This window comes from Streptomyces sp. ISL-87 (assembly GCF_018614095.1).
Taxonomy (GTDB): Bacteria; Actinomycetota; Actinomycetes; order Streptomycetales; family Streptomycetaceae; genus Streptomyces.
Genome location: NZ_JAGGOY010000062.1, coordinates 1 through 98,863, shown reverse-complemented (window position 1 = coordinate 98,863; position 98,863 = coordinate 1). Strand labels below are relative to the sequence as shown.

The following is a 98,863-nucleotide window of genomic DNA, read 5'->3' as shown; positions in this document are numbered from 1 at the left end:
TACCGACCCACGCTCCTAGGCGAGCCCCCTTGTCACAGAACGTGTTCAGAGAGAGAGCCAGAGGGGCCGGTCAGACATGGGCCAGCTTGGTCGCCCACAACTCAAAAGGGCGCCTCCCGCGGCAGGCCACAACCTGATGCGCGAGGCACCCTGCCACGGCTGACGACTCGTCAAGAATTGCCGACGGCGGGCGTCAAACGTGCGTCACGAGCAACAAACCAGCGTCAAGATATCACCCTTAACGCCCACAGTGCATATAACGCACACTGCCCTAACGTGCAGGTCAAAGGCCCTTTGCGGTCGGTTCAAGGATCGCCACGCACTCCACGTGGCGGGTCGTCAGAAACAGATCCAGCGAAAACAGGTGGAAAGCAACCGCAGGTCAGAGCCTTGCAGGCCCGCGTCATGGGCGCTGTGTGCGCGAACGTGACGCTGGTTTGCTGCTCGGAGCCGACCTGGACAGCGACCGGGGGTGGCTTTCTCTCGACGCCACCAGGGCGAGACATGCGGCCGCGACGGAGAGTGTGGCGAGGGCTGCGAAGAGATGGGGGTAGCCGCCGAGGGGGGCGGCGAGGGCTGCGCTTGCCCAGGGGGTCAGGGCTGCTGCGATGTGGGCTGGTGCGCCGAGGAGTCCGGAGAGGCGGCCGTAGTGGGTGGTGCCCCAGCGGTCGGTGACGGCGGTGGCCTGGAGGAGGGTGAGGTTGCCTCGGACGACTCCGGCGACGACCGCAAGGACGACCAGCAGGGGCATGGGGCCGGGGATGAGGGCGAGCGTTGCCGTGGTCGCGCCGCCGAGGGTGATGAGGGTGACCGTACGGGTCGTGACGGATGTTCGGGCTGACAGACCTGTGTAGAGGGTGCGGCCGAGGGTCTGGCCCGCGCCGCCGAGTCCGAGGGCCCAGGCGGCGGTTGTCGCGTCCGCGCCTCGTTCGGTGAGGAGCGGGATGAGGCTCATGACGACGGCGTACATGGCGAAGCCGGAGAGGGTGAATGCCGCGGTCAGGAGGAGGAAGGGGCGGCTGCGGGTGACCGGGGTGCGCTCGATGGCGGGTGGCGCTGGTGGTGCGGGCGGCCAGGGGGCGCGTAGGGCCAGTGCGTGCGCGGGGATGGTGACGGTGGCCAGGATCACGGCGAGGACGGCGTACGTGGTGCGCCAGCTCAGGTGCTCGGCGAGGACCGCGGTCAGCGGGGCGAAGACGGTGGAGGCGAGACCGCCCACGAGGGTGACGATGGTCAGGGCCCGGACACGGTCGGGTCCCCACCAGCGGGTGAGGGCGGCGAAGGCGGGCGGGTAGAAGGTGGCGGCCATGGCCACTCCCGCGAGCATCCAGCCTGCGGTGAAGACGGCCAGGTTGGGGGCGGCGGCGATGACGAGGAGTGCGAGGGTGCCGAGTACGGAGCCTGCCGTCATCACGGCGCGCGGCCCTCGGTGGTCGAGGATCCGGCCGATCGGGATGCCGGCCACGGCGGAGATGAGGAGGGCGAGGGAGAAGGCGGCCGTCGCGCCGTTGGCGGACCAGCCGGTGGCGGCCGTCAGCCGCGGGAGCAGGACGGGGAAGGCGTAGTAGACGATGCCCCAGCTGGTGATCTGTGTGGCGCACAGGGCGGGCAGTACGGCGCGGGGCCGCGGCCGGTCCCCCGTTCCGGACGTGGCCCCGCTTCTTTGAAGGCCGGTCACCGTGGGTCAGCAGCCGCCGGATTGGACCGGGGCGCCGACCCCGATGGTGAGCCTGGCGGGGGCCGCGCAGCAGCCGCCACCGGTCTCTTCGGCGGCCTGGGGCTGGTCGAACAGGCCGGCGCCGCCGCAGACGCCGGTCTCGGGGAGGGTGAGTTCGACGCGCTCGGCGGCTTCCTGGTCGCCGGCGAGGGCGGCGGCGATGGAGCGGACCTGCTCGTAGCCGGTCATGGCGAGGAAGGTCGGGGCGCGGCCGTAAGACTTCATGCCGACGAGGTAGACGTCCTTCTCCGGGTGGGAGAGCTCGTTGACTCCGTGGGGGTAGACGGTGCCGCAGGAGTGCTGATTCGGGTCGATCAGCGGCGCCAGCTCGACGGGGGCCTGGAGGCGCTCGTCGAGTCCGAGGCGCAGCTCGTTCAGGAAGGAGAGGTCGGGGCGCAGGCCTGTGAGGACGATGACCTCGTCTACGGGATCCAGATGGCGGCCGTCTTCCGAGACGAGGACCAGCTGGTCGGCGGTCTTCTCGATGGCGGAGGTGCGGAAGCCAGTGACCGCGTCGGCGTACCCGTCGTCGACGGCGGCCTTAGCGGCGAGGCCGAGGGCGCCGCGGGCGGGGAGCTGGTCGGCGGTGCCGCCGCCGAACGTGGAGCCGCTGATGCCGCGGCGCAGGACCCACACCGCGTGGGTGCCTTCATCGTCCTTGGCAAGGTCTGCCAGGTAGGCGAGGGCGGTGAAGGCGGAGGCGCCGGAGCCGATGACGGCGGTGCGCTTGCCCGCGTAGCGGGAGCGGACGGCCGGGTCCTTGAGGTCCGGAATCCGGTAGGAGATCCGGTCGGCGGCAGCCTTCTCGCCGAGGGCGGGGAGGCCGTCGCCGCCGATGGGGCTGGGGGTGGACCAGGTGCCCGAGGCGTCGATGACGGCGCGGGCGGTGATCCGCTCCTCGGTGCCGTCGGCGTTGCGGATGCTGATGGTGAAGGGCTGCTGCTCGCGGTCGGCGTCGACGATCCGGTCGCGGCCGAGGCGGGAGACGCCGGTCACCGTGGCGCCGTAACGGACCTTGTCGCCGAGGACGTCGGCGAGCGGCTGGAGGTATTGCTCGGACCAGTCGGCGCCGGAGGGGTAGGTCGCGCCGTCGGGGGCGATCCACCCGGTGGGGGCCAGGAGCTTCTCGGCGGCCGGGTCGACGACCTCGGACCAGGTGGAGAACAGGCGTACGTGGCCCCAGTCGCGTACCGCGCTGCCGGCGGCCGGTCCGGCTTCCAGGACCAGGGGTTCGATGCCGCGCTCAGTGAGGTGGGCGGCGGCGGCGAGGCCGGCCGGGCCTGCTCCGATCACGACGACGGGCAGGGCTTCGGTGGATGCGTTCACGACGGGCTCCCCATTTGATTCGACGTCTGTCGATGTCCTGACGCCTCAAGGATGGCACCACGTATCGACATCCGTCAACATAGACATCTGTCGAAGTTCGCCGCATGATGGGGGCATGTCCACTACGAAGGTGTTGCCGCTGCTGGAGCCGGAGGCCGTGGCCCCCTGCTGCCCGCCCCTGACCGAGCGCCCGCTGACGGCTGCGGAGGCCGAGCAGGCCGCGGTGATGTTCAAGGCCCTGGGCGATCCCGTGCGCCTGCGACTGTTCTCCGCCATCGCCTCGCACGAGGGCGGCGAAGCGTGCGTGTGCGACATCTCCGACGTGGGCGTCTCCCAGCCGACGGTCTCCCACCACCTGAAGAAGCTCAAGGACGCCGGCCTGCTCTCCTCCGAGCGGCGCGGCACCTGGGTGTACTACCGGGTGGAGCCGGCCGTGCTGGCCGCCATGGGCCAGCTCCTGACGCGGGCAGCCTCCGTATGAGCGTCACCATCGCGCCGCTGACCTGGGCGCACGCGGATCAGGTCCTGGCGATCTATCAGGCGGGTATCGAGGAGGGCAACGCCACCTTCGAGACCGCCGCACCGACTTGGGCCGAGTTCGACGCGGCGAAGTTGCCCGAGCACCGCTTCGCCGCACTCGGCACCGACGGCAGGCTGCTGGGCTGGGTGGCCGCCACCAAAGTCTCCGACCGCTGTGCTTACGCCGGTGTCGTCGAGCACTCCGTCTACGTTCACCCGGGCGCCCGCGGCAGGGGCGTCGCCAAGCAGCTCCTTGCGGCGCTGATCGCCTCGACCGAGGCCGCGGGTATCTGGACGATCCAGTCCGGGATCTTTCCCGAGAACGCCGCCAGCCTCGCCGTCCACGACCATGCGGGCTTCCGGGTCATCGGCACCCGCGAGCGCGTTGGCCGGCACCACGGCCTGTGGCGTGATGTCGTCCTGCTGGAGCGCCGCAGCCCGCGTATCACCTGACTGTTCTGCCGGTGTCAGCTGCCGCCGTCCAGGGTGAGCTGGCGGAGGTGGAAGTCGAAGTGCTGGGTCGGGTAGCGGTAGATGTCCGCGAGTGTCATGTAGTCCCGGAAGAACGGATCCCAGCGGACGGGGTAGTGCATTCCGCGAGCCAGATCGGCCTCGGACTCCGCGGTCAGCCGGCGCTGCAGGGCATCGAGGACGTGGTCGAAGGCGGCGCCCATCCGGCGCGGCCCGTAGACCTTCACCGCCCCGCGCGGACCCACGTAGTTGACCCAGTCGAACGGTACGGTCCCTGTGTTCAGCAGGTGGGCGAACATCTTGCCGACCCTTCGGGGGAGCCGGCCGAAGACGCGGACCAGGACCAGCAAGGCGCGGACGACCATGTACCCGAACAGCATGTGCCACAGCAGCTGCTCGTTGGTCCACTTGGTGCCGCGGGTGGGCCTTGCCAAATCTTCCTTGGAGGCTGAGTCCAGCAGCTGGTGGAAGGTGCGGCGGGCGCGCTCGTAGTCCTCGTTCACGGCCTGCCGGTCCATGGGGTCGGTGTGCGCCATGGCCTGCCAGCTTTCGGTCGGCACTCGGGGCTTGTGATGATGGCGGCTCCCGAGCGCCGGTACCAGAGCAAAGCGCCGGTTCGCTCTGTTCACGAGCACGAGTTCTACGGCACGGGCATCCCCGAATACAACGAGAAGGGCGGCCGTCACTACTGGTTCTCGGAGGTCCGAACGAATCCAGAGCGGACTCCCGGTGCCTTGCCCCGAAGGTGGGGGCGTGCCGTAGCAGCAGGGGCGGGCCACCAGCGAGGATGCCCGTCATGACCACGGACGAGACCCTCCATCCCCTCCGGCCGACGCACTCAGCACCTGTGGTGTTGGGCGCGGGTGCGGCGATCGGAGTGCTGGGCGGGATGATCGGCCTGGGCGGTGCCGAATTCCGCCTGCCGCTGCTGATCAGCCTCTTCGGGTTCGCCGCCCTCTCGGCGGTCATCCTGAACAAGGCGATGAGCCTGGTCGTGGTCCTGGTCGCGCTGCCCGCCCGCCTGGCAGCAGTCCCGGCCGCCGAGGTCGCGTCCCGCTGGCCCGTCGCGGTCAACCTACTGGCCGGCAGCCTCCTCGGAGCCTGGGCCGGAGCGAGCTGGGCAGTGCGCATGCGCAGCTCCACCCTCTACAAGGTCCTGGCTGCGCTGATGATCCTTATGGCGGCCGCCCTGGTCCTCACCCATACCGCCACCCTGGACACCGTCGCGCTGGCGCTCTGGGCCCGGATCCCCGCCGGAGTCGCGGCCGGGTTCGGCATCGGCGTCGTCGCCGCGATCATGGGCGTCGCCGGCGGCGAGTTGCTGATCCCGACGATCGTGCTGCTGTTCGGAGAGGACATCAAGACCGCCGGAAGCCTCTCCCTGCTGGTCTCCCTGCCGACCATGCTGGTCGCCTTCGCCCGCTACAGCCGCGACGGCAGCTTCGCCATCCTCAGCGCCAACCTCCGCTTCACCCTCACCATGGCCGCAGGCTCCGTCGCCGGGGCGGTGCTGGGCGGACTGCTCCTCGGCGTGTTCCCCGATCTGGTGCTGTCCTCCCGGTCCAGCTCGGCGAGCACTTCGGCGGCGGTCCTCCCGGCCTGGGCGGCGACGGACTCGAGCTCCGGCATGTCCGGCGAGAGCCCTGTCTCGGCGAAGTGCCGCAGCACCGCCTGTTGCACGGCCCGCAGGCCCTACTCGGCGGGGGCGCGGCGGCCTCGTCCGGCCCGGCCGACCGGATCCAGGACATCCGCCTGACAGCACTCCTGGCCCGCCTCGGCCGAGGAAAGGCTCACGCCGGACAGGGCTTGGCGCAGGGCGTGGACGCTCGGCGCGCCCTCGGTGCGGCCGTCGGTGTCCCGGTAGAGGCGGCAGGACACGCTCGCCGGGGCGCCGGGCACCGCGAAGGGGTCGACGCCGTCGAGCAGCACGGTCGGCGATCCCGTCATGCCCAAACGCTCGGCCTCTGCTTCCTGGCGCACCTCGACCAGTTCGACCTGGGCGGTACGCGGGCCGAACGCGGCGGTGATCCGCTCCCGTACGACCGGCACGTTCGGGCAGTCGGGCACCGTCAGAATCGTGATCCGCATTCCGCTGTCCTCCGTGGTGGTGTGGCCCTCGGCCCGACGGTAGACCTTCCAGTGCACTGGAAGGTCAAGGCGTAGCGTGGGGGTATGCGCATCGGTGAGCTCGCGGCATCCGGCCAGGTGACGGCCAAGACCATCCGTTTCTACGAGCAGGCCGGCCTGCTGCCCGCCCCGCCCCGCACAACGGGCGGCTATCGCGAGTACCCGCCGGAGGCTGCGCTGCGGCTGTCGTTCATCCGCGACGCCCAGGGCGCCGGTCTGACCCTTGCCGAGATCCGGTCCGTCCTGGACATCCGCGACAGCGGCGAAGCCCCCTGCGGCCACGTCACCACCCTGATCGACCAGCGCCTGGCGGACATCGAGCGGCGCATGGCCGAACTCCGCCAAACCCGCACCGCACTGCGTGAGCTCGCCCGACGGGCCGCCGCCACCGATCCGGACACCTGCTCTGAAGGCGGGATCTGCACCATCCTCACGCCGTGAGCGGCTCCCGTTCCGGGACGAGGCGGGGAATGAGGCGTACGTAGGCGACCATGCCGATGACCTCGACCAGGGTCTGGGTGACCACGACGACCGCGGCGACCGCCAGCTCGTCGGGGAGAGCGAGCGCGAGAGGCAGCACGACCAGGGAGTTGCGGGTCGCGCCGGTGAAGACGACCGCCCGCGAGGCCGGGGCGTCCAGGCGGAAGAGGCGGGCGACAACCCGTCCGGCCAAGGCCATGACCACCAGGAACGCGGCGTAGAAGGGGATCACGGCGGCCACGTCGCCGAGGCTGCCGCCGAGCTTGGGGACCTGCGAGGCGACCACGGTGATGAGGGTGGCGGCCATCAGCGGCACCATCGTCGTCGTGGCGGCGTCGGACACCTTCTGTCCGGCCGGTGTGCGAGCCGCCCACGCCTGGAGGGCCCAGGCCAGCACGAGGGGAATCACGATGAGGAAGAGGAAGGCTTCGAGGAACGGGCCGGCCTCGACGATGTCGGCAAGGCTCGGGCCCATGAACAGGTACAGCAAGCCCGGCAGGAGCAGCATCTGCACGACGAGCAGGAGCGGGGTGGCGGCCAGCAGGCGGCGGCTGTCCCCGCCGGCCAGGCCGCTGAAGACGATGACGTAGTCCACGCACGGGCACAGCAGCACCAGCAGGACCCCGATGCGTACGGCCTGATCAGCGGGCAGGAAGGCGAACATCGCGGCGACGACGGCGGGTACAACGGCGAAGTTCACGACCAGGGCCGCCGACAGGAACCGGCCGTCGCGCAGGGAGCGGAACAGCTCGCCGGCCGGGACCTGGAGGAAGGTCACGAACAGCAGCGCCCCGAGGACGGGGTTGATGGCGAGCTCGAGTCCGGGGCCGACAGCCGGGGCCGCCCAGCCGAGCAGTCCTCCGAGAGCCATGGCGCCGAGGTACATCGCGATCTGGTGCTGTTCCGTGCGCTCGACCAGACCCTGCGGTTCCTGCGACACCTTGCCGACTCCCTGCCGTACCTGCGTGCTGATCGTATGGCCGCCCTGTGGGCGGCGCGGTCATTGTGGCAAGCGTGCGTTTCCTGCCGCGGGCGGCGGGGTGGTGGGCAGGCCCAGGTCCACAGGACCCGGCGCGCTGACGCAGGCGGCAGCACGACGACGCCGGTGCAGTACCCACGCCATGGCCGCCAGGGCGAGCACGGTGACGCCGGCCAGGGCGGGAACCCAGAGGGAACCGATCGCGGTAAGCGCCCCCAGCCCACCGAGAAGGGCCAGGATCGGGCCGATGCAGCACGCCGCGCAGGCCAGGGCGGCGAGCGCGCCCACGCCGAGGAGGGACGTGCCGGAGGACTTCGTCTCGGGGTTCATACGGTGGCTCCGAACAGGTCAGCCAGCAGGGAGTCGGCGGCTTCGGGCGCCCGCACGGTCAGCGTCAGCCGGGCGGGGGCGAGGTTCAGGGTGAAGTCGAAGAACGCGCAGCAGTCCTGCTCGGCCGCCGCGAGCGAGGCAAGTTCAGCGGCCAGCTCCGCGGTGCTGGGGAAGGTCAGGCGAACTCCGTCCGCGATCTCCTCGCGGCTCGTGGCCTGCGCGATCAGGGCCTGCCATTGGGTGCGCTCACCGAGTTCGGCCCCGCCGAGCGTGCAGGCCACCGGTGCCTCGCGCCACGGCTCATCGGCGGCAACCTGGGGGCGGGTGGGCGAGAGTTCGATCAGGACCGGCCCCGGCGCCTGGGCCTTGTCGCCGGTGGTGGTGCAGCCGCAGTCCGGGCCGCACCCGCCGGCCGGGGCCGGGCCGGACAGCTGCCGGTGGACGTCGGCGAGGCGGGCGGAGAACGCCGCCAGCTCGGCCGAGCGGCGGTCCGCGTCCGCGATCCGGTCGGAAACCAGCGGCACCATCCGTGCCCGCACAGCCGCGCACACACCGGCGTCCCGTACGTCCAGCAGCTCGCGGATGTCCTCCAGCACCAGCCCCAGCAGCTTCGCGGAGGAGATGAACGCCAGCCGCTCCACCGCGTCCGGCCCGTACTGGCGGTAGCCGGAGCAGGTCCGCTCGGCGGGCAGCAGCCCGGCCGTCTCGTAGAACCGCAGCGTGGAGGCCGGGACGCCGGAGCGCTCAGCCAGCTGCGAAATGCGCAGTGTGCTCATACCTCGAACGTAAACCTTCAACCCGACTCGAAGGTCAAGCCCGCAGCAGCTCGGCAATCTCCCGGGCCGCGTCCCGGGCTGGGCGGCCGACGCCGATGAGGGTGGCGGAGGCCGGGCCGGTCCAGTCGCCGTAGCCGAGCAGGTGCAGGCGGGGCTCATCCACCGCGCGGGTGCCGGCGGTGGCGATCCGGCCACGGCTGCCACGTAGCCGGAGGGAGGCGAAGTGGGCCAGTGCCGGGCGAAAACCGGTGCACCAGATGATCGCATCCGCCTCGGCGCGGGTGCCGTCCGCCCATTCCACACCAGTCGGGGTGAGACTGCTGAACATCGGCTTCGCGAGCAGGAGTCCGGCGTCGCGGGCGACGCGTACGGGCGGAACGGCGACGATGTCGCCGAGGGAGGCGACGCCGCCGGTGTCGGTGCGGCCGACGTCGAGAGCGCGGCGGCGGGCGGTCGCGGCGTCGAAGAGGGCGCGACCGTCGATGTCGTCGGCGAGGTAGCGGGGCGGGCGCTGGGTGACCCAGGTCAGCTCGGCGGTCTGGGCGAGATCGGCGGCGATCTGCGCACCTGAGTTGCCGCCGCCCACGACGATCACCCGCTGGCCGGCGAATTCAGCAGGGCTGCCGTACTGCACGGTGTGCAGCTGGCGGCCGGTGTACTCACGCTGGCCGGACACAGCGGGCATGAACGGGCGGGTCCAGGTTCCGGTGGCGCTGACGACGGCACGGGCCTGCCAGTCACCGCAGTCGGTCTCGACGCGCAGGAACGCGCCGTCGCGGTGGACCGCGTCGACCCAGACGCCGCGCTGGACCGGGAGTTCGTACCGCTTCTCGTAGTCCGCGAGGTACTCCACCACATGACCGGCGTCCGGATACGTCTGCCCGGGCTGGAGCGGCATGAGCCGACCAGGCAGGGAGGAGTAGGCGGCCGGGGAGAACAGCCGCAAGGAGTCCCAGGTGTGCTGCCAGGCCCCGCCCGGCGTCGCCTGGGCGTCGAGGATGACGAACTCGATGCCCAGGCGGCGCAGGTGGTAGCCGGCGGCGAGCCCTGCTTGGCCGCCGCCGATCACCACTACATCTGTGCGCCGGCTCATGCCGTGGGCGCCCCGGCGTCCGTCTTGCCGCGCATGAAGATGACCGCCACCAGGGCCAGGCCCACCACGACGCCGATCAGCTGCATGCCGATGAAGCCGGCCACGGAGGCCGGGGCGATACCGGCGAAGGTGTCGGTGAAGGCACGTCCGATGGTCACCGCCGGGTTCGCGAAGGACGTGGAGGAGGTGAACCAGTACGCGGCGCCGATGTACGAGGCGACGGCGACGGGCGCGAAGCGCAGCCGGTCGGTGCGGGCCAGGCCGAAGATCAGCAGGATCAGGCCCGCGGTGGCGACGACTTCACCGAGGAGGAGGTTTCCGGCGGAGCGGTCGTGGGTGGCCCACTTCACCAGCGGCTCGCCGAACATAGCGTCCGCCAGAATCGCGCCCGCGACGGCGCCGACGATCTGGGAGGGCACGTACACGGCCAGCTCACGGGCAGTGACGCCGGCGCCACCGCGGCGGGCGGTCCACCACTCCGCCAGCGTCACAGCCGGGTTGAAGTGGGCACCGGAGACTGGACCAAGCAGGGCAATCAGAACGCCGAGGCCGAAGACCGTCGCCGTGGAGTTGGCCAGCAGCTGGAGCGCCACGTCGTCGGTGAGATCGGTGGCCTGGATGCCGGAGCCGACGACGATCGCCACGAGTGCGGCGGTGCCCACCAGCTCGGCGGCGGCGCGGGCGATCAGTGGGGTGCGGGGCGGGGTCGCGCCGGGTGCGGGCTGGGGCACGTCGGCGGCTATGACGGACTCCGCTGCGGGGGCGGCGGCGACGGGCTCGGTGGCGGTCAAGACAGGATCTCCTCGGGCAGGTGAGGCGAAGCGCGAAAGACTATGGGCAGGACCGCTTGAGGTTCGCTTCGGCGGTGGCACGCGCGGTCAGGGCGAGGTCGGCGAACTGACCGGCGAGGGCTTCGATGACTGCCGGGCGCAGCCGGTAGTAGATGTACCGCCCGCATGGCTCCGTCTCCACGACCCCGGCCTCGCGCAGCACCTTCAAGTGGTTGGAGAGGTTCGTCTGCTTGGCACCCGTCTCCTCCACGAGATGGGTGGTGCAGAGGGTCTCGCGCGCGAGCAGGGTCACGATCTGGAGCCTGAGCGGGTCGGCCAGAACCCGGATCAGATCAGTGTCGACTGACGTCATCATGTGCTGATACTGTCACATCAGCCGGGCCTGACACCAGTCCGAGCTGACCTTATTGGCTCCTTTGAACGGGAACGCCATGCCCACGCCCTCTTCACCCCTCCTGCCGGACGAACGCCTGGCCGCGGGGGCTGCCCGCCTCGCCTCCCGGTATGCCGGCCACTTCTCGCCGGAGACCGTGCTGGGCCTGCTCGCCGACTCCTACACACGTCTTGCCGAGCAGGCACGGGTCCGTACGCACCTGGTCGTGCTGGCGAAACGGCTGACCGCCGAGCTCCTGGACGCCCTCGCCCACACCCAAGGGCTGGTGAACGATCCGACCCGGGTGCTGTTCGTGTGCAGCCAGAACGCCGGGCGCTCGCAGATGGCCGCCGCCCTCCTCGCCCACCGGGCGGGCGAGCGCGTCACCGTCTCCTCAGCGGGCACTCGTCCGGCCGACGAGATGGAGCCGCACATCGCGCAGGCCGTTACCGAAGCCGGTGCGGACCTCGCCGATGCGTTCCCCAAGCCCTTGACCGAAGAGGTCGTCGAGGCTGCCGACATCGTGATCACGATGGGCTGCGGCGACGCCTGCCCTGTCGTGCCCGGTCGCCGCTACCTCGACTGGCCTGTCGCCGACCCGAAGCTGCGCCGATCGCCGTCGTACGGGAGATCCGCGACGAGATCGACGCCCACATCAGCGAGTTGCTCGTGCAGCTCGCGCCGTAGAGCCGCAAGCCCCCGCATCCCCACCGCAGTCGCCTCACCTCAAGGAAGAACAGATGTCCTCCGCTCTCCCCCAGCCTGGCGGCTGGGAGGTACCCCCAGCCGCCTCCGTCCTGTTCGTCTGCATCCACAACGCGGGCCGCTCCCAGATGGCGGCCGGGTTCCTGCGCCACCTCGCAGGTGACCGCGTCGAGGTGCGCTCCGCCGGCTCCATGCCCGGCGAGCAGATCAACCCCTCCGCCGTCGCTGCCATGGCCGAGCTGGGCATCGACATCTCCGACCAGAAGCCGAAGGTCCTCACCCCCGAAGCCGCCCAGGCGTCCGACTACATCATCACGATGGGCTGCGGCGACGCCTGCCCCTACTTCCCCGGCAAGACCTACCTCGACTGGCAGCTCGAGGACCCGGCCGGCCAGGGCGTCGAGGCCGTGCGGCCCATCCGCGACGAGATCAAGGGCCTCATCGAGGGCCTGATCGCCGAAATCGACGCCAAGAAGCAGGGCTGATCCCGTGACCGACGCGACCACCGCCGACGACGGCATACATAACGTCATCATCATCGGCTCCGGCCCCGCCGGATACACCGCCGCCCTCTACACCGCCCGCGCGCAGCTGAGGCCCCTGCTGTTCGGCAGCTCGATCTTCGTCGGCGGCTCGCTGACGACGACCACCGAGGTGGAGAACTTCCCCGGCTTCCCCAGCGGCATCGACGGCCCGGACCTCATGGACAGCATGCGCGTCCAAGCGGAGAAGTTCGGCGCCCAGATGATCGACGACGACATCGTCTCCGTCGACCTGACCGGCCCCATCAAAGATGTCACCGACTCCGAGGGCACCGTCCACCGTGCGAGGACGGTGATCATCGCCACCGGCTCCGGGTATCGCAAGCTCGGCCTTCCCAAGGAGGACGAGCTGTCGGGGCGCGGCGTGTCCTGGTGCGCGACCTGCGACGGGTTCTTCTTCCGCGACCGTGACATCGTCGTGGTGGGCGGCGGTGACACCGCCATGGAGGAGGCCACCTTCCTCACCCGCTTCGCCAAATCCGTCACCGTCGTCCACCGCCGCAGCACCCTGCGCGCCTCGAAGGTCATGCAGGACCGGGCCTTCACAGACGACAAGATCTCGTTCGTATTCGACAGCGAAATCGCCGAGATCAAGGAGAAGGACGGCATGCTGGTGGGCGTCGTCCTGCGCGACACCTTCACCGGAAGGCTCCGCGATCTGGACGTGACCGGACTGTTCATCGCGATCGGGCACGACCCGCGCACCGAGCTGTTCACCGGCCAGCTCGACTTCGACGACGAGGGCTACCTGAAGGTCCAAGCGCCCTCCACCCGCACGAGCCTCCCCGGCGTCTTCGCCGCTGGCGATGTCGTCGACCGCACATACCGCCAAGCCATCACTGCCGCTGGCACCGGGTGCGCCGCAGCCCTCGACGCCGAGCGGTACCTTGCTGCTCTGCGTACGAAGAATGAACCTGCACCAGCAGCAGTCTGACCTGATCGCACCGAAGGGGGCGGCCCACACCAATGGTGTGGGCCGCCCCCTTCTTGTACGTGTCGTCACGTCCTGGACTGGCAGATAGCTGTAAAGAGTCTGGCCAGGGTGGAATCAAAGTCACACGCGCGGTGATGACAGCGGGACTGCTAGCTGAGATCGATGAAGATTCGCGTACGCGGGTTCAGTGGCTGGCGAGTTCGCCGGTGAGCTTGCCGTGGAGGTCGGCGCTCGGGTCGTTGAGACCGGTGATCTCGACCGTTTTGCCGCGCTGGGCGTACTTGGTCTCGATGGCGTCCAGGGCTGCGACCGAGGAGGCGTCCCAGACGTGGGCTGCGGACAGGTCGATGACGATCTTGTCGGGGTCGCCTGTGTAGTTGAACTGGCCGACGAGGTCGTTGGAGGAGGCGAAGAACAGTTCGCCGGTCACCGTGTAGATCACGCTGGTGCCGTCAGGGGTGGTGACGGGGGTGACTTCGGCGAGGTGGGCGACGCGCTTGGCGAAAATGACCATCGCGGTGACCGAGCCGACGACGACGCCGATGGCCAGGTTGGCGGTGGCGACCACGCAGATCACGGTGATGACCATGACCGTGATCTCACCGGCCGGCATCCGCTTGAGGGTCTTGGGGGCGATGGAGTGCCAGTCGAAGGTCGCGAACGACACCATGACCATCACGGCGACCAGGGCGGCCATGGGGATGTCGGAGACGACCGGGCCGAAGACGATGCACAGCACCATCAGAAACGCGCCGGCGAGGAACGTGGACAGGCGGGTACGGGCGCCGGACACCTTCACGTTGATCATCGTCTGGCCGATCATGGCGCAGCCGCCCATGCCGCCGAAGAAGCCGGTGACGATGTTGGCGATGCCCTGGCCGACCGATTCGCGGGTCTTGGAGGAGTGGGTGTCGGTGATCTCGTCGACGAGCTTGGCCGTCATGAGGGATTCCATGAGGCCGACCAGCGCCATCGCGAACGCGTAGGGGGCGATGGTGGTCAGGGTGTCGATGGTGAAGGGCACGTCGGGCAGGCCCGGGACCGGCAGCGAGGACGGCAGGGCGCCCTTGTCGCCGACGGTGGGCACGGCGATCCCGGCCGCGACCGTGATGACGGTGAGGATGACGATGGAGACCAGCGGGGCCGGGATCACCGTGGTGATCTTCGGGAAGAACACCATCAACGCGAGGCCGCCGATGATCAGCGGATAGACGGCCCACGGCACGTCGTGCATCTCGGGGACCTGGGCCATGAAGATCAGGATGGCGAGGGCGTTGACGAAGCCGACCATCACCGAGCGCGGAACGAACCGCATCAGCTTCGCGACGCCGAGGGCGCCGAGCGCGACCTGGATGACGCCGGCCAGTATGACTGCCGCCACGAGGTAGCCGAAGCCGTGCTCACGGTTGAGCGGTGCGATCACGAGCGCGACGGCACCGGTGGCCGCCGAGATCATCGCCCGGCGCCCGCCCACGACCGAGATGACCACGGCCATCGTGAAGGAGGCAAACAGGCCGACCGCCGGGTCGACCCCGGCGATGATCGAGAACGAGATCGCCTCGGGGATCAGGGCGAGCGCGACGACCAGGCCGGCCAGGACCTCAGTGCGCCAGACCTTCGGGTTATTCAGCCAGTCGGGGCGCAGGCCGCGCAGGCGCGCGGCGGGGGACGTCAGGGAAGCAGAAGACAAGGGAGTAGGAACCTGTCGTACTCGGGCACACCCGCTCTGGGCAGGCCGGGGTGTGCGGGAGAACGCGGAGCGGCCGGGCCGGCACCCCGCGGTCGGCCCGGGAAATCAGGCGGGCCGGAAGTTCGGAAAGGTGGATGCGGCGGGCCTGCGCAGTACGCGGCCGGGCAGCTCGCATCCGAAGCTAAGTGTCACGGTGGGCAGGCGGCAGCGCTGGGCGTCATGGGCTCGCGCATGCTTGGCTCCTGCGGGATCGGATCTTCGCTGGGGGCACCATCGGCCCCGACACGGCTGCACCGCGGGAGGCCAGGGGCCACCCGCGCACCACCAACTCTACCTTAACGTTAGAGTAGAGATCGGTGGGGTCGCAGAACGCGGCCCGCCACGATGGGAAGGGCCAGGAGTGCGGGCGTGGACGACAAGCACATGCAGATCGGCGAGGTCGCCGCGCGGACGGAGCTGTCGCTGCGCACGATCCGGCACTACGAGGAAACCGGCCTCGTCGTCCCCTCGGCCCGCTCCCAGGGCGGATTCCGCCTCTACACCGAGACCGACGTGCAGCGGCTCATGGTCATCCGCCGCATGAAGCCGCTCGGCTTCACCCTGGACCAGATGCGCGACCTCCTGGCCGCCACCGATCGCCTGGATGGCGATGACACCCTCGACACCGATGCGCGTGAGGCCCTGCTCGAGCGTGTGCGCGAGTACGAGCAGGCCGCTACCGAGCAGGTCGACAAGCTCCGGGTTCAGCTGGCCCGCGCCGAGGATTTCGCCGGAACGCTCCGCACGCGCCTGCACCAGACCGCACCCGCCGGGTCCTGAGCCGCGAGCCGCCCGAGAGACCGTACAGCCGCCGGCCGCAGTCAGTCTGTGCGACGCTGCGCGTGACAGAGCCCTCCTGTCAGGAGCCCCGTATGGAAGGGCCGTCCGCTCGTACCGGCCGCGCCGCCCGAAAAGCGGCAGCGACCCGCTGACCCGCCCGCTGTCCGGCCTCACGCCTGCTGGTGATGGGCGCGGTCCTCACGATCGCGGCGCCGCCCTGCATACGATGCCCGCCGAGCGGCCTGAGCTGCACGCGCGCCGCACTGGCGCTCGCGGCAGCTGCTGCCTGGAGGCGTGCCTCCCGCCAGGGCGGATCACAACCTGACACTGATGCGATCTTGGGGAGTCGCGCGGGGCAGACAGCCTGAGGTTGCTTCGGTTTGGCGGACATCCTGGCGATCGCGTCGCCCACAACTGGCTGGAGAGGCGCCACAACCCAAGCACTCGGGTAGCCAACACCAAGACCCGGGCCAGACGCGGGTCAGCACCCCATCAGCAGCAGTTACCGCCAGCATTGCAGGTCAAATCGGGTACGCCACGTGTACCACCAGACACCGAGAATCTGAGACGCTCTCCGGGTTGGGGTCCTTGAGCGCCCGGACAAGGGAAACTCGCAGGTCACCATGCATTCGACGGGCGTGGTGGTCGCGTGTGGTCGCAGGCTCAAGGTGACAAACCCTTCCTCCGCCTCCTGGAGGAGAATTGCCATGCGCACCACCGCCGACCGCGGCCGCATCTACCGCCGCTGCGGCTGCAGAGACACCCACCAACACCAGCTCGGTACACGCTGCCCTCGCCTGCTCACCGACAGCGACCATGGAACGTGGAACTTCGCCGTCGACGTCCCCTCCCCAGCTCGTCGCCGGACGACGGTGCGGCGGGGCGGGTTCCCCAGCCAGGATTCGGCCGAGCAAGCGCTGCGCCGGTTCCTCGAGGGCGAGGCCGGCGGGTTCGACGCGGACCCGAACCAGACGGTCGCCGCCTACCTGAACGCCTGGCTGACCGCGAAGGCCCTCGTACTGAAGCCCACCACCATGGCCCGCTACCGCGACTACGTCCGCAACGACCTCACCCCCGTGTTCGGCACCCTCAAGCTCGACCAGCTCACCCACCGGCACATCTCGGCCTACGTCACCTGCCAGCTCGCCGCCGGCCGCGGCCGGACCACCCTCTACCGCTGCCTGGCCACCCTCTCCAGCGCGCTCGGCGACGCCGTCCGGCAACACCGCCTCCCCCACAACCCGGCCAGTCCCCCAGTCCTGCGCCGCCCGCCGTCCCCGGAGCGACGCATCTGGACGGCCGAGGAGGCCGCCCGCTTCCTCGCCTACTGCCACCAGGCCGACCCCCAGATGGCCGACCTGTTCGAGTTCCTCATCGGCACCGGCCTGCGCAAGGGCGAAGCCCTCGGCCTCCACTGGAACGACATCCACCTGACGGAAGGCGTCCTCTACGTGCGCTGCACCCTCTCCGCCATCGACAACAACCGGCTCGCCATCACCACACCGAAGACACGATCGAGCCGAGGGTGGGTCGCCATCTCGCCCCGCGTCGCTACCGCCCTGCGGAACCGAGCACGAACCACTCCCTGCACACGCGGAGACCCTGACGACCCGTTCACAGGACTCGTCTTCTGCCGACCCGACGGCCACCCGCTCGGACCACACCAGGTTCTCGACCGACTCCACCAGCTCTCCGCCGAAGCCGGCGTCCCCAGGATCACGGTCCACGACCTGCGCCACCTGGCCGCCACGATCACCATCACCGCCGGAGTGCCCCTGACCTTGGTCTCCAAGACGCTGCGGCACTCCACCCTGTCGACCACCGCGAACATCTACAGCCACCTCACCCAGCAGGCAGCCCGGGAAGCCGTCGACACCATCGACCACACACTCACCGGAGCCGAGAAGACCAGCCGCGAAGAGGCCCGTATGGCGTGGCTGCGACCACCACGCGACCACATCCACCGGATCCGCGAAGCCCTCCGCCGACTCCGCTTCCCCACCGTATCCGGCTTCAGCGCCACGGCCGACCGGCCACAGACCGGACGTGCGACCACACTGCGACCACCACGGCCCCGGACGCACGAAAGGCCGCCCTCTCAATAGTGAGAGAACGGCCTCCGACCTGCATGAAGCATGGTCGGGACGACAGGATTTGAACCTGCGACCCCTTGACCCCCAGTCAAGTGCGCTACCAAGCTGCGCCACGTCCCGATGCCCGCTGACCTGGGGTTTCCCCTGGTTGAACGCGCAGGAGAACAATACCGCACTTCGCGGGGTGGTCGCGCGCGCCTTTTCCGTCACCGGTGGGGGTTGACCTCAAGTTCGATTGAGGTTGCATGATCCGTGTATGACGCAGACAACCGCGGACGCTGAGGTCCGCTACGAGGATCTGGGGTCCCTCATGGGGCTCATGACCGGGGCCGAGAAGCATGGGCCCGCCGCCACCTCCACGCTCGACGTGCTGTGGGTGCTCTACGACCGGGTGCTGCGGGTGCGGCCCGAGAGTGCCGGGGACGCCGGGCGGGACCGGTTCCTGCTGTCCAAGGGGCACGGGCCGATGGCGTACTACGCCGTGCTCGCCGCCAAGAGGTTCTTCCCCGTCGGCTGGCTGAGCGGCTTCGGAGCGTACGACTCGCCCCTCGGGCACCACCCGGACCGCACTCTGATCCCCGGCGTGGAGATCGGCAGCGGCTCCCTCGGGCACGGCTTGCCGCTCGCCGTCGGCAGTGCGCTCGGGCTGCGGGCGCAGGGACTGGACGATCCGGCCGTCTGGGTGCTGATCGGGGACGCCGAGCTGGACGAGGGCAGCAACCACGAGGCGATCGCGTACGCCGGCTCCGCCGGGCTGGACCGGCTGCACACGGTGGTGATCGACAACGACTCAGCGACCCACGGCTGGCACGGCGGGATCGCCTCCCGGTTCGAGGCGGCCGGCTGGTCGGCGGTCACCGTCGACGGGCGGGACCACGCCGCGCTGCACGCCGCTTTCACCGCACCGCATCCGGGCCGGCCGCACGCCGTCGTCGCCCGCGTCGAGAAGAAGCGCTGAGGGGTAGGGGAAAAGATCATGGACACCATGCGGGAACGGTTCGTCTCGGTCACGTCGCGGCTGCTCGACGAAGATCCGCGGCTGGCACTCGTGCTGGCGGAGATCACCATGGACGGGTTCCGCCCGGCCCACGAGCGCCACCCGGAGCGGGTGATCAATGTGGGGATCAGGGAACAGCTCCTCGTCGGCGTCGGCGGCGGCCTGGCGCTCACCGGTCTGCGGCCGGTCGTCCACACCTTCGCGAGCTTCCTCGTGGAGCGCCCGTTCGAGCAGGTCAAGCTGGACTTCGGGCACCAGGGCACGGGCGGGGTTCTGGTCAGTTCAAGCGGCAGCTACGACTGGCCGGCCGGCGGGTACACCCACATGGCGCCGGGCGACGTGGCCCTGATGGACACGCTCGACGGCTGGACCGTCCATGTGCCGGGCCACCCGGACGAGGCCGAGGCGCTGATGCGGCACGCGTACGCGGCCGGGGACGACAAGGTGTACGTCCGGCTCTCCGAGCAGTCGAACAGCGCACCGCGCCCGGTGGACGGCGTGGGCTTCCGGACCGTACGCGAGGGGCGTGGCGGCGTGGTGATCGCCGTCGGCCCGCTGCTGGACAACGTCCTCGCCGCGACCGAGGGAATGGACGTGACGGTCCTGTACGCCACCACCGTGCGGCCCTTCGACGACGCGGCCCTCCGCGCGGCCGCGGCCACCGGGCCCGGCGCAGTCGGGACGGCCGATGTGGTGCTTGTCGAGCCGTACCTCGCCGGTACCTCCACGGCAGCCGCCAACGACGCCCTCGCCGCGGTCCCCCACCGAGTCCTGGGCCTCGGTGTGGCTCGCGCCGAGCTGCGCCGCTACGGCACCAGCGAGGAGCACATTGCCGCCCACGGACTGGACGCCGGCTCCCTTCGTTCGCGGATCGGCGCCTTCCTCCAGTGAGCTGAGGCCCCTCAGCCCCCGCCCAGCTCCGGGTGCGCCGCGGCCAGCCGCTTCGGCGCCGCCTGGAGCCAGGAGTCGGCCAGGATCGAGCGCAGCTCCCCCGCGTCCTCAACCGACGCGAGCCGGACCCGGAGCCACGCGTAGTTGTCGTCGTGGCCCTCGCGTATGAAGAACTTCGCCGGCTCCGCCGCGATCAGCCCGGCCCGGTCCTCCTTCGGACACTTGACCCCGATCGAGGTGTCGTCGTCCCCGACCGCGGCGAAGATCTTCCCGCCCACCCGGAAGGTCGGCATGCCCCAGGCGAGCTTTTCGCTGCTGTCCGGCAGCGACAGCGCGATCGCCCGCACGTCCTCCGCTGTTGTGGCCATCCCCGCGACTCCTCTCCAGCCACCGGTGATCCCTCGTCTCCGACCGTAGACCCCGGCACTGACAATCACCCCGGCAGACCGGTCAGCCGCGCCTGTCCTCCCGCTCGTGGAACAGCGCCACCAGCTCCGCCGCCAGCGCCTTCACGGTCGCCAGTCCCTCCGTCCCCCACCGCCGCGGCACCACGTCCACCGCGCACACCGTCCCCAGCACGATCCCGCGCCGGTCCGTCAGCGGCGCCCCCAGGTACGACCGCACCCCGCTCTCGTCCACCACCGCGTTCCCCGCGAAGCGCGCGAAGTCCCATACGTCCTCCAGCACCAGCGCGCGGCGCCGTACCACCACATGCGGGCAGTACCCGTGGTCCCGGGCCAGTACCCGCGCCGGGTACCCGCTCGCCGGGGCGTCCGGCCCGTGGTGCAGCCCGGCGAAGAACTGCCGTTCCTCGCCTATGAAGTTGACGCCCGCGTACGGGGCGTCCAGTGTCTGCGCGACCCGCCGGGCGAAGGCGTCGAGCTCCGCGTCCGTCCGTTCGCCCAGGCCCAGTTCACGCAGCCGGACGACGCGCGCGGGCGCCTCCCGGTCCACCGGGGTGAGCAGCAGGTGTCCGGTCGATTCGTAGTACGTCATCATGGTTCCCCCGAATCCGAAGTCTTCGCTGTGGACAGCAGATGGTGGACGAGGGCGGCGAGCGCCCCCGTACCGGAACTCGTCAGCCGTGCGTCGCAGCGCACGACGGGCACCTCCGGCCCGAGCCCCACCGCCTCTCGGACCTCGTCGGCCGCGTAGCGGTGGCCGCCGTCGAACTCGTTGACGGCGACGACGAAGCCGATTCCGCGCCGTTCGAAGAAATCGACGGCGGGGAAGCAGTCGGCGAGGCGGCGCGTGTCGGCGAGCACCACCGCCCCGAGTGCGCCGGCGCACAGCTCCTCCCACAGGAACCAGAAGCGCTGTTGCCCGGGCGTGCCGAAGAGATACAGGACGTGCCGCTCGTCGAGGGTGATCCGGCCGAAGTCCAGCGCGACGGTCGTCGCCGTCTTCGCCTCGACCCCGTCCAGCGGGTCGGCGGCCTCGCTCAGCCCGCTCAGCAGCTCCTCCGTGCGCAGCGGCTCGATTTCGCTCACGGCGCCCACGAAGGTGGTCTTGCCCGCCCCGAACCCGCCCGCGACCAGGATCTTCAGCGTCGCGGGCAGAGCCCCGGGGGGCCGCCCGTCACAAACGTTTGCGTAGGCCATCGAGCACCGCTCGCAGAAGGGTCTGGTCGTCGGCGGCGAACGAGCCGCCGCCCGGGAACCGCGGCGCTTGCGCCATGACGGCCCCGTGTTCCATCAGATCGGACAGCAGTACTTTCACCACCACCGCCGGGAGCCGCAGTTGCCCGGCCACCTCGGCGACCGTGACCGCCGCCGCGCCCGCGCACAGTCGGAGCACGAGGGTGTGTTCCGCGCCGAGCGGGACGCGCGGGCGTACGCCGGTCGCCGTCACGAGTGAGAGCAGGTCGAATGCGACGGCCGGGCGGGTCCGCCCGCCGCTCGCCGTGTACGGGCGCATCACGCGGCCCGCCGAGTCGTCCAGCCAGGGCGTGTCCCGCCCTGCCCCGAATCCGTGCGCCCCCGTCGCGCGGGCCCTCATCGCCCCGGGTCGGCGGCGGGCCGCCGCGGCGGGGCCGCCAGGTACGGTCGTACGCTCTTGACCAGCATCGCAATCTCGTAGCCGAGCACGCCCGCGTCGGCCTCCCGGTCCGCGAGGACCGCCAGGCAGGTGCCGGATCCGGCGGCCGAGACGAAGACGAGCGCCGTGTCGAGCTCGACCACGACCTGCCGGACCTCCGCGCCGTCCCCGAACCGGGATCCGGCGCTCCGCCCGAGGGAGTAGAGGCCGGAGGCCAGGGCCGCCAGGTGGTCGGCGCTGTCGGCGTCCAGGCCGTGCACACAGGTGACGAGGCCGTCCGCGGTGAGCAGGACCGCGCTGCGCGTGTACGGCACCCGCCGGACCAGGCCGCTGAGCAGCCAGTCGAGGTCCGAGAGCCGACTGGTCGTCGTCGCCACTTCGCCGCCCATGGGGGTGCGCTCCTTGCTGAGGTGAGGGGTCGGGGTCATGTCCGGTCCTCCGACTGGGCGAGGCCGAAGCCGCGCTGGAAGGCGGCCATCAGGCCGGGGTCGTGCACGGGTTGCTCGGATTCCGCCGCCCGCCGGGGCGCGGGCGCGTCGCGCAGTTGCGGCGCCAGATGTTCCTGCGCACGCCGCCTGGGCAGCGTCGGCCGGTCCGCTTCCGGGGGGTCGGTGGACACGGACACGGGATCCGGCAGAGCCGCGGGGGCGGGAGCCGAGCCCTGTACGCAGGCCGGGGTCACGGGTCCCAGGGCCTGCCCCGGGGCAGTGGCCGGGGCCCATGCCGGGGCCGGGGCCGGGGTGCTGGCCTGGGCCTGGACCGGTGCCTGAGCATGTGCCGGGGCCGATACGGGAGCCGAGGCCTGTCCCGGGAAGGTGGCCGAGGCCTGTACAGGGACCGAGGCCGGTGGCGAGCCCCATGCCCGGGCCTGGGCCGGGGCATGGGTGCTGGCCGGGGCCTGGGCCTGTGCCGAGGTCTCTGCGCGCGCCTGCGCTGGCGTCTGCGCCGAGGCCGGGGCCTGTGCGCGCGCCTGCCCCGAGGACGGGGCCGGAGCCTGTGCCGGGGTCCGAGCCGAAGCCAAGGCCGGAGCCTGTGCCGGGGTCGGAGCCGGGGCCTGTGCGCGCGCCTGCCCCGAGGCCGGAGCCGGGTCCGGAGCGGGGGCCGGGGTCCGAGCATGAGCCGGGGCCGGGGCCGAGGTCCGAGCCCGTCCCGAGGCCGGAGCCTGTGCCGGGGCCGGGGCCGAGGTCCGAGCCCGTCCCGAGGCCGGAGCCTGTGCCGGGGCCGGGGCCGAGGTCCGAGCCCGTCCCGAGGCCGGAGCCTGTGCCGAGCTCCGAGCCCGTCCCGGGGCCGGTGCCTCTGCCGACGACTGCGCTGAGGGCCATGCCGGGGCTGAGGGTCCTCCCGGGCCGGAGGGTCCTGCTGACGCTGAAGGCCATGCCGGGCCGGAGGGTCCTCCCGGGCCGGAGGGACCTGCCGGCGCTGAAGGCCATGCCGGGCCGGAGGGTCCTCCCGGGCCGGAGGGACCTGCCGACGCTGAAGGCCATGCCGGGCCGGAGGGTCCTGCCAGGGCATGCGCGTGTGCCGGCGCTTGGGGCGAGGCCCATGCCGGGGAGGGGGGCGGCGTGGGTGGCACTGCGGTTTCGGAGCCCAGGTCCAGCTCGGCTCCCTCCGCCGGTGGTTCCGTGCGCGGGGTGGTTTGTGTCCAGGACGGCGGTGCGGTCGGGCCCGCAGCAGTCGCTGGCTCCTGCCGCGGCAGGGGTACCCGTACGGGCTCCAGCGGCGGGACCGCACCTCCCTCTCCGGTCCCCCACGAGGTGGCCCGCGAACCCCCCACCGCATCGGCGGCGTTCGGCGCCTCCGCGCCCAACAGCTCCTGCGGGAGCACCAGTACGGCGAGCAGCCCGCCGTAGATGTTGGACTTGAGCTCGACGGCGATCCCGTGCCGCCGGGCCAGCGCGGAGACCACGAACAGGCCGATCCGCCCGTCCGCCAGCAGGTTTCGGACGTTGATCTGGTCAGGGTCGCCGAGCAGGGCGTTCATCCGGTGCTGTTCCTCGGCCGGCATGCCCAGCCCCCGGTCCTCCACCTCGACCGCGATCCCGGCGGTGACCCGTTCGGCACGCACCACCACATCGGTGTCGGGAGCGGAGAACACCGTGGCGTTCTCCACGAGTTCGGCCAGCAGGTGCACCACGTCGGCGACGGCGTGTCCACGGACCGTGCCGCCGGCCGGGGGCACCACCTTGACCCGCGGGTACTGCTCGACCTCCGCGACCGACGAGCGCAGCACCTCGCTGAGGTCGATCGGCCGGGTCCACTGACGCCGGGACGCGGCGCCGCCGAGTACCGCGAGGTTCTCGGCGTGGCGGCGGATCCGGGTGGCGAGGTGATCGACGTGGAAGAGCTCCTTGAGCAGGTCCGGGTCCTCGACGGTGTCTTCGAGGTCGTCGAGCAGCGAGATCTCGCGGTGCACCAGCGACTGAAGCCGACGCGCGAGGTTGACGAAGACCTCCACCTTGCGGTCGCTGTCGGACCGCACGGCCGGAGCCGCCAGCCGTACGAGGGTCGCGTGCGCTTGTTCGCGCGCGCCGCGCAGCTCCTGGGACAGCAGCCAGAACTCGTCCACCCCGGCCAGGTCGGTGCCCGGCGGCGCCCCGGTCGGACCGCCACGCACCGGGCGGGGCGGGGTCTCGCCCCGCTCCAGCCGGTCGGCGGTCGTCCGCAGCTCCTGGCGGCCGCGTTGGCTGGAGCGGCGCAGCGCCTCGCAGCGGTCCCGGACGGCCTTGGAGACGCGCTGGGCTCCCAGCAGGGCGGCGGCGAGCGCGCCGACGACGAGCAGGGCGCAGCCGGTGAGCACGGGCCACAGCCGGGCGTCGCGGTCCCCGGCGCCACCGCCGAGCTGAAGGGTGAAGATCACCGCGGCCGCGCCGCTGAGCCCGGCGGCGAGCGTGGGCAGCAGGGCGGCGCGGATCAGCTGGGGGCGTATCTGCCGGCCTGGACCGGTGACGGCGTGTCTTGACGGGGCGTGGCGGGCGGCGCGGGGTCCGGACATCTGCGTCCTCGGTACGTGGGGCCCGGGCCCCCTGGTAGTGCCGAGGCCCGGTGTTGATCACCGGATACCCACGCTAGACCGCACACTCCCGCCCTGGACTGCCAGTTGGGGAACTTCACCGGGGTGCTTCCCGCTCCCGATGGAGCGCTCGTACTTCAGCCCGAATGCGCGGGGAGCGCGCACGCCCCCGCGCGCTCCGGCACATCCGGCCCGGCGCACACACCCGAAATCCGCCCCGCCGGACCCCGTACCGAACCCCGCGCCCGCGCCCCTACGTCCCCACGGCCTCCGGCTCCTCCCGGACCACAGCCGGCGGCTTCGCCAGGCCGGTCGGCCGGGATGCCGTGAGGGGTGCGGGCGGCCCCGCGGCCGCGAACGGGCGCCACCACGGCTGGGCCGGACGGTTTTCGGCGGCCGGTTCGAAGGGCTCGCCCGGCACTGGCAGGGCAATGGCGGCCCCGACTGTCTCCGCCGCCGCCACCGTGCCCTCGCCCGGCTCGTCCCACGGGTGCGGGGCCAGGTTGAAGGTGCCCCAGTGGATCGGCAGCATCGTGCCGTGCGGCACGCCGCCCTGGAGGTCGAGGTGGGCCCGCATGCCCTCCTCCGGCGTCATGTGGATGTCGGGCCAGTACTCCGAGTACGCCCCGATCTGGATCATCGTCGCGTCGAAGGGCCCGTGCGCCGTGCCGATCTCCTCGAAGCCGGGGAAGTACCCGGTGTCCCCGCTGTGGAAGATCCGGTGCTCATCACCGGCCACGACCCAGGAGGCCCACAGGGTGAACTGCTGGTTCCGCAGCCCGCGCCCGCAGAAGTGCCGGGCCGGGGTCGCCGTCAGCGAGAGCCCCGCGACCTTGGTGCTCTCGTTCCAGTCCAGCTCGCGCAGCCGGTCCGCCGGGACGCCCCAGCGCTCCAGGTGCGCCCCGACCCCCAGCGACACCGCGAAGACCGTGTTCGTACCGGCCAGGGCCTTGATCGTCGGCAGGTCGAGGTGGTCGTAGTGGTCGTGCGAGATCACCACGACGTCGACCTCCCCCAGCGAGGCCAGCGGCACCGGCACCGGATGCAGCCGCTTCGGCCCCGCGAACGGGAAGGGAGAGCAACGCTCTCCCCACACCGGGTCGAACAGCACCCGGCGCCCGTCGATCTCCGCGAGCACGCTGGAATGCCCCATCCAGGTCAGACGCAACCCGCTGACCGGCGGCTTCGCCAGCTCCGCCAGAGTCGTCGGGTACACCGGAATCGGCGCGCCCGGGTTGCGCCGCGCCCTCTGCTCCTTGTGGAAGTAGATCTTGGCGAACTCCACCATGGAGCCGGATGGCCTGGTCCTGGCCCCGACCGGGTTCTGGAAGACGCCGTCGGCGAAGTTCGGCGAGCGGCGGATCCGCTCCAGCCGTTCGCCGGACGGGTCCGCGCCGAAGGCTTCGGGCCGCAGGGCGCGCAGCCGTGGACGCAAGGGACGGGAGCCGGTCAAGGCGCCTCCTGGGAGGGTGGGGGCAGGACGGTCGTACCTTCTACGACCATCCCAACGCACACCGGCCCCCAAGGATTCCGCTTCCGGTCCCCCACTGTCCCCGGCCCTACCGCCCCACCACAGCCCTACAGCCCCGCATGCCTACAGCCCGCATGCCTACAGCCCTGCGTCCCTACAGCCCCCCGCGTCCCTGCAGTCGTGCATCCCTACAGCCCTACGGCCCGGCAGCCCTGCAGCGGCAGCAGGTCCGGCCGCTTGGCCTCGACGTGGTCCCCGGAGGACTCCCCGCGCAACCGCCTGCCGATCCACGGCACCAGGTACTCCCGCGCCCACTGGATGTTGTCCCGCGTGACGTCCACCGAGCCGCGCGGCTCCAGCGGCGGCCACGGCTGGTCGGGATCGGCGGGCACCTCCAGGCCGAGCACCTGGGCGGCGCGCAGCGCGACCCGCGTGTGCCCCTCGGGTGAGAGGTGCAGCCGGTCCGCGTCCCAGGCCCGCCGGTCCTGTACGGACTTCAGCGACCAGAGGTCGAGCACCGGGCAGTCGTACCGGTCGGCGATGGCGCGCACGTGTGCGCTGTACGTCGCGACCTTGCCCCGGATGTGCTTGAGGACCGGTACGCCCCGGGTGTCGAAACCGGTGGTGATCATGACCTGGCCGACGGCCCCGGTGAGGTCGGCGACGGCGGCCTCGAACCGCTCGGCCACGTCGTCCGGGTCGCTGCCGGGCCGGATGATGTCGTTGCCGCCCGCGCAGAAGGTGACCAGGTCGGGCGCGAGCGCCTTGGCCCGCGGGACCTGTTCGGCCACGATCTGGTCGAGGAGGCGTCCCCGTACGGCGAGGTTCGCGTACCTGAAGTCGTGTTCCTCGCGCTGATCGGCCAGGAGTACGGCCAGCCGGTCCGCCCAGCCGAGAAACGTTTCCCCGGGTCCCGGGTCCCCTACGCCCTCGGTGAAGCTGTCCCCGATCGCCGCGTACGAGCCGATGGTCGTGAGTGTCGTCGTCGTCGCTGCCACGGGACCATATCTTTCACCCCGACACGTGACCTACGCCACCGTAGGAGGGGTTGACGGACCGTGATCTATACCACCCGGTCAGTCCGGAATAACAGCGCGTGAGGCCGGGACCCCCCTCGGGTCCCGGCCTCACGCCGGTCTGTCGTACCTCTCCGACGGCGGCTGCCGTCAGATGCTCACGCCCTTCGAGCGGAGGTAGGCCAGCGGGTCGATGTCCGAACCGTAGGACGGGCCGGTGCGGATCTCGAAGTGCAGGTGCGGGCCGGTCGAGTTGCCGGTGGAGCCGGAGAGGCCGATCTGCTGGCCGCCGGTGACGCTCTGGCCGACCGAGACGGACAGCTGGGACAGGTGGCCGTACTGGGAGTAGTTGCCGTCGGCGTGCCGGATGACGACCTCGTTGCCGTACGCGCCGCCCCATCCGGCGGAGACGACGGTGCCCGCGCCGACCGCCCTGACGCTGGTGCCGGAGCTCGCGATGAAGTCGACGCCGGTGTGGTAACCGGAGGACCACATGGCGCCCGGGGTCTTGTACTGGGTGGAGATCCCGCCGCTGACCGGGGCGACGAAGCCGGCGGCCGAGGTCTTGGCCGACGTACCGGTGGAGGTGGACGCGGAAGAGCCCGCCGGCTTCTCGGCCGGAGCGGCCTTGGCGGGCGCCTTGGCAGGGGCCTTGGCGGGGGCCTTGGCGGGGGCCTTGGCCTCGGGCGCCGCGGCAGCCTTGGAACCGGAGTCCGAGGACCGCTCGGCCCGCTTCGACGCCGGCGCCGACTCGGCCGGGGCCTCGCCCTTCGCGCCCAGCGTCAGCTTCAGACCCGGGTGGATCAGCGACGGGTTGGCGCCGACCGCCTCACGGTTGTCCTCGTAGAGCCGCTCCCAGCCACCCGAGAGGTGGCGGTCCGCGGCGATCTTCGAGAGGTAGTCGCCCGGCACGACCGTGTAGACGGTCGGGGCGGCCTGCGCGGCGGCGGGCGCGGCCTGAAGCGACGCCGGGGCCTGAGCCGCCTGCGCGGAAGCCGCGAAGGGGGCCACGGCCGGGGCCACGGCCGGGGCCACGGCCGGGGCGCCGGCCGCGTGGGCGCCGGCAGCACCCATCAGCGGCAGCGCGAGGGCCGCGCCACCGGTTCCGGCGACGGCGAAACCGCGGGATATCGAACCGGACTTGGGACGGCGGTGCTTACCCTTTGCAGGCATGGCCAATTCCTCTCCGTCGCCTGCGAGGTGAGCTGTCGGGTTCGGACTGGAGATGTCCGGTCGTACATGAACAGCACATGTACGACTTCACCCCGAGCTGTCCCGGTATAAAGATCCGGAACAGCGGCTTACCTGGTTCCCCCGCTCCTGCCGCGCGCGCTGATAGTCGGGTGCGGTCCCGGGCGGCGGCAGGATTCGGCGGTCCACCCGGATTGACCGCGAAGGTAATCCAGTCCGGCCACACCAAACAAGCCATGAATTTCCTGACGGAATAGCAGGTACGAGGGATTGATGGAATTCCCGTCACCCTGCGTCCGTTCCGACCGTTCAACAACCCCCCTGGCAAGGGAATTAAGCCTTAGCGATCAGGCACTCACGGTCACCGTATGATCTGGCTCACGGGGAAGCGCTCAATCACGGCTCCGTATATGGCAAGTTGGTGTCTAGCGGTGCAATTCGGACACCCGACGACGACGCGGAGGAGTTCCCGTGACCCAGCAGATACCTCAGCCCCCATACACGGAGCCGGAACTGTCCGGAGTGCGCAATTTCCGTGATGTGGGCGAGCTGCCGACCACGGACGGGCGAAGGGTCAGGCCGGGACGACTCTTCCGAAGCGGACATCTCGCACATGCCACCGAAACCGATGCAGAGTTCCTCACATCGCTCGGCCTGCACACCATCTTCGACTTCCGCAATGGCGCCGATCACGCCCTGGAGGGCGCGGACGTCGAACTGCCCGGCGTCCGGAACGTGAACATCCCGCTGTCCGATCCGGCCGACGGCCGGGAGTTCTGGACGATGGTCCGCGACGGCGACCTCGACCAGCTCCGCGGGATCCTCGGCGACGGGAAGGCCGCCGCCCGGATGTCGAGCTCGTACCGCGGGATCATCAGGGACCGCACCGCCGAGCACAGCCGGGTCGTGCACGCCCTCGCCGACGACAGCGTCCCCGCGCTGATGCACTGCGCGGCCGGAAAGGACCGGGCCGGCCTGTCGATCGCGGTCACCCTGCTCGCCCTCGGTGTCGAGCGCGAGGCGATCGTGGCGGATTACCTGGAGTCCAACGCCCCGCACCGCCGCTACCGGGTGCGCCGCAGCGGAACCACGCAGGAGGCCCGCTCCCCGGAGGTGATGGAGCTGCTCGCCCCGCTCTTCGACGCCCGCGCCGAGTACCTGACCGCGGCCTTCGAGACCATGGAGACGACCTGGGGCACCGTCGACGGTTACCTGGCGGAGGGCCTCGGGCTCACGCCCGAGACCCTCGACCGGCTGCGCGACCGGCTCCTCGTCTGACGGGGGCCCGCCGCCCGCCGGGGCAGGCCGTCAGCGGTTGCCGACGGCCTGCTTCACCAGCGTCCTGCCGAAGTCCCACATCAGCCCGCCCCCGCCGTGCGCCTCGTCCATGACCTCCCGGAAGGCGCCGACGAACCGGTCGACGTCGGCCTCGTCCACGATCAGCGGCGGAATCAGCTTGATCACTTCCAGATGGTCGCCGGAGACCTGCGTGAGGATCCGGTGCTTCTGCAGCAGCGGCACCACCACCATCTGCGCGAACAGCCCCTTGCGGGCCGCCTGGAGCATGGCCCACCGGCTGCGCAGCCCCAGCGAGGACGGCCGGCCGAACTCGATGCCGACCATCAGCCCGCGCCCCCGCACCTCGTGCAGCAGCTCGTACTCGTCCACCAGCGCCGCGAGCCGCCCGCGAAGCATGTCACCCGTCGCACGGGCATTGGCCACCACCCGCTCGTCCTCCATCACCGAGAGGACCGCCAGCCCGGCCGCCATCGCCTGCGCGTTGGACCCGAAGCTGGCGGAGTGCACCAGCACGCGGTCCATGGACGAGTAGACCTTCTTGAAGATCCAGTCCTTGCCCAGGGTCGCCCCGACCGGCACATAGCCGCCCGACAGCGCCTTGGCCACGCAGACCAGGTCGGGCTCCACGCCCGGCTCGTGCTGGTACGCGTAGAAGTCACCGGTACGTCCGAGGCCGGTCTGCACCTCGTCCGCGATGAGCAGCGCCTTGTGCCGGTGCAGCAGTTCCTGCGCGGCGAGCAGGAAGCCGGGCGGCGGCGCGAGCACCCCTTTGCCCTGGATCGGCTCGACGACGAAGGCGGCCACGTCGCCCCGCCGCAGCTCGCGCTCCAGGGCGGCCAGGTCACCGAGCGCGATCTTGGTGTCGGGCAGCAGCGGCGCGAAGCCGTCGCGGAAGCCACCCTCCCCGTTTACGGAGAGGGAGCCCGTGGTCAGCCCGTGGAAGGCGTGGTCGCAGTAGAGGATCCTGGGCCGCCCGGTGGCGTACCGGGCGAACTTCAGGGCCGTCTCCACCGCCTCGGTGCCGCTGTTGCCGAAGAAGACGCGGTCCAGGTGCGGGCTGTACGAGAGCAGCTTCTCGGCCAGCAGTCCGGGCAGCGGCTGGCAGTCGAAGCGGGTGAGGTCGGCGAGCTGGGCGTCCAGGACGTCGTGCAGGGCCTGGCGGACCACCGGGTGGTGCCGGCCCAGGCCCATCACCCCGAACCCGGCCAGCATGTCGAGGTAGTCGTTGCCCTCGGCGTCCCAGAAGTGGGCCCCCTCGGCCCGCTCGTAGACCTTGTCGAAGCCGATGGTGTGCAGCATCCGGGGCAGCTGGTGGTTGAGGTGCCGGGCGTGCAGCTCGTACCGCTCCCCGCCGCGCTCGGCCAGCAGGGCGCCGAGGTCGAAGCCCTTGCGCCCCCCGTCCCCTCCTGACGCCGGCGTCATGCCGACGTGTCCCGGTTGCCGCTCACCGTCTCCCGGGCCGCGCGCAGGGATTCCTTGAGCGAGCCCATGGTGGCGAGGACGGCGGTGGGCTCGTAGCCGCAGTGCGCCATGCAATTCGCGCAGCGCGGGTCCCTTCCGCGGCCGTACTTGCTCCAGTCGGTGTCCTCGATCAGCTCCTTGTACGTCGTCACGTACCCGTCGCTCATCAGGTAGCAGGGGCGCTGCCAGCCGAAGAGGGAGTAATTCGGAATCGCCCAGGCGGTGCAGGGGAAATCCACCTTGCCCTCCAGGAAGTCCAGGAAGAGCGGGGAGTGGTTGAGCCGCCAGCGCCGCCGGTTGCCGCCCGCGAAGGCCTTCCTGAAGAGCTCGCGGGTCTGTTCGACTCCAAGGAAATGTTCCTGGTCGGGAGCCTTTTCGTAGGCGTAGGCGGGCGAGATCATCATCTCGTCGACCTTGAGGTCGTCATTGAGGTAATTGAGCACCTCGATGATCGTCTGCGGGGTGTCGGTGTTGAAGAAGGTGGAGTTGGTGGTGACCCGGAACCCGCGCTTCTTCGCCTCCTTGATGGCCGCGACCGCCTCGTCGAAGACGCCCTCCTTGGCCACCGACTCGTCGTGCCGCTCGCGCAGGCCGTCGATGTGCACGGCGAAGGCGAAGTACGGGGACGGGGTGAACTTCTCGATCTTCTTGCGCAGCAGCATGGCGTTGGTGCAGAGGAAGACATACTTCCGCTTCGCCACCAACTGGCGCACGATCTCGTGGATCTGCGGGTGCATCAAGGGCTCGCCGCCCGCGATCGACACCATGGGCGCGCCGGACTCCAGGACGGCTCCGACCGCCTGGGCGACCGGCATGCGCTGCTTGAGGACCCCGGCCGGGTGCTGGATCTTCCCGCATCCCTCACAGGCCAGGTTGCAGGCGTAGAGCGGCTCCAGTTCGACGATCAGCGGGAACTTCTCACGCTTGCGGAGCTTCTGTTCGAGAAGATAGGTCCCGACCCTGATGGACTGTCGCAACGGCATGGCCATCTGGCTCACCTCCTGGGGAGCAGCAACGAACGGTGCCAGTCATAAAACGCGGGCAGTACGGCACGGAGAACACGGAAGGCCGATATTCCACCGCGGACCGTGCCGATACGGACGAGCTCGTGCTCCGGAGCGTCTACGACCACCCGGACAGCCGCAACCGGACGGCTCGCGCCCCGGGTCGCGGTCCAGAGGGTGGCCGCCGACTCCATGTCCACCCCGATGGCGCCGGTGGCGCGCAGCTGCGCACGCTCCTGGCCGCGGACGACATGGTCGGATCCGGTCAGTGCGCCGAGGTGCACGGTCCGGCCGGGGGCGGCCCGGGCCAGTGCCTCGGCGAGCAGGGCCGTCCCGTCGCAGGGGACGGTCCCGCGAGGGTCCCGGGTCTCCTCGGCGACGATCAGGTCGCCCGGGCTCATGCCGGGAGCCAGCCCGGCGCAGAACCCGGTGGCGAGGACGGCCGCCTCGCCCATGCCCGGCTCGGCCAGCGCGCGGTCGAGCGCCCGTTCGGCCGCGCGCGGGCCCATACCGGTGCGCAGCACGGTGTACCCCTTCGGGGCACGGCGAGCACCGCGTTCGCCGCCGCCGCGCAGGGCCGCCCGCTCGATGCGCAGCGCGCAGGCGACGAGCAGCGGGAGGGCGGGATCGGCTCGGTCGCCCATCAGCCCTCCCCGGCCAGGCCCCCGCCGCCGTGCCCCGCGGCAGCGGTGCCGTACCGGCCGCCGGGGCCGAACGGCTCCCCGTACAGATAGCGGCCGAGGGCGGTGAGCGGGAACACCTGCCGGTACAGGTGGTAGTTGATGGAGAAGTCCCAGGGGAAGCCGGTGCCGGTGAAGTACGGCTCGTCCCAGGTCCCGTCGCCCCCCTGGGTCTCCACCAGATAGGCGAGGCCCCGCTCGACGGCCTTCCCGTCCCGCTCGCCGGCCGACAGCAGGGCCATCAGCGCCCATGCCGTCTGCGAGGCGGTGGAGGCACCCTTCCCGGCCCATGAGGGGTCCTTGTAGGAGCGCTGGTCCTCGCCCCACCCCCCGTCCCCGTTCTGTACGGATTCCAGCCAGCGCACGGCCCGCCGGATCGCGGGATGCGCCGGGTCGAAGCCGGCGGCCGTCAGGGCCGGCACCACCGACCCCGTCCCGTACACGTAGTTGGTACCCCAGCGGCCGAACCAGGCGCCGCTCGGCTCCTGTTCGGCCAGCAGCCAGGCGATGGCGCGCCGGGTCCGGGGGTCGGCGGCCTTCCCCTCGACGGCGAGCATCTCCACGACGTGCGCGGTGACGTCCGCCGAGGGCGGGTCGATGACCTCGCCGAAGTCGCAGAAGGGCAGCCTGTTCGGGAAGGGGCTGGTGTTGTCGGCGTCGAAGGCGCCCCAGGCCCCGTTCCTCGACTGCATCCCGAGGTTCCAGGACACCCCGCGGGCGATGGCGGCCTCGGCCCGCGCCCGCTCCGGGTGCTTGATCCGGCGCAGGGCGAGGACCACCTCGGCGGTGTCGTCGATGTCGGGGTAGTTGTCGTTGTGGAACTCGAACGCCCAGCCGCCGGGGGCCAGCCCGGGCCGCCGCACCGCCCAGTCGCCGCTGCGGGCGATCTCCTCGCCGAGCATCCAGTCGGCGGCCTTCACCAGGGCCGGGTGGTCGGGGGCCAGGCCCGCGTCGGCCAGCGCGATGGCGGCGAGGCAGGTGTCCCAGACCGGGGACTGGCAGGCCTCGATCATCCGGGCGCCGTCCTCGCGCCACACGGCGAACCGGTCCAGGGACTCCAGGCCGGCCCGCATCACGGGGTGCTTGAGGTCGTAGCCGAGCAGGTGGAGGGCGATGACGGAGTACACGGCGGGCGGCTGGATCCCGCCCCAGCAGCCGTCGTTCTCCTGGCGCTCGATGATCCAGCGGGCGGCGGTCGTCATCGCCGCCTTGCGCAGCCGGCGCGGGGCGAACCGCCGGTAGACGTGCAGGACCTTGTCCATCCGCTGGAAGACCCCGTCCCAACTGGCCACCGGGGCGGGCCGCTTGGCCGGGTTTGGCACCCGCGCGTCGGTGTGCAGTTCGTCCAGCACGAAGGGGGCCGGGCGGACCGGCCGCAGCGCGGAGACGACTGTCAGCGGGACGATAGTCTGGCGGGCCCAGCAGCCGAAGTCGTAGATGTTGAGCGGCACCCAGGGCGGCAGGAAGACCAGTTCGGGCGGGAGTTCGGGCAGGTGCTCCCAGTCCCACCAGCCGAACAGGGCCAGCCAGATCCGGGTGAAGACCCGGGCGGCGGCGATGCCCCCGTGGGCCCGGATCCAGGCCGAGGCGCGGGCCATGTGGGGGGTGTCTGGCGCGTCACCGGCGAGGCGCAGGGCGACGTACGCCTCGATGGTGGCGGAGAGTTCGGGAGGGCCGCCGTGGAAGGTGGCCCAGGTGCCGTCGTCCCGTTGCTCGCCCCGGATGAACAGGGCGGCGGCCCGCGTGGTGGCCTCGTCCCGGATGCCGAGGAACTGCCTCAGCAGCAGGTCCTCGGCGTCCATGGTGACGTTGGTCTCCAGGTCGCCCTTCCACCAGCCCTCGGGGTCCTGGCGTTCGAGCAGGTTACGCGTGGCCCGCGCCGCGGCGTCGTGGACGCCCTGCGTCAGGCCGGTCGTACTGGCCGGCTCGCGGGCGGGCCCCCCACCGGGGGAACCGCCGCCGTCGGTCGTCGCTGTCATGGCTTCCCCTTACGTGCAGTGTCGTGTCCTCTGCTGTGCTGGGGTCTGCCGTCGGCCGGCACTACTCACTGGTAACGCCGGCCGGCGACTGCGATTCATATACGAGCTCGGGTGGCAATCACCTCTTGCGCACGACGACGAAGTCGGCCAGCTCGATGAGCTGGTCGCGCACGCGTTGCGGCATGTCCACGTCGTCCAGCGCGCGGATCGCGATCGCGTGCTGGCGGCGTGCCTCCTCGGCGGTCCACGAGCGGCCGCCCGCCTCCTCGATGAGTGCCGCGCGGGCCGCGAACTCCTCCTCCGAGAAGTTCTCGAAGTCGTTGCTCTTGGCGTCGGCGGTGAGCAGCCGGCCGAGCTCCTCGCAGGCGGGTCCGCCGGCCGCGAGGGCGGCGACGACGGGCAGGGACTTCTTGCGCTGGCGCAGGTCGCTCCAGGTCTGCTTGCCGGTGGACTCCGGGTCGCCCCAGATGCCGAGCAGGTCGTCGACGGCCTGGAAGGCGAGGCCGAGGTGGTAGCCGTACTCCTCCAGCTTGTCGGCCGTACGGTCGTCGGCGCCGCCGAGGACCGCGCCGATGGAGACCGCGCAGGCGAGCAGGGCGCCGGTCTTGTTGCCCTCCATCTCCAGGCACTCCTCGACGCTGACGCGCTCGCGGTGCTCGTACGAGATGTCCTGGGCCTGGCCGTCGATCAGCTTGCGGCTGGCCGTGGTCAGCCGGCGCGCCGCGCGGCCCGCCTCCACCGTGCCGAGCTCCAGCAGCACCTCGTTGGCGAGGGCGAACAGCGCGTCACCGACGAGGATCGCGAGGGCCGGGCCGTGCACCTTCCACACCGTGTCGCGGTGGCGGCGCTGCTCGTCGCCGTCCATCAGGTCGTCGTGCAGCAGTGAGAAGTTGTGCACGAGCTCGACCGCGACCGCACCCGGAATGCCGACCTCGGCCGCGGCGCCCGCGGCCTCGGCGGAGAGCAGTGCGAGGGCGGGGCGCACGGCCTTGCCGCCGTCGCCGTCCGCCGGGTTGCCCTGGGCGTCGATCCAGCCGAAGTGGTAGGCGGCGACGGTGTCCATGGGCGCCGCGAGCCGGTCTACGGCGGCGCGGAGCACGGGCGTGGACAGCGTGCGGCCGCGCTCCAGGAGAGCGAGCGTGTCCGCCTTCTCCGCTCCCCCTCCGGCTGCGCCCACACTGTCATCCGTGTTCTCGACAGCCGGATTCCCCGGGTTCACTGGCTCTCCTCTGGTTCCTGTACGTGTTGCGTGTGCTGTGCCTGTGATGGTCGTCATGCCGCCTCCTGCAGAGGGTGTTCGCGGGGACGGCCGAGAGCGGCGAGTGCGGCGTGTGCCGCGCTCAGCCCGCTCCGGACGGCGCTCTCCATGGTCGCGGGCCAACCGGTGGCGGTCCACGCACCGGCCAGATAGAGCCCCGGCGTGTCGGTCCGCGCGCCGGGGCGCAGCCGGCCGACGCCGGGGGTGGGGGCGAAGGTGGCCGTCCGCTCCCGGGTGACGAAGAAGTCCCGGACCTTCGCGCCGCGTGCGGCGGGCAGCAGCCGCTCCAGTTCGGGGAGGTACTTGGACCGCAGGACCGAGACGGGCTCGTCGATGTCCTCCTGGGCGACGGACTGGGACAGGGCCAGGTACTGACCGCCGTCGGTGAGCCCGGAGGCGTCGGTGCGGTCGAAGACCCACTGGACCGGGGAGCCCAGCGCGGCGAAGAAGGGCCGCTTGAGCACCCTTCGGTCGTAGACGACGTGGACGTTGAGGATGGGCGCGGTGCCGATGTCGAGGAGCTTGTCCGGGTCGGCCAGCGCCCCGGCCGGGAGCAGTCCGTGGGCCTCGCGCTGCGGGACGGCGAGGACGACGGTGCCCGCGTCGAGCGACTCGTCCTCGGTGTCCACGCGCCAGTTCCCGTCGTCCGTCCGGGAGACGGCGGTGACCCGGGTGCGCAGTTCGGTGCGTACGCCGGCCGCGTCGAGCTGCTTGCGGGCGAGGGTGTCGTGCAGGTCGCCCAGCGGGACCTTGGCCCACCCGATGTCGGCGGCGCCGTTCTCGGAGAGCAGGCCCGTCTTGAAGACCATGGCGGCCAGGCCCAGCGAGGACTGGTCGGCGGTGGCGTTGAGGGTGGCGATGCCGACGAGGTCCCACAGGGCCTCGATGGTGCGGGGGGACTGGCCGTAGCGGCCGAGCCAGGTCGCGAAGTCCAGGCCGTCCAGCGCCGGGTCGGCCGGGTCGAGGCGACGCAGCGCGAGGGCGGCGCGCCCGACGCTCGCCCGCTCGGCGAGGGAGAGGTGCGGGTAGCGGGCCAGGGAGGCGGCCAGGTGCAGCGGTACGGGCAGGGCGCTGCGGCGCAGCCGGCCGAGCCGCGGTCCGCGGGGGTGGGCGGCGTCGAGCACGGGCACGTCGAGCCGGTCCTGGAGCGGGGCCAGGTCCGCGCCCCCGACCCGGTCAAGGAACCACCGGTAGGCGGTGCAGCAGCGCAGGTAGACGTGCTGGCCGTTGTCCACGGTGAGTTCGCCGCGCTTGAAGGAGAAGGCGAGGCCGCCGAGGCGCGGGCGCCCTTCGAGCAGGGTGACCTTGAGGCCCGCGTCGGCGAGTTCGAGGGCGGCCGTCACCCCGGCGAGGCCGCCGCCGACGACGACGGCACGCTGGTCGCTGCCGCTCATGCGTCCTCCCCCGTCGTACGACCGCCGGCCCGGGCGCCCGTACGCGCGGACCCCATACGCGCAGACGCGGCAGCCCGCGCCGCGGTTGCCCGCACGAAGCGGCACGGCGCCGGGGCGAGCAGCGCCGGGGCGGGCGTCGCCAGGGGCGGCACCGAGGCGGGCATCGCCAGGACGAGCGGCGCCAGGGCAGGCATCGCCCGGGGCGGCACCGAGGCGGGCATCGCCAGGACGAGCGGCGCCGGGGCGGGCGCGGCCGGGGCGAGCAGCGCCGGGGCGGGCGTCGTCGAGGTCATCAGGTCCGCCTCCGCGTGCTCTGGCGTGAAATGGTCCGCGCGTCCAGGCCGGAGAGGCCGCGTACGGCGACGTACGCCTTCTCGTGCGGCGGCAGCGAGACGCGGCCTCGGAGTACGGCCTCGGGCTCCCGCTCGATGCGGTCGAGGAGGCGCCGGTAGATGCCGGCCATGGCGGCGACGCAGGCGCCGCTGCGCCGGTCGAGCATGGGCAGCAGCCGGTAGCCCTCGACGAACAGGGCGCGGGCGCGCCGGACTTCGTGGTGAATGAGCCCGGCGAAGTCGGAGCCGGCCGGGGCCCGGTCGCCGTGGAAGCCTTCGGAGCAGCCGAACTTGGCGAGGTCCTCGGCGGGGAGGTACGTACGCCCGTTGGCGGCGTCCTCGCGGACATCGCGGAGGATGTTGGTGAGCTGCAGGGCGAGGCCCAGCGTGTCGGCGTACTCGCCGGCGCGCGCGGCGTCGGGCGCGCCGAGGCCCCCGGTGTTCACCGTGCCGAACACGCCGAGCGAGAGCCGGCCGATGGCTCCGGCGACGCAGCGGCAGTAGGCCTTGAGGTCGTCCCAGGTCTCGTAGTTCTCGCCGCGGACGTCCATGAGGACTCCGTCGATGAGTTCGTCGAGGCCGCCGAGCGGGATCGGGAAGCGGCGCGCGGCGTGCGCGAGAGCAACGGCTACCGGGTCGGTGTCGTCCTCGTCGATCTCCTCCGCCCGGATCCGGCCCAGCAGGGCGCGGGTCTCCTCCAGGCGGGCCAGCTTGGCCTCGGCGGGCAGCGTGCCGTCGCCGATGTCGTCGACGCGCCGGGAGAAGGCGTACAGCGCGGACATCGCATGCCGCTTGTCGGTGGGCAGCAGCCGGATGCCGTAGGCGAAGTTGCGTGCCTGCGCGCCGGTGACGGCCTCGCAGTAGCTGTAGGCCGCGAGGACCGGTGCGGACGGCGCAGCCGGTGTGGATGCGTGTGTGGGGCCCTCCACGGTCGGGCTCACCCCTTTCTCGGCGCTGTGCGCAGGACGGCGGCCACCTCGCGGAGCAGGCCGCTCTTGGTGGGCTTGGGCGGGCCGGGAAGTACGTCGAAGCCGGCGGCGGTGACGGCCCGGAGGGCGGCGCGCCCTCCTCCCACGAAGCCCGCGAGCAGCAGCCGGAGCCTGCCGTGCACGCTACCCACGAGCGGGGTGCCTTCATTCAGGAGGTCGCGGGCGCGTTCCGTCTCGAAGGCGATCAGGGCGCGTACGGACGCTCCGGCCGTGGGGGCCTCGAGGTCGGCCTCGGTCACGTGGAAGCGGCGCATGTCCTGGGCCGGGAGGTAGATCCGGTCCCGGCCGAGGTCCTCGGCGACGTCCTGGAGGTGTTCGGCGATCTGCAGGGCGGTGCAGACGGCGTCGGAGCGGCGGATCCGCTCGGGGCTGCTGGCCCCGGTGAGGGACAGCACGAGCCGGCCCACGGGGTTCGCGGACAGCTCGCAGTAGCCGAGGAGGTCCCCGTAGGTCTCGTAGCGCGTGACCCGCTGGTCCTGGCGGTTGGCTTCGATGAGCCCGAGGAAGGGCTCGGGGGTGAGGCCGTGGGTGCGGACGACGGGCTGGAGGGCCAGCAGGAGCGGATGGCGCGGGGGGCCGTCCGTGCCGCCGAACACGCGCAGCAGGTCGGCCTCGAAGGCGTCGAGCATGGCGAGCCGGTCGTCCACGGCGGCCGGGTCGAGGCCGAGGAGGACGGCGTCGCGGCCGCCGGGGGCGAGGTCGCCGTCGCCGATGTCGTCGACCAGCCGGGCGTATCCGTAGACCGCCATGAGGCCTTCGCGCCAGGCGCGGGGAAGGAAGGAGGGGGCGACGGGGAAGTTCTCCGCCGCGGCCTTGCCGAGGGTGGCGCGCGCGTGGACGGCGTCGGCCGCCGCCGGGGACACAGTGCGGATGCCGTGCTCCGGGGTCACCGCCCGCCGCCTGGGGCGGGGACGGCCACAGTGCCTGGGGGCCGGAGAATTCCCGTAGCCATTGCCGTCACATCTCCCGTTCTACACTGCCGACCCAAGTCATCCTATTTCGGACACGCCGCCGGACTTTCCCCGGGGTGTCCCAGGCCTTTTCACCTGCGGGGAATCGTCCCCTCTTGCCGCGATTCAGGACTGCTCCAGCTTACGCTGTACAACGCCGCACGGGCCCAACGGGTATTCGCTCCACTACCGAATGTCGTGCGGGTCTGTATCCCCGGCACGCCGAGGCCCCCGCCGCGGGGAGCGGCAGGGGCCTGCGGAGGCCTTGTCCGGACCGGCCGGTCAGGCGCTGGTGGCCTTCTCGTACGCGGAGACGACCTCTTCGGTGGGCCCGTCCATGACGAGCTCGCCGCGCTCCAGCCACAGCACCCGGTCGCAGGTGTCGCGGATGGACTTGTTGTTGTGGCTGACGAGGAAGACGCTGCCGGCCTTCTCACGGAGTTCGCGGATGCGGGCCTCGGAGCGGACCTGGAACTTGCGGTCGCCGGTGGCGAGGGCCTCGTCGATCATCAGGACGTCGTGGTCCTTGGCCGCCGCGATCGAGAAGCGCAGGCGCGCGGCCATGCCCGATGAGTACGTGCGCATCGGCAGGGAGATGAAGTCCCCCTTCTCGTTGATGCCGGAGAAGTCGACGATGCCCTGGTAGCGCTCCCTGATCTGCTCGCGGGTCATGCCCATCGCGAGGCCGCCGAGGACCACGTTGCGCTCACCGGTCAGGTCGTTCATCAGCGCCGCGTTGACACCCAGCAGCGAGGGCTGGCCGTCGGTGTAGACCCTGCCGGACTCGCAGGGCAGCAGGCCCGCGATGGCGCGCAGCAGGGTCGACTTGCCCGAGCCGTTGGAACCGATGAGGCCGATGGCCTCGCCCCGGTACGCCGTGAAGCTGACGCCGCGCACGGCGTGGACCTTGCGGACACCCGGTGCGTCGCCCTTGCCGCGGCGAAGTATCTTGCTCAGCGCCGCCGTGGCGCTGCCCTTGCCGGAGGTGCCGGTGTTCACGCGGTAGACGATGTGGACGTCGTCGGCGATGACGGTGGGGACGTTGCTCTTGTTGATCTCAGCCACGGCCGTAACGCTCCTCAGCCTTCCAGAAGTACACGAATCCGCCGACGCCGATCAGCAGCGCCCAGCCGGCTGCGAAGGCCCAGACGTGCGGCGGCAGGTTCTCGCGGCCGTAGTCGGCGATGAGGGCGAAGCGGACCAGGTCCATGAAGATCGCCGCAGGGTTCCACTGGAGCACGTCGGCGATCCACTGGGGCTTGTCCTTGAGCATCTCGCTGATCGAGAACATGACGCCCGAGGCGTACATCCACGTGCGAGTGAGGAAGGGCATCAGCTGCGCGAGGTCGGGGGTCTTGGCACCCATCCGCGCGAAGATCATTGCGAGGCCGGTGTTGAAGACGAACTGCAGCACCAGTGCCGGGATGAGCAGCAGCCACGACCAGGTCGGGTAGTTCCCGAAGGCGCCGGCGACCACGAGCACGACGAGCATCGAGTACAGCAGCTGCTGGAGCTGCTGCATCGAGAACGAGATCGGCAGCGAGGCGCGCGGGAAGTGCAGGGCGCGCACCAGGCCGAGGTTGCCGGGGATCGCCCGGACACCCGCCATCAGCGAGTTCTGCGTGAACGTGAAGACGAAGATGCCGATCACCAGGAAGGGGATGTAGACATCCTTCTCCATGCCCCGGCTGGCGTTCAGGATGAGCCCGAAGATCAGGTAGTACACCAGGGCGTTCAGCAGCGGGGTCGCCACCTGCCAGATCTGCCCGAGCTTCGCCTGGCTGTACTGCGCGACCAGCTTGGCCCGCGAGAAAGCCATGATGAAGTGGCGCCGGCCCCAGAGCTGCCGCACGTACGCGCCCAGGCCGGGCCTGGCGCCGCTGACAGAAAGGCCGTACTTCCTGGCGAGCTCCGCGGGACTCAGTCCCGCGTCTTCGGACAGCGGCTTGCTCGTGGCGAGGGCGCTGTCGTGGGTTGTGTCACTCACAAGTTGAAACTTTCCGTCTTCAAGATGCGGCAGAAGGGGGATCCGGCCTGAGGGCACGGGACCCGCGAGGGACCCATGCTCCCAGACTCGAGCTTGTCAGATGACAGGCGGTCGGCCGAGCCGGGTCAACCGCCAGACCGTACGCCACCTCATGGGGCGCCGTGGACCGCAGGGTGTGGTCCATCCCTCCTTGAACCCGCCGAACCAGGCCTTGAGTGCGGGCACCGAGGGTCTGCGCAGGAGCGTCAGCAGGAGCCAGACTCCCAGGTAGACCGGGACCAGCGGGGCCGGCAGGTTCCGGCGGGCGAGCCAGACCCGGTTGCGGGCCACCATACGGTGGTACACCGCGTGCCGGGACGGGGCCGTCGTCGGGTGCAGTAGCACCATGTCCGCGCGGTAGTCGATCAGCCACCCGGCGTCGAGCGCCCGCCAGGCCAGATCGGTCTCCTCGTGGGCGTAGAAGAAGTCCCCAGGCAGGTCTCCGACCTGCTCGAACACCTTCGTGCGGACGGCGTTGGCGCCGCCGAGGAAGGTGGTCACGCGGGAGGAGCGCATCGGGTCGGCGGCGCGCAGCCGGGGCACGTGCCGGCGCTGGGTCTCGCCCGTGTCCGGATCGGCGATCCGGAAGCTGACGATCCCGAGCTCGGGGTCCTCGGCGAAGGCCTGCCGGCACAGCTCGGCGGTGTCGGTGCGCTCCAGCAGCCCGTCGTCGTCCAGGAACAGCAGGGCGTCGACGTCGCTGCCGCCGGGGCCGAAGGCCTCGATGCCGACGTTACGGCCGCCCGGAATGCCCAGGTTCTCGGGCAGATCGACCGTGCGGACGCCGTCGGGCAGCCCGGTGACCTTCACACCCTGGCCTACGACGACCACCTCGACGGGGGCGCCTTCCTGCCGGGCCACCGAGTCGAGGAGCGCCTTGAGCTCGTCGGGGCGGTTGCCCATGGTGATGATCACGGCGCCCAGCCGCATCGGGGTGCTCACCGCAGCCTGCTCGAAGCGAGGACCGACACGAGGTGCAGCAGTGTCTGCAGGAGCGCGATGCCCGCCAGCACGGCGACACCGAGCCGGGAGTAGAACAGGTCGCCCCGGACCTGGTCCAGGACGGCCAGCAGCAGGATGAGCAGCGACGCCTCGATGCCGAGGATCAGCCGGTGGAACTTCAGCGCGCCGGCGGCCCGGCGGGCGAACGCCATGCCGGACGAGCGCGGCTCGGCCGCCGCCTCCTTGACCGGCGGCAGCCCGCCCTGGTGCCGGGCGACACCGACGAGGTCGGTCTCGGCCTTGATCAGGATCGCGCCGAGCGCCGCGAGGGTGCCGAGGAAGGCCCACAGCCAGTCGATGCGCCCGCTGCCCCACAGGTCCGCGGCGCGCAGGCCGAAGCCGACCAGGACCGCGGCGTCGCACAGGTAGGCGCCGACCCGGTCCAGGTACACCCCGGAGAGCGAGAACTGCTTCTTCCAGCGGGCGACCTCACCGTCGACGCAGTCGAGCAGCAGGTAGAGCTGGACCATCACCACACCGAGGACGGCGCCCCAGATGCCCGGCACCAGCAGGGCCGGGGCGGCCAGGACGCCCGCGAGGGTCATCACGTAGGTCAGCTGGTTCGGCGTGACCTTGGTGTTCACCAGGACGCGGGTGATGCGCAGGGAGATCTCGCGCATGTAGAGGCGCCCGCCCCAGTGCTCGCCGCTGCGCCGGTCCTTGACGCCCGGCGGGTGAACGACGGGCCGGAGTTCAGCTACGGATGGTCTTGGCATAGTCGGAGTAAGCGTCCCTGATCTCGGCGGCGGACAGGTTGAGGTGTTCCAGGATCGTGAAACGTCCCGGGCGGGTCTGGGGGGCGTACTCGACGGCCGCGACGAACTCGTCCACGCTGAACCCGATCTCCTCGGGCAGCACGGGCAGTCCGTGTCCGCGCAGCACCTCGGCGAAGAGGCCGGACTGCTCCTTGGCGCCCCGCAGGTGCATCGCGAAGGCGGCGCCGAGGCCGACCTGCTCGCCGTGGAGCGCGGAGCGCCCCGGGTAGAGCAGGTCGAAGGCGTGGCTGATCTCGTGGCAGGCGCCGGAGGCGGGGCGGGTGTCCCCGCTGATCGACATGGCGATGCCGGTCAGCACCAGGGCCTCGGAGAGCACCGTGAGGAACTCGTCGTCGCCGACCCCTCCGGGATGGCGCAGTACGGCCTCTCCGGCGGTACGGGCCATCGCGGCGGCCAGGCCGTCGACGGGCTCACCGGTGATCTCGTGCGAGAGCTCCCAGTCGGCGATCGCCGAGATGTTGGACAGGGCGTCGCCGATGCCGGAGCGGACGAACCTGACGGGGGCGTCACGCACCACGTCGAGGTCGATCACCAGGGCGATCGGCGTGGGCACTCCGTAGGAGCCGCGGCCGTTGTCGTTGTCCAGGGTGGCGACCGGCGAGCAGATGCCGTCGTGCGAGAGGTTGGTGGCGACGGCCACCATGGGCAGGCCGACCCGCGCCGCGGCGTACTTCGCCACGTCGATGATCTTGCCGCCGCCCAGGCCCACGACTGCGTCGTAGCGGCGGCCCTTTATGTCGTCGGCCAGCTTGACCGCGGAGTCGATGGTGCCGTCGACGACCGGGTACCAGTCGGCGTGCGGCAGCACGGGCTCCAGCCTGGCGCGCAGCGCCACGCCGGAGCCGCCGCTGATCGCGATCGCCAGCTTGCCGGACGCGGAGATCCGCTGGTCGGCCAGGAGGCCGGCCAGGTCGTCCATGGCGCCGCGACTGATGTCGACGACGACCGGCGAGGGGATGAGCCGCGTCAGTACTGGCATGCGATCGTCCGGCCCTTGGCGAGGTCGTCGTGGTTGTCGATCTCGACCCACTTGACGTCGCCGATGGGGGCCACGTCGATCGTGAAGCCGTCGTTGACCAGCTGCTGGTAGCCGTCCTCGTAGTAGAGGTCGGGGTCGCGCTCGAAGGTCGTCTTCAGCGCCTCGGCCAGCGCCTCGGCGGCGTCGGGCTCGATGAGGGTGACACCGATGTACTCGCCGGTGGCGGTGGCCGGGTCCATCAGCTTGGTGATCCGCCGGACACCCTGGCCGTCGGCGGTGACGACCTTCATCTCCTCGTCGGCCAGGTGCTTGACCGTGTCCAGCGCGAGGATGATCTTCTGGCCGTTGCCGCGGGCGGCGAGCAGGGTCTGCTCGACGGAGACCGGGTGGACGGTGTCGCCGTTGGCGAGGATCACGCCCTGCTTGAGGACGTCACGCGCGCACCACAGGGAGTAGGCGTTGTTCCACTCCTCGGCTTTGTCGTTGTCGATCAGCGTGATCTTGACGCCGTACTTGGCCTCCAGGGCCTCCCGGCGCTCGTACACGGCTTCCTTGCGGTAGCCGACGACGATCGCGACCTCGGTGAGGCCGACCTCGGCGAAGTTGCCCAAGGTCAGGTCGAGGACGGTGAGGCTGTCCTCCTGGCCCTCGGGACCGACGGGCACGAGGGCCTTGGGCAGGGTGTCGGTGTAGGGACGCAGGCGGCGTCCGGCACCGGCCGCGAGTACAAGGCCGATCATGCTGGTTCTCCTTCGTCATGTACGGCGGGTGCTCCGGAGGAGACCCAGAAGCGGATGCTCTCCACGAGCACCACGAGTGCCACGAACACGGCCAGAGCCGTGAGTGCGACGGGGAAGTCCGTGTCGCGCGTCGCCAGGACGGCGGCCAGCACCGCGGTCAGCAGTACCCGGCCTTCGTGGCCGCCGATCGTCCGCACCAGCCAGTGCGGGGGCGCGCCGGTGCCTCCGCGAATGCGGTACACCGTGTCGTAGTGATGGTAGGCGACCGCCGCGACCAGTCCGAATGCCGCGGGAAGGGCCCCGGGGACGTCCGCCTTGGCGGCGAGGATCAGCACGGTCGTGTACTCGGCGGCCCGGAAGACCGGGGGCACGAGCCAGTCGAGGGCGCCCTTGAGGGGGCGGGCGACGGCCGCTCCGGCGAGTACGGCGTAGAACGCGGCGGCGATGATCACCTGGCGGGCGCCGAACTCGTACGCCCAGGCCGTCCACAGCAGGGCGACCGAGCCGATGACGGCGGCGGCGATGCCCGCTCCCGGGGCCATCCGGCCGACCACACGGCCCGCGAGCTCGGCGATCGGGCCCGAGTCGGCGAGGTCCGCGAGGGCCTGGGCGGCGCGGTCGGTGCGCTTCGCCTTGCGGGTCAGCGAGCGCAGGACCCGGCCGGCGGTGGTGTAGAGGGCGCCGAACGCGCAGCCGATGAGGAGGGCGTAGAAGACGATCCGCGGGGTGGTGACGGCGGTCAGGACCGCGATCATCGCCCAGCGCTCGCCGATCGGCAGGATGATCATCCGCCGGACCCAGACCGTCCAGCCGACGCTGTCCAGCTTGTCGGAGAGCGCGGCGGTGGGACTCGTATTGGCGGTGGCGTCGTGGTTGGCCTCGTTGAAGGCGAAGTCCACGACGTGCCGGCAGGTCATGAGGATCATGGCGCCGAGCGCGAGGGCCCAGACGTCGTCGCCGTTCCTGGCGGCGCCGAGCGCGAGGCCGGCGTAGAAGGAGTACTCCTTCGCGCGGTCGAAGGTCGCGTCGAGCCAGGCGCCCATCGTCGAGTACTGGAGCGAGTAGCGGGCGAGCTGCCCGTCGGTGCAGTCCAGGACGAAGGAGAAGAGCAGCAGCACGCCGGCCACGACGTAGCCCCAGCGCTCCCCCGTAGCGGCGCAGCCGGCCGCGATCAGCGCGGTGATCAGCGAGGCGGTGGTGACCTGGTTCGGGGTCAGGCCGCGGCGCGCGCACCAGCGGGCGATGTAGCGCGAGTACGGGCTGATGAAGAAGGTGGTGAAGAAGCCGTCGCGGGACTTCACGGCGGTGCGCAGCCGGACGGCCTCGTCGTCCACGGCGGCGACGGCGGCGACGGCCGCGTCGCGCTCCGCGGTGGTGGCGGGCACGGCGGCGACCAGCGAGCCGAGCTCGGGGCGCTGGACGGCTGTCCCGGCGGCCTCGACGGCGGCGGCGAGCCGGTCGGCGTAGGGGGCGGAGCCGTCGCCGGAGAGCACGGCCGGGAGGGCCGCGGCCCGGTCGAGGGCCGCGCGGGCCCCCGGCTGGACGGCGAAGGCGCCGGTCACGGCGCAGGCGTCGAAGCGCGGGTCGGTCAGAGCGAGGCGCAGCGCGTGCACATGTCCGACGAAGGCGCTGTCCACGACGGCGACCCGCTGGTCGGCGGGTACGCCGGCCAGTGCGGCGGCGATGTCTTCAGGCCCGACGGCGGAGCGGACGTCGAAGCCGAGCGAGCGCAGCCCGTCCGCGAGCGGTGATCCGGGGACCGGCAGGCCGGTGAGGATGACGGTCGGCAGACGAACTCACTCCTTGCAATGAACGCGGAACGGGCGCCTGGTGGGGCGGCAGCACGTCGGCAGAGGCTATCGGATGAATGGAAGCCGGGGTTCACCACCCGTTTACGCCCCGATAAGCCGAATATTCCCAAGCCCTGACCTTGCCGCGATCATCATTGACGATCACGGCAAGGGACAACAAACCGCCTGGATGTTACGGTGAACTCCGGGGTGTACGAGCCCCGTCAAGCGTGTCCCGAATCACCGTGAAGGTGACTGAGCGAGAAGGAAGGTGGGTTGGTGACCGTCGTAGTGATCGCCGCCGTGCGCAGCGAACTCCGGTACATCCCCACCGTCTTCCGGGCACCCGGCCAGGCCTGATCGCACCCGATCCAGCCCCCGGCTACCGCTGAGGGGTGCCCCAGATCGGCCGGAGCCCCCGTTCAAGGGTTCACGTTGACCGACAACACCTTCATCAAGGCTTTCCTCTCCCTTCACCGCGGCCTGCCCCGGCAGGGCCCCGGCTCCGACGCCACCACCCGGCACCTGCTGTCCCTGTGCGGACCGCTGCCCGAGCGGCCGCGCGTCCTCGATCTCGGCTGCGGTCCCGGCCGCAGCGCGCTGCTCCTCGCCGAGGAGGCGGGTGCGCTCGGCGCCGAGGTGACCGCAGTCGATCTCCACGAGGGCTTCCTCGACGAGGTCCGCGCGGCCGCCGCGGTCCGCGGGACCGCCGATCGCGTCCACGCCGTCAAGGCGGACATGGGCGCTGTCCCCTACGAGGATGGTTCCTTCGACCTCGTCTGGGCGGAGGGCTCCGCCTACAACATCGGCTTCGACACCGCGCTCGCGCGGTGGAAGCGGCTGCTCGCGCCCGGCGGCACGCTGGTGCTGACCGAGTGCGAGTGGACGGCCGAGGAGCCCTCCGCCGGGGCCCGCGCCTTCTGGGACCGGCAGTGGGACCTCAAGAACCCGCTGCGCTCCACTACAGGCAACCTGGCGTCCGCCCGGGCCGCCGGGTACCGGGTGCTCGGCGTCCACCACCTGCCCGACTCCGACTGGGACGAGTACTACGGCCCCCTGGCCGAGCGCGTGCGGACCGCCGATCCCTCGGCCCCCGGGATGCCGGCCGCGCTGGCCTCGACGCGCGAGGAGCTGGACGTACGGGCCAGGTACGGGCACGAATACGGGTACACGGGCTATGTCCTGCGCCCGCTGACCGCCGGCGACGGCGGCGCCCGGCCGGCGTGACGGATGGTCTGCCCCCCGCCGTTATCACCCGGCGGGGGGCAGACATGCGCGGATCACCGAAGTGGGGACAAGCCGCCTCAGTACGGCAGACTGAAGGCCGAAGTCCGAAGCGAAGGATGGGTATGCCGACCACACCAGCCACCGCCGCGAACAGCGCGTCCACCGGCACCGGCACTCAAGAAGCGATCATGCTCGAACTGGTCGACGAGTCCGGCAACACCATCGGCACGGCGGAGAAGCTCTCCGCCCACCAGGCGCCCGGGCAGTTGCACCGGGCGTTCTCCGTGTTCCTCTTCGACGAGCAGGGCCGCCTGCTGCTCCAGCAGCGCGCCCTGGGGAAGTACCACTCCCCCGGCGTCTGGTCGAACACGTGTTGCGGTCACCCCTATCCCGGGGAGTCGCCGTTCGCGGCCGCGGCCCGGCGGACCTACGAGGAGCTGGGGCTGTCGCCCTCGCTGCTCGCGGAGGCGGGGACCGTGCGTTACAACCACCCCGACCCGGCATCGGGTCTGGTGGAGCAGGAGTACAACCACCTGTTCGTCGGGCTCGCGCAGTCGGAGCCGCACCCGGATTCGGAGGAGGTGGGCGACACGGTCTTCGTCACCGCCGAGGAGCTGGCCAAGCGGCATGCCGAGGTGCCGTTCTCGGCCTGGTTCATGACCGTGCTGGACGCGGCCCGGCCCGCGATCCGCGAGCTGACCGGGGTCGCGGCGGGCTGGTAGCCCGCAGCCCTTACCTCGTTCAGGGCGAGGCGTTCAGGCGCCGGGGGCCGGTGAGGTGGGCGCCGGTGCGGTGAGCGGCAGGGCGGCCCAGATGACCTTGCCGCCCGTCGAGGTGTGCTCGACATCGCAGACCCCGCCGGCCTCCAGCGTGATCTCGCGCACCAGGAGCAGACCCCGGCCGCCGGTCTGGCCGAAATCGGCCTCCAGCGCCTTGGGGCGGTACGGGTGGTTGTCCTCGACCGCCACCCGTACCCACTCCCGGCCCACCGCGACCTCGACCGCGACCTCCGGCGAGAGCAGGGCGGCGTGCCGGACCGAGTTCGTCACCAGTTCGGAGACGATCAGCAGCAGGGAGTAGAGCAAGTCCTGATGCGCCGGCACCCCCTGCCGCTCGAGCAGGTCGCGGACAGCGCGACGGGCCTGCGGAACGGATTCTTCTACCGCGGGCGCGGTGAACCGCCACACTCCCTCGTACGCGAGGGGGTCGGCCGGAGCCTCCGGTTCACCCTCCTTGGCTGGCGGGACACTCCCGCTGTCGGTCATCTTCCGGCCCCCGTCTTCGCGCTCGATCGTCTCCACGCGTCCAGAGTGGGGAACCACCTGGTCCGGACCGGACCGCTGACCAGAAGTCAGCGTCAATCGGACACTTTCTGACCACTGGCGTATGACAGAGTCAGTTGTTGGACCGTTCCTGATCCTCTGGTGCGCCCTTCTCGGGCGCCTCCCGGACCTCGTCCCCCACACCCGGCTTCGGCGGCCCGGGATAGCATCCGGCACATGGACGCATCCCTCCTCCACACGGTGGCCGACGGGGTCGCCACCGTCGTCATCTCGCACCCCGTCAAACGGAACGCCATGACCGCCGCCATGTGGCGCGCGCTCCCGGAGCTGCTGCCGGATCTCGCGGCGGACCCGGCCGTACGGGTACTGGTGCTGACGGGGGCCGGCCGGACCTTCTGCGCGGGGGCGGACATCTCCTCACTGACGGGGGACGAGGATCCGCAGGCCCTGGCGGTGGCCGCGGAGGAGGCCCTGGCGGCCTTTCCGAAGCCCTCCCTGGCCGCGATCCGCGGTTTCTGTGTGGGCGGCGGCAGCCAGCTGGCGGCGGCGTGCGATCTGCGGTTCGCGGAGGAGGGCGCCTCGTTCGGGGTGACCCCGGCGAAGCTGGGCATCGTCTACCCGGCCTCCTCCACCCGGCGGCTGGCGCGGCTGGTCGGCCCGGCGACGGCCAAGTACCTGCTGTTCTCCGCCGAGTTGATCGACGCGGAGCACGCCCTGCGGGCCGGCTTCCTGAACGAGCTCCTGCCGGCCGGCCAACTCGACAAGCGGGTCGCCGACTTCGCCCGCGTCCTGGCCGGGCGCTCGCAGCTGACGCAGGCGGCGGCGAAGGAGTTCACGGACGGCCGCACGGACCGGGACGCGCACTGGGCGGCGCAGGCGGCCGGAAGCGGCGACACCGCGGAGGGTGTCGCCGCGTTCCTGGAACGCCGTACGCCGTCCTTTACGTGGACTACAGCGGGCTGACCGCGCGCAGTCGCGCGACGATCTCGGCCGGGGCCTTGGCGGGGGAACCGGCGTCGTAGGGCGGCTGCGGGTCGTACTCGGTCATCAGCTGCACGGTCTGGGCGTACGTGTCCCCGGCGATCTTGCCGAGCAGGGTGAGCCCCATGTCAATCCCGGAGGACACCCCGGCGGCGGTGACGTACTTCCCGTCGAACACGACGCGCTCACCGGTGGGCTCGGCACCGAACTGCGGCAGCCGGTCGAGGAACAGCCAGTGGCCTGCGGCCCGCCGCCCGTCGAGCAGCCCGGCGGAGGCGAGCAGCAGCGAGCCGGTGCAGACGGAGGTGGTCCAGGTGGTGGTGGCGTCGACGGCGCGCAGCCAGTCCATGACGGCGGGATTCGCCATCTCCACCTCGGGGTGCGGCCCGCCGGGCACGATGACGATGTCCGGCCGGGTCACCTCGTCGAGCCCCTTGTCGGCGACGAGCGCGAGAGCCCCGTTGTCGGTCCGCACGGGCCCGGGCCGCTCGGAAACGAACACCACCTCGGCGTCCGGCAGCCGGCCGAGGGTGTCGAAGGGCCCGATGGCATCGAGCGCGGTGAATCGGTCGTAGAGCAGTACGGCGATCTGCATGGGCTCCTCCGGAGCGGTTGACGATCTTCCGAGGCGCCGGCCCGGGGCCCGGGCCGGCGAGGTCTGGGGCCGCGAGGCCCGGGGCCGCGAGGCCCGGGGCCGCGAGGCCCGGGGCGGCGGCAGGTCTGGGGCGGCGGCAGGTCTGGGGCGCGGCAGCCCGGGGGCGCGGGGGTGCAGGGCCGCAGGGCCGCCGTGTCAGTCCGCGGATCGGCCGAAGCGTCGGCGGTATTCGACCGGGGACTGGCCCAGGGTTTTCACGAAGGCCCGGCGGAGCGCCTCCGGTGTGCCGTATCCGCACGACCGGGAGATCTGCGCCACCCCTTGCGCGCTGTCCTCCAGCAGCCGCCGGGCATGCTCCACCCGCACCCGCTCCACGTACCGCCCCGGCGTGACCCCCGTCTCCGCCTGGAAGGCACGCGCGAAGTGGCGCGGGGACAGGCGTGCCCGCGCGGCCAGGGACTCGATGCTCAGGTCCCCGCCCGGATGCTCCGTTATCCACTGCTGGACATCCCGCAGCGGCTCCCGCCGGGCCGTCTGCGCCGCCAGCTGCGCGCTGAACTGTGCCTGGTTGCCCGGCCGCCGCAGGAACACCACCAGGTGCCGGGCGATGAGCAGCGCCGCGTCCCGCCCGCAGTCCTCCTCCACCAGCGCCAGGGCGAGGTCGATCCCGGCCGTGACCCCGGCGGAGGTCGCCACCCGTCCGTCCCGTACGTAGATCGGGTCCGGCTCGACGGTGACGGCCGGGTAGTCCCGTGCCATCTGCTCGCACGCGTTCCAGTGCGTGGTGGCCCGGCGCCCGTCAAGAAGCCCGGCCTCGGCCAGCAGCAGCCCGCCCGTGCACACGGACACCAGTCGCTCGGCGCCACCCCCGTGGGCGCGGAGCCAGTCGGTGAGCCGCGGCTCGAAGTCGCCCGAGTACCGGCCCCCGGGCACCAGCAGCGTGGTCCCGGGGCCGGGCCGCTCGCTCTCCAGGTCGCCGTCCGGCACCAGCGTCAGCCCGCTGTTCGACCGTACCGGCGCCCCGCCCGGGGACACGGTCCGGATTCCGTACCCGGTCCGGCCCGGGACGCGCGCCGCGGCGGCGAACACCTCCACCGGACCGGTCACGTCCAGGCTCTGCACCCCGTCGTAGAGGACGACGAGCACGTTTCGCAGCGTCATGGCCTCATGGTGTGACGCCGGCCCCGATGGCCGCAATGACAGACATCCCACCTATCCGGCCATCCGTGGACCCGGCGGCCGGGACCGGCGGCCGGGAGCAGCGGCCGGGACCGGCGGCCGGGAGCAGCGGCCGGGACCGGCGGCCGGGACCGGCGGCCGGGACCGGCGGCCGACCTCGCGCGGATAGGATCGGCACATCATGACTGCAACCCTCGTCGCCAAAAACCTCACCGCCGCGCACGGTGAGCGCACGCTCTTCGCCGATCTCGACCTCGTCGTCGCCCCCGGCGACGTCATCGGCCTCGTCGGCGTGAACGGCGCCGGGAAGTCCACCCTGCTGCGCCTGCTCGCCGGGCTGGACACGCCCGAGACCGGCGAGCTGAGGCTCTCCCCGCCCGGCGCGGCCGTCGGGCACCTGCCCCAGGAGCCGGAGCGCCGCGCCGGCGAGTCGGTACGGGAGTTCCTGGCCCGCCGCACCGGCGTCGCCGCCGCGCAGGCGGAACTGGACGCGGCCACCCAGGGCCTGGTCGACGGCACCCCCGGCGCGGACGACGCGTACGCGGAGACGCTCGACCGCTGGCTGAACCTCGGCGGCGCGGACCTCGACGAGCGGGCCCAGGAGGTGGCCGACGACCTCGGCCTCGCCGTGGGCCTGGACCTGCCGATGTCCGCCCTCTCCGGCGGCCAGGCGGCCCGCGCCGGCCTCGCCTCCCTCCTCCTCTCCCGCTACGACGTCTTTCTGCTGGACGAGCCCACCAACGACCTGGACCTCGACGGTCTGGAGCGGCTGGAGCAGTTCGTGAAGGGCCTGCGCGCGGGCACGGTCGTGATCAGCCACGACCGCGAGTTCCTCACCCGGACCGTCACCAAGGTCCTCGAACTCGACCTGGCCCAGCAGCAGATCAACCTCTACGGCGGCGGTTACGACGCCTACCTGGAGGAGCGCGAGCGGGCCCGCAACCACGCCCGCGAGGAGTTCGACGAGTACGCCGACAAGCGCTCCGCGCTCGAAGGCCGGGCCCAGATGCAGCGCGGCTGGATGGACAAGGGCGTCAAGAACGCCCGCCGCAAGGCCACCGACAACGACAAGATCGGCAAGAAGTTCCGCAGCGAGGCGAGCGAGAAGCAGGCCTCCAAGGCCCGCCAGACGCAGCGCGCGATCGAGCGCCTAGATGTGGTCGACGAGCCCCGCAAGGAGTGGGAGCTGCGCATGGAGATCGCGGCGGCCCCGCGCTCCGGCTCGGTGGTCGCCACCCTGCGCGAAGCGGCCGTCCGGCGCGGGGACTTCCACTTCGGTCCGGCCAGCCTCCAGATCGACTGGGCGGACCGCGTCGCGATCACCGGGGCCAACGGCGCCGGCAAGTCCACCCTGCTCGCAGTCCTGCTCGGCCGGCTGGCGCCGGATTCCGGTGCGGCCACCCTCGGCTCCGGTGTGCTGGTCGGCGAGGTGGACCAGGCCCGCGGGCTGTTCCTCGGCGACGAACCGCTGCTTGAGGCCTTCTGCGCGGCCGTCCCGGACACCGAGCCGGCCGAAGTCCGCACGCTGCTGGCCAAGTTCGGCCTGAAGGCGGCCCACGTACTGCGCCCGGCGGCCACCCTCTCGCCCGGCGAGCGCACCCGGGCGGCCCTGGCGCTGCTCCAGGGCCGCGGGGTGAACCTGCTGGTGCTGGACGAGCCGACGAACCACCTCGATCTCCCGGCGATCGAGCAGCTGGAGTCCGCCCTGGACGCCTACGAGGGCACCCTGCTGCTGGTCACCCACGACCGCCGGATGCTGGACGCCGTCCACGTGACCCGCCGCCTGGAGGTCGCGGACGGCAAGGTCGTCGAGCTGTAGGGCCCGCCCCGCCGATGGCGCCGGGCCCCGCGGCTACTCCGCCGGTGCCCGGCGCGTGCGGGCCATCCTGCGGGCCACGAACGCGCGCGGGAGGTGCCGGGCGGCGGCCGCGTACACCTTGTAGCGCCGACCCGTGATGCTGACCGGCCGGCGCAGGGCCAGATCCCGCAGGGCCTGGGCCACCACGGCCTCCGGCTCCAGCCACACCGCGTCGCGCAGGGCGCTGACGTCCATGCCGGCGCGTTCCTGGAACTCGGTGCGCGTGAATCCGGGTACCACCGCGAGCACCCGGACCCCGTAGGGCGCCATGTCGACCCGCAGGGACTCGCTGAAGGCGGTGATCCAGGCCTTGGCGGCACCGTACGTCCCGGTCGGCAGCAGTCCGGCCACCGAGGAGACGTTCAGCACGGCGCCCCGGCGGCGCTCGCGCAGGCCCGGCAGCAGCGCGTGGGTGAGCCGCAGGGGGACTTTCACGAGCAGGTCGAGCATCCGCTCCTCGTCCTCGACCGGGCTGTACGGGAACGGCGCCGGCAGTCCGAAGCCCGCGTTGTTGACCAGGATGTCGACGGGCCGCACCGCGTCGGCGAGCCGCTCGGCGACCGCGGCGCACTGCACCGCGTCCAGCAGGTCGGCGGGCAGCACCTCCGCGGCCACCCCGAACTCCCGGCCGAGCTCGTCGGCGACCGCTTCGAGGCGGTCCTTGTCGCGGGCGACGAGGACCAGGTCGCAGCCCTTGGCGGCGAAGCCGCGGGCGAAGGCGGCGCCGAGTCCCGCGCTGGCCCCGGTGATCAGAACGGTGGTCAAGAGACACTTCCCTGTGGTTCGGTGCTCGGGGTCCCGGGTCCGGTGGGCCGTCACGGCGTGAAGGCCGTGGTCGCGGGCGAGCCGTAGGCCTGGGCGACGTCCATCAGGAACCTGGCCTCGTCCTCCAGGTCGCCGCCCTCCGCCGAGGACTGGATCGCGGACGGCAGCTCCAGCGCGACCGCCTCGCCCGCCTGCTGCGGCAGCCCGGCGAGTTTCGCGTGCCGCGCCTCCTTCAGTACGCAGGCCAGCGCGGCCGCGGTGCGCCGCTGCTCGGGAACCCCGCTCCCGGCGACATGGCCGCGCGCGAGCTCCGGGACGCCCGGGGCGACGTACTCCCCCAGGATCAGGATGGCGTCGCGGGTCTCGATGACCTTGCGGTACACCACCATGTTGCGCGGTACCGGCGGCCACAGCAGTTCCAGCAGCCGCCCGGCCCGCGGCTTGGTGAGGGCGACGTGCGGGACGGCCTCGACCAGGTCGCGCCACAGCGGCCAGAGCCGCCATGCGGTGGTGATGTCGGCGGTGGTGCGGCGCAGGGCGAACAGGGTCGGCACCAGGATCGCGGCGGCGCGCAGCAGGCCGTGCAGGTTCATCATCAGCGGCAGGGCGGGCATCGCCCAGGTGCTGTCGAAGAGGGCCTTGAGCAGGTAGGCGAACCAGAACAGGCCCGCGAGCGCGGTGCCGAGGCCGAACAGCCGCAGCCCCAGGGACAGTCCCCGGCTGTCGCTGCGCCGGCTGTAGCGCCAGCAGATGAACACGCAGATGGTGTTGGCGGCCAGGTGCGCGGAGATCAGCACCAGCCAGTACGCGAGGGAGGGCACCGGGTCGCCGACGGGCGGCATGGTGTGCGTGCCGTGTGCGGGCGCGGCCGCGTCGAGCACCACGAGGGTGGTCAGCCAGACCACCGTGCCGACCCAGGCGCCGAGTTGGAGCCGGCGGCCGCGGGTGGCGGCGGCGACGAAGTAGAGCACGGCGCCGGCCGAGAGCACGCCGATGAGGTTGCGGATGAGGCCGATGGTGTGCGCGTAGCCGGGATCGCGTTCCATCGCGTACGTGACGACGGCGGGCAGGTTCAGGGTCATCGCGGCCGCCGCGGTGGCGACGGCGAGCCACAGTCCGCGCTGCTGCGGGGAGCGCAGGGCGCCGGGGGCGCGCAGCAGTACCGCGATCCACAGGGCCACGACGCTGGGGACGGCGAGCCAGTTGCCGAGGTCGGCGAGGTCAGCTGCCATCGTGCGGCCCCCGCTCGTAGCCCATGGCGGATTCCAGCCGGGCCAGGGTGCCGCGGGGGGTGCCGGCGAGCGGGCCGGTGCCCGAGGTGCGGATGCGGATCATGCTGGCCAGCATTTCCGCCTCCTGCTCCTGGCGGGTGGTGTAGTTGGTGCGGCCGAGGACGGTCGGGACGCGCCCGTCGGTGTCCTCGCCCTCCAGGGAGTGGTGGCCGAAGAGGATGTGGCCGAGCTCGTGGAGAACGATGTGCTCCCGGTGCAGCGGGGTGGTCTGGGCCTCGTAGAAGACGTAGTCCACGGTGTCGGTGCCGACCCACAGTCCGCAGACTCCGGACTCGGCCGCCTCCTTGGGGAGCGGGTGGAGGCGGATGGGGCGTCCGCGCTGCTCGGCTATTCGGTCGCACAACGCGTCGAGAGAAAAGGGATGTGTCAGATCCAGATGGCCGAGAATCATCTCGCAGCGTTTGCGCAGGTTGAGTTGCCGGTGGGACATGTGATCCCTCTTCGGACCCTTTCTCGGGCAGCGTCGGTAGGCGTGCGTGGGCATGGGCATGGAGTCCTGCGCCTTCAAGGCGGCCTCGGGGGTACGGTCCTGGAGGGGGAATACGGAAGCCCGTTCGCCAGGTGACGAACGGGCGTTCCACCATGCCTACAGATCTTGTACAGGGGTTGGCAAGGAACGCCCCTGTACGAGGTGCCTATTCGGCCACTCCCCTACGCCGTGCCGGGCGCGGGGGTGGCCGAAGGTCGCTGCCTGTGGCCGCCGCTCAGCGCTTGCGGCGCTCCTCGGGGCCGGTGAGGCCGGCCCGGCGCAGGGCGTCGGCCATCGCGCTGTTGGCGGGAGCCGGGGCGGTGCCGCCCTGACGCTGGCCCTGGCCTTGCCCTTGCCCCTGGCCCTGGCGCTGGCCTTGACCCTGACCCTGACCCTGACCCTGGCGCTGGCCTTGACCGCCTTGACGCTGGCCCTGACCGCCCTGACCCTGGCCCCGGCCGCCCTCGCGGGCGCCGCCCGCGCCGCGCTGCTGCGGGGGACGGCCACCACCGCCGCGCCGCTCCTCGCGCTGCTTCGGCGCACCGGCGGAACGGTCCGCCTCGTCCTCCAGCCGCAGGGTCAGCGAGATCCGCTTGCGCGGAATGTCCACCTCCATGACCTTCACCCGGACGATGTCGCCCGGCTTGACCACGTCGCGCGGGTCCTTGACGAAGGTCTTCGACAGCGCCGAGACATGCGCCAGGCCGTCCTGGTGGACTCCGATGTCGATGAAAGCGCCGAAGGCGGCCACATTGGTGACCACTCCTTCGAGGATCATCCCGGGGGCCAGATCGCCGATCTTCTCCACGCCCTCCTTGAAGGTCGCCGTCTTGAAGGCGGGACGCGGGTCGCGGCCCGGCTTCTCCAGCTCGCGGAGGATGTCGGTGACCGTCGGCAGGCCGAAGGCCTCGGTGACGAACTGCTCCGGCCGCAGGGTGCGCAGTACCCCGCTGTTGCCGATCAGGGCCGCCACCTCACTGCCTGCGGTCTTGCCCATGGCCCGGACCACCGGGTAGGCCTCGGGGTGCACGCTGGAGAAGTCCAGCGGGTCGTCCCCGCCGCGGATCCGCAGGAAGCCCGCGCACTGCTCGTACGCCTTCGGGCCGAGTCTGGCCACGCCCTTGAGGCCCTTGCGGCTGCGGAACGGGCCGTTGGCGTCGCGGTGCGCCACGATGTTCTCGGCGAGGCCGCCGCTGATCCCGGAGACCCGGGACAGCAGCGGCGCGGAGGCGGTGTTGACGTCCACGCCGACGCCGTTCACGCAGTCCTCGACCACCGCGTCGAGCGAGCGGGACAGCTTCACCTCGGACAGGTCGTGCTGGTACTGGCCGACGCCGATCGACTTCGGGTCGATCTTGACGAGTTCGGCCAGCGGGTCCTGGAGGCGACGGGCGATGGAGACGGCGCCGCGCAGCGACACGTCCATGTCCGGGAGTTCCTGCGAGGCGAAGGCGGAGGCCGAGTACACGGAGGCGCCGGCCTCCGAGACCATCACTTTGGTGAGCCCCAGCTCGGGGTGGCGGGTGATCAGGTCCCCGGCCAGCTTGTCCGTCTCGCGGGAGGCGGTGCCGTTGCCGATGGCGATCAGCTCGACCGCGTGCTCCTTGGCGAGGCGGGCCAGCTTGGCGAGGGACTCGTCCCACTTGTTGGCGGGGACGTGCGGGTAGATCACGTCGGTGGCGACGACCTTGCCGGTGGCGTCCACCACGGCGACCTTCACACCGGTACGGAAGCCCGGGTCGAGGCCGAGCGTGGCGCGGGTGCCGGCGGGGGCGGCGAGCAGCAGGTCGCGCAGGTTCGCCGCGAAGACCCGTACGGCCTCGTCCTCGGCGGCCTGGCGCAGCCGCATTCGCAGGTCGATGCCGAGGTGCACCTGGATCTTCGTGCGCCAGGCCCAGCGGACCGTGTCGCCGAGCCACTTGTCGCCGGGCCGGCTGTGTTCCGAGGGGGCCCTGATGCCGAAGCGGCGGGCGATCAGGCCTTCGTACGTGGACGGCCCGGGGGTGTCGGAAGGCTCCTCCGGCTCCAGGTTCAAGTCGAGGACGTCCTCCTTCTCGCCGCGCAGCATGGCGAGGACGCGGTGCGAGGGCAGCGCGGTGAAGGGCTCGGCGAAGTCGAAGTAGTCGGCGAACTTGGCGCCCGCCTCCTCCTTGCCCTCGCGGACCTTCGCGGCGAGCCGGCCGCGGCCCCACATGCGTTCGCGCAGTTCGCCGATCAGGTCGGCGTCCTCGGCGAACCGCTCCGTGAGGATGGCCCGGGCGCCCTCCAGGGCGGCGGCCGGGTCGGCGACGCCCTTGGCGGCGTCGACGAACGCGGCCGCGGCGGCGGCCGGTTCCACCGAGGGATCGGCCAGCAGGCCCTCGGCGAGCGGCTCCAGGCCGGCCTCGCGGGCGATCTGCGCCTTGGTGCGCCGCTTGGGCTTGAAGGGGAGGTAGATGTCCTCCAGCCGGGCCTTGGTGTCGGCCGCGTTGATACGGGCCTCCAGCTCGGCGTCGAGCTTGCCCTGCTCGCGCACGGAGTCGAGGATCGCCGAGCGCCGGTCCTCCAACTCGCGCAGATACCGCAGCCGCTCCTCCAGGGTGCGCAGCTGGGCGTCGTCGAGCATCTCGGTCGCTTCCTTGCGGTAGCGCGCGATGAACGGCACGGTGGAGCCGCCGTCGAGCAGCTCGACGGCGGACTTGACCTGCCGCTCCCGTACGCCGAGCTCCTCGGCGATCCTGCCTTCGATGGACATCGTCGTCACTGTGCGGTCCCGCCTGCCTTCGTTTGCGTGGAAGGCTGCCAATTGTGGCAGGTGCCGCCGACAGAGGTCGGGAACCCCGGATGCCCGGGCCCGGGCCGGGCCGCGCCGGGCAGCGCCGGGCCCTCAGCCCTTGCCGAAGAGGTCGCCGGGGAAGGCGCCCGCGCCGATGGCCTGCATGACGAAACCGCCGCCGAGTTCAGCGAGCCGGGCCAGGCCGTCCGCGCCGAGGTGCTCGTAGGGGGCCGCGTCCAGGCGGTCGGTGTCGGCCTCCACGCGTTCCCGTACGGCCTTGCCCTCCTCGGTGAGCTCGCCGTCGGCGTCGAGGATGCCGCGCTCGCGCAGCCGGTCGGCGGCGGCGTCCAGGTGGGACTGCTCCCAGCCGCGGACGGCCTTGTTCATCTTCGGGCTCATGCCGCGGCCGGTGGCGGTGTGGCTGACCAGCGCCTCCAGCGGGTCCAGGCCGGCGAGGAGCAGGGCGGCGAGGTGGCCGTCGCCGCGGTGCTCTCGCAGCAGGGTGGTGGCGTGCCAGAGGCGCAGGTGCGCCTCCTCGGGCACGGGGAGGTCGGCGTGGGCGGAGTAGAGCGGGCGGGCGTGCCGGGTGCAGCCCTCGGTGGCGCGCATGGCCAGGTCGGCGGCCTCGGCGAGTTCGGGGGACTCGATGGTCTCCTCGCCGAGCAGCCGGCGCAGCGTGCTGTCGGCGGCGCGCAGGCGGGCGGCGAGGGCCTGTTCGGGCGTGATGGTGTCCCAGACGGCGGGCACGTGCCGGGCGACGAGTTCATGACGGTAGCTGTAGAAGGTGGCGGTCACGGTCCCGGCGTCCACGGCACCCATGGCGGCGGACCGGGAAGCGAGGTTGACGGCGACCCGTTCGGTGACGCCGAGGGCGGCGAACTCCTTGGCGAGGTCCGGCGAGAAGTAGATGGTGGTGTGCAGCGGGTTGATCGCGGTGTGCCAACAGCGACGGGCGGCGAGCTGAGGAATCGACATGCCAGTCAGGTTACCGACTGCTTAGTATGCAGACCATAGGCGGTATCACGCCACTCGGCTGCTGCTCGCAAACCCATCACCACCAGTCTGCTCGATCCCAGGGTGACCCTGTTCTTTCTGGCCGTTCTTGCGCGGTTCATCAGCTCCGGCACGGGCGATCCGCGCGGCCGGATGCGGCTCCTGGGGGCCGTCTTCCTCAGCCTCGGCGCCCTCCTCGACCTCGGCTACGCCTGCGCGGGCGGCGCGGGGTCGCACTCGGTGCGATCGCCGCGCCGCCCGGCGCCCCGTGAACCCTGTGACGGCCGAATGGCGATCATGTGACAACAGGGGCCATGGACATGACGTGGGATGCCGGGCGTGAATACGGTCGAACGACGGCACCCCCGAACAGAACTGTCTCCCCTACCACTTGGAGCTCTTCGTGCATCGCAAAGTCATCGCCCCCAGCGTGCTCGCCGCCTCCCTTCTGCTGGTGATCCCGGCGTCGGCGGCGAGTTCCGGTCCGGGCGCCCCGGGTATCGGCGATCCCTACTACCCGGCCAGCGGCAACGGCGGATACGACGTGTCGCACTACGACCTGCGCCTGAAGTACGAGCCGAAGACGGACCTGCTGGAGGGCACGGCCACCCTCCTCACCACCGCCAAGCAGGACCTGTCCCGCTTCAACCTCGATTTCGGCCTCCAGGTGAGCGAGATCCGGGTCAACGGCGCCAAGGCGAAGTTCGCCACCTCCGGCGACCACGAGCTGGAGGTGACCCCCGCCCAGCCGCTGCAGAAGGACAGGCAGGCGACGGTCGTCGTCAAGTACGCCGGCAAGCCCTCCGAGTTCAAGGTCGACGGCTGGTCGGCCTGGCAGCGCACCCCGGACGGCGGAGTCGCCGCGCAGGAGCCCGACTCGGCGGTCTGGTGGTTCCCCAGCAACGACCACCCGCTCGACAAGGCCACCTTCGACATCTCGGTCAACGTCCCCGACGGCACCCAGGCGATCAGCAACGGCGTGCTCCAGTCGCAGAGTTCGCGGCTGGGCTGGACCCGGTACAACTGGCGCTCCAACAAGCCGCAGGCCACGTACCTCGCCACCCTCGCCATCGGCAAGTTCGACGTCACCACCGACAAAACGGCGAGCGGGCTGCCCATCCTCAACGCGTACAGCAAGGACCTCGGCGACAACGCGGGCGCGGCGCGCGCGAGCGTGGAGCGGACCGGGGAGGTGGCCGAGTGGCTGGAGGGGGTCTTCGGGCCGTACCCCTTCAACGCGCTCGGCGGCTACGTTCCGAACGTGCCCAGCGGCTTCGCGCTGGAGACCCAGACCCGGCCGTTCTACAGCCCGCGCCAGTTCTCGAACGGCGCCAACGTCTCGGTGGTCGTGCACGAGCTGGCCCACCAGTGGTACGGCGACAGCGTGTCCGTCGACGGCTGGAAGGACATCTGGATCAACGAGGGCTTCGCCCGCTACAGCCAGTGGCTGTGGTCGGAGAAGGAGGGCGAGGGCACGGCGCAGGAGCTCGCCGACTGGGCGTACGGGCTGCGCCCGGCGGAGGACCCGTTCTGGCAGGTCAAGCCCGGCGACCCGGGTGCGGAGAACCAGTTCCACGGGGCCGTCTACGATCGTGGCGCGATCGCCCTTCAGGCGCTGCGCAATGAGATCGGCGACGAGAAGTTCTTCCAGATCCTCAAGGGCTGGCCGACGGAGCGGGCCTACGGCAACGCCAAGGTCGGGGACTTCGTCCGCTACGCGGAGAAGGTGTCGGACAAGCCGCTGGCCCAGCTGTTCGAGACCTGGCTCTACACCCCGGGCAAGCCGGCCTTCGCCCCGCCGGCCACCCAGTCCCCGAGCGCCCGTTCCCTCAAGGCCCCCGCCGCCAAGCCGGTGGAGCCGAAGTCGTGGAAGAAGATCGCCGAGACGAACACGATCCACGAGCACTGAGCCCCGGCCCCGGCGTCGGCCCCGGTCCCGGCCCCGGTCCCGGCCTCTGGCGTACGAGGTCCCGCGCGCCGGCGCCCCTCAGCGGGCGCCGGCGCGCCACCGGGCCCGCGCCTCGCGGGCGATGGGCAGGTACCGCAGCCGCTCCGGGAGCAGCGGTACGAGGAGCCGTACGGCCGTGCTGAACCGCCGGAGCCTGCGCTCCTGGGCCGGGCTCCACTCCAGCCCGATGGCGGCGCGGGCCTCGGGCGGCATGTACCCGACGGTGACGAAGGCCCGGAAGCGCAGGAACAGCGCCCGCAGCACCGGCCACGTCACCCGGAGCAGCAGCCGCACGGCGGGCGCTCCGCCCTCGGGGCGGGGCAGCGGCACATCGGTGGCGACCAGCTCGCGCGCGACCTCGGTGGGCTCGATCTCCTCGGCCAGCATGCGGCCGTAGTACTCCCAGTACTCCTCGATGGTCTGGGGCATGTCCCGGTCGTGGAGGCCGAGGATCCGGCCGACCTGGAGCCACTCCCGGTAGAGCTGCCGTTCCTGGGCGGGGGTGAAGGGCCGCAGCAGGTAGCGGCCGGCGTACAGGTAGATCGGGAAGCCGGTGGCGTGCACCCAGGAATAGCAGGCGGGGTCGAGGGAGTGGTAGCGCCGCCCCCGGGTGTCGATGCCCTGGATCTCCCTGTGCAGCCGGCGCACCCGGCGGCCCTCCTCGGCCGCCTCCTCCCCGCCGTACACCCACAGCTGGACGGATCGCAGCGAGCGCTCGCCGCGCCCCCAGGGGTCGGTGCGGAAGACGGAGTGCTCGTCGACGCCGGCGGCGATCGCCGGGTGCGCGACCTGCATGGTGAACGCGGCGGGCAGCATCAGCAGCGCCCGGATGTCCCCGGAGATGGTCCACAGCACCCCGCCGGGGGCCGGCGGCTGGGGGCCGGGGCGGCCGGCGCCGGGGGCTCGCTGCGCAGCCCGCGGACTCCGCTCGGCCGGTTGCTCCGTCGTGCCCATGTGCGCTCCCCCAGGCTGTAGCCCTCTGTTCCGGCGGACCGCGTCCGTGCCGGACTGCCGTCCTCCCAGTATGGCCGCTGGCCGGGGGCTTCCCCCGGCCGCCGGAGGGGTGCATCCTGCGGCCATGAACCTCGACCCGCTGGTCCTGCTGGAGGCGCTGACGCCGACGCTGCTGCTGATCGCTGCGGTCACCCTGGCCGGCGTCAGCGTGTTCGCCGCCTCGGTGTTCGGCCTGCTGCGGTTCGGCCTCCGGGCCCGCGAACGCCGTCGCGGGCCCGCCGGGCGCGGTGACCTGTCCTCCTTCACGTGGACGTCCACGGAGGACTGATCGGCTCCGCATTCCGGGGGCGCCCCCACGATGTCCTGGGCCGGACAGAAAGTCTTGTCACGGGTGTTACCCAGAGGTAACCGCGGCTGCTTGGATGACGGAGTCGATCTCCCCCCGCAGGAATGATGGAGACCTCATGCTGCTCACCTCGCACCGCCGCAACCGGGCCGCAGCCACGGCCGTCGCGGCGATCGCCGCCGGCACGCTGGCCGTCACCACCGCGCCGGCCGCCACGGCCGCCGAGTACGCCGCCGCCCCGCGGCTCAGCGTCCTGTCGTACAACGTGTTCCTGATGAGCAAGAACCTCTACCCGAACTGGGGCCAGGACCACCGCGCGTCGGAGATCCCCAAGGCCGCCTTCTACCAGGGCCACGACGTGGTCGTGCTCCAGGAGGCCTTCGACAACGGCGCCTCGGACGCGCTGAAGGCCAACTCGGCCGCGCAGTACCCGTACCAGACCCCGGTCGTCGGTCGCAGCAAGACCGGCTGGGACGCCACCGGCGGCGCCTACTCCTCCACCACCCCGGAGGACGGCGGCGTCACGATCCTGAGCAAGTGGCCCATCGTCCGCAAGGAGCAGGTCGTCTACAAGGACGCCTGCGGCGCCGACTGGTGGTCCAACAAGGGCTTCGCCTACGTGGTGCTGGACGTGAACGGCGCCAAGGTGCACGTGGTCGGCACCCACGCCCAGTCCACCGACCCGGGCTGCGACGCGGGCGAGGCGGCGGAGATGCGCGCCCGCCAGTTCAAGAACATAGACGCGTTCCTGGACGGCAAGAACATCCCGGCGAACGAGCAGGTCATCGTGGCGGGTGACATGAACGTCGACTCCCGCACCCCCGAGCTCGCGTCCATGCTGGCCAATGCCGACCTGGCCGGCTCCGACACGCGCACGGGCCACCCGTACTCCTTCGACACCGCGCTGAACTCGATCGCGCACTACCGCTACCCGACCGACCCGCGCGAGGACCTGGACTACGTCCTCTACCGCAAGGGCAACGCCCGCCCGGCGGGCTGGGAGAACAACGTGGTCAAGGAGGATTCGGCGCCCTGGACGGTCTCCAGCTGGGGCACCTCCTACACGTACACCAACCTCTCCGACCACTACCCGCTGATCGGCAGGTAGCCGGACCGGCACGTCGCCGGATCAGCACAGCGCCGGATCAGCACAGCGCCGGACCGGCACGGCGCCGGACCGGTACAGCGCCGGACCGGCACGGCGTCACGGACCCTCACCGCACCCGGCCCGTCCGCCGGGTGCGGTGAGCACAGGCCTCTTACGAAGCTTCGTACGGGTCCTCGTACAGTCCGTCGATCAGTGCTCCGTACTTCTCCCGGACCACCCGGCGGCGCAGCTTGAGCGAGGGGGTGAGCTCCCCGGACTCGGGGCCCCACTCCTCGGTCAGCAGCCGGTAGCGCTTGATCTGCTCGGTGCGGTTGAGCCGGGCATTGGCCGCCTCGACGGCGCGGGCGATCTCCTCGCGGACCGCCAGGTGTTCGGCGAGCGCGCCGAGCGAGACGGCCTCGATGCCCCGGGCGGCGGCCCAGGCCGGGGCCAGCTCCGCGTCCAGGACCAGCAGGGCGACGAGGTAGGAGCGGCCGTCGCCGTGCACCAGGGCCTGGCCGATCAGAGGGTGCTCCTTGACCGTGTTCTCCACCAGCGCCGGCGAGACGTTCTTGCCGTTCGAGGTGATGATCAGTTCCTTCTTGCGGTCGGTCAGCCAGAGGTACCCGTCCTCGTCGACCCGGCCGATGTCCCCGGTCGGGAACCAGCCCTCGGCGTCGGAGGCGCTCTCCACCGACCCGTCGGGCCTGAGGTAACCGGCGAAGACGGTGGCACCGCGGGTGAGGATCTCCCCGTCCTCGGCGAGCTTCAGCTCCAGCCCCTCGATCGGGCGGCCCACCGAGCCCAGCCGGAAGCCGTCCGGGCTGTTGACCGTGCACACGCCGGAGGTCTCGGTCAGCCCCCAGGCGTCCATGATGGTGACCCCCCAGCCCGCCCAGAACCGGACCACGTCGATCGGCATGGGCGCGGTGGCGCTGGCCGTCCACTGCAACCGGTCCAGGCCCGCCAGGACCAGCAGCGGATCCAGCACCCGCTCCTTGGTCCGGGTGTACGAGGCTTCGAGCGCGGCCGGAACCTCCTCGCCGCGCTCCCGGTGGCCGGCGCGGGTGCGGACCAGGTCGTTGGCGGCCTCGATGGCCTGCCGCTGCTCCTGCGGAAGCTTGGCCAGCACCGCCCGTACGGAGGCGGCGAGCTTCTCCCACACGCGGGGTACCCCGAAGAACTGCACCGGGTGCAGCTCACGGACCGCCACCGCCACGGCGGCCGGGTCGGCGACCAGGCGGACGTGCGCGGCGCGCAGCAGCGGCAGGTAGATGCCGAGGATCCGCTCGGCGATGTGTGCGAAGGGCAGGTAGCAGATGTGCTCGGCGTGCTCCGGGAGCTGGGTGTTCCGGTCGAGCCGGACCGCCTGGAGCATGATGTTGCGGTGGGTCAGCCGGACGCCCTTGGGGTCGCCGGTGGTGCCCGAGGTGTAGACGACGGTCAGCGGGTCCTCGGGGCGGGCCTCCTGCCAGGCCTTCTCGAAGGCGTCGGGCCGGTGCAGCCGGGCGCCGCTCGCGTGCAGGGAGCCGTAGGTGCGGTGCGGTCCGGAGTCCGCGGCCTCGGCCACGACCAGCCGCTCCAGGGGCACGGTGTCGTCGGCCAGCAGTGGTTCCCACCGGGCGAGTTCGCGGGCGCCCTCGACGATGGCGACCCGGGCCCGGCTGTGGCGGGCTATGTGCGCGATCTGCTCGGGCGCGGAGGTCCCGTACACGGTGACGGGGACGGCGCCGAGGTGGACGAGGGCGAGGTCGCTGAGCCAGTGCTCGGGGCGGTTGCCCATCATCATCAGGACGTGCTCGCCGCGCTCGATGCCGAGGGCGGCGTAGCCGGAGGCGAGGACGGCGACCTTGCGGCGGACGTCGGCCCAGGTGAGTGTCGTCCAGTCCGGGGCGTCGGGGCCCCCGCGCCACGAGAGGGCGGGGAGGTCCCCGTACTCGGCGGCGTTGCGTGCCAGCAGGGCGGGGAGGGTGAGCTCGTCGGGTTGTCCGGGCAGTCGCAGATTCGTGGTCATGGGCAGCTCCTGGCCGTTTCACATCGTTGGTGCGACAGCAATACTGTTGAACCCAAGCTGTGGAGCAGAGAGCGAGGCGCAGACGATGGCCGACCAGGCACCCGAGCCGATGCTCACCGTCGACGAGCTGGCGGCCAGGGCGGGCGTCACCGTACGCACCGTACGGTTCTACAGCACGCGCGGGCTTTTGCCCCCTCCCGTGATCGGACCCCGTCGGGTGGGCCACTACGGTCCGGAGCACCTGTCCCGGCTGGCGCTGATCGAGGAGCTCCAGCACCAGGGCATGACGTTGTCGGCCATCGAGCGGTACCTGGACGCGCTCCCGGACGACCTGAGCGAGCACGATCTGGCGATCCACCGTGCGCTGGTGGCCAGTTGGGCACCGGACGCGGCGCAGGAGATAGCCCGGACGGAGCTGGAGAAGCGGGCGGGGCGGACCCTGTCGGACACCGATGTCCGGCGGCTGGCGGCGATGAACGTGCTGGCCGTGTCCAGGGACGGGTTCCGGGTGGATCTGGGGCTGCTGCGGCTCGGGGTCGCGCTGCTCGACGTACCGATCGCGCACGAGACGATACTGGCGGCAAGGAAGGTCCTGACGGAGCACACCAGGTCGGTGGCGCACGAGCTGACGGCCCTGTTCCGGGACGAGGTGTGGGGGCCGTTCACGGAGGGCGAGAGCGATCCGGAGCGGGTGGAGTCGATGAAGGCGCTGTCGGCACACATGCAACCGATGGTCGTCCAGGCCCTGGTGACGGCGTTTCAGCGGTCGCTGCGGGAAGAGCTGAAGGCCGCCTTCGCCCCGGAGGGGGGCCGGTTCACGCCGCGGGACTGACGCCACCGGGCAGTTCCGCGAGGTAGGTTCGGATCATGGCGATCATCCACAAGACCACCACGATGAACCCCGGCAAGCTGGAGCTCCTCGCCGCCTGGCTGCCGGCCCAGCCCTGGTACCTGTCCACGGGGCGGGCTCCGGTCCTGGCCCGCGCGGGCGGCTTCCGGCTCGACGACCCCGAGGGCGAGGTGGGCATCGAGTTCATGATCGTCACCGACGCCTCGGGCGAGCGGCCGGTCGCGTACCACGTGCCGCTCACCTACCGCGGGGCGCCGCTGGAGCGGTCCGAGGACGCTCTGATCGGCACGTCCGAACACGGTGTGCTGGGCCTCCGCTGGATCTACGATGGAACCCGCGACCCGGTCCTGGTCGAGCAGTTGCTGGCACTGCTGGCGGGCCGCGTCACGGCCCAGGCCCAGAGCGAGAGCGATACCCCCGACCCGACGGTCGAGGTCCGTGCCGAGGGGGCCGGGGTACCGGCGGGCCTGATCGGCCCCGGCGTCGTGACGGACACCGCCGACGCCACCGTCCTCACCGTGGGCCCGGCGGGGCTGGAACGGCCGGTGCTGGCACTGGCCGTGTCCCGGGTGCTGCGCCCCGGGTCCGCCCCCGCCGGGGACGATGTGCGGGGGCGGGTACTGGCCCGCTGGTCCGCCCCGGACGCCGCCGAGGAGCGCGGGGTGTTCGCCCTCCTGTCCGAGTCCGGCCGCTAGGTCTCGGGACGGCGCCCCGGGCCCGCTCACTGGCGGGCCCGGGAGCCGTACTCAGTCCGCGTACGTCTCGCCGCGCTCGGCCTTGGCGACCAGCGAGGCGGGCGGGGTGAAGCGCTCGCCGTACTTCTCGGCCAGCTCACGCGCACGGGCGACGAAGCCCGCCGGGCCGCCCTCGTAGCCGTTGATGTACTGGATCACGCCGCCGGTCCAGGCCGGGAAGCCGATGCCCATCACGGAGCCGATGTTGGCGTCGGCGATCGAGGTCAGCACGCCCTCGTCGAGGCAGCGGACGGTGTCCAGTGCCTCGGAGAAGAGCATCCGCTCCTTCATGTCTTCGAAGGGAATCCCGGCGTCCGGCTTCGTGAAGTGCTCGCGCAGGCCCGGCCAGATGCGGGCGCGCTTGCCCGCCTCGTCGTACTCGTAGAAGCCGGCCCCGCCGCTGCGCCCGGGGCGCCCGAATTCGTCCACCATCCGGTCGATGACGGTGTCGGCGGGGTGCTCGGTCCACGCGCGGCCCTCGGCCTCGAAGGCCTTGCGGGTCTCGTTGCGGATCTTGCGCGGGAGGGTGAGGGTCAGCTCGTCCATCAAGGAGAGCACCTTGGCCGGGTAGCCGGCCTGCGCCGCGGCCTGTTCGACGGAGGCGGGCTCGATGCCCTCGCCGACCATCGCCACGCCCTCGTTGATGAACTGGCCGATGACGCGCGAGGTGAAGAAGCCACGCGAGTCGTTGACCACGATCGGGGTCTTGTTGATCTGGCGGACCAGGTCGAAGGCGCGGGCGATGGCCTCGTCGCCGGTGCGCTCGCCCTTGATGATCTCCACCAGCGGCATCTTGTCGACGGGCGAGAAGAAGTGCAGTCCGATGAAGTCGACGGGCCGCGAAACCCCCTCGGCCAGGCCCGTGATGGGCAGCGTGGAGGTGTTGGAGCACAGCAGCGCGTCGGGCTCGATGACGTCCTGGATCTCCTGGAACACCTTGTGCTTGAGGGCGGTGTCCTCGAAGACGGCCTCGATGACGGCGTCGCAGCCCGCCAGGTCGGCGGCCTCGGCGGTCGGGGTGATCCGGGCCAGCAGCTCGGCGCGCTTGGCCTCGGTGGTGCGGCCCCGGGAAAGCGCCTTGTCCAGCAGCTTCTCGGAGTACGCCTTGCCCTTCGCGGCGGCCTCGGGGGTGACGTCCTTGAGCACCACCTCGATGCCCGCGCGGGCGCAGGAGTACGCGATGCCCGCGCCCATCATGCCGGCACCGAGGACAGCGACCTTGCGGACCTGGCGCGGTTCGATGCCCTGCGGGCGGCTGCGGCCGGCGTTGACGGCCTGGAGGTCGAAGAAGAACGCCTGGATCATGTTCTTGGCGGTCTGACCGGTGACCAGCTCGGTGAAGTAGCGGGCCTCGATGGTCAGGGCGGTCTCGAAGTCCACCTGGGAGCCCTCGACGGCGCAGGCCAGGATGTTGCGCGGCGCCGGGTACGGGGCCCCGTTCAGCTGCTTCTTCAGGCTGGCCGGGAACGCCGGGAGGTTGGCGGCGAACTTCGGGTTGGACGGCGTACCGCCCGGGATCCGGTAGCCGGCGACGTCCCAGGGCTGCTTCGACTCGGGGTTCGCGTCGATGAAGGCGCGGGCCCTGGCCAGCATCTCCTCGGGCGTGGCGGCCAGTTCGTGGACGAGGCCGTTCTCCAGGGCGCGCTGGGGGTTGTACTGGGTTCCCTGGAGCAGCACCTTGAGCAGCGCGTCGGCGATGCCCATCAGGCGCACGGTACGGGTGACACCGCCGCCGGCCGGGAGCAAGCCGAGGGTGACCTCGGGCAGGCCGATCTTGGAGCCGGGCGCGTCGAGGGCGATCCGGTGGTGGGAGGCGAGGCAGATCTCGTAACCGCCGCCCAGCGCCGTGCCGTTGATGGCGGCGACCACGGGCTTGCCCAGGGTTTCGATGCGGCGCAGCGAGGACTTGATCGCGGTGCCGGTGTCGAAGGCGAGCTGCGCGTGCTCGGGGCGGAGCTGGATCATCTCCTTGAGGTCGCCGCCCGCGAAGAAGGTCTTCTTGGCGGAGGTGAAGATGATGCCCCGGATGGAGTCCTTCTCGGCCTCGGCGCGGTCGGCGATGGCCGCGATGGAGTCCTTGAAGGCCTGGTTCATCGTGTTGGCGGACTGGTTGGGGTCGTCCAGGATCAGGGTGACGACGCCGGTCTCGTCCTGTTCCCAGCGGATCGTGGTGGACTCGCTCATGGTCACTGCTTTCGTTTCGGAAGGTCCAGGGGGCGGGGATACAGGACGGTTCAGAGTCGTTCGACGATGGTGGCCACACCCATGCCGCCGCCGACGCAGAGGGTGACGAGCCCGTAGCGCTTGTCCTGGCGCTCCAGCTCGTCGACGATCGTGCCGAGGATCATCGCGCCGGTGGCGCCGAGCGGGTGGCCGAGCGCGATGGCGCCGCCGTTGACGTTGACCTTGTCGAGGGAGAGGCTCATGTCCTTGACGAAACGCAGGACGACGCCGGCGAAGGCCTCGTTGATCTCGACCAGGTCGATGTCGTCGATGGTCAGCCCGGCCTTGGCGAGGGCCTTGCGGGTGGCCGGGGCGGGCCCGGTGAGCATGATGGTGGGCTCGGAGCCGGAGACGGCCGCCGAGACGATCCGGGCGCGCGGGGTGAGGCCACCCCGCTCCCCCGCCTCGCGGGAGCCGATGGCGACGAGCGAGGCGCCGTCGACGATGCCGGAGGAGTTGCCGGCGTGGTGGACGTGGTCGATCTTCTCGACCCAGTGGTACTTCTGCAGTGCGACGGCGTCGAAGCCGCCGAGCTCGCCGATGTCCGCGAAGGAGGGCTTGAGCTTGGCGAGCGTGTCGGCCGTCGTACCCGGGCGGACGAACTCGTCGTGGTCCAGGACGACCAGGCCGTTGCGGTCGGTGACGGGGACGACGGACTTGGCGAAACGGCCGTCCTTGATCGCCGCGGCGGCGCGCTCCTGCGACAGGGCCGCGTACTCGTCCACATCGCGCCGGGAGAATCCCTCGATGGTGGCGATCAGGTCGGCGCCGATGCCCTGCGGGACGAAGCCGGTGTCCCAGTTAGTCATCGGGTCGGCGAACCAGGCGCCGCCGTCGGAGGCCATCGGGACGCGGGACATGGATTCCACGCCGCCGGCGAGGACCAGGTCCTCCCAGCCGGAGCGGACCTTGGCCGCGGCCAGGTTGACGGCTTCCAGGCCGGAGGCGCAGAAGCGGTTCTCCTGCACGCCCGCCACGGTGTCCGGGAGCCCGGCGGCGATGGCCGCGATACGGGCGATGTCGGAGCCCTGATCGCCGACCGGGCCGACGACACCGAGCACGATGTCGTCGATGGTGGCGGGGTCCAGACCGGGGTTGCGCTCGCGCAGGGCGTGGATGAGGCCGACGACCAGGTCGATCGGCTTGGTGCCGTGCAGGGCGCCGTTGGCCTTGCCGCGGCCGCGCGGCGTGCGGATCGCGTCGTATACGTAAGCTTCGGTGCTCACTGGTCAAGCCTTTCGAGAAGGGGTTTAGCCGAGCAGGGAACGGCCGATGATCTCTTTCATGATTTCGGTCGTGCCGCCGTAGATGGTCTGGATGCGGCCGTCGGTGAAGGCCCGCGCGACCCGGTATTCGGTCATGTATCCGTATCCGCCGTGCAGTTGCAGACAGCGGTCGGCGACGCGCTTCTGGAGCTCGGTGGCCCACCATTTCGCCATCGAGGCGTGGACGTGGTCCAGCTCGCCGTTGGAGTGGTCGGTGATGCAACGGTCCAGGAAGGTGCGGGTGACGGCGCACTCGGTGGCCATCTCCGCGATCTCGAACCGGATGTGCTGGAGCTTGGAGAGCGGCCGCCCGAAGGCCTCGCGCTCCTTCACGTACTGGGTGGTGATCTCCAGCAGGTACTCGGCGGCGGCGATGCCGGCCATCGCGATGCCCATCCGCTCTTGCGCGAGATTGGTCATCAGGTGGACGAAGGCGCCGTTCAGCTCGCCGAGCAGGTTCTCCTTGGGGACGCGTACGTCGTGGAAGAACAACTCGGCGGTGTCCTGGGCCTTCTGGCCGATCTTGTCGAGGTTGCGGCCGCGCTCGAAGCCCTCGGTGCCGCGTTCGACGACCAGCAGTGACAGGCCGTGCGCCCCGCCCTCCGGGGTGGTCCTGGCGACGACGATCACGAGGTCGGCGAGGATGCCGTTGGAGATGAAGGTCTTGGAGCCGTTGAGCACCCAGTGGTCGCCCCGGTCCTCCGCCGTGGTCCGGATCCCCTGGAGGTCGGAGCCGGCGCCCGGCTCGGTCATCGCGATGGCGGTGATGGTCTCGCCGCTGCAGAAGCCGGGCAGCCAGCGGCGCTTCTGCTCCTCGGTGGAGAGCGAGGTCAGGTACGGCCCGATGATGTCGTTGTGCAGGCCGATCGCCAGCCCGGCGGCGCCGGCCCGGGTGAACTCCTCGGCGATCATGGCGGCGTACCGGAAATCGGCGTTGCCGCCGCCCCCGTACTCCTCGGGGACGGCAAGGCCCAGCAGCCCCTGCCGGCCGGCGGCCAGCCATGCCTCGCGGCTGACTATGCCGTCCTTCTCCCACTGCTCGTAGTACGGCAGCACCTCCTTGGCGAGGAAGGCGCGGACGGTCTCGCGGAACGCCCCGTGGTCGGCGTCGAAGATCTGGCGCTTCATCAGATGTCTCCCTACAGCCCTACAGCCAGCTCTTGACGGTTTCGATCAGCCGGCCCGGCTCGGGGCCGACCGGCGTGACGTTGAGCATCGTGACCCCCGCGGCACGGAAGGCCTCGACGCGCTCGCGTACGTACCCCTCCGGCCCGCAGAGCGTCATGAGCTCGCAGAACTCGTCCGGGACGGCGGCCGCGGCGTCGCGCTTGCGCCCGGACAGGTACAGCTCCTGGATCTTGCGGGCCTGCTCCTCGTACCCGTAGGCGACGGCGAGGTCGTTGTAGAAGTTCTTGCCGGGTGCGCCCATGCCGCCGACGTACAGCGCGATCTGCGGGCGCGCGAGGTCCCGTGCGGCGGCCGCGTCCTCGCCGATGGCGAGGAGCCCGCCGGCCACGGTCTGGAGCGGGCCGAGCTCCGGTGACCGCCTGGCCGCGCCCTCGGCGAGGGCGCTCCCCCACACGGCCTGGGCCTTCTCCGGGATGAAGAGGGTCGGCAGCCAGCCGTCGGCGATCTCGGCGGTCATCCGCACGTTCGCCGGGCCGAGCGAGGCGACGTACACGGGGATGTCGGCGCGGACCGGCCGGGTGAGCATCTTCAGCGGCTTGCCGTGCCGGCCGCCCTTCTCGGGCGGCAGCGGCATGTCGGTGATGCCGTGGTGGTCGATCGTCTCGCGGCGCCAGATACGGCGGCACAGCTCGACCGTCTCGCGGGTCCGGCCGATCGGCTTGTCGTACGGCTTCCCGTGCCAGCCCTCGATCACCTGCGGCCCGGACGCGCCGAGGCCCAGCAGGGCCCGCCCGCCGGAGAGGGCGTCCAGGCCCGCCGCGGTCTGGGCGATGAGGGCGGGGGTGCGCGAGTAGACGTTGACGATGGCCGAGCCGATCTTCATGCGCTCGGTGCGGGCGGCCAGATATCCCATGATCGTCGGGGAGTCGAAGCCCCACGCCTCGGCGACCCACACGGCGTCGAGTCCGGCCGACTCCAGCGCCGCCGCCTCGTCGGCCGCCGTGCGCGGGTCGCCCGCGTAGTTGAGCATCATGGACAGTTCCATCAGGCGCCCTTCCCGCTCAGACCCGGGACGCCCCAGTCTCGGGCCACGGATTCAGTGTCCGCCCCGGGCTGGGCGGGGCCGGTGGTGACGGAGGTCGGGGTGGCCGAGAAGCGGGGCGCGGGGGCGGGCTGGGTGATCCCGCCGAAGTCGGTGAAGGTGCCGCGGGCCGCCAGGTGCGGGTGCCGCGGGGCCTCACCCAGGGACAGGACCGGCGCCACACAGGCGTCGGTGCCCTCGAAGACCGCCGTCCACTCCTGGCGCGTACGCGTTCTGAAGCGCGCGGCGACCGTCTCGCGCAGCTCGCCCCAGCGGGCCAGGTCCTTGCGGGCGGGGGCCTGGTCCTGGATGCCGAGCAGTTCCACGAAGGTGTCGTAGAACTGCTGCTCCAGTGCGCCGACCGCCATGTACTGGCCGTCGGAGGTCTCGTACGTGCCGTAGAAGGGGCAGCCGCCGTCGAGCAGGTTGGAGCCGCGCCGGTCCTGCCAGCCGCCGGCCGCGACCATGCCGTGGATCATGGCGGTGAGGTGGGCGGTGCCGTCCACGATGGCCGCGTCCACGACCTGGCCGGCGCCTGCCGGGCCCCGGGCGTGCTGGAGGGCGGCGAGGATGCCGATGACCAGGTAGAGCGAGCCGCCCGCGTAGTCCCCGACGAGGTTGGCGGGGACGGCCGGGGGCTCGCCCGGGTTGCCGATCATGCCGAGGGCGCCGGTGACGGCGATGTACGCGATGTCGTGCCCGGCGGTGTGGGCGAGCGGTCCCTCCTGGCCCCAGCCGGTCATCCGGCCGTACACCAGCTTCGGGTTCCGGGCGTGGCAGTCGGCCGGGCCGACGCCGAGCCGCTCGGCGACCCCGGGGCGGAAGCCCTCGATCAGGACGTCGGCGCGCTCGGCCAGGTCCAGCACGCGGGCGGGGCCCTCGGCGGACTTCAGGTCGATCAGGACCGACCGCTTGTTGCGGTTGGTGATGTCGTACACCGGGTTGACCGCGAGGCCTCCGCCGCCGGGCCGGTCCACCCGGACGACGTCCGCGCCCAGGTCGGCGAGGACCATGGCGGCGAACGGGCCGGGGCCGATGCCCGCCAGTTCGACGACGCGCACTCCCGCGAGCGGGCCGTTCCCTGTCACTGCCATTGAGCCCCCGGCATTCGTAGCACCACTGTGTGACACAACTGATGTAACACCAGCGATGCTAGGAACGTGTTCCACTCAGCACAAGAGCAAGCGCTTAGCCAACTGCCTCGATTCGGCCGTCGAGCTCCTTGATGTGCCGCTTGAGCGCCACGGTCCGGTAGCTCTCCTCCACCCACTCGCACAGCACCTCGGCCGTGGGCGCCCCCTTCTCCCCCAGCGGTACGGAGACCCAGCCCGCCTTGCCCAGGCCGTACCCGCTGGGCTCCGCGCCCGGCGCGGTCATGGCGTGCCCGTGCAGCGCCTCGTCCTTGAGCTTGACGGACAACCCGGGCGGCTGCGGCCCGTCGGTGTTCCCCAGGAAGACGAAAATCTTCTTGTTGACCTTCACCACGCAGTCCTCGGGCCCCCAAGGAAACTCCTCCACGGCCTCCGGAAGCCCCAGAGCGAACTTCCGCACCGCCTCCCACTTGCGCACCGCAGCCTTCATCGACGCCTCCACTTACCGCAGGTCACACCTGCTCGCACGGACAGTCGACACTCACGCTAGCCTCAGCCACCGACACCAGCTGGGAGGAGCGGTCATGAACGCACAGGTTCGACAGGGCGATCCGGAACGGCCCTATGACGTCGTGCTTTTCGGCGCGACGGGCTTCGTGGGAGCTCTCACGGCCGAATATCTCGCCGCGCACGCCCCCGACGGCTGCCGGTGGGCACTCGCGGGCCGGGACCTCGCGAAGCTGGAGCGGCTGCGCGAGCGGCTCACCGCCCTCGATCCGGCCTGCGCGGACCTGCCGCTGCTGCGGGCCGACGCCCGGGACACGGACGCGCTGCGCGAACTAGCCGCCTCCACACGGGTCCTGGCCACCACCGTCGGGCCGTACATCCTGTACGGGGCGGAGCTGGTCGCCGCCTGCGCCGAGGCGGGCACGGACTACCTGGACCTCACCGGCGAGCCGGAGTTCGTGGACCGGATGTACGTCGAGCACGACGCCCGGGCCCGGGAGACCGGGGCGCGGCTGGTCCACGCGTGCGGTTTCGACTCGATCCCGGCCGACCTCGGGGCGTACTTCACGGTGCGTCAGCTGCCCGAGGGGGTCCCGCTGCGGGTGGACGGGTTCATGCGGTCCAACGCGCTGTTCTCGGGCGGGACCCTGGCCTCCGCGCTCACCGCCATGGGCCGCGGCCCGCAGACCCTGGCCGCGGCGCACACCCGCCGGCTTCACGAGCCCCGGCTGCTGGGGCGGCGCGTACGAGGGCCCGTGGGGGCGCCCCGGTTCAGCCGGGAAACCGGCACCTGGGCGCTGCCGCTGCCCTCCCTGGACCCCCGGGTCGTGGCCCGGTCGGCGGCCGCGCTGGAGCGGTACGGGCCGGACTTCCGCTACCGGCACTACGCCTCGGTCAAGCACCTCCCGGTCGCGGTGGGCGGTACGGCGGCGGTGGGCGCGACGGCGGCGCTGGCTCAGATCCCGGCGGCTCGCCAGTGGCTGATGAGCCGCTGGGAGTCGGGCCAGGGGCCGGACGCGGAGCGGCGCGCGCGCAGCTGGTTCACCGTCCGGTTCGTTGGCGAGGGCGGCGGGCAGCGCGTGTTCACCGAGGTGTCGGGCGGCGACCCGGGCTACGGGGAGACGGCGAAGATGCTGGCGGAGTCGGCGCTCTGCCTGGCCTTCGACGCCCTGGCGCCCCGCGCGGGCCAGCTCACCACGGCCGTGGCGATGGGTGACGCGCTGCTGGACCGGCTCCAGAAGGCGGGGATCCGGTTCCGGGTGGCCGCCGTCCGGTGAGGTGACGCCGGCCCTGCCCCCGGCCCGGGACTGTCCTCGGTCAGGACGCCTCGCGCAGGGCCCGGCGGCAGAGCGAGTCGGCGTGCCGGGTCGTCTCCGGGATCCGGAAGCGGGGGCTCAGGGCGAGGGTGTGGGCGCAGGCGTTGTCCAGCGAAACCCGGTGGCCCACCGATACGTACACCGGCTTGATGCCGTCCTGGGTGCGCAGCGCCCGGCCGACGACGGCGCCGTCCGCCGCGAGGAGCGGGGCGGCGTCGCCGCGCCGGGCGCCGGGTTCCTCGTAGGTGAAGGTGAACGGGTTCTTCGCGACGCCGATGCTGGGCAGCCCGGTGACCACCCCGAGGTGGCAGGCGAGGCCGAAGCCGCGGGGGTGGGCGAGGCCGTAGCCGTCGCAGACGACGAGGCCGGGGGTGACGGTCAGCGCGTCGAGCGCGGCCAGCACGGTCGGCAGCTCGCGGAAGGCGAGGAGCCCCGGTACGTAGGGGAAGCTGACGTGCCCGACGGCGGTCGTCTCCTGCACCACTTCGAGGGTGGCGGCGTCGAGGACGACGGCCGCGGCGGCCACGAGGTCGCGGGCGTCGTCGTAGGCGACGTCCACGCCCGCGATCAGTCCGCTCCCCGGCGGGGGTCCGGTCTCGTCGAGCACGACACGGTTGCGCAGTTCGTCCTGTATCGCCCGGGCCTCGGCCTCGTTGGCGGGGGTCTTCACACTCGTCATGATGGTGCGAGAGTAGCCTGGCGATCATGTTCGTCATGGAGCTCACGTACATCGCGCCCATCGAAGCCGTCGAAGAGGAGATGGACGCCCACATCGCCTGGCTGGACGGCTACTACGCCGGGGGCGTCTTCCTCGCCTCCGGCCGCAAGGTCCCGCGGGACGGGGGGATCATCCTGGCGGGTGGGGTCTCCCGCGCGGAGATCGAGAAGATCGCGGCCGAGGACCCGTTCACCGTCGCCGGTGTCTGCGAGTACCGCATCACCGAGTTCCTCGCCACGAAGACCTCGGCGGACCTGTCGACGGTACGGGAGAACCCGGCGGTGTAGCCCCGGCGGTGTGGCACCGCCGCCGGCGCCGGTGCCGGCAGGTGGTGGACGCCGGGTTCTAGTGCCGTGGCCGGGCGGGAACCTTGATCGGCGAGATGCCGTTGGGAGATCGGGACTGCCGGGACGGCCGGAAGTCAACCGGCCGTCCGCGAACCCGGGTTACGGAACACCCGGGCTACCGCACCCCGTCACCCCACGGAGTCACCCTTGCCCCAGCTGCCCCGCCCCGCCGAGCCCGCCGACATCCCCGAGCTGATACGCCTGCGCGCCGTCGCCCTCGACAGCCTCGGCGTCGATCCCGGTCCGGCCGACGCCGCCTGGCGGCAGACCGCGTACGACTGGTTCGGCGAGCGCATGGGCGGCCGGGCCGACGTGCACTGCCTGGTCGTGGGCGGCGCGCCCGGCGAGCCGCTGCTGGCCACCGGCATGGCCTGGGTGACGTACCACCTGCCGAGCCCCCAGTGGACCGACGGCCGCCGCGGCTACCTCGACGGCATCGTCACCGACGAGGCGGCCCGCGGGCGGGGCCACGGCCGCCGGATCGTCGACGGGCTCGTCGCCTGGCTCAACGACACAGGCATCCACTACATCCAGCTCCACGCCAGCGCCGACGGCGAGCCCGTCTACAAGGCGGCCGGCTTCGTCACCGGCCGCTACCCCGGCATGGACCTCTTCACGACGCCGACGGCCTGATCACCGCCGCTCCAGCCGGGCCACCCGCCCCTTCTCCCCCGCCGCCCAGCAGTCCCCGTGGGGCGTGCAGTCGACGGTGTCGAAGGAGCCCGTCTCCAGCGCGTGCCAGCTGCGGCCCCCGTCCGTGGTGACGTCGGTGCCGGTCGGGCCAACCGCGAGGGCCGTGCCGCGGGAGTACGGATACCAGGCCGCGCCCGAGCGATAGGCCGGTGGCGGGGTCGTGGCCGGGCTCCACGTGCGCCCCGCGTCGGAGGACACCGCCGCCGCCCGCGGGGAGGCCTCGCCTGTGCGGTAGTCACCGCCGACCGCGAGGCCCGTCGTACGGTCGCGGAAGGCGAGGGCGAAGACGCCCTTCGCCGGGTCGCCCGCCGGGACGGTGGAGTCGGCGAACCGCCAGGTCCGGCCGCGGTCCGCGGAATGCAGCACCCGGGCGACCGCGCCCCCGCCCGTGGCCAGCCACACATCGCGCGGCCCGGCACTGACCAGGCACTGGCCACTGGCCGCGAAGCCCGCCTCGCCCGGCAGCGCGTCCGGCATTCCGGCGCTCGGGAGCACCTCCCAGCTCCGCCCGCCGTCGTCGGTGGACAGGATGCGGAACTTGCCGTCCACCGGGTCGCTCATCGCGAGCCCGTGCCGGGAGTCGAAGAAGGTCAGGCAGTCGTAGAAGGCGTGCGGGTCGGGGTTTCGGAAGGTCTCGGTCCACGTCGCGCCGCCGTCCTCGGTGCGCAGCACCCTGGAGGCCTCGCCCTCCCCGATGGACAGGGCCACCGCGCGCCGGGCGTCGAAGGCCTCGACGTCGCGCAGCTCCAGCCCCTCCGCAACCGCGCCCGGCGGCGACACGTCACTCCAGCTGCGGCCCCCGTCGACCGTGCGCAGCACCGTCCCCTTGGAGCCGGCCACCCAGGCCGTGCTGCGGCTGACGGCTGCCAGCCCCCGGAACCTGACGCCCTTGCCGGTGTCCTTCAACGCCCAGCCCGTGCCCCGCAGGTCCGGTAACGCCCCGGCCGGCTCTCCCGGTATCCCTGCTGCCGAAGCCCCGGCCGAAGCCCCGGCCGCCTGCGCCGGAGCGGCTGCCACCGCCACCGCCAGAGCCGCTGCGCACATGCCAACTCCCAGAAGTCTCATGGCGCCGGAAGCTAACGCACCCCGGATTGGGCGTCCAGGGCGCGTCCCTTGCGCCGGGTTCCTAGGCTGGGGCCATGCCCTCCAAGGAACCCAAGGCCTACGACGGCAAGCGCATCACCGTCACCTACGACACCGGGCGGTGCCTGCACGCCGCCGAATGCGTGCGCGGCCTGCCCGAGGTGTTCGACACCGGGCAGCGTCCCTGGGTACAGCCCGACGGGGCCGATCCGGAACGGGTCGCGGAGGTGATCCGCCGTTGTCCCTCGGGGGCGTTGCAGTACCGGCTCGCCGACGGCCCGGCCGAGCAGGGCGACCGGCCGACCACCGTCGTACGGTCGCCCGTCGGCCAGTTGATCCTTCGCGGCGAGCTGAGCGTGACGACCCCGCAGGGCGTCCGGTCGGAGACCAGGGCCATGCTTTGCGCCTGTGGAGTGAGCCGGAACCAGCCTTACTGCGACCACTCCGGGGCTTGCGGCTCGGAGTGAGGACCCTTCCCGCGCATCCGCTCCACGGTGACTCTGTGCGATCACACGGGCCGGTTCCAGCCAATCGGTGACACAGCTCACGTCCCCCCGCATGCACGGAATCGCCGATTCCCGCGTCTATCCGGTTGCCGGGCCCCACCCCCTCAGTCCGGCAGCAGATCCGCCGCAAGGGAGCGAGCCTTGATCACTGTCATCGAGCAGGCCGTGCAGGCCCGTCTGGTCGCCACCGCCCCGAAGGTCGAGACCGTTCCGGTCACGCTCAGCTACGACCGCTCGGATCCGTTCGCCGTGCGCATGGCCTTCCCCGCCCCGGCCACGCTGGAAGGCATCGAGGTCTCGTGGACCTTCGCGCGCGAGCTGCTGGAGTCGGGGCTGGACCGCCCGACCGGCTACGGCGACGTGCGCGTGCGCCCCTACGACCCCGACCGGACCACGATCGAGTTCCACGCGCCCGAGGGGGTCGCGATCGTACTGATGGCGACGGCCGAGCTGCACCGCTTCCTGGAACGCGCCGCGGCCATCGTGTCACCGGGCCTGGAACACCTCTACCTCGATGTGGACCACAGCCTGGCCGAGTTGATGCGCGGCTCCTGCTGATCCCCCGGCTGCCCCCGGCTAATTCGTTTGCGGGCGGCTCCGGTCGCCCGTAGTTTCGTAGACGTCTCCCGGCTACCGCCGGGAGGGGCACCACGCACCACGCCGCCGTCGAAACGGAGCAGGACATTGCTCGTCTGAGGTTCGAGACACCGACCGACCACGTCGGCTGTCTCCCCGCGTTGCACGCACCACTCACGCAACCTGGAGGCCTCCATGAGTCATGCCCCTACCTTCGTCACCTGCTCCTCCCTCTCCTTCGACTGGCCCGACGGAACCTCCGTCTTCAACGGATTCCAGCTGGCCGTGGGCCGCGGCCGCACCGGCCTGATCGGGCTCAACGGCTGCGGGAAGTCCACCCTGTTGAAGCTCATCGCGGGTGAGCTGACCCCGTCCGGCGGACAGGCCACCTCGGCCGGCACGGTCGGCTACCTCCCGCAGGACATCACCCTCGACACCGCGCTGCGCGTGGACCAGGCCCTCGGCATCGCCACCACCCGCGCCGCCCTGCACGCCATCGAGGCGGGCGAGGCGACCGAGGCGAACTTCACCGCCGTCGGCGACGACTGGGACGTGGAGGAGCGGGCTCTGGCCACGCTCGACCAGCTGGGTCTCGCCCGGATCGGCCTGGACCGTACGGTCGGCGAACTGTCGGGCGGGGAGTGCGTGCTGCTGCGCCTGGCCGCGCTGCTGCTCGCCCGCCCCGACGTCCTGCTGCTCGACGAACCCACCAACAACCTGGACCTGCGGGCCCGGCGCCGCCTGTACGCGGCTGTCGAGTCCTGGTCCGGGGTGATGATCCTGGTCAGCCACGACCGGGAGCTGCTGGAGCGCGTCGACCAGATCGCCGAGCTGCGCGACGGCGAAGTCCGCTGGTACGGCGGGAACTTCACGGACTACGAGGAGCTGCTCGCCGCCGAGCAGGAGTCGGCCGAGCGGATGGTCCGGGTCGCGGAGGCCGACGTACAGCGGCAGAAGCGGGAACTGGCCGACGCCCACGTCAAGTTGGCCCGGCGCAAGCGGTACGGCCAGAAGATGTACGACACCAAGCGCGAGCCCAAGATCGTCATGGGCGCCCGCAAGCGCGCGGCGCAGGAGTCGGCGGGCAAGCACCGCATCATGCACACCGAGAAGCTGGCGGACGCTCGGGAGCGGCTCGACCAGGCGGTGGAGGCCGTCCGCGACGATGCCGAGATCCGGATCGAACTGCCCGCCACCCAGGTCCCGCCGGGCCGCCGCGTACTGACCCTGAGCGGGCTGCGACTGGCCCACGGGGCCACGGCGGCGGGCGAGTGGGAGCTGCGCGGTGCGGAGCGGATCGCCCTGGTGGGCGGCAACGGCTCGGGCAAGACCACCCTGCTGCGTACGATCGCCGGGCTCCTGCCGCCGGCGTCCGGGGAGGCGGTGACGCATGTGCCGACGCGGTTCCTGCCGCAGCGGCTCGACGTACTGGACGACAGCCGTTCGGTGGTGGAGAACGTGGCACGGTTCGCCCCGCACGCCACGAACAACCTGATCCGGGCTCGGCTGGCGCACTTCCTGTTCCGGGGCGCCCGGGCGGACCGGCCGGCCGGCACCCTGTCGGGCGGCGAACGGTTCCGGGCGGCACTGGCGGCGCTGCTGCTCGCGGAGCCGGCTCCGCAGCTGCTGATGCTGGACGAGCCGACGAACAACCTGGACCTGGCGAGCGTACGGCAGCTGACCGGCGCGCTGGAGTCGTACGAGGGCGCGCTCCTGGTGGCGAGCCACGATGTGCCGTTCCTGGAGTCGATCGGTATCACGCGGTGGCTGCTGCTCGACGGCGAGCTGCGCCCGACCACGGCCGAGGAGGTCCGGGCGTCGCTGTGGCACGAGTGAGTGAGTGCCGACACTCGGGGCATCACCTGTCGGCATGACTTTGCCCCTCTCGGGCCCCCTGAGAGGGGCCTCCGAACTGCACAAATAACCGGATGTAACCGGGCATAAGGATGGCTGGGGCTTGGCTGGCCTTGACGCCGCGCTTAACCTACGGGTTCGTAGGCTACGGAACCGTAGGTAATTCGCTTTGTCCCCAGGAGTACCCGTGACGATCACCTCTCCCCACCTCGGCAGCTCTGAGGCGTGGACGGACGCCAAGCTGCTGTACGCGCTGGAAGAGGTGGTCGAGCAGGAACTCAACCGCCATCTGAAGGTCACCAAGGACTGGATGCCCCACGAGTACGTCCCGTGGAGCGACGGCCGGAACTTCCCGGGCTTCTTCGAGGACGGCGAAGCCTGGGACCCGAAGCAGTCCAAGGTCACCGAGATCGGCAAGATCGCGCTGGTCGTGAATCTGCTGACCGAGGACAACCTCCCCAGCTACCACCACGAGATCGCGACGCTTTTCGGCCGCAACGGCGCCTGGGGCACCTGGGTGCACCGCTGGACCGCCGAGGAGGGCCGCCACGGCATCGTGATGCGCGACTACCTGCTGGCCTCGCGCGCCGTGGACCCGGACAAGCTGGAAGCGTTCCGGATGCAGCACATGTCGGAGGGCTTCGAGTCCGACAACCGCCACTCGATGCTGCACTCGGTGGCGTACGTCGCCTTCCAGGAGCTGGCGACCCGCATCTCGCACCGCAACACCGGCCACCAGTCCGGTGACCCGGTCTGCGACCGGATGCTGGCCCGCATCGCGCAGGACGAGAACCTGCACATGATCTTCTACCGCAACCTGCTGGGCGCCGCCTTCGAGATCGCCCCGGACCTGACGATGCAGGCCGTGCGGGACGTCGTGGTCAACTTCCGGATGCCCGGGCACGGCATGCCGGGCTTCGAGCGGATGGCCGCGCAGATGGCGATCGGCGGGGTCTACAACCTGCGGATCCACCACGACGACGTGCTGAGCCCGGTGATCCGCTTCCTGAAGATCATGGACATTGACGGCCTCGGCCCGGACGGGCAGAAGGCCCAGGAGGAGCTCGGCCTGTTCATGAACGGCCTGGACTCCGAGGCCCGCAAGTTCGACGAGCGGCTGGCCGCCCGCGCGGCGCGCATCGCGGCCCGCAAGGCCTGACCGGTTTCCGCTCGCTCTGGCGGGTGACGACGATTGCCCTGGCAGGGCTGTGCTCTGCCAGGGTTTCGCGTTATGACCTTCCTCCGGGTGGACATCGACCAGCTGACCCGTTTCGCCCGCGCCCTCGACTCCTCGCTGCTCTCGCTGCGGGAGGCGCGGAGCGCACTGGACCACGTGCGGGCCGATCAGCTGGGCACCGCGGACCTCGACGCGGCGTGCGACGGCTTCCAGGAGAGATGGGCCTACGGCACGCGTGAGCTGGCCAAACGCGTCAAGACGGTCCGCCAGGGCGTGGACACGAGTGCGGTCGAGCATGCAGAGCTGGACGCGGCCATCCGCGCGGCCTTCCTGAAGGCGGGCGGCGGCCGTACATGAGCGCTTCCCCCGCGCTGGGTTTCGACCCGGCTCCCGGCCATCCGGCCACCGTCTTCGCCCTGGCCGCGAAGCTCCGCTCCTCGGCGGCCTCGCTGGGGGAGGCCTCCCGCGTCGTCGACGCCCTGGTCTCGAACAGCGGCGCCTGGCAGGGCGAGGCCGCCACCGCGTTCCGCGCCTCGCTCTCGAAGGACCTGCCCCAGTACCTGCGCTCGGCCCACACCTCCCTGGCGGAGGCGGCCCGCCGGCTCGGCAGCTGGCACGACACCCTGGTCGCGAACCGGTCGCTGGCCGCCCGCTACGAGGCCCAGGCCGCGGCGGCCACCACGCAGGACGACCTCGACGACGCCCGCCGCCTGGCGCGCGAGCTGGCCTCGGAACACTCGGCAGCGGCCAGTGGGGTGGCCCGGCTGCTGGACTCCGCGGCGGACCGGCTCGCGCCGAAGGAGCCGGGGGTCTTCGCCTCGGTCTGGCACAAGATCGTCGACGACCCGGCGGACGCCCTGTCCGACGCCTCGGCGATCCTCGGCGCGGTCGGGGCGGGCGTGGGCCTGTTCTTCCCGCCGGCCGGCTTGGCGGTGATGCTGGTCGCGGGCGGCCTGTCACTGGCGGCCCTGGGCATGCACCTGGCCGACCCGAAGTTCCGCAAGCCCCTGACGGACGGCTTCACGAAGGGCGAGTTCGGCGCGGACTTCTGGAAGAGCGGCGTAACCCTGCTGGGCGATACGGCGGGCGCCGTCCCCGGCGTAGCCGCCGTCGCCGTCGGCGCCAAGGCCGGCACCGCCGCGACCCGAGCCGCCCTGGCCGCCGCCCCCGAGGTCAGCGCCCTGGCCGGCCTCGGCGAGGGCGCGGGCTCTTTCGCCCGCACGACGTGGTCGACGGGGCTGCGGATCCAGGAGATCGAGAACCCGATCACTGCGTGGGCGCTCCGGAGCACCAGTCCAACGGTTACGAAGTCCGTGGGGCCGGCCATGCCGGCCGTGGGCGCTGTAACCGCCACCGCCGGCTACTTTTCGGACAGCGACTCACTCGAACAGACCTCTACGGCTGTGGACGGCGTCCGCGGCGTCGTGGACGACGCTCCGTCTGCCGGCGCCAAGGTGGCTCACGCCGTGTCGGTGATGAGGCCTTGAACCAAGACCGCGCGGCGCCGCCGATCTGGTTCCGACTCCCGCCGGGCTTCCACGACATCGGCCCCGGCGACAGGGGCGCGGTGGATCGCATCGCCGATGCCCTCGGACGCCCTGATGCCCGACGGGACCTCGGACGCCTCATGGACAACCTCGACGAGCTCACAGCTCACCATGTCGTACACACCTCGGTCGGCCTGCACCCGGTCGACCCTGTGGGCGTCTCGGCCTCCTTCTTCTCCCTGACCGTGCGGAACTCCGATCACGCGAACCCGCGCGTGTCTGTCGCGCAAACAGCCCTTGCCATCGCCCGATCGACACTGTGGATGAGTTCTGCCCGCCGATTCATCGATCTGCCGTCGTCGCAACCGTGTTGCCTCGTCGCCGGAATCATCTCCGCACCTGGTGTGGAGCAGCCCGTGTTTCAAGCCAGAGCCGTCATGGCCCACCCCGAGGGGGGCCACGTGCTCGTTCTCGACCTGACCAGCGCGGCAACCGAACATGCCGACGCCTACACCAGCATTCTCGAGGCCGTCGCCCACACGGTCAGCTTCTCCAACCCCGACCCTGACTCCGACCCCGGTCCCGCCGGCAAGACCGCAACCTCCCGCATCCTGGATCTGCTCTTGTGACGATCCTCGGCAAGGGATGACGCGCTGGCGCGCAGGGCCGGGCTCATGCGGCGCAGTGGGAAGGGAACGCAGAAACGCAGACCTGATCAACCGCGCGGCCGCAGCGCCAGCCGCTCGGACTCCGAGAGGCCGCCCCAGACCCCGAAGCGCTCATCATTGGCCAGGGCGTACTCCAGGCACGCCGCCCGCCCCTCGCACGCACCGCACAGCCGCTTCGCGTCGCGCAACGAAGAACCCGGCTCCGGGAAGAAGAAACCCGGGCCCGTCTGAGCGCACAGGGCAAGGTCGTACCAAGCGGGGGCACTGGCGGTTGTCGTCCGCTCACTCGTGTTCATCGACATGTGCAGAGACTGACCGCCCCCGATGGACGTCCGATCAACGCCTGATCAACAGGACCTCACGGCCCCGACACCGGCGCGCTGGCTATCACCGAGAATCTCGCCCCGAAGGGGTCCGCCAGCTTCGCGAAACGGCCGACACCCTCCATGAAGACCGGGGTCAGCCGGACCTTGCCGCCCGACTCCTCCGCCTTCGCCGCCGTCAGGTCACAGTCCGCGACCTCGAAGTACGGGGCCCAGTAGGGGCGCTCGGAGTCCTCGACGGGGTCCGCCGCGATCGGGACCAGGCCGCCGAAGGCCGCCTCGTCCGTCGTCCCGGCCGGCTTGACCATGGTGTAGGTGCCGCCCTCGAACGGCATCTCGGATATGTCCCAGCCGAACACCGAGCGGTAGAACTCGGCGGCCGCGGCCACATCGCCCGTGTACAGCTCCGTCCAGCACAGGGTGCCCACGTCCGTCACCGCGTCCAGGCCCTTGGTGCGCTTCGGCTGCCAGACTCCGAAGGCCACGCCGGCCGGGTCGGTGAATATCGCCATGCGGCCGAAGTCCATGACGTCCATCGGCTCGAACGTCACCCCGCCGCCCGCCTTGGTCACGGCCGCCGCCGTGGCATCCGTGTCGGGGGTCTGGAAGTACACCGTCCAGGCCGAGGGGCCCTGGTCCGCCGTCACCGTCATACCGCCCGCGACCGTCTTGTCGCCGAGCTGGAACATCCCGTACCCGCCGACTTCCACGCCGCCCGGCTGGAAGTCCCAGCCGAAGAGACCCGCATAGAACCCGGCCGCGCCGGCCGTGTCCGGTGTGCCGAGGTCCACCCAGTTCGGGGCGCCGTCCTTGTAGTCCGTCGTGAGCATGGCCCCTACTCCTTCCGTCCCCTGCACGGCTTCTGCTGCCTTCTGCCTTCTCTTCTGTCTTCTGTCTTCTCTCCTCTTCGAGCATCGCACCCGCCACTGACAGCGGCTGGCTCCACAGAGTGAACGACCGTGCGTTCGGTAAGATGTCGCCATGGCAGACGGGCGCGTGGAGCGCGGCAACCAGACGCGGCGGACGGTGCTCGAGCGGACGATGAGCATCGCCTCGGTGGACGGCCTGGAGGGCCTGTCCCTGGGGAAGATCGCCAGCGATCTGGGCCTGAGCAAGAGCGGGGTCTTCGCGCTCTTCGGCTCCAAGGAGGACCTCCAGCTCGCCACCGTCCGCGCCGCCGTGGACGTGTTCGTGGAGCAGGTCGTGCGGCCCGTACGCAAGGAGCCGGCCGGCGTGGCCAAGGTCTGGCGGCTGTGCGAGTACTGGCTCGACTACTCCCGGCGGCGCGTGTTCCCCGGCGGGTGCTTCTTCTACGCCGCCTCCGCGGAGTTCGACTCGCGCCCCGGCCCCGTACACGACGAGATCGCCAAGGCGCGCTCCGACTGGACGCGTTACGTGGAGCGGCACCTGGACGAGGCGCGACTGGCGGGCGGATTCCGGGACGGGACCGACCCGTCGGAGGTACCGCAGCTGGCGTTCGAGATCATCGCGCTGATGGAACTGGCCAACGCGCACTCCGTATTGCACGAGGAGCCGACGGCATACGAACGAGCCGGCCGAGGCATCCTCGACCGGCTCCGTGCGGTGGCGGCCACCCCGGCCGAACTCCCGGACCGGCCTCAGCCCGTCAACTCCCCCACCTGACGCTCCCCTTCGCCGCCATCTCGCCGGAGTCCTGGGCACGCGGGGCCGGGGCCGTCAGGAACTCGACGGCGGTGGTGATGACTCCGGGGTCGGCGAGGATGCGGCGGTGGCCCAGGCCCCGGGTCACGACCAGCCGGGCCCTGGGCCCGTAGGCCTCCGCGATGGAGCGGGACTGGGCGGGCGGGGTCATGTCGTCGTCGGTGTCGTGCACGAGCAGGATGTCCGCCGGGATCTCCTGCGGGTTGCGGTGGGCGTCGAAGCGGGGCCATATGTCGGGCTCGTCGGGGAAGAGACGGTGCTGGATGTGGTCGCGCATCGCGCGCTCGACGCCTTGCCCCACCCCGAACATGTCGCGGAACCGTTCCACGAGGTGGTCGAAGTCGGCGATGCTCCCGATGGCGACGATCCGGTCCACCCGGATGCCGTCCCGCAGGGCGAAGAAGGTGGCGAGCACCCCGAAGGAATGGGCCACCACGGCCGAGAAGTCGCCGTACTCCGCGTGCAGTCGGCGGATGATCGTCCGCTGCCTGAGGATCGTGGTGGCCCGGCCGCCGGACTCACCTCCGCCGGGGGCGTCGAAGGAGATGACCGTGCGCCCCTCCGCCCGGAGCGCGGCGATGAAACCGGCGAACCGCGAGGCGCGCGAGGTCCAGCCGTGCACCACCAGGACGGGCCGGCCGCCTTCGCCCCAGCGGTACGTGGTGACGGGTATGCCGTCCACGGTCAGCCGCCCGGTCACGGCCTCGGCCATCGTGTCCGCTTCGTCGGGACGGAGCCGGGGCCGGCCTGCGGGCCGGACGAACAACGCGAAGGCCGCCCGCCCCGTCAGGCCCGGGGCGACCCGGGCGCCGACGGTGAGGGTCTTGCTCAGGAGTGAAGCCATGGGATGCATGCCCGGATCTCCTCGGGACGGCGCCGGCCGGCCGGCAGGCCAAATGGCGTGGGCAGGATGATGAAAGGATATTAGCACGATCGTTCGTGTTGTTTATCTCGCACGCCGCCCCGCACGGCGGGAAGGTGTTCCGGCTCGTCAGCCGGTGCGTAGCCAGGCGGTGAGGGTGGTGAAGTCCGCGTCCGTCAGGCCCGTACGGGGGTCGACGTGGAGCAGCAGGGTCGGTCCGGGGTGGTGTGCGGCCACCCAGGTGCGGTCGGCGTCGGTGATCTCATCGTCGACCCAGGCGAACGGACGCCCGGCCGCCCAGTGGAGGAGGGTGCGGGTCTTCCAGTGCAGGCCGTCCCGCTCGTCCTCGTCGGAGTCCTCCGCGGATGGCTCGGGCCACGCCACCACGGGCAGTTCCGGCAGGCCGAGCCAGGGTGCGACGCACTCGTTCGCGTCCTCCATCCAGGTCGTGGCCCACACCAGTTCGCACCCCAGCGCCGCCAGCCGCGGGCCGTACGCGGGATTGATCCTGGCGAGGAGTGGACCGGCGCCGGCCACGTGCACCCCGGGGCCGGACCGGTACGTCGGGTAGCCGTCCGGGAGCTGCTGCGGCGTCGCCCCGAAGGGAATGAGCGGTCCGTCGACATCGAGGAAGAGGAGCGGGAGCTCCGCGCGGGCGGCCATACGCGCACGATAGCCGCCGGGCAGCGCCCATCCCTTGGGCCGGAAACCCCTGATCCAGGCCTTGCCAGTCGGTGAGCCCGCCCGGCGGTGAGCCGACCCCGCCCGTCAGTCCTCGTGCTTGGCCCGGCTTGGCTGGACTCGCTTGGGCTCGCCCGGCATTTTCGGGTAGTCCGGGGGGTAGGGCATGTCGCCCAGGCCGTGGTCGTGTTCGTGGCGGTCCGCGAGCTCCAGTACGGCGTCCAGCTCGAAGGCGTGCTCGTCCATGTCCGCCCGCAGATCGCCCAGTTCGGCGAAACGCGCCGGCATCGTCACGATGTCGAAGTCCCTCGGCTCCACATCGCCCAGCTCGTCCCAGCGCAGCGGGGCCGACACCGGAGCGTGCGGGCGGGGGCGGACGGAGTAGGCGGAGGCGATGGTGCGGTCGCGCGCCGTCTGGTTGTAGTCGAAGAAGATCCGCTCACCGCGCTCCTCCTTCCACCAGGCGGTGGTGACCTTCCCCGGCATCCGGCGCTCCAGCTCCCGGCCGATCGCGATGGCGCACCGCCGGACGTCCGTGAAGGTCCAGCGCGGCGCAATCGGCACGAAGACGTGCAGGCCGCGGCCACCCGAGGTCTTGGGCCAGCCTCGCAGCCCCAACTCCTCGAGCAATGGACGCAGTTCATAGGCTGCCGCCACCGCGTGCTGGTAGCCGGTACCCGGCTGCGGGTCCAGGTCGATGCGCAGTTCGTCGGGCCGGTCGGTGTCCTCGCGGCGCACCGGCCAGGGGTGGAAGGTGAGGCAGCCCAGGTTGGCAGCCCACAGGACGGCGGCCGGCTCGGTCGGGCAGATCTCGTCGGCCGTGCGGCCGCTCGGGAAGGCGATATGGGCGGTCGGAATCCAGTCCGGCAGATTCTTCGGCGCCCGCTTCTGGAAGAAGGACTCGCCCTCCACCCCGTCCGGATACCGCTCCAGGGTCGTGGGCCGGTTCCGCAGGGCGCGCGTGATGCCGTCCGCGACCGCGAGGTAGTACTCGGCCACGTCCCGCTTGGTGAGGCCGCGCTCGGGGAAGTACACCTTGTCCGGGTTGGACAGCCGTACCGTCCGCCCGCCCGCCTCCAGCTCGATCGCATCGCCCGCAGCACCCATGTGCGCCACGGTAGGCGGGCCTGACCGGGCGCGCATACCGAGCAGGTCCGCAGGTACCACCGCAGAATCGAAGACATGGATCTGCCGGTGATGCCGCCCGTGAAGCCGATGCTCGCCAAGTCCGTGGCCAAAATTCCGCCCGGCATGCAGTACGAGGCCAAGTGGGACGGCTTCCGGGCCATCGTCCACCGCGACGGCGACGAGATCGAGATCGGCAGCCGCACGGGTAAGACCCTGACCAGGTACTTCCCCGAGCTGGTGACGGCCCTGAAGGAGAATCTGCCCGCCCGCTGCGTCATCGACGGCGAGATCGTGATCGTGCACGACCGGCGGCTCGACTTCGACCGCCTCACCGAGCGGATCCATCCCGCCGCGTCCCGCGTGAACATGCTGGCCGCGACGACCCCTGCCAGCTTCGTCGCCTTCGATCTGCTCGCACTCGGCGACGAGGCCCTCCTCGACACCCCGCTCACCGACCGCCGTACCGCCCTTACCCAGATGCTCTCCACTGCTCGGCCCCCCGTGCATCTCGCGCCCGCGACCACCGACCCCGCGCTCGCGCAGGAGTGGTTCGAGCAATTCGAGGGCGCCGGGCTCGACGGGGTGATCGCCAAACCCCTCGATCTCCCCTACCGGCCCGATGCCCGTCTCATGTTCAAGATCAAGCACGAGCGTACGGCCGACGTCGTCATCGCGGGTTTCCGTTTCCACAAGAGCGGTCCGATTGTCGGATCGCTGCTGCTGGGGCTGCACGACGCCCACGGCGCGCTCCAGCACGTGGGCGTCTGCGCCGCCTTCCCCATGAAGCGCCGCGCCGAGCTGGTGGACGAGCTCGAACCCCTCCGGATGCCCGATCCCGAGGGCCACCCCTGGGCCGCCTGGGCCGAAGCGTCCGCACACGAGAGTGCCCGGCTGCCCGGCGCGCAGAGCCGCTGGACCGGCAAGAAGGACCTGTCCTGGGTGCCGCTGCGCCCCGAGCGGGTGTGCGAGGTGGCGTACGACCACATGGAGGGCGACCGTTTCCGGCACACCGCACAGTTCCGCCGCTGGCGGCCCGACCGGGTGCCGGAGAGCTGTACGTACGCCCAGCTGGAAGAAGTCGTCGGCTACGACCTCGCCGAGGTGCTCGGGCCGACGGCGGGCTGACGGCCGGCTGATGGCCCGCTGATGGCGGCCGACGGCGGCTGATAGCGGCTGATAGCGGCTGACGGCCGGCTGATAGCGGCCCGACCGCGCGCCGACGAGCCGGCACCGGCCCCGGTCAGCCCGCGGTCAGCTTCTCCCACTCCCCCCGGTCCGGCCCCACCGCGTTCGGCGCGTAGTCGGGCCGCGCCGCCAGCCAGCGGGCCACCCGGGCCCTGATCTGCGGATCCGCGTACGCCCGCTCGGGCGGGTCCGCCAGGTGTCGGACCCTGGCCCGGGCCCGCATCACCTCCGGGTCCTCCAGCGCGCAGTCGAAGAGTGCGGCCACCTCGCGCGCCGTCCCCATGCGCCCGGCCCGGGTGGCGAACCGCTCCCCGATGGCCGTGTCGGCCACCACCTGGAAGTCGAACCACGGCTTCAGGGTCCGCACCGCCCAGGCGTCGTACTCGGCGGCGAACCGCGCCGATCCCGGGTCCTGGTGCGCGGTACGGGCCACCCTGCGCGCGGCCCACAGGGCAAGCGAGGTGCCCTGCCCGAGGGTCGGGTTGGTGTGCGTGATGGCGTCCCCGACGGGAACCAGCCCGGTCACCACCGGGCCCCGCTCGTCGGCCAGGGAGCTCCAGCGGTTGTCCAGGCTCGCGGTGGCCAGTACGTCGGACAGCGGCTCGGCGCCCAGCTCCAGCCAGGCGGCACCCGGCGGGAAGGCCCGGGCGGCGGCCTCGAACACGGCCGGCTGACGCAGCGCGGAGCGGGTGGTGTCCTCGGTGTGCACGAACAGGGTCACGGCGAACACCCGGTTGTCGGCCGGGAAGACCGCGCATCCGGCGAAGGTGCCGCCGGTCACCGTCCAGGGCCGGCGCGGCCCCTCCTCCCGCCCCTCCGGCAGCCGGTACCAGCGGCAGAAGTACGCGAGCCCCGTGCGGTGCCGCTCCACGACCGGGGGCCGGCAGCCCGCCGCGGTCAGCCAGCGCTCGACGCCTCCGCGCCGCCCTCCCGCGTCCACGACGAGGTCCCCCTCGTACGCCCCGGCCGCAGTGGTCACCCCGGTCACCCGGATCCCGGGGGCCGTGGTCAGCCCGGTGTCCGTGGTCAGCCCGGTGTCCGTGGTCAACCCGGTGAACGTGGTCAGCCCGGTGACCGGCTCCCCGTACCGCGTGATGACGCCCGGCTCACCGCGCAGGGCGGTGGCCAGCGCGCTCTCCAGCACGATGCGCCGGGCCTGGAGCATCACCAGGTCCTCGTCGCCGGGCCGCGCGGGCGGGCGTACGTCGAACCAGTCGAGCTCGTGCCGCTCACGGGCCCCGAGCCGGAGCATCTCCTCGTACACGTCGGGCAGTTCGTCCCGCAGCACGTTGCGCGCGGCGCCGAGCAGCGCGTGCGGTTGCGTGGCCTGCGGTACGGCCGGGCGGCGCCAGCCGAAGAAGTCCCGGTCGAGCGCGGTGCCGGGCGCACGGGTGTCCCGTTCGAACAGTTCGGCGGTGTGTCCCCGGCGCGCCGTGAGCAGTGCGGTGGCCAGCCCCCCGACGCCTCCGCCTACAACCAGCACATGTGCCATTGCGCCCCCCTGAGCCGATACACCTATAAGCCGATGAGCCGATACGCCGACAGGCCGTACGACGATCAGACCGCCCAGAGCCTGCGCGGGCGGAGCCTGGCCGAAACCCGCACGCCTGTCCGAGGTCAGACGAGGCCCGCGCGGCGTGCGCGACGGGCCTCGACCGCGCGCCGCGTCTCCGCCTCGATCAGGTCGGAATGGAGCGCCACCGCCGCGCGCACGCCCTGGGCCGCGGCACCGGCGACCGTCTCCGTCGGAGCGGTCACATTGCCGGCCACCCACACCCCGGAGAGGCCGGTGGCCCCGGTGGCGGGGTCGGACTCGACGCAGGTGCCGATCACATGGCCGTTCCGGGCCACGGTGGCGGTGGGCAGGCCCAGGCTGGTGAGCACGCCGGAGCGGGCGGTGAACCGCGGCGCCACCACGAGCGCCTGGCACGCCACGGTGGCGCCGCCGGCCAGAACCACCCCGGTCAGCCGGTCCTCGGCGACCGCCAGGCCGGTCACCTCGCCCTCCGCCACCGCGATCCCCCGGGCGGCGAGCAGTTCCCGGTCGTCCTCGGTGAGGTGCCAGGTGTGAGACAGCAAGGTGACGTGCGCGCTCCACTGCCGCCAAAGCTGTGCCTGGTGCACGGAGACCGGCCCGGTGGCCAGTACGGCCAGGGGCTGGTCCCGGACCTCCCAGCCGTGGCAGTACGGGCAGTGCAGCACGTCCCGCCCCCAGCGGTCGCGCAGGCCCGGCACCGGCGGAAGCTCGTCCACGAGCCCGGTGGCTACCAGCAGCCGCCCGGCCCGGACGGTGGAGCCGTCCGCGCAGCGGACCAGGAAGCCCCCGTCGGGCAGCCGGTCGGCGGCGATGGCCGTACCGGCCGCCCCGGACCGGATCACGGCGCCGTACCCGGCCGCCTCGGCCCGCCCCCGGGCAAGCAAGTCGGCCGGGCTCGTCCCGTCGTGGCCGAGGTAGCCGTGCATGTGCGCGGCCGGGGCGTTGCGCGGGCTGCCGGAGTCGAGCACCAGGACCGCCCGGCGGGCCCGGGCCAGGGTCACCGCCCCGGCGAGCCCGGCGGCCCCGCCGCCCACAATCACCACGTCCGCCATGTCCATCACCTTCACCCCGTCCGCCCCGTCCGCCACATCCGCCACATCCGCCGCACCCGGTACCTCGAAATGTCCCGTCATCGCGTTGTCCATGACTGCGAGGGTGTGCCGGAATCGCCCCGATTGACAAATGCTCTTGCCGAACCGGCAAATGGATCCGTGGCCACCGACGCGAGGGCCACGGGCCGGGAAACTCCTCAGTCTCTTCGGCCCGCAGGGGAGCGGATCCAGATACGGGCCAGGCCCACGACGAACCGATCGGCAGAAGGAACGACACCGATGACCACTCCGAATGAACGCCCCGAGCCGGCCGAGCACCCCGAGCGGGCCGTCCCGCAGCCCAACGCCGTGGTCGGCGTCGGGCTGATCGTGGTCGGTGCGGACGGCCGGGTCCTGCTGGGTCAGGCGCACGACGGACGCTGGGAACTCCCCGGCGGCAAGGTGGACCCCGGGGAGGGTTTCGAGCAGGCCGCGGCCCGCGAACTGGCCGAGGAAACGGATCTGCGGGCGGCCGCGGAGGGCATTGAGGTGCTCTCCGTCCAGATCGACGCGAAGTCCGGTGTGACCCGGCTGACGGCGGCCGCGGTCACCCGCACCGCCGAAGGCACCCCCACGGTCACCGAGCCCCACAAGATCACCCGCTGGGAGTGGTTCGCCCCGGCCGAGATCCCCTCTGCCCTCTACGCCCCGTCAGCCGGGGTGCTCCACGTCTGGCGCCCCGAGCTGACGACCCTCCCGCACGCACCTTCGTACGACTATCCGACCGTGACAGCCCAGGTAGCTCACACGGCTCACACGGCTCCCTCCGGGCAAACCAGCACCAGCACCAGCCCCCACAGCTGACGAGCGCTTCCCCGGACGGTCGCCTGTCTCAAGCGGCCCGGCAGTCAAGGCGGTTCCCGCGCGTGCGACGCTCGTACGGCAGGCCGAACTCTGTCGCCCGCACCACACCCGGCTGGAAGCGGCCTCCGGGCGTCCGGCCCGTGTCCTGTTGCTCCCACCGAAGGGCTTCCCGGACATCTGGCCCGGGCAGTTCGGCCGCTTCACCGCCAAGTCGGTCGCCTCCGCGCACGACAGCTGGGGCCTGACCGTCACCCAGGGCGGCAGCGGTGCGGACAGCGGCGGCTACGGTGCGCTGCTCGGCCGGTCGGGCCTGGTCGTGCGCCGCACGACCTTCTACGCCCTCCCCTGACCGGCCCGGGTCGACCCCGGCCTCGTCGCCACATGCATCAGCACGCGGCCGGTGCCCGAAACGATCCGCCGCCGGCCCCCACTTCAAAGGGGGGCCGAAACGGCACAACACCAGGCCGGGAGGGCCACAACTACACGGCGGGCACGGCGCTGGCCACGGCGCAGGGCGAACTCTGCGCCGTGGCCGAGGCGTTGTGGGTAGAGCCGCCAACCTGACGGGTGCGGCACCGGGCCTCCTCCCGGAGGAGGAGGCCGGACCGGGCCGCGGGTCCCGGGCGGGGGTGGAGCGGGACCCGGGGCCTCGTGCCCGTGGGCGATGTGCCGTACCAGGGCAGGTTCCTAGCCTCGGGGCATGCGATCACAGGAAGCGGCCGCTTCGGTGCGGGCCGCCGAGCCGCTGCGCACCACCGACCGTTCCCACCAGCCCAAGGAGACACCGTGACCACCCTCAGCCCCGCCGCGCGCCGCGTCTTAACCGCAGGCCTCGCCCTCGCCGCCTGCCTCACCACTTCCCCCGCCCTGGCCGCAGCCGCCGAGGCCCCCGTCAAGGACGGCACCGGGGCCGGGCTCGACCGCTACTACCAGCAGCGCCTCGGCTGGGGCAGCTGTGTCCAGGGCCCCGACGACACGACGGGCCGCGATCTGGACAAGGCCGGCGTGCAGTGCGCGGGCGTGACCGTGCCGCTGGACTACGCCGCCCCCCGAGGGCGCACGATCACCGTGGCGGTATCCCGGCTCAAGGCCACCGACACCCGCCACCGCATCGGCTCGATCCTGCTGAACAACGGCGGCCCGGGCGGAGGCGCGGTCGAGTCACCGCCGGACATCCGCAAGGCGATGAAGGGCGTCGGTGCGCGCTACGACATCGTCGGCTTCGACCCGCGCTTCGTCGGCCGCAGCACACCGCTGGACTGCGGCTGGCCCCTCGGTATGACCTGGTTGTCGGCCGGCGCCGGCCGGGCGGGCTTCGACCGCCAGGTCGCCCTGCAGAAGAGCCTGGCCGACAAGTGCCGGGCCACCAACGCCTCGGTGCTCCCGCACATCAGCACCCGCAACACGGCCCGCGACATGGACGTCATCCGCGGCGCGCTCGGCGAGCGGAAGATCTCCTACTTGGGCTACTCGTACGGCACCTACCTGGGCACGGTCTACACGCAGATGTTCCCCGGCCGCTACGACCGGGTGGTGCTCGACGGGGCGATCACCCCGGGCGACTACCGCGCCCGGCTGCTGAAGGGCACCGAGCCCGAGAACGAGAAGGCGCTGTCCGACTGGGCCGCCTGGGCGGTGGAGCGCCACGACACCTACGGCCTCGGCCGCACCCGCGCCGAGGTGCTCGCCACCGTCGACCGCGTCGTCGCGGCGTCCGCACGCGGCCCGCTGACCATCGGCGCCGGCGCCGATGCCTTCCGGATCGACGACAGCCAGCTGCCGCTCCTCCTCTTCTCGGGCATCGCGGACGACACCGACCCGGCGCGGGCGTCCTTCGGCGACACGCTCTCCGCACTGGCCAAGGCCGCGGAGGGCGCGCCGACCACGCTGTCGCCGGAGTTCGCCGCGGCGCTCCGGTACGCGCTGCGCGGCGAGGACGAGCCCACGGGCGCGCAGTCCGCGATCATCTGCGGGGACGTGGCCGCCCGGCGCGACCCCGAGCTCTACTGGCGGGACATCGAGCGCAACCGCGCCGCGCACCCGCTGTTCGGCCCGCTGACCAACAACATCAACCCGTGCGCCTTCTGGGACCGGCCCCGCGAAGAGCCCACCCAGGTGCGGCGCGACGCCCCGGCGCTGATCGTGGCCGCCACCGGTGACCCGCGCACCACGTACAAGAGCAGCGTCGAGCTGCACCGCCTGCTGCCGAGCTCCAGGCTGGTCACCCTTGAGGGCGCCAACCGGCACGCCCTCTTCGGGCTCTACGGCAACACCTGCGTGGACGACCAGGTCAACCGGTACCTGGCCACCGGCAAGCTACCGACGAAGGATCAGACCTGCGTCAAGCAGGCCGGCTAGCGGAGCGGAGGCTCAGCCGCGGGGGATAGCGGGCCGGCCAGCCGGGAGCCGAGACGGAGGGGCCGTGGAGGGCGGAGCCCTGGGGCACCTCGACTCCCGGATTCCGGGAAGTGGTCGCGGACTGCGGCTACGGCGACCACGCCGAGTTCCGCCACCCCCTGCGCGAGGCCGGCCTGTCGTTCGGCATGCGCGCGGCCGCGACGCGCATCAGCCAGGCGATTTCCTCGCGCGGGTTTCCGGCTCCATTGGCCCGGCCGTGCGGGTGCGGGGGTTCGGCGAGGGGGCGGCCGGCCGCTTTGGTCATCTGGCTCCGAACACGATCGGCCACGGCACTAGCTCACCGCGGCGACCGTGGCGATGGTGATCACGGCCACCGCAGCCTGCATTTCACGGATGGCGGCGCGGACGCCCTCGGCCGCCCACTGGCCGGCGGCTATCTCCGCCATGCGCGCATCGACCTGCGGGCGCGACAGACCGGGGAAGGCCAGCCGGTGCAGTCTGGCGGAGTGGATCAACGCGATCAGGCCCGCCGTCCGCTCGTCCGGCTCGGCGCCCATGACGACGACGGCCTCCAGCCGCTCCCGCAGCGCGCGCACGACCGAGCCGTCGGCTTCGGGGTGGCGGCGCCGCGGGAACACACCGAGCACCTTGTGCTCCGTCTCCCCGACCACACCCCGCCCGCGCAGGCTTTCCAAAGTGGCGCCCACGCCCTTCTCCTGGTCCTTGGTCAGCCAGTCCGTCACCCGGCGTTTGCACCGGCCGCGCAGCCAGGTCTCGATCAGCGGGAGGCGGCTGTCGAGCAGCTGCTCGCCGGTGGGCTCCACACGGGTCAGTTCGAGGTACTTGCCTGCGATGGATACCCGCCCGGCGAGGACGAGTTCGAGCAGGATCGCGCCGGCCACGGCCCAACCCGCCGACTGGCGCTGCTTGATCGACCCGGAGTCGTCATCCAGGGACAGCAGCATGATCTCCTCAGCCAGCGTGACCGCCATGCCCGTACCCCCGAGATTTCCCCGCACTTCCCCCATCGTTCATCAGACCAGACGCTCAGACCGACCTGATGGTTCCCCCCCACCGGCCCAGCCACCACCCCTGCACCCCCACCCCCCGCTACACCCCCGCCC

At 71.7% G+C, this 98,863-nt stretch carries 100 protein-coding genes, 1 tRNA gene and 1 riboswitch; of the genes, 38 read left to right on the top strand and 63 right to left on the bottom strand.

What is annotated here, in order from left to right; translation table 11 throughout:
• Positions 1–403: 403 nt before the first annotated feature.
• Both J7I97_RS23380 and J7I97_RS23375 read right to left on the bottom strand, forming a co-directional pair.
• The gene (locus J7I97_RS23380; RefSeq protein WP_214938024.1) at positions 404–1,678 is read right to left on the bottom strand and encodes an MFS transporter; all 1,275 of its coding nucleotides are present in this window, start codon (positions 1,676–1,678) and stop codon (positions 404–406) included.
• 6 nt (positions 1,679–1,684) lie between these two features.
• Complete coding sequence (locus J7I97_RS23375) at positions 1,685–3,043, bottom strand: FAD-dependent oxidoreductase (RefSeq protein ID WP_214938022.1); 1,359 nt, start codon at positions 3,041–3,043, stop codon at positions 1,685–1,687.
• A 115-nt stretch (positions 3,044–3,158) separates the two neighbouring features.
• Here J7I97_RS23375 and J7I97_RS23370 point away from each other — a divergent pair, with 115 nt between their 5' ends.
• Together J7I97_RS23370 and J7I97_RS23365 are read left to right on the top strand one after the other, a co-directional pair.
• Complete coding sequence (locus J7I97_RS23370; protein ID WP_214938020.1) at positions 3,159–3,524, top strand: helix-turn-helix transcriptional regulator; 366 nt, start codon at positions 3,159–3,161, stop codon at positions 3,522–3,524.
• Entirely contained in the window at positions 3,521–4,015 is a 495-nt protein-coding gene (locus tag J7I97_RS23365) for a GNAT family N-acetyltransferase (RefSeq protein WP_214938018.1), read from the top strand. The genes J7I97_RS23370 and J7I97_RS23365 overlap by 4 nt, the downstream gene beginning before the upstream one ends.
• 14 nt (positions 4,016–4,029) lie before the next feature.
• Here J7I97_RS23365 and J7I97_RS23360 read toward each other — a convergent pair whose 3' ends face one another.
• Complete coding sequence (locus J7I97_RS23360) at positions 4,030–4,593, bottom strand: DinB family protein (RefSeq protein WP_308369360.1); 564 nt, start codon at positions 4,591–4,593, stop codon at positions 4,030–4,032.
• Between the two features lie 236 nt (positions 4,594–4,829).
• On the opposite strand from J7I97_RS23360, the gene J7I97_RS23355 reads away from it, so the two are divergent.
• Positions 4,830–5,789, top strand: a complete 960-nt coding sequence (locus J7I97_RS23355) for a sulfite exporter TauE/SafE family protein (RefSeq protein ID WP_251059096.1) — start codon at positions 4,830–4,832, stop codon at positions 5,787–5,789.
• Here the strand turns inward: J7I97_RS23355 and J7I97_RS23350 are convergent.
• Complete coding sequence (locus J7I97_RS23350; RefSeq protein ID WP_214938016.1) at positions 5,726–6,121, bottom strand: hypothetical protein; 396 nt, start codon at positions 6,119–6,121, stop codon at positions 5,726–5,728. The genes J7I97_RS23355 and J7I97_RS23350 overlap by 64 nt on opposite strands.
• Before the next feature lie 84 nt (positions 6,122–6,205).
• Between J7I97_RS23350 and J7I97_RS23345 the strand changes: the two genes are divergently transcribed.
• Positions 6,206–6,601, top strand: a complete 396-nt coding sequence (locus J7I97_RS23345) for a heavy metal-responsive transcriptional regulator (RefSeq protein ID WP_214938014.1) — start codon at positions 6,206–6,208, stop codon at positions 6,599–6,601.
• On the opposite strand, the gene J7I97_RS23340 is transcribed toward J7I97_RS23345, so the two are convergent.
• The 6 genes from J7I97_RS23340 to J7I97_RS23315 are packed head-to-tail and all read right to left on the bottom strand — an operon-like array spanning position 6,591 to position 10,964.
• Complete coding sequence (locus J7I97_RS23340; protein WP_214938012.1) at positions 6,591–7,580, bottom strand: bile acid:sodium symporter; 990 nt, start codon at positions 7,578–7,580, stop codon at positions 6,591–6,593. The genes J7I97_RS23345 and J7I97_RS23340 overlap by 11 nt on opposite strands.
• Positions 7,581–7,640: 60 nt before the next feature.
• Complete coding sequence (locus tag J7I97_RS23335) at positions 7,641–7,949, bottom strand: hypothetical protein (RefSeq protein ID WP_251059095.1); 309 nt, start codon at positions 7,947–7,949, stop codon at positions 7,641–7,643.
• On the bottom strand, positions 7,946–8,725 hold the full coding sequence (locus J7I97_RS23330) for a MerR family transcriptional regulator (RefSeq protein WP_214938010.1): 780 nt from the start codon (positions 8,723–8,725) through the stop codon (positions 7,946–7,948). The genes J7I97_RS23335 and J7I97_RS23330 overlap by 4 nt, the downstream gene beginning before the upstream one ends.
• Before the next feature lie 34 nt (positions 8,726–8,759).
• Complete coding sequence (locus J7I97_RS23325; protein ID WP_214938008.1) at positions 8,760–9,818, bottom strand: ArsO family NAD(P)H-dependent flavin-containing monooxygenase; 1,059 nt, start codon at positions 9,816–9,818, stop codon at positions 8,760–8,762.
• Positions 9,815–10,609, bottom strand: a complete 795-nt coding sequence (locus tag J7I97_RS23320; protein WP_214938006.1) for an aquaporin — start codon at positions 10,607–10,609, stop codon at positions 9,815–9,817. Before J7I97_RS23320 ends, J7I97_RS23325 begins: the two co-directional genes overlap by 4 nt.
• A gap of 40 nt (positions 10,610–10,649) precedes the next feature.
• Positions 10,650–10,964: a helix-turn-helix transcriptional regulator gene (locus J7I97_RS23315; protein ID WP_214938004.1), complete on the bottom strand. Its 315-nt coding sequence runs from the start codon at positions 10,962–10,964 to the stop codon at positions 10,650–10,652.
• 76 nt (positions 10,965–11,040) lie between these two features.
• Here J7I97_RS23315 and J7I97_RS40400 point away from each other — a divergent pair, with 76 nt between their 5' ends.
• Genes J7I97_RS40400 through trxB form a run of 3 tightly spaced genes read left to right on the top strand, consistent with a single transcriptional unit; the run spans position 11,041 to position 13,163 of the window.
• Positions 11,041–11,850, top strand: coding sequence for a low molecular weight phosphatase family protein (locus tag J7I97_RS40400; protein ID WP_374195506.1), 810 nt, complete (start codon positions 11,041–11,043; stop codon positions 11,848–11,850).
• Complete coding sequence (locus tag J7I97_RS23305; RefSeq protein WP_285441161.1) at positions 11,780–12,172, top strand: arsenate reductase ArsC; 393 nt, start codon at positions 11,780–11,782, stop codon at positions 12,170–12,172. Before J7I97_RS40400 ends, J7I97_RS23305 begins: the two co-directional genes overlap by 71 nt.
• 4 nt (positions 12,173–12,176) lie before the next feature.
• The gene (gene trxB, locus J7I97_RS23300; RefSeq protein WP_308369359.1) at positions 12,177–13,163 is read left to right on the top strand and encodes a thioredoxin-disulfide reductase; all 987 of its coding nucleotides are present in this window, start codon (positions 12,177–12,179) and stop codon (positions 13,161–13,163) included.
• 184 nt (positions 13,164–13,347) lie between these two features.
• Here the strand turns inward: trxB and J7I97_RS23295 are convergent, their stop codons facing one another.
• Entirely contained in the window at positions 13,348–14,853 is a 1,506-nt protein-coding gene (locus J7I97_RS23295) for a SulP family inorganic anion transporter (protein WP_214938000.1), read from the bottom strand.
• 408 nt (positions 14,854–15,261) lie between these two features.
• On the opposite strand from J7I97_RS23295, the gene J7I97_RS23290 reads away from it, so the two are divergent.
• Together J7I97_RS23290 and J7I97_RS23285 are read left to right on the top strand one after the other, a co-directional pair.
• On the top strand, positions 15,262–15,672 hold the full coding sequence (locus J7I97_RS23290; RefSeq protein WP_214937997.1) for a MerR family transcriptional regulator: 411 nt from the start codon (positions 15,262–15,264) through the stop codon (positions 15,670–15,672).
• A 707-nt stretch (positions 15,673–16,379) separates the two neighbouring features.
• Entirely contained in the window at positions 16,380–17,777 is a 1,398-nt protein-coding gene (locus J7I97_RS23285) for a site-specific integrase (protein WP_251059092.1), read from the top strand.
• 31 nt (positions 17,778–17,808) lie between these two features.
• Here the strand turns inward: J7I97_RS23285 and J7I97_RS23280 are convergent.
• A tRNA-Pro gene (locus J7I97_RS23280) sits at positions 17,809–17,885 on the bottom strand.
• 136 nt (positions 17,886–18,021) lie between these two features.
• On the opposite strand from J7I97_RS23280, the gene J7I97_RS23275 reads away from it, so the two are divergent.
• Both J7I97_RS23275 and J7I97_RS23270 read left to right on the top strand, forming a co-directional pair.
• A complete protein-coding gene (locus J7I97_RS23275; RefSeq protein WP_214937995.1) occupies positions 18,022–18,723 on the top strand; it encodes a transketolase in 702 nt (233 codons plus the stop codon).
• Between the two features lie 18 nt (positions 18,724–18,741).
• On the top strand, positions 18,742–19,653 hold the full coding sequence (locus J7I97_RS23270) for a transketolase family protein (RefSeq protein ID WP_214937993.1): 912 nt from the start codon (positions 18,742–18,744) through the stop codon (positions 19,651–19,653).
• 11 nt (positions 19,654–19,664) lie between these two features.
• Here J7I97_RS23270 and J7I97_RS23265 read toward each other — a convergent pair whose 3' ends face one another.
• The 9 genes from J7I97_RS23265 to J7I97_RS23225 all read right to left on the bottom strand — a co-directional run bounded on the left by J7I97_RS23265 (position 19,665) and on the right by J7I97_RS23225 (position 28,360).
• Positions 19,665–20,021, bottom strand: coding sequence for an MmcQ/YjbR family DNA-binding protein (locus tag J7I97_RS23265; RefSeq protein WP_214937991.1), 357 nt, complete (start codon positions 20,019–20,021; stop codon positions 19,665–19,667).
• A gap of 82 nt (positions 20,022–20,103) precedes the next feature.
• Positions 20,104–20,649: a GAF domain-containing protein gene (locus J7I97_RS23260; protein ID WP_214937989.1), complete on the bottom strand. Its 546-nt coding sequence runs from the start codon at positions 20,647–20,649 to the stop codon at positions 20,104–20,106.
• Positions 20,649–21,254 carry an ATP/GTP-binding protein gene (locus J7I97_RS23255; RefSeq protein ID WP_214937987.1) on the bottom strand — a complete coding sequence of 202 codons (606 nt, stop codon included), beginning with the start codon at positions 21,252–21,254 and terminating at the stop codon, positions 20,649–20,651. The genes J7I97_RS23260 and J7I97_RS23255 overlap by 1 nt, the downstream gene beginning before the upstream one ends.
• Complete coding sequence (locus J7I97_RS23250) at positions 21,232–21,651, bottom strand: DUF742 domain-containing protein (RefSeq protein ID WP_214937985.1); 420 nt, start codon at positions 21,649–21,651, stop codon at positions 21,232–21,234. Before J7I97_RS23250 ends, J7I97_RS23255 begins: the two co-directional genes overlap by 23 nt.
• Entirely contained in the window at positions 21,648–22,079 is a 432-nt protein-coding gene (locus J7I97_RS23245) for a roadblock/LC7 domain-containing protein (protein WP_214938035.1), read from the bottom strand. The genes J7I97_RS23250 and J7I97_RS23245 overlap by 4 nt, the downstream gene beginning before the upstream one ends.
• A 35-nt stretch (positions 22,080–22,114) precedes the next feature.
• Positions 22,115–24,682 (bottom strand): ATP-binding protein, encoded by a 2,568-nt coding sequence (locus J7I97_RS38805; protein WP_251059091.1) that lies wholly within the window; start codon positions 24,680–24,682, stop codon positions 22,115–22,117.
• 271 nt (positions 24,683–24,953) lie between these two features.
• Positions 24,954–26,153 carry an MBL fold metallo-hydrolase gene (locus J7I97_RS23235; RefSeq protein WP_214937983.1) on the bottom strand — a complete coding sequence of 400 codons (1,200 nt, stop codon included), beginning with the start codon at positions 26,151–26,153 and terminating at the stop codon, positions 24,954–24,956.
• Positions 26,154–26,359: 206 nt separating this feature from the next.
• Positions 26,360–27,169: an SGNH/GDSL hydrolase family protein gene (locus tag J7I97_RS23230; RefSeq protein WP_214937981.1), complete on the bottom strand. Its 810-nt coding sequence runs from the start codon at positions 27,167–27,169 to the stop codon at positions 26,360–26,362.
• 168 nt (positions 27,170–27,337) lie between these two features.
• Positions 27,338–28,360, bottom strand: coding sequence for a LysM peptidoglycan-binding domain-containing M23 family metallopeptidase (locus tag J7I97_RS23225; protein WP_214937979.1), 1,023 nt, complete (start codon positions 28,358–28,360; stop codon positions 27,338–27,340).
• Between the two features lie 4 nt (positions 28,361–28,364).
• A riboswitch (cyclic di-AMP (ydaO/yuaA leader) is annotated at positions 28,365–28,571 on the bottom strand.
• Positions 28,572–28,849: 278 nt separating this feature from the next.
• On the opposite strand from J7I97_RS23225, the gene J7I97_RS23220 reads away from it, so the two are divergent.
• Entirely contained in the window at positions 28,850–29,656 is an 807-nt protein-coding gene (locus J7I97_RS23220) for a tyrosine-protein phosphatase (RefSeq protein WP_214937977.1), read from the top strand.
• A 30-nt stretch (positions 29,657–29,686) separates the two neighbouring features.
• Here J7I97_RS23220 and J7I97_RS23215 read toward each other — a convergent pair whose 3' ends face one another.
• The 16 genes from J7I97_RS23215 to J7I97_RS23140 form a co-directional block, all read right to left on the bottom strand.
• The gene (locus J7I97_RS23215; RefSeq protein ID WP_214937975.1) at positions 29,687–31,099 is read right to left on the bottom strand and encodes an aspartate aminotransferase family protein; all 1,413 of its coding nucleotides are present in this window, start codon (positions 31,097–31,099) and stop codon (positions 29,687–29,689) included.
• Positions 31,096–32,127: an adenosyl-hopene transferase HpnH gene (gene hpnH / locus J7I97_RS23210; protein ID WP_214937973.1), complete on the bottom strand. Its 1,032-nt coding sequence runs from the start codon at positions 32,125–32,127 to the stop codon at positions 31,096–31,098. Before hpnH ends, J7I97_RS23215 begins: the two co-directional genes overlap by 4 nt.
• A gap of 5 nt (positions 32,128–32,132) precedes the next feature.
• Positions 32,133–32,786 (bottom strand): 1-hydroxy-2-methyl-2-butenyl 4-diphosphate reductase, encoded by a 654-nt coding sequence (locus tag J7I97_RS23205; protein WP_214937971.1) that lies wholly within the window; start codon positions 32,784–32,786, stop codon positions 32,133–32,135.
• The gene (gene shc, locus J7I97_RS23200) at positions 32,786–34,801 is read right to left on the bottom strand and encodes a squalene--hopene cyclase (RefSeq protein ID WP_214937970.1); all 2,016 of its coding nucleotides are present in this window, start codon (positions 34,799–34,801) and stop codon (positions 32,786–32,788) included. The genes J7I97_RS23205 and shc overlap by 1 nt, the downstream gene beginning before the upstream one ends.
• A 118-nt stretch (positions 34,802–34,919) precedes the next feature.
• Positions 34,920–36,020: a polyprenyl synthetase family protein gene (locus J7I97_RS23195; protein WP_374103656.1), complete on the bottom strand. Its 1,101-nt coding sequence runs from the start codon at positions 36,018–36,020 to the stop codon at positions 34,920–34,922.
• A 53-nt stretch (positions 36,021–36,073) separates the two neighbouring features.
• Positions 36,074–37,453 (bottom strand): hydroxysqualene dehydroxylase HpnE, encoded by a 1,380-nt coding sequence (gene hpnE / locus J7I97_RS23190; RefSeq protein ID WP_214937965.1) that lies wholly within the window; start codon positions 37,451–37,453, stop codon positions 36,074–36,076.
• Complete coding sequence (locus J7I97_RS23185; protein ID WP_214937963.1) at positions 37,450–37,746, bottom strand: hypothetical protein; 297 nt, start codon at positions 37,744–37,746, stop codon at positions 37,450–37,452. Before J7I97_RS23185 ends, hpnE begins: the two co-directional genes overlap by 4 nt.
• Positions 37,746–38,726: a presqualene diphosphate synthase HpnD gene (gene hpnD / locus J7I97_RS23180; RefSeq protein ID WP_214937961.1), complete on the bottom strand. Its 981-nt coding sequence runs from the start codon at positions 38,724–38,726 to the stop codon at positions 37,746–37,748. Before hpnD ends, J7I97_RS23185 begins: the two co-directional genes overlap by 1 nt.
• Complete coding sequence (gene hpnC, locus J7I97_RS23175) at positions 38,723–39,637, bottom strand: squalene synthase HpnC (protein WP_214938033.1); 915 nt, start codon at positions 39,635–39,637, stop codon at positions 38,723–38,725. Before hpnC ends, hpnD begins: the two co-directional genes overlap by 4 nt.
• A 369-nt stretch (positions 39,638–40,006) precedes the next feature.
• Positions 40,007–40,789 (bottom strand): ABC transporter ATP-binding protein, encoded by a 783-nt coding sequence (locus tag J7I97_RS23170; RefSeq protein ID WP_214937959.1) that lies wholly within the window; start codon positions 40,787–40,789, stop codon positions 40,007–40,009.
• The gene (locus tag J7I97_RS23165; protein ID WP_214937958.1) at positions 40,782–41,711 is read right to left on the bottom strand and encodes an ABC transporter permease; all 930 of its coding nucleotides are present in this window, start codon (positions 41,709–41,711) and stop codon (positions 40,782–40,784) included. The genes J7I97_RS23170 and J7I97_RS23165 overlap by 8 nt, the downstream gene beginning before the upstream one ends.
• A 96-nt stretch (positions 41,712–41,807) precedes the next feature.
• Positions 41,808–42,680, bottom strand: coding sequence for a glycosyltransferase (locus tag J7I97_RS23160; RefSeq protein ID WP_251059098.1), 873 nt, complete (start codon positions 42,678–42,680; stop codon positions 41,808–41,810).
• Positions 42,681–42,688: 8 nt separating this feature from the next.
• Complete coding sequence (locus J7I97_RS23155) at positions 42,689–43,468, bottom strand: CDP-alcohol phosphatidyltransferase family protein (RefSeq protein ID WP_214937954.1); 780 nt, start codon at positions 43,466–43,468, stop codon at positions 42,689–42,691.
• Positions 43,446–44,507, bottom strand: a complete 1,062-nt coding sequence (locus J7I97_RS23150; protein WP_214937952.1) for an iron-containing alcohol dehydrogenase family protein — start codon at positions 44,505–44,507, stop codon at positions 43,446–43,448. Before J7I97_RS23150 ends, J7I97_RS23155 begins: the two co-directional genes overlap by 23 nt.
• Positions 44,495–45,247 carry a sugar phosphate nucleotidyltransferase gene (locus tag J7I97_RS23145; RefSeq protein ID WP_214937950.1) on the bottom strand — a complete coding sequence of 251 codons (753 nt, stop codon included), beginning with the start codon at positions 45,245–45,247 and terminating at the stop codon, positions 44,495–44,497. Before J7I97_RS23145 ends, J7I97_RS23150 begins: the two co-directional genes overlap by 13 nt.
• Positions 45,244–46,860 carry a DUF5941 domain-containing protein gene (locus tag J7I97_RS23140; RefSeq protein ID WP_308365987.1) on the bottom strand — a complete coding sequence of 539 codons (1,617 nt, stop codon included), beginning with the start codon at positions 46,858–46,860 and terminating at the stop codon, positions 45,244–45,246. The genes J7I97_RS23145 and J7I97_RS23140 overlap by 4 nt, the downstream gene beginning before the upstream one ends.
• Here J7I97_RS23140 and J7I97_RS38800 point away from each other — a divergent pair, their 5' ends adjacent.
• The 3 genes from J7I97_RS38800 to idi all read left to right on the top strand — a co-directional run bounded on the left by J7I97_RS38800 (position 46,861) and on the right by idi (position 48,986).
• Complete coding sequence (locus J7I97_RS38800) at positions 46,861–46,998, top strand: hypothetical protein (RefSeq protein ID WP_251051662.1); 138 nt, start codon at positions 46,861–46,863, stop codon at positions 46,996–46,998.
• Positions 46,999–47,472: 474 nt separating this feature from the next.
• On the top strand, positions 47,473–48,264 hold the full coding sequence (locus J7I97_RS23135) for a cyclopropane-fatty-acyl-phospholipid synthase family protein (protein ID WP_214937948.1): 792 nt from the start codon (positions 47,473–47,475) through the stop codon (positions 48,262–48,264).
• Positions 48,265–48,386: 122 nt separating this feature from the next.
• Positions 48,387–48,986 (top strand): isopentenyl-diphosphate Delta-isomerase, encoded by a 600-nt coding sequence (gene idi / locus J7I97_RS23130; protein WP_214937946.1) that lies wholly within the window; start codon positions 48,387–48,389, stop codon positions 48,984–48,986.
• A 33-nt stretch (positions 48,987–49,019) separates the two neighbouring features.
• Here the strand turns inward: idi and J7I97_RS23125 are convergent, their stop codons facing one another.
• Complete coding sequence (locus J7I97_RS23125; RefSeq protein ID WP_251051663.1) at positions 49,020–49,529, bottom strand: ATP-binding protein; 510 nt, start codon at positions 49,527–49,529, stop codon at positions 49,020–49,022.
• A gap of 234 nt (positions 49,530–49,763) precedes the next feature.
• Between J7I97_RS23125 and J7I97_RS23120 the strand changes: the two genes are divergently transcribed.
• The gene (locus J7I97_RS23120; protein WP_214937942.1) at positions 49,764–50,510 is read left to right on the top strand and encodes an enoyl-CoA hydratase/isomerase family protein; all 747 of its coding nucleotides are present in this window, start codon (positions 49,764–49,766) and stop codon (positions 50,508–50,510) included.
• On the opposite strand, the gene J7I97_RS23115 is transcribed toward J7I97_RS23120, so the two are convergent.
• Entirely contained in the window at positions 50,497–51,123 is a 627-nt protein-coding gene (locus J7I97_RS23115) for a DJ-1/PfpI family protein (RefSeq protein ID WP_214937940.1), read from the bottom strand. The two genes, J7I97_RS23120 and J7I97_RS23115, sit on opposite strands and share 14 nt — an antisense overlap.
• Before the next feature lie 195 nt (positions 51,124–51,318).
• Positions 51,319–52,284: a GlxA family transcriptional regulator gene (locus J7I97_RS23110; RefSeq protein ID WP_214937938.1), complete on the bottom strand. Its 966-nt coding sequence runs from the start codon at positions 52,282–52,284 to the stop codon at positions 51,319–51,321.
• A gap of 199 nt (positions 52,285–52,483) precedes the next feature.
• Between J7I97_RS23110 and J7I97_RS23105 the strand changes: the two genes are divergently transcribed.
• Positions 52,484–54,121, top strand: coding sequence for an ABC-F family ATP-binding cassette domain-containing protein (locus J7I97_RS23105; RefSeq protein WP_214937936.1), 1,638 nt, complete (start codon positions 52,484–52,486; stop codon positions 54,119–54,121).
• Between the two features lie 33 nt (positions 54,122–54,154).
• Here the strand turns inward: J7I97_RS23105 and J7I97_RS23100 are convergent, their stop codons facing one another.
• The 5 genes from J7I97_RS23100 to J7I97_RS23080 all read right to left on the bottom strand — a co-directional run bounded on the left by J7I97_RS23100 (position 54,155) and on the right by J7I97_RS23080 (position 60,416).
• Entirely contained in the window at positions 54,155–54,925 is a 771-nt protein-coding gene (locus J7I97_RS23100; protein ID WP_214937934.1) for an SDR family oxidoreductase, read from the bottom strand.
• 50 nt (positions 54,926–54,975) lie between these two features.
• Positions 54,976–56,157 carry an MAB_1171c family putative transporter gene (locus tag J7I97_RS23095; RefSeq protein ID WP_214937932.1) on the bottom strand — a complete coding sequence of 394 codons (1,182 nt, stop codon included), beginning with the start codon at positions 56,155–56,157 and terminating at the stop codon, positions 54,976–54,978.
• Positions 56,147–56,647, bottom strand: coding sequence for an ImmA/IrrE family metallo-endopeptidase (locus tag J7I97_RS23090; protein ID WP_214937930.1), 501 nt, complete (start codon positions 56,645–56,647; stop codon positions 56,147–56,149). The genes J7I97_RS23095 and J7I97_RS23090 overlap by 11 nt, the downstream gene beginning before the upstream one ends.
• Before the next feature lie 274 nt (positions 56,648–56,921).
• Positions 56,922–59,420, bottom strand: coding sequence for a Tex family protein (locus J7I97_RS23085; protein WP_214937928.1), 2,499 nt, complete (start codon positions 59,418–59,420; stop codon positions 56,922–56,924).
• 132 nt (positions 59,421–59,552) lie between these two features.
• A complete protein-coding gene (locus tag J7I97_RS23080) occupies positions 59,553–60,416 on the bottom strand; it encodes a hypothetical protein (RefSeq protein WP_214937926.1) in 864 nt (287 codons plus the stop codon).
• A 102-nt stretch (positions 60,417–60,518) separates the two neighbouring features.
• On the opposite strand from J7I97_RS23080, the gene J7I97_RS23075 reads away from it, so the two are divergent.
• Together J7I97_RS23075 and J7I97_RS23070 are read left to right on the top strand one after the other, a co-directional pair.
• The gene (locus J7I97_RS23075) at positions 60,519–60,737 is read left to right on the top strand and encodes a hypothetical protein (protein ID WP_214937924.1); all 219 of its coding nucleotides are present in this window, start codon (positions 60,519–60,521) and stop codon (positions 60,735–60,737) included.
• Between the two features lie 100 nt (positions 60,738–60,837).
• Positions 60,838–62,343: a M1 family metallopeptidase gene (locus tag J7I97_RS23070; RefSeq protein WP_214937922.1), complete on the top strand. Its 1,506-nt coding sequence runs from the start codon at positions 60,838–60,840 to the stop codon at positions 62,341–62,343.
• A 78-nt stretch (positions 62,344–62,421) separates the two neighbouring features.
• Here the strand turns inward: J7I97_RS23070 and J7I97_RS23065 are convergent, their stop codons facing one another.
• A complete protein-coding gene (locus J7I97_RS23065; RefSeq protein ID WP_214937921.1) occupies positions 62,422–63,336 on the bottom strand; it encodes an oxygenase MpaB family protein in 915 nt (304 codons plus the stop codon).
• Positions 63,337–63,460: 124 nt separating this feature from the next.
• On the opposite strand from J7I97_RS23065, the gene J7I97_RS23060 reads away from it, so the two are divergent.
• Both J7I97_RS23060 and sph read left to right on the top strand, forming a co-directional pair.
• Positions 63,461–63,664: a hypothetical protein gene (locus J7I97_RS23060; protein ID WP_214937919.1), complete on the top strand. Its 204-nt coding sequence runs from the start codon at positions 63,461–63,463 to the stop codon at positions 63,662–63,664.
• A gap of 136 nt (positions 63,665–63,800) precedes the next feature.
• On the top strand, positions 63,801–64,790 hold the full coding sequence (gene sph / locus J7I97_RS23055; protein WP_214937917.1) for a sphingomyelin phosphodiesterase: 990 nt from the start codon (positions 63,801–63,803) through the stop codon (positions 64,788–64,790).
• Positions 64,791–64,941: 151 nt separating this feature from the next.
• Here sph and J7I97_RS23050 read toward each other — a convergent pair whose 3' ends face one another.
• A complete protein-coding gene (locus J7I97_RS23050) occupies positions 64,942–66,783 on the bottom strand; it encodes a long-chain fatty acid--CoA ligase (protein WP_214937915.1) in 1,842 nt (613 codons plus the stop codon).
• An 85-nt stretch (positions 66,784–66,868) separates the two neighbouring features.
• On the opposite strand from J7I97_RS23050, the gene J7I97_RS23045 reads away from it, so the two are divergent.
• Both J7I97_RS23045 and J7I97_RS23040 read left to right on the top strand, forming a co-directional pair.
• Positions 66,869–67,615: a MerR family transcriptional regulator gene (locus J7I97_RS23045; RefSeq protein ID WP_214937913.1), complete on the top strand. Its 747-nt coding sequence runs from the start codon at positions 66,869–66,871 to the stop codon at positions 67,613–67,615.
• A 35-nt stretch (positions 67,616–67,650) separates the two neighbouring features.
• On the top strand, positions 67,651–68,328 hold the full coding sequence (locus J7I97_RS23040; RefSeq protein ID WP_214937911.1) for a 1,4-alpha-glucan branching protein: 678 nt from the start codon (positions 67,651–67,653) through the stop codon (positions 68,326–68,328).
• A gap of 51 nt (positions 68,329–68,379) precedes the next feature.
• Here the strand turns inward: J7I97_RS23040 and J7I97_RS23035 are convergent, their stop codons facing one another.
• The 6 genes from J7I97_RS23035 to J7I97_RS23010 form a co-directional block, all read right to left on the bottom strand.
• Positions 68,380–70,551 carry a 3-hydroxyacyl-CoA dehydrogenase NAD-binding domain-containing protein gene (locus J7I97_RS23035; RefSeq protein ID WP_214937909.1) on the bottom strand — a complete coding sequence of 724 codons (2,172 nt, stop codon included), beginning with the start codon at positions 70,549–70,551 and terminating at the stop codon, positions 68,380–68,382.
• A gap of 50 nt (positions 70,552–70,601) precedes the next feature.
• Positions 70,602–71,816 (bottom strand): acetyl-CoA C-acetyltransferase, encoded by a 1,215-nt coding sequence (locus tag J7I97_RS23030; protein ID WP_214937907.1) that lies wholly within the window; start codon positions 71,814–71,816, stop codon positions 70,602–70,604.
• 24 nt (positions 71,817–71,840) lie between these two features.
• On the bottom strand, positions 71,841–72,983 hold the full coding sequence (locus J7I97_RS23025; RefSeq protein ID WP_214937905.1) for an acyl-CoA dehydrogenase family protein: 1,143 nt from the start codon (positions 72,981–72,983) through the stop codon (positions 71,841–71,843).
• A 19-nt stretch (positions 72,984–73,002) separates the two neighbouring features.
• Complete coding sequence (locus tag J7I97_RS23020) at positions 73,003–74,028, bottom strand: LLM class F420-dependent oxidoreductase (RefSeq protein WP_214937903.1); 1,026 nt, start codon at positions 74,026–74,028, stop codon at positions 73,003–73,005.
• Positions 74,028–75,158 carry a CaiB/BaiF CoA-transferase family protein gene (locus J7I97_RS23015; protein ID WP_214937901.1) on the bottom strand — a complete coding sequence of 377 codons (1,131 nt, stop codon included), beginning with the start codon at positions 75,156–75,158 and terminating at the stop codon, positions 74,028–74,030. The genes J7I97_RS23020 and J7I97_RS23015 overlap by 1 nt, the downstream gene beginning before the upstream one ends.
• Before the next feature lie 94 nt (positions 75,159–75,252).
• The gene (locus J7I97_RS23010) at positions 75,253–75,645 is read right to left on the bottom strand and encodes an MmcQ/YjbR family DNA-binding protein (RefSeq protein WP_214937899.1); all 393 of its coding nucleotides are present in this window, start codon (positions 75,643–75,645) and stop codon (positions 75,253–75,255) included.
• Positions 75,646–75,739: 94 nt separating this feature from the next.
• Between J7I97_RS23010 and J7I97_RS23005 the strand changes: the two genes are divergently transcribed.
• Entirely contained in the window at positions 75,740–76,939 is a 1,200-nt protein-coding gene (locus J7I97_RS23005; protein ID WP_214937897.1) for a trans-acting enoyl reductase family protein, read from the top strand.
• A gap of 40 nt (positions 76,940–76,979) precedes the next feature.
• Here the strand turns inward: J7I97_RS23005 and J7I97_RS23000 are convergent, their stop codons facing one another.
• Positions 76,980–77,657 (bottom strand): endonuclease V, encoded by a 678-nt coding sequence (locus J7I97_RS23000; protein ID WP_214937895.1) that lies wholly within the window; start codon positions 77,655–77,657, stop codon positions 76,980–76,982.
• Positions 77,658–77,683: 26 nt separating this feature from the next.
• Between J7I97_RS23000 and J7I97_RS22995 the strand changes: the two genes are divergently transcribed.
• Positions 77,684–77,983 carry a YciI family protein gene (locus J7I97_RS22995; RefSeq protein WP_214937893.1) on the top strand — a complete coding sequence of 100 codons (300 nt, stop codon included), beginning with the start codon at positions 77,684–77,686 and terminating at the stop codon, positions 77,981–77,983.
• A gap of 207 nt (positions 77,984–78,190) precedes the next feature.
• Complete coding sequence (locus J7I97_RS22990) at positions 78,191–78,676, top strand: GNAT family N-acetyltransferase (RefSeq protein ID WP_214937891.1); 486 nt, start codon at positions 78,191–78,193, stop codon at positions 78,674–78,676.
• Here J7I97_RS22990 and J7I97_RS22985 read toward each other — a convergent pair whose 3' ends face one another.
• Positions 78,677–79,780 (bottom strand): oxidoreductase, encoded by a 1,104-nt coding sequence (locus J7I97_RS22985; protein ID WP_214937889.1) that lies wholly within the window; start codon positions 79,778–79,780, stop codon positions 78,677–78,679.
• A gap of 95 nt (positions 79,781–79,875) precedes the next feature.
• Here J7I97_RS22985 and J7I97_RS22980 point away from each other — a divergent pair, with 95 nt between their 5' ends.
• The 7 genes from J7I97_RS22980 to J7I97_RS22950 all read left to right on the top strand — a co-directional run bounded on the left by J7I97_RS22980 (position 79,876) and on the right by J7I97_RS22950 (position 86,048).
• Entirely contained in the window at positions 79,876–80,286 is a 411-nt protein-coding gene (locus J7I97_RS22980; RefSeq protein WP_214937887.1) for a (4Fe-4S)-binding protein, read from the top strand.
• A 180-nt stretch (positions 80,287–80,466) separates the two neighbouring features.
• Positions 80,467–80,883, top strand: a complete 417-nt coding sequence (locus J7I97_RS22975) for an SsgA family sporulation/cell division regulator (protein WP_214937885.1) — start codon at positions 80,467–80,469, stop codon at positions 80,881–80,883.
• Positions 80,884–81,096: 213 nt separating this feature from the next.
• The gene (locus J7I97_RS22970; protein WP_214937884.1) at positions 81,097–82,737 is read left to right on the top strand and encodes an ABC-F family ATP-binding cassette domain-containing protein; all 1,641 of its coding nucleotides are present in this window, start codon (positions 81,097–81,099) and stop codon (positions 82,735–82,737) included.
• 205 nt (positions 82,738–82,942) lie between these two features.
• Positions 82,943–83,914: an acyl-ACP desaturase gene (locus tag J7I97_RS22965; RefSeq protein ID WP_214937882.1), complete on the top strand. Its 972-nt coding sequence runs from the start codon at positions 82,943–82,945 to the stop codon at positions 83,912–83,914.
• Positions 83,915–83,986: 72 nt separating this feature from the next.
• A complete protein-coding gene (locus tag J7I97_RS22960) occupies positions 83,987–84,289 on the top strand; it encodes a hypothetical protein (RefSeq protein ID WP_214937880.1) in 303 nt (100 codons plus the stop codon).
• Positions 84,286–85,419: a hypothetical protein gene (locus tag J7I97_RS22955; protein WP_214937878.1), complete on the top strand. Its 1,134-nt coding sequence runs from the start codon at positions 84,286–84,288 to the stop codon at positions 85,417–85,419. Before J7I97_RS22960 ends, J7I97_RS22955 begins: the two co-directional genes overlap by 4 nt.
• Entirely contained in the window at positions 85,416–86,048 is a 633-nt protein-coding gene (locus tag J7I97_RS22950; RefSeq protein ID WP_214937877.1) for a hypothetical protein, read from the top strand. The genes J7I97_RS22955 and J7I97_RS22950 overlap by 4 nt, the downstream gene beginning before the upstream one ends.
• Positions 86,049–86,134: 86 nt before the next feature.
• On the opposite strand, the gene J7I97_RS22945 is transcribed toward J7I97_RS22950, so the two are convergent.
• Together J7I97_RS22945 and J7I97_RS22940 are read right to left on the bottom strand one after the other, a co-directional pair.
• A complete protein-coding gene (locus J7I97_RS22945; protein ID WP_214938029.1) occupies positions 86,135–86,383 on the bottom strand; it encodes a WhiB family transcriptional regulator in 249 nt (82 codons plus the stop codon).
• Between the two features lie 62 nt (positions 86,384–86,445).
• The gene (locus J7I97_RS22940; protein WP_214937875.1) at positions 86,446–87,240 is read right to left on the bottom strand and encodes a VOC family protein; all 795 of its coding nucleotides are present in this window, start codon (positions 87,238–87,240) and stop codon (positions 86,446–86,448) included.
• Positions 87,241–87,391: 151 nt separating this feature from the next.
• Here J7I97_RS22940 and J7I97_RS22935 point away from each other — a divergent pair, with 151 nt between their 5' ends.
• The gene (locus J7I97_RS22935) at positions 87,392–88,054 is read left to right on the top strand and encodes a TetR/AcrR family transcriptional regulator (RefSeq protein ID WP_214937874.1); all 663 of its coding nucleotides are present in this window, start codon (positions 87,392–87,394) and stop codon (positions 88,052–88,054) included.
• On the opposite strand, the gene J7I97_RS22930 is transcribed toward J7I97_RS22935, so the two are convergent.
• The 3 genes from J7I97_RS22930 to ligD all read right to left on the bottom strand — a co-directional run bounded on the left by J7I97_RS22930 (position 88,038) and on the right by ligD (position 90,743).
• Positions 88,038–88,946 (bottom strand): alpha/beta fold hydrolase, encoded by a 909-nt coding sequence (locus tag J7I97_RS22930; protein WP_214937872.1) that lies wholly within the window; start codon positions 88,944–88,946, stop codon positions 88,038–88,040. The genes J7I97_RS22935 and J7I97_RS22930 overlap by 17 nt on opposite strands.
• Before the next feature lie 138 nt (positions 88,947–89,084).
• Positions 89,085–89,618 (bottom strand): HAD domain-containing protein, encoded by a 534-nt coding sequence (locus J7I97_RS22925; protein ID WP_214937870.1) that lies wholly within the window; start codon positions 89,616–89,618, stop codon positions 89,085–89,087.
• 105 nt (positions 89,619–89,723) lie between these two features.
• On the bottom strand, positions 89,724–90,743 hold the full coding sequence (gene ligD, locus J7I97_RS22920) for a non-homologous end-joining DNA ligase (RefSeq protein WP_251049801.1): 1,020 nt from the start codon (positions 90,741–90,743) through the stop codon (positions 89,724–89,726).
• A gap of 75 nt (positions 90,744–90,818) precedes the next feature.
• On the opposite strand from ligD, the gene J7I97_RS22915 reads away from it, so the two are divergent.
• Entirely contained in the window at positions 90,819–91,889 is a 1,071-nt protein-coding gene (locus tag J7I97_RS22915) for an ATP-dependent DNA ligase (RefSeq protein WP_214937868.1), read from the top strand.
• Positions 91,890–92,004: 115 nt separating this feature from the next.
• On the opposite strand, the gene J7I97_RS22910 is transcribed toward J7I97_RS22915, so the two are convergent.
• Together J7I97_RS22910 and J7I97_RS22905 are read right to left on the bottom strand one after the other, a co-directional pair.
• Positions 92,005–93,441, bottom strand: coding sequence for an NAD(P)/FAD-dependent oxidoreductase (locus tag J7I97_RS22910; RefSeq protein ID WP_214937866.1), 1,437 nt, complete (start codon positions 93,439–93,441; stop codon positions 92,005–92,007).
• A 125-nt stretch (positions 93,442–93,566) separates the two neighbouring features.
• Positions 93,567–94,544 carry an NAD(P)/FAD-dependent oxidoreductase gene (locus tag J7I97_RS22905; RefSeq protein ID WP_214938026.1) on the bottom strand — a complete coding sequence of 326 codons (978 nt, stop codon included), beginning with the start codon at positions 94,542–94,544 and terminating at the stop codon, positions 93,567–93,569.
• Between the two features lie 273 nt (positions 94,545–94,817).
• On the opposite strand from J7I97_RS22905, the gene J7I97_RS22900 reads away from it, so the two are divergent.
• The 3 genes from J7I97_RS22900 to J7I97_RS22890 all read left to right on the top strand — a co-directional run bounded on the left by J7I97_RS22900 (position 94,818) and on the right by J7I97_RS22890 (position 97,739).
• Positions 94,818–95,381, top strand: a complete 564-nt coding sequence (locus tag J7I97_RS22900; RefSeq protein ID WP_214937864.1) for an NUDIX hydrolase — start codon at positions 94,818–94,820, stop codon at positions 95,379–95,381.
• A 148-nt stretch (positions 95,382–95,529) separates the two neighbouring features.
• Positions 95,530–95,730, top strand: a complete 201-nt coding sequence (locus J7I97_RS22895; protein WP_214937862.1) for a hypothetical protein — start codon at positions 95,530–95,532, stop codon at positions 95,728–95,730.
• Between the two features lie 437 nt (positions 95,731–96,167).
• Complete coding sequence (locus tag J7I97_RS22890) at positions 96,168–97,739, top strand: alpha/beta hydrolase (protein WP_214937860.1); 1,572 nt, start codon at positions 96,168–96,170, stop codon at positions 97,737–97,739.
• 332 nt (positions 97,740–98,071) lie between these two features.
• Here J7I97_RS22890 and J7I97_RS22885 read toward each other — a convergent pair whose 3' ends face one another.
• A complete protein-coding gene (locus J7I97_RS22885) occupies positions 98,072–98,731 on the bottom strand; it encodes a GPP34 family phosphoprotein (protein WP_214937858.1) in 660 nt (219 codons plus the stop codon).
• Positions 98,732–98,863: the final 132 nt, after the last annotated feature.

Excerpts from the sequence above, each read along its gene's own strand:
- J7I97_RS23160 (WP_251059098.1), bottom strand. The coding sequence starts at position 42,680 with ATGCGGCTGGGCGCCGTGATCATCACCATGGGCAACCGCCCCGACGAG.
- J7I97_RS23185 (WP_214937963.1), bottom strand. The coding sequence starts at position 37,746 with ATGACCTCGACGACGCCCGCCCCGGCGCTGCTCGCCCCGGCCGCGCCC.
- J7I97_RS22930 (WP_214937872.1), bottom strand. The coding sequence starts at position 88,946 with ATGCATCCCATGGCTTCACTCCTGAGCAAGACCCTCACCGTCGGCGCC.
- J7I97_RS23095 (WP_214937932.1), bottom strand. The coding sequence starts at position 56,157 with ATGGCAGCTGACCTCGCCGACCTCGGCAACTGGCTCGCCGTCCCCAGC.
- J7I97_RS23215 (WP_214937975.1), bottom strand. The coding sequence starts at position 31,099 with ATGACGCCGGCGTCAGGAGGGGACGGGGGGCGCAAGGGCTTCGACCTC.
- ligD (WP_251049801.1), bottom strand. The coding sequence starts at position 90,743 with ATGGGTGCTGCGGGCGATGCGATCGAGCTGGAGGCGGGCGGGCGGACG.
- J7I97_RS23150 (WP_214937952.1), bottom strand. The coding sequence starts at position 44,507 with ATGCCAGTACTGACGCGGCTCATCCCCTCGCCGGTCGTCGTCGACATC.
- J7I97_RS23275 (WP_214937995.1), top strand. The coding sequence starts at position 18,022 with ATGACGCAGACAACCGCGGACGCTGAGGTCCGCTACGAGGATCTGGGG.
- J7I97_RS23125 (WP_251051663.1), bottom strand. The coding sequence starts at position 49,529 with ATGACCGACAGCGGGAGTGTCCCGCCAGCCAAGGAGGGTGAACCGGAG.
- idi (WP_214937946.1), top strand. The coding sequence starts at position 48,387 with ATGCCGACCACACCAGCCACCGCCGCGAACAGCGCGTCCACCGGCACC.
- J7I97_RS22900 (WP_214937864.1), top strand. The coding sequence starts at position 94,818 with ATGACCACTCCGAATGAACGCCCCGAGCCGGCCGAGCACCCCGAGCGG.
- J7I97_RS23085 (WP_214937928.1), bottom strand. The coding sequence starts at position 59,420 with ATGTCCATCGAAGGCAGGATCGCCGAGGAGCTCGGCGTACGGGAGCGG.
- J7I97_RS23020 (WP_214937903.1), bottom strand. The coding sequence starts at position 74,028 with ATGGAACTGTCCATGATGCTCAACTACGCGGGCGACCCGCGCACGGCG.
- J7I97_RS23255 (WP_214937987.1), bottom strand. The coding sequence starts at position 21,254 with ATGGCCTACGCAAACGTTTGTGACGGGCGGCCCCCCGGGGCTCTGCCC.
- J7I97_RS23355 (WP_251059096.1), top strand. The coding sequence starts at position 4,830 with ATGACCACGGACGAGACCCTCCATCCCCTCCGGCCGACGCACTCAGCA.
- J7I97_RS22995 (WP_214937893.1), top strand. The coding sequence starts at position 77,684 with ATGTTCGTCATGGAGCTCACGTACATCGCGCCCATCGAAGCCGTCGAA.
- J7I97_RS23115 (WP_214937940.1), bottom strand. The coding sequence starts at position 51,123 with ATGCAGATCGCCGTACTGCTCTACGACCGATTCACCGCGCTCGATGCC.
- J7I97_RS22985 (WP_214937889.1), bottom strand. The coding sequence starts at position 79,780 with ATGTGCGCAGCGGCTCTGGCGGTGGCGGTGGCAGCCGCTCCGGCGCAG.
- J7I97_RS23035 (WP_214937909.1), bottom strand. The coding sequence starts at position 70,551 with ATGAGCGAGTCCACCACGATCCGCTGGGAACAGGACGAGACCGGCGTC.
- J7I97_RS23045 (WP_214937913.1), top strand. The coding sequence starts at position 66,869 with ATGGCCGACCAGGCACCCGAGCCGATGCTCACCGTCGACGAGCTGGCG.
- J7I97_RS22885 (WP_214937858.1), bottom strand. The coding sequence starts at position 98,731 with ATGGCGGTCACGCTGGCTGAGGAGATCATGCTGCTGTCCCTGGATGAC.
- J7I97_RS23270 (WP_214937993.1), top strand. The coding sequence starts at position 18,742 with ATGGACACCATGCGGGAACGGTTCGTCTCGGTCACGTCGCGGCTGCTC.
- J7I97_RS23010 (WP_214937899.1), bottom strand. The coding sequence starts at position 75,645 with ATGAAGGCTGCGGTGCGCAAGTGGGAGGCGGTGCGGAAGTTCGCTCTG.
- J7I97_RS22910 (WP_214937866.1), bottom strand. The coding sequence starts at position 93,441 with ATGGCACATGTGCTGGTTGTAGGCGGAGGCGTCGGGGGGCTGGCCACC.
- J7I97_RS22960 (WP_214937880.1), top strand. The coding sequence starts at position 83,987 with ATGACCTTCCTCCGGGTGGACATCGACCAGCTGACCCGTTTCGCCCGC.
- J7I97_RS23350 (WP_214938016.1), bottom strand. The coding sequence starts at position 6,121 with ATGCGGATCACGATTCTGACGGTGCCCGACTGCCCGAACGTGCCGGTC.
- sph (WP_214937917.1), top strand. The coding sequence starts at position 63,801 with ATGCTGCTCACCTCGCACCGCCGCAACCGGGCCGCAGCCACGGCCGTC.
- J7I97_RS22940 (WP_214937875.1), bottom strand. The coding sequence starts at position 87,240 with ATGCTCACGACGGACTACAAGGACGGCGCCCCGAACTGGGTGGACCTC.
- J7I97_RS23285 (WP_251059092.1), top strand. The coding sequence starts at position 16,380 with ATGCGCACCACCGCCGACCGCGGCCGCATCTACCGCCGCTGCGGCTGC.
- J7I97_RS23250 (WP_214937985.1), bottom strand. The coding sequence starts at position 21,651 with ATGAGGGCCCGCGCGACGGGGGCGCACGGATTCGGGGCAGGGCGGGAC.
- J7I97_RS22905 (WP_214938026.1), bottom strand. The coding sequence starts at position 94,544 with ATGGACATGGCGGACGTGGTGATTGTGGGCGGCGGGGCCGCCGGGCTC.
- J7I97_RS23155 (WP_214937954.1), bottom strand. The coding sequence starts at position 43,468 with ATGCCAAGACCATCCGTAGCTGAACTCCGGCCCGTCGTTCACCCGCCG.
- J7I97_RS40400 (WP_374195506.1), top strand. The coding sequence starts at position 11,041 with ATGCCCACGCCCTCTTCACCCCTCCTGCCGGACGAACGCCTGGCCGCG.
- hpnE (WP_214937965.1), bottom strand. The coding sequence starts at position 37,453 with ATGAGCGGCAGCGACCAGCGTGCCGTCGTCGTCGGCGGCGGCCTCGCC.
- J7I97_RS23330 (WP_214938010.1), bottom strand. The coding sequence starts at position 8,725 with ATGAGCACACTGCGCATTTCGCAGCTGGCTGAGCGCTCCGGCGTCCCG.
- J7I97_RS23015 (WP_214937901.1), bottom strand. The coding sequence starts at position 75,158 with ATGGCAGTGACAGGGAACGGCCCGCTCGCGGGAGTGCGCGTCGTCGAA.
- J7I97_RS23005 (WP_214937897.1), top strand. The coding sequence starts at position 75,740 with ATGAACGCACAGGTTCGACAGGGCGATCCGGAACGGCCCTATGACGTC.
- J7I97_RS23265 (WP_214937991.1), bottom strand. The coding sequence starts at position 20,021 with ATGGCCACAACAGCGGAGGACGTGCGGGCGATCGCGCTGTCGCTGCCG.
- J7I97_RS38805 (WP_251059091.1), bottom strand. The coding sequence starts at position 24,682 with ATGTCCGGACCCCGCGCCGCCCGCCACGCCCCGTCAAGACACGCCGTC.
- J7I97_RS22955 (WP_214937878.1), top strand. The coding sequence starts at position 84,286 with ATGAGCGCTTCCCCCGCGCTGGGTTTCGACCCGGCTCCCGGCCATCCG.
- J7I97_RS23065 (WP_214937921.1), bottom strand. The coding sequence starts at position 63,336 with ATGGGCACGACGGAGCAACCGGCCGAGCGGAGTCCGCGGGCTGCGCAG.
- J7I97_RS23000 (WP_214937895.1), bottom strand. The coding sequence starts at position 77,657 with ATGACGAGTGTGAAGACCCCCGCCAACGAGGCCGAGGCCCGGGCGATA.
- J7I97_RS23365 (WP_214938018.1), top strand. The coding sequence starts at position 3,521 with ATGAGCGTCACCATCGCGCCGCTGACCTGGGCGCACGCGGATCAGGTC.
- J7I97_RS23325 (WP_214938008.1), bottom strand. The coding sequence starts at position 9,818 with ATGAGCCGGCGCACAGATGTAGTGGTGATCGGCGGCGGCCAAGCAGGG.
- J7I97_RS23145 (WP_214937950.1), bottom strand. The coding sequence starts at position 45,247 with ATGATCGGCCTTGTACTCGCGGCCGGTGCCGGACGCCGCCTGCGTCCC.
- J7I97_RS22970 (WP_214937884.1), top strand. The coding sequence starts at position 81,097 with ATGAGTCATGCCCCTACCTTCGTCACCTGCTCCTCCCTCTCCTTCGAC.
- J7I97_RS23060 (WP_214937919.1), top strand. The coding sequence starts at position 63,461 with ATGAACCTCGACCCGCTGGTCCTGCTGGAGGCGCTGACGCCGACGCTG.
- J7I97_RS23120 (WP_214937942.1), top strand. The coding sequence starts at position 49,764 with ATGGACGCATCCCTCCTCCACACGGTGGCCGACGGGGTCGCCACCGTC.
- J7I97_RS23315 (WP_214938004.1), bottom strand. The coding sequence starts at position 10,964 with ATGATGACGTCAGTCGACACTGATCTGATCCGGGTTCTGGCCGACCCG.
- J7I97_RS23335 (WP_251059095.1), bottom strand. The coding sequence starts at position 7,949 with ATGAACCCCGAGACGAAGTCCTCCGGCACGTCCCTCCTCGGCGTGGGC.
- J7I97_RS23105 (WP_214937936.1), top strand. The coding sequence starts at position 52,484 with ATGACTGCAACCCTCGTCGCCAAAAACCTCACCGCCGCGCACGGTGAG.
- J7I97_RS23345 (WP_214938014.1), top strand. The coding sequence starts at position 6,206 with ATGCGCATCGGTGAGCTCGCGGCATCCGGCCAGGTGACGGCCAAGACC.
- hpnH (WP_214937973.1), bottom strand. The coding sequence starts at position 32,127 with ATGGCCATGCCGTTGCGACAGTCCATCAGGGTCGGGACCTATCTTCTC.
- J7I97_RS23080 (WP_214937926.1), bottom strand. The coding sequence starts at position 60,416 with ATGTCGATTCCTCAGCTCGCCGCCCGTCGCTGTTGGCACACCGCGATC.
- shc (WP_214937970.1), bottom strand. The coding sequence starts at position 34,801 with ATGACAGCGACGACCGACGGCGGCGGTTCCCCCGGTGGGGGGCCCGCC.
- J7I97_RS23205 (WP_214937971.1), bottom strand. The coding sequence starts at position 32,786 with ATGGGCGACCGAGCCGATCCCGCCCTCCCGCTGCTCGTCGCCTGCGCG.
- J7I97_RS22915 (WP_214937868.1), top strand. The coding sequence starts at position 90,819 with ATGGATCTGCCGGTGATGCCGCCCGTGAAGCCGATGCTCGCCAAGTCC.
- J7I97_RS22935 (WP_214937874.1), top strand. The coding sequence starts at position 87,392 with ATGGCAGACGGGCGCGTGGAGCGCGGCAACCAGACGCGGCGGACGGTG.
- J7I97_RS23110 (WP_214937938.1), bottom strand. The coding sequence starts at position 52,284 with ATGACGCTGCGAAACGTGCTCGTCGTCCTCTACGACGGGGTGCAGAGC.
- J7I97_RS23050 (WP_214937915.1), bottom strand. The coding sequence starts at position 66,783 with ATGACCACGAATCTGCGACTGCCCGGACAACCCGACGAGCTCACCCTC.
- J7I97_RS22980 (WP_214937887.1), top strand. The coding sequence starts at position 79,876 with ATGCCCTCCAAGGAACCCAAGGCCTACGACGGCAAGCGCATCACCGTC.
- J7I97_RS23260 (WP_214937989.1), bottom strand. The coding sequence starts at position 20,649 with ATGACGTACTACGAATCGACCGGACACCTGCTGCTCACCCCGGTGGAC.
- J7I97_RS38800 (WP_251051662.1), top strand. The coding sequence starts at position 46,861 with ATGTCCGACGAAGGCGCTGTCCACGACGGCGACCCGCTGGTCGGCGGG.
- J7I97_RS23025 (WP_214937905.1), bottom strand. The coding sequence starts at position 72,983 with ATGAAGCGCCAGATCTTCGACGCCGACCACGGGGCGTTCCGCGAGACC.
- J7I97_RS23245 (WP_214938035.1), bottom strand. The coding sequence starts at position 22,079 with ATGGGCGGCGAAGTGGCGACGACGACCAGTCGGCTCTCGGACCTCGAC.
- J7I97_RS23370 (WP_214938020.1), top strand. The coding sequence starts at position 3,159 with ATGTCCACTACGAAGGTGTTGCCGCTGCTGGAGCCGGAGGCCGTGGCC.
- J7I97_RS22945 (WP_214938029.1), bottom strand. The coding sequence starts at position 86,383 with ATGAACACGAGTGAGCGGACGACAACCGCCAGTGCCCCCGCTTGGTAC.
- J7I97_RS23225 (WP_214937979.1), bottom strand. The coding sequence starts at position 28,360 with ATGCCTGCAAAGGGTAAGCACCGCCGTCCCAAGTCCGGTTCGATATCC.
- J7I97_RS23090 (WP_214937930.1), bottom strand. The coding sequence starts at position 56,647 with ATGTCCCACCGGCAACTCAACCTGCGCAAACGCTGCGAGATGATTCTC.
- J7I97_RS22925 (WP_214937870.1), bottom strand. The coding sequence starts at position 89,618 with ATGGCCGCCCGCGCGGAGCTCCCGCTCCTCTTCCTCGATGTCGACGGA.
- J7I97_RS23040 (WP_214937911.1), top strand. The coding sequence starts at position 67,651 with ATGGCGATCATCCACAAGACCACCACGATGAACCCCGGCAAGCTGGAG.